68 protein-coding genes are annotated in these 90,896 nt (G+C 43.6%); 42 read left to right on the top strand and 26 right to left on the bottom strand.

The features are described from left to right. The first annotated feature begins 957 nt into the window (after positions 1–957). The 3 genes from MR764_RS15880 to MR764_RS15890 all read left to right on the top strand — a co-directional run bounded on the left by MR764_RS15880 (position 958) and on the right by MR764_RS15890 (position 4,614). A complete protein-coding gene (locus tag MR764_RS15880; protein ID WP_247980428.1) occupies positions 958–1,518 on the top strand; it encodes a hypothetical protein in 561 nt (186 codons plus the stop codon). Between the two features lie 722 nt (positions 1,519–2,240). Continuing rightward, positions 2,241–3,698 carry a sialate O-acetylesterase gene (locus MR764_RS15885; RefSeq protein ID WP_247980429.1) on the top strand — a complete coding sequence of 486 codons (1,458 nt, stop codon included), beginning with the start codon at positions 2,241–2,243 and terminating at the stop codon, positions 3,696–3,698. A 97-nt stretch (positions 3,699–3,795) separates the two neighbouring features. After that, positions 3,796–4,614 (top strand): metallophosphoesterase, encoded by an 819-nt coding sequence (locus tag MR764_RS15890; RefSeq protein WP_247980430.1) that lies wholly within the window; start codon positions 3,796–3,798, stop codon positions 4,612–4,614. Positions 4,615–4,657: 43 nt separating this feature from the next. Here the strand turns inward: MR764_RS15890 and MR764_RS15895 are convergent, their stop codons facing one another. Both MR764_RS15895 and MR764_RS15900 read right to left on the bottom strand, forming a co-directional pair. Further along, on the bottom strand, positions 4,658–7,762 hold the full coding sequence (locus tag MR764_RS15895; protein WP_247980431.1) for a DUF5107 domain-containing protein: 3,105 nt from the start codon (positions 7,760–7,762) through the stop codon (positions 4,658–4,660). A 232-nt stretch (positions 7,763–7,994) separates the two neighbouring features. Further along, entirely contained in the window at positions 7,995–10,970 is a 2,976-nt protein-coding gene (locus MR764_RS15900) for a PEP/pyruvate-binding domain-containing protein (RefSeq protein WP_247980432.1), read from the bottom strand. Positions 10,971–11,259: 289 nt separating this feature from the next. Between MR764_RS15900 and MR764_RS15905 the strand changes: the two genes are divergently transcribed. From MR764_RS15905 to MR764_RS15990, 18 genes are all read left to right on the top strand, one after another. Next, complete coding sequence (locus tag MR764_RS15905) at positions 11,260–12,468, top strand: ROK family protein (protein ID WP_247980433.1); 1,209 nt, start codon at positions 11,260–11,262, stop codon at positions 12,466–12,468. A gap of 365 nt (positions 12,469–12,833) precedes the next feature. After that, positions 12,834–15,959 carry a TonB-dependent receptor gene (locus MR764_RS15910; protein ID WP_247980434.1) on the top strand — a complete coding sequence of 1,042 codons (3,126 nt, stop codon included), beginning with the start codon at positions 12,834–12,836 and terminating at the stop codon, positions 15,957–15,959. 21 nt (positions 15,960–15,980) lie between these two features. Further along, complete coding sequence (locus MR764_RS15915; RefSeq protein WP_247980435.1) at positions 15,981–17,600, top strand: RagB/SusD family nutrient uptake outer membrane protein; 1,620 nt, start codon at positions 15,981–15,983, stop codon at positions 17,598–17,600. Positions 17,601–17,680: 80 nt separating this feature from the next. Beyond that, on the top strand, positions 17,681–19,345 hold the full coding sequence (locus MR764_RS15920; RefSeq protein ID WP_247980436.1) for a DUF5018 domain-containing protein: 1,665 nt from the start codon (positions 17,681–17,683) through the stop codon (positions 19,343–19,345). A gap of 63 nt (positions 19,346–19,408) precedes the next feature. After that, a complete protein-coding gene (locus tag MR764_RS15925) occupies positions 19,409–20,422 on the top strand; it encodes a phosphodiester glycosidase family protein (RefSeq protein WP_247980437.1) in 1,014 nt (337 codons plus the stop codon). 13 nt (positions 20,423–20,435) lie between these two features. After that, complete coding sequence (locus tag MR764_RS15930; protein ID WP_247980438.1) at positions 20,436–21,803, top strand: alpha amylase family protein; 1,368 nt, start codon at positions 20,436–20,438, stop codon at positions 21,801–21,803. 70 nt (positions 21,804–21,873) lie between these two features. Further along, positions 21,874–23,229: an alpha amylase family protein gene (locus MR764_RS15935; RefSeq protein WP_247980439.1), complete on the top strand. Its 1,356-nt coding sequence runs from the start codon at positions 21,874–21,876 to the stop codon at positions 23,227–23,229. Positions 23,230–23,273: 44 nt separating this feature from the next. Beyond that, a complete protein-coding gene (locus MR764_RS15940; RefSeq protein ID WP_247980440.1) occupies positions 23,274–24,716 on the top strand; it encodes a calcineurin-like phosphoesterase family protein in 1,443 nt (480 codons plus the stop codon). Between the two features lie 10 nt (positions 24,717–24,726). Beyond that, positions 24,727–26,145, top strand: coding sequence for a DUF5009 domain-containing protein (locus MR764_RS15945; RefSeq protein ID WP_247980441.1), 1,419 nt, complete (start codon positions 24,727–24,729; stop codon positions 26,143–26,145). 52 nt (positions 26,146–26,197) lie between these two features. Further along, complete coding sequence (locus tag MR764_RS15950) at positions 26,198–27,691, top strand: Gfo/Idh/MocA family oxidoreductase (protein ID WP_247980442.1); 1,494 nt, start codon at positions 26,198–26,200, stop codon at positions 27,689–27,691. 90 nt (positions 27,692–27,781) lie between these two features. Beyond that, entirely contained in the window at positions 27,782–28,639 is an 858-nt protein-coding gene (locus tag MR764_RS15955; RefSeq protein WP_247980443.1) for a sugar phosphate isomerase/epimerase family protein, read from the top strand. Positions 28,640–28,731: 92 nt separating this feature from the next. Beyond that, complete coding sequence (locus MR764_RS15960) at positions 28,732–30,564, top strand: sodium:solute symporter family protein (protein ID WP_247980444.1); 1,833 nt, start codon at positions 28,732–28,734, stop codon at positions 30,562–30,564. Then, positions 30,551–31,264, top strand: a complete 714-nt coding sequence (locus MR764_RS15965; protein WP_247980445.1) for a GDSL-type esterase/lipase family protein — start codon at positions 30,551–30,553, stop codon at positions 31,262–31,264. The genes MR764_RS15960 and MR764_RS15965 overlap by 14 nt, the downstream gene beginning before the upstream one ends. A 35-nt stretch (positions 31,265–31,299) precedes the next feature. Further along, positions 31,300–32,238 carry a DUF4434 domain-containing protein gene (locus MR764_RS15970; protein WP_247980446.1) on the top strand — a complete coding sequence of 313 codons (939 nt, stop codon included), beginning with the start codon at positions 31,300–31,302 and terminating at the stop codon, positions 32,236–32,238. 1 nt (position 32,239) lies between these two features. Further along, the gene (locus MR764_RS15975) at positions 32,240–33,418 is read left to right on the top strand and encodes an AGE family epimerase/isomerase (RefSeq protein WP_247980447.1); all 1,179 of its coding nucleotides are present in this window, start codon (positions 32,240–32,242) and stop codon (positions 33,416–33,418) included. Between the two features lie 18 nt (positions 33,419–33,436). Further along, positions 33,437–35,350, top strand: a complete 1,914-nt coding sequence (locus MR764_RS15980) for an FAD-dependent oxidoreductase (RefSeq protein ID WP_247980448.1) — start codon at positions 33,437–33,439, stop codon at positions 35,348–35,350. 111 nt (positions 35,351–35,461) lie between these two features. After that, the gene (locus MR764_RS15985) at positions 35,462–36,589 is read left to right on the top strand and encodes an SGNH/GDSL hydrolase family protein (RefSeq protein WP_247980449.1); all 1,128 of its coding nucleotides are present in this window, start codon (positions 35,462–35,464) and stop codon (positions 36,587–36,589) included. Positions 36,590–36,710: 121 nt separating this feature from the next. Beyond that, positions 36,711–37,514 carry a DUF4886 domain-containing protein gene (locus MR764_RS15990; protein WP_247980450.1) on the top strand — a complete coding sequence of 268 codons (804 nt, stop codon included), beginning with the start codon at positions 36,711–36,713 and terminating at the stop codon, positions 37,512–37,514. A 75-nt stretch (positions 37,515–37,589) separates the two neighbouring features. Here MR764_RS15990 and MR764_RS15995 read toward each other — a convergent pair whose 3' ends face one another. From MR764_RS15995 to gcvT, 5 genes are all read right to left on the bottom strand, one after another. Then, complete coding sequence (locus tag MR764_RS15995; RefSeq protein WP_247980451.1) at positions 37,590–38,840, bottom strand: DUF1015 family protein; 1,251 nt, start codon at positions 38,838–38,840, stop codon at positions 37,590–37,592. 125 nt (positions 38,841–38,965) lie between these two features. Further along, on the bottom strand, positions 38,966–39,886 hold the full coding sequence (locus MR764_RS16000; RefSeq protein WP_247980452.1) for an NAD(P)-dependent oxidoreductase: 921 nt from the start codon (positions 39,884–39,886) through the stop codon (positions 38,966–38,968). A gap of 89 nt (positions 39,887–39,975) precedes the next feature. Next, positions 39,976–41,040 carry a 3-phosphoserine/phosphohydroxythreonine transaminase gene (serC, locus tag MR764_RS16005; RefSeq protein ID WP_247980453.1) on the bottom strand — a complete coding sequence of 355 codons (1,065 nt, stop codon included), beginning with the start codon at positions 41,038–41,040 and terminating at the stop codon, positions 39,976–39,978. A 472-nt stretch (positions 41,041–41,512) separates the two neighbouring features. Then, positions 41,513–41,659 carry a hypothetical protein gene (locus tag MR764_RS16010; RefSeq protein ID WP_247980454.1) on the bottom strand — a complete coding sequence of 49 codons (147 nt, stop codon included), beginning with the start codon at positions 41,657–41,659 and terminating at the stop codon, positions 41,513–41,515. 289 nt (positions 41,660–41,948) lie between these two features. Continuing rightward, entirely contained in the window at positions 41,949–43,034 is a 1,086-nt protein-coding gene (gene gcvT / locus MR764_RS16015; RefSeq protein ID WP_247980455.1) for a glycine cleavage system aminomethyltransferase GcvT, read from the bottom strand. A gap of 126 nt (positions 43,035–43,160) precedes the next feature. On the opposite strand from gcvT, the gene MR764_RS16020 reads away from it, so the two are divergent. Both MR764_RS16020 and MR764_RS16025 read left to right on the top strand, forming a co-directional pair. Next, positions 43,161–43,514 (top strand): Hpt domain-containing protein, encoded by a 354-nt coding sequence (locus MR764_RS16020; protein ID WP_247980456.1) that lies wholly within the window; start codon positions 43,161–43,163, stop codon positions 43,512–43,514. Between the two features lie 10 nt (positions 43,515–43,524). Continuing rightward, a complete protein-coding gene (locus tag MR764_RS16025; RefSeq protein ID WP_247980457.1) occupies positions 43,525–43,812 on the top strand; it encodes a PQ-loop repeat-containing protein in 288 nt (95 codons plus the stop codon). Positions 43,813–43,817: 5 nt separating this feature from the next. Here the strand turns inward: MR764_RS16025 and clpB are convergent, their stop codons facing one another. Beyond that, entirely contained in the window at positions 43,818–46,406 is a 2,589-nt protein-coding gene (clpB, locus tag MR764_RS16030) for an ATP-dependent chaperone ClpB (RefSeq protein WP_247980458.1), read from the bottom strand. A 524-nt stretch (positions 46,407–46,930) separates the two neighbouring features. Between clpB and ppdK the strand changes: the two genes are divergently transcribed. Further along, the gene (ppdK, locus tag MR764_RS16035; protein ID WP_247980459.1) at positions 46,931–49,633 is read left to right on the top strand and encodes a pyruvate, phosphate dikinase; all 2,703 of its coding nucleotides are present in this window, start codon (positions 46,931–46,933) and stop codon (positions 49,631–49,633) included. Positions 49,634–50,037: 404 nt separating this feature from the next. Here ppdK and MR764_RS16040 read toward each other — a convergent pair whose 3' ends face one another. The 5 genes from MR764_RS16040 to MR764_RS16060 form a co-directional block, all read right to left on the bottom strand. Next, positions 50,038–50,700, bottom strand: coding sequence for a response regulator transcription factor (locus MR764_RS16040; protein ID WP_247980460.1), 663 nt, complete (start codon positions 50,698–50,700; stop codon positions 50,038–50,040). Beyond that, complete coding sequence (locus tag MR764_RS16045) at positions 50,693–51,478, bottom strand: sensor histidine kinase (protein WP_247980461.1); 786 nt, start codon at positions 51,476–51,478, stop codon at positions 50,693–50,695. Before MR764_RS16045 ends, MR764_RS16040 begins: the two co-directional genes overlap by 8 nt. A gap of 26 nt (positions 51,479–51,504) precedes the next feature. Continuing rightward, a complete protein-coding gene (locus tag MR764_RS16050) occupies positions 51,505–52,206 on the bottom strand; it encodes a hypothetical protein (protein ID WP_247980462.1) in 702 nt (233 codons plus the stop codon). A 9-nt stretch (positions 52,207–52,215) separates the two neighbouring features. Beyond that, the gene (locus tag MR764_RS16055; protein ID WP_247980463.1) at positions 52,216–52,860 is read right to left on the bottom strand and encodes a hypothetical protein; all 645 of its coding nucleotides are present in this window, start codon (positions 52,858–52,860) and stop codon (positions 52,216–52,218) included. A 182-nt stretch (positions 52,861–53,042) separates the two neighbouring features. Further along, positions 53,043–54,203: a hypothetical protein gene (locus MR764_RS16060; protein ID WP_247980464.1), complete on the bottom strand. Its 1,161-nt coding sequence runs from the start codon at positions 54,201–54,203 to the stop codon at positions 53,043–53,045. 206 nt (positions 54,204–54,409) lie between these two features. On the opposite strand from MR764_RS16060, the gene ruvX reads away from it, so the two are divergent. From ruvX to MR764_RS16085, 5 genes are all read left to right on the top strand, one after another. Next, positions 54,410–54,832: a Holliday junction resolvase RuvX gene (gene ruvX, locus MR764_RS16065; RefSeq protein WP_247980465.1), complete on the top strand. Its 423-nt coding sequence runs from the start codon at positions 54,410–54,412 to the stop codon at positions 54,830–54,832. A 116-nt stretch (positions 54,833–54,948) separates the two neighbouring features. Further along, complete coding sequence (gene def / locus MR764_RS16070; protein WP_247980466.1) at positions 54,949–55,506, top strand: peptide deformylase; 558 nt, start codon at positions 54,949–54,951, stop codon at positions 55,504–55,506. A gap of 54 nt (positions 55,507–55,560) precedes the next feature. Next, positions 55,561–57,573, top strand: coding sequence for a ComEC/Rec2 family competence protein (locus tag MR764_RS16075; protein WP_247980467.1), 2,013 nt, complete (start codon positions 55,561–55,563; stop codon positions 57,571–57,573). Between the two features lie 197 nt (positions 57,574–57,770). After that, positions 57,771–59,105, top strand: a complete 1,335-nt coding sequence (trkA, locus tag MR764_RS16080) for a Trk system potassium transporter TrkA (RefSeq protein ID WP_247980468.1) — start codon at positions 57,771–57,773, stop codon at positions 59,103–59,105. A 20-nt stretch (positions 59,106–59,125) separates the two neighbouring features. Further along, positions 59,126–60,571 (top strand): potassium transporter TrkG, encoded by a 1,446-nt coding sequence (locus MR764_RS16085; RefSeq protein ID WP_247980469.1) that lies wholly within the window; start codon positions 59,126–59,128, stop codon positions 60,569–60,571. Between the two features lie 27 nt (positions 60,572–60,598). Here MR764_RS16085 and MR764_RS16090 read toward each other — a convergent pair whose 3' ends face one another. Further along, positions 60,599–61,213: an L-threonylcarbamoyladenylate synthase gene (locus tag MR764_RS16090; protein WP_247980470.1), complete on the bottom strand. Its 615-nt coding sequence runs from the start codon at positions 61,211–61,213 to the stop codon at positions 60,599–60,601. A gap of 70 nt (positions 61,214–61,283) precedes the next feature. Between MR764_RS16090 and mnmD the strand changes: the two genes are divergently transcribed. The 11 genes from mnmD to MR764_RS16145 all read left to right on the top strand — a co-directional run bounded on the left by mnmD (position 61,284) and on the right by MR764_RS16145 (position 71,721). After that, on the top strand, positions 61,284–61,949 hold the full coding sequence (gene mnmD / locus MR764_RS16095; protein WP_247980471.1) for a tRNA (5-methylaminomethyl-2-thiouridine)(34)-methyltransferase MnmD: 666 nt from the start codon (positions 61,284–61,286) through the stop codon (positions 61,947–61,949). Positions 61,950–62,264: 315 nt separating this feature from the next. Then, positions 62,265–62,780 (top strand): plasmid pRiA4b ORF-3 family protein, encoded by a 516-nt coding sequence (locus MR764_RS16100; RefSeq protein ID WP_247980472.1) that lies wholly within the window; start codon positions 62,265–62,267, stop codon positions 62,778–62,780. A 106-nt stretch (positions 62,781–62,886) separates the two neighbouring features. Then, positions 62,887–63,801 (top strand): tRNA (adenosine(37)-N6)-dimethylallyltransferase MiaA, encoded by a 915-nt coding sequence (miaA, locus tag MR764_RS16105; protein WP_247980473.1) that lies wholly within the window; start codon positions 62,887–62,889, stop codon positions 63,799–63,801. Further along, positions 63,791–64,261 (top strand): NUDIX domain-containing protein, encoded by a 471-nt coding sequence (locus tag MR764_RS16110; RefSeq protein WP_247980474.1) that lies wholly within the window; start codon positions 63,791–63,793, stop codon positions 64,259–64,261. The genes miaA and MR764_RS16110 overlap by 11 nt, the downstream gene beginning before the upstream one ends. Positions 64,262–64,324: 63 nt before the next feature. After that, positions 64,325–64,552 (top strand): hypothetical protein, encoded by a 228-nt coding sequence (locus tag MR764_RS16115; RefSeq protein WP_247980475.1) that lies wholly within the window; start codon positions 64,325–64,327, stop codon positions 64,550–64,552. Continuing rightward, a complete protein-coding gene (locus MR764_RS16120; protein ID WP_247980476.1) occupies positions 64,553–64,810 on the top strand; it encodes an HAD hydrolase-like protein in 258 nt (85 codons plus the stop codon). It begins immediately after the preceding gene. Positions 64,811–64,836: 26 nt separating this feature from the next. Beyond that, positions 64,837–67,053 (top strand): RelA/SpoT family protein, encoded by a 2,217-nt coding sequence (locus MR764_RS16125; RefSeq protein ID WP_247980477.1) that lies wholly within the window; start codon positions 64,837–64,839, stop codon positions 67,051–67,053. Positions 67,054–67,120: 67 nt separating this feature from the next. Beyond that, complete coding sequence (locus tag MR764_RS16130) at positions 67,121–67,558, top strand: transcriptional repressor (RefSeq protein WP_247980478.1); 438 nt, start codon at positions 67,121–67,123, stop codon at positions 67,556–67,558. 169 nt (positions 67,559–67,727) lie between these two features. After that, positions 67,728–69,002 carry an adenylosuccinate synthase gene (locus MR764_RS16135; RefSeq protein WP_247980479.1) on the top strand — a complete coding sequence of 425 codons (1,275 nt, stop codon included), beginning with the start codon at positions 67,728–67,730 and terminating at the stop codon, positions 69,000–69,002. A 181-nt stretch (positions 69,003–69,183) separates the two neighbouring features. Next, positions 69,184–70,617: a nicotinate phosphoribosyltransferase gene (locus tag MR764_RS16140; protein ID WP_247980480.1), complete on the top strand. Its 1,434-nt coding sequence runs from the start codon at positions 69,184–69,186 to the stop codon at positions 70,615–70,617. Next, positions 70,618–71,721 carry an alanine racemase gene (locus MR764_RS16145; protein WP_247980481.1) on the top strand — a complete coding sequence of 368 codons (1,104 nt, stop codon included), beginning with the start codon at positions 70,618–70,620 and terminating at the stop codon, positions 71,719–71,721. A gap of 30 nt (positions 71,722–71,751) precedes the next feature. Here MR764_RS16145 and MR764_RS16150 read toward each other — a convergent pair whose 3' ends face one another. From MR764_RS16150 to MR764_RS16190, 9 genes are all read right to left on the bottom strand, one after another. Further along, entirely contained in the window at positions 71,752–73,266 is a 1,515-nt protein-coding gene (locus MR764_RS16150; protein ID WP_247980482.1) for an ATP-binding cassette domain-containing protein, read from the bottom strand. A gap of 15 nt (positions 73,267–73,281) precedes the next feature. Next, the gene (locus tag MR764_RS16155; RefSeq protein ID WP_247980483.1) at positions 73,282–75,099 is read right to left on the bottom strand and encodes a prenyltransferase/squalene oxidase repeat-containing protein; all 1,818 of its coding nucleotides are present in this window, start codon (positions 75,097–75,099) and stop codon (positions 73,282–73,284) included. Between the two features lies 1 nt (position 75,100). Beyond that, positions 75,101–75,934: a hypothetical protein gene (locus tag MR764_RS16160; protein WP_247980484.1), complete on the bottom strand. Its 834-nt coding sequence runs from the start codon at positions 75,932–75,934 to the stop codon at positions 75,101–75,103. A 1-nt stretch (position 75,935) separates the two neighbouring features. Then, on the bottom strand, positions 75,936–77,507 hold the full coding sequence (locus MR764_RS16165; RefSeq protein ID WP_247980485.1) for a polyprenyl synthetase family protein: 1,572 nt from the start codon (positions 77,505–77,507) through the stop codon (positions 75,936–75,938). Between the two features lie 3 nt (positions 77,508–77,510). Further along, on the bottom strand, positions 77,511–78,686 hold the full coding sequence (locus tag MR764_RS16170) for a radical SAM protein (RefSeq protein ID WP_247980486.1): 1,176 nt from the start codon (positions 78,684–78,686) through the stop codon (positions 77,511–77,513). Then, positions 78,667–79,449: a 4Fe-4S binding protein gene (locus tag MR764_RS16175; RefSeq protein WP_247980487.1), complete on the bottom strand. Its 783-nt coding sequence runs from the start codon at positions 79,447–79,449 to the stop codon at positions 78,667–78,669. Before MR764_RS16175 ends, MR764_RS16170 begins: the two co-directional genes overlap by 20 nt. A gap of 416 nt (positions 79,450–79,865) precedes the next feature. Beyond that, a complete protein-coding gene (locus MR764_RS16180; RefSeq protein WP_247980488.1) occupies positions 79,866–81,323 on the bottom strand; it encodes an aminoacyl-histidine dipeptidase in 1,458 nt (485 codons plus the stop codon). Between the two features lie 46 nt (positions 81,324–81,369). Then, positions 81,370–82,758, bottom strand: a complete 1,389-nt coding sequence (locus tag MR764_RS16185; RefSeq protein ID WP_247980489.1) for an MFS transporter — start codon at positions 82,756–82,758, stop codon at positions 81,370–81,372. A gap of 109 nt (positions 82,759–82,867) precedes the next feature. Next, the gene (locus MR764_RS16190; RefSeq protein ID WP_247980490.1) at positions 82,868–83,986 is read right to left on the bottom strand and encodes a DUF4831 family protein; all 1,119 of its coding nucleotides are present in this window, start codon (positions 83,984–83,986) and stop codon (positions 82,868–82,870) included. 220 nt (positions 83,987–84,206) lie between these two features. Between MR764_RS16190 and aat the strand changes: the two genes are divergently transcribed. Further along, positions 84,207–84,872, top strand: coding sequence for a leucyl/phenylalanyl-tRNA--protein transferase (gene aat / locus MR764_RS16195; RefSeq protein WP_247980491.1), 666 nt, complete (start codon positions 84,207–84,209; stop codon positions 84,870–84,872). Between the two features lie 146 nt (positions 84,873–85,018). On the opposite strand, the gene MR764_RS16200 is transcribed toward aat, so the two are convergent. The 3 genes from MR764_RS16200 to MR764_RS16210 form a co-directional block, all read right to left on the bottom strand. After that, complete coding sequence (locus MR764_RS16200; RefSeq protein WP_247980492.1) at positions 85,019–86,263, bottom strand: radical SAM protein; 1,245 nt, start codon at positions 86,261–86,263, stop codon at positions 85,019–85,021. A 270-nt stretch (positions 86,264–86,533) separates the two neighbouring features. After that, the gene (locus tag MR764_RS16205; RefSeq protein WP_247980493.1) at positions 86,534–87,190 is read right to left on the bottom strand and encodes an HAD family phosphatase; all 657 of its coding nucleotides are present in this window, start codon (positions 87,188–87,190) and stop codon (positions 86,534–86,536) included. Positions 87,191–87,266: 76 nt separating this feature from the next. Further along, a complete protein-coding gene (locus MR764_RS16210; protein WP_247980494.1) occupies positions 87,267–88,775 on the bottom strand; it encodes an NAD(P)H-hydrate dehydratase in 1,509 nt (502 codons plus the stop codon). Positions 88,776–88,924: 149 nt separating this feature from the next. Here MR764_RS16210 and MR764_RS16215 point away from each other — a divergent pair, with 149 nt between their 5' ends. Further along, on the top strand, positions 88,925–90,706 hold the full coding sequence (locus MR764_RS16215) for a peptide MFS transporter (RefSeq protein WP_247980495.1): 1,782 nt from the start codon (positions 88,925–88,927) through the stop codon (positions 90,704–90,706). Positions 90,707–90,896 lie beyond the last annotated feature (190 nt).

A 90,896-nucleotide genomic window follows, 5' to 3' on the forward strand; every position in this document is an offset into this window, starting at 1 on the left:
ATCTCAGTGACAACTTGCAATTTAAAGGACATCGAATAGTCCTTCTGTGTACGCTTAACGTACTGTGAATGATTGATTTCTTTCATAACGCTACTTTTTGTGTAACGCTATTTCAGGACGAGACATTTGTTAGTGAAAAAAAGAGGTGCGGCAATGTCTGCACCTTTTTTTGCCCTGTTACGCAATTCAAAAAAACGAAAATGCTGAATAAAGAAAGCTGCCATTATTTTTATTTTATGCTTTAACCTTGTGCGGGCGCGTCAAAATTCCGTCAATCGGGCCAAATAGCTTCATTGAAAAATTACCAAGGTTAATTTTGACTTGATGCTCAAAATGCCTTTTTCGTGCTTCGTTTTTCTCATCTAAGGAGAAAAATGAAGTGGGGTTTGGGGCAAAGCCCCAATCAGGCAGCAACGCAATATCGTTTCAACGCAACCAGAGAACTACTGGGAAAATTATCGGGGCAGTTAACATACGAAATGGGAATTTCCAGCATAAATTTGCAAAGTGTAGCTTGATTTGACCCTCCGAGCCCCAATGCCACCCCTCCGGGGTATGCGCTTGGGCCTCAGAGAAACTAATTTTGAGCTCAGAGAAACTAATTTGACCCTCCGAGCCTCAAACGAGAGCCTTTTTACCCCGAATTTTAACAATTGAGCCTCAAGATTGAACCTAATTGCTCAAAATTTTAACAATTGAGCCCCGAGCTTGAACCTCCGAGCCCCGGTTTTTAACAAAAAAGGCGAAAATTAGTTTCTCCGAGCCTCAACGTTGGGGCTCCGAGGCCCAAACGCAGCCCTCCGAAGTACCCCTCCCCACTTCGGAAGTACCCCTCCCCACCTCTGAAGTACCCCCTAACCCCTGAAAACTACTCCATAACATATTTTCGGCGGTAACTTTAATCCTATTTATGTTTACTTTTATTCCGCCAGTTACCAAAACTAAATATCTATAGCCTTGAATACGCCATTACACAAAAGAACTACACATGCGGCACCTGATAGTTGTTATAAATGCAATGGTGTATTTACACATACGTTGTGTGCAACTTTGAAAACCGATAAAATAACGTTAAAGCTTACAGAAAACAGGAAACTATATATGAGTGTATTTGAAATAATCGGAGAATTAATTAATCCGGGACAAGTAGGAGAAATTGACTTAAATGACAATGGAAAAAATTATCACAAAAAATTCATCAATATTAGATTTGCAATTTCATTGATAATTTTAGGTCTAATTGAATATCTATTTCTTAATCAACCCAAACATTACAGTGACTTTGGCTACATATTGAGAGTAAATGCCATCATATTTATCTATCTCCTCATTTCATTTAAAATTAGAGTAAGACCAAATTCGGAAAATTTAGGTTGGGTTCCATTTTTAATCGACAATCCTTTTAGAATTTCAGATGACATAAACCGTTTTCTTGTAATAATCAATGTCTTGTTTATGCCAGGGAAATGTGTTTCAACGAGCATAAGTAATTTCTATAAGAATGTAATTAAAAAATAAAATATACGATTGCAGAAAAATAAATAAAAACGTAAAATTGAAATTATGAGTATCATGCCTTTCTTACCTTTTCTGATAGTGATTGTCTATATCGCTATAATATTTGGAATACTTTTTTTGATTTATAAATGGGTTAACAAGTTCATCTCTTTGAGACAAGAACAAAATAATCTATTAAGAGAAATCATTAATAAAATGGATTCAAAATAAAAAGCAGCCCATAATCGAGTAGACGGCCGGTGAGCCAATAGCCCACCGGAGCGCCTCTCACATCATCCGTCGGCTGACGGATACGGGTCTCGTATACGGTTCCGAATACTCGGGATTAAGTCGTAGGAAACAGCGGTGATTTTGGGTTCAGCAATGGCACCGATTACAAATCTGCGCCAGCAAACAATTTTAAGCCCCCTGCAGAGAGCATTGAGAAATCAAAATCCCTTCTCAATACAACAGAAAGTGACTGAGCCAAGCGCAAACGCACAACATTGAAAGATAAAGTACCCGAACAACAGTGCACTATTTTTTCTTATCCTATGCTCAAAAGTCCATCATTTAAAGCTATTTTTAGGACTCGAAAAATCCAATATTCAAAAACACAATGAGAAACGGCGGCCTGGAAAAGCTTCACAAAACTCATTTATATTGCCCGAAAATGAATTTTTATCGGATATAATTGTGCAACAAAAATGATCAACTATTACAAATAAAATAATATCTAAAAAATGAAAAGAGTATCATTAGTTATCCTGGTAACACTCTGTAATCTGCTGTTTCTGCAGTCCATTCAAGCCGAGGTAAAACTTCCGGCAATTGTTTCGTCGAACATGGTTTTGCAACGTAACACCACCGTTGAACTGTGGGGTTGGGCCGATGCCAAAGAAGAAATCACGCTTAAGGCTTCGTGGCTAAAGGACGCCATAAAAATTAAAGCCGACGAAAATGGCGACTGGCGTTGTGAAGTAAAAACAACCAACAGCAAAGAACCGCAAACTATAAAAATCACCAGCAAAGCATCAGACATTTCATTGGAAAATATCCTGTTTGGGGAAGTCTGGTTGTGTTCGGGGCAATCGAACATGCAGCAACCCGTAAAGGGTTACGAAGGGCAACCTACCTTTGGTTCTGTAATGGCCACAGCAAAGTCACGGAATCCGAATTTACGTTTATTCACCGTAGATCGGGTTGGCTCGAAAACACCTTTCAAGGATGTTGAAAAGTACACGACCTGGCAGGAAGCCGGTCCCGAAAATGTATCGGATTTTAGCGCCGTTGCTTATTTCTTTGGACAAGATTTACAAGAAATTTTGGATGTTCCGGTAGGTATGATACACACTTCATGGGGAGGGAGTTCTGTTCAGGCATGGATCAGCAAAGATGTGATAAGCAACTACCAGGAAGTCAACCTGGATGGAGTAGATCTTTCAAAACAAACCAATCAAATTCCTACCGTACTATACAATGCGATGATTCATCCCCTAATTCCGTACACCATCAAAGGTGCATTATGGTACCAGGGAGAATCGAACCGAATGGAGCCAGAGAATTACAAAAAGCTTTTCCCTGCCATGGTAAAAGACTGGCGCACGCGATGGGGAATCGGCGATTTCCCGTTCTATTACGTACAAATTGCGCCCTATATTTACGGGGGAAACAACGCATTCCAGGGCGCAGAGAATTCGGCATTTATCCGCGAAACACAGTTGCAGTGCCTCGATCTGATTCCGAATTCGGGCATGGCTGTGACCATGGATATTGGCGACGACTACTGTATTCATCCGCCCAAAAAGAAAGAAGTGGCCGACAGGTTACTGTTCAACGCACTGAACCAAACCTACGGATTTACTAAAATTGATTATGCAGGGCCGGTTTATAATTCGCAGGAAGTAAAAGATGGTGGATTGGTTTTAAAATTTAAAAACGCTGAAACCGGACTTTTTGCCTATGATGAGCTGGAAGGATTTGAAATTGCTGGAGAAGATAAAGTATTTTACCCGGCAGATGCCAAAATCATCAACCGAAAAGAAGTTCTTGTAAAAAATGAAAAAGTACCCAATCCTGTGGCAGTAAGATATGCCTGGCGCAACTGGGTAGTTGGCACGCTTTACGATGCCAATCTTTTACCCGCTTCGTCGTTCAGAACCGACAACTGGGACGATGCCACACAGGCAGAAGCTGAATAAACCGGGTGTTTTACCAAAACAGATTGTATAAGGAATCCCGGAAATCCGGGATTCCTTATACAATCTACACGACATAAACCAACCATAAAAAAACAATATGATTTCGCAATTCCGCAACTATTTGTTCCTTGCATTATTTGTCTTTGGTATTTCCTGCGCAGAAAAAAAGCAACAAGCCTTTTCGTTTGCCCAGATATGCGATACCCAGCTGGGATTTGGCACCGACGGTTATGAACATGACATGGTAAAATTCCAACAAGCCGTTGAGCAGATCAATGAGCTCAATCCCGATTTTGTGGTCATCTGCGGCGACCTGGTCAATACGGCAAACGACAGTTCTTATTCCGACTTTAAAGCGGTTATGGCCGGATTTCATATGCCTTGTTACCTGGCTCCGGGGAATCACGACATTGGCAATACGCCGAATGACACCACCCTTGCCTACTACCGGAATACGATCGGTAAGGATTATTTTGAATTTGAAAACAAGGGATATTCATTTATCGTGACCAATACCCTGTTATGGAAGGCAGATGTCGAAAACGAATCTGAAAAACACGACAGCTGGTTTAAAGAGACGCTGAAAAACAAAAGCCTTAAAAAACATCCGGTGGTGGTAATCGGGCATTATCCGCTATTTATAAACGCACCGGACGAGAAGGATGAATATTTTAATCTTCCTTTAGTAAAAAGACAGGAATTACTTGACTTGTTTCAACAAAACAATGTGGTTGCTTACCTGTCGGGGCACACTCACCAGCTGACCATCAACCAGTATGAAAACATTCAACTGGTTAGCGGTGAAACCACCAGCAATAACTTCGACAAGCGTCCTTTCGGATTCCGACTTTGGCAGGTTGAGCAGGATACGCTCACTCAGCAGTTTGTGCCGTTACAAGCAGCAGTCGCGAATTAATGCGAAACAGCATCTTCGTGACTTAATAATCCGGATTCGGTTGTTATTCGTTTATTGCATTGAATACTGCCAGAACGAGGCCCACATCGGAGGTTAACAAGCTGCCTCCGCTTGTGGCTTTAATCTGGCTTTGCAAAGCAGCAGCTTTAGTTTCCGAACCAAAAAGCATTTCGTACGCCCACGCCGCAACCGGGTTGTTCGCCTGGGCCGATTTCCACTCTTGCAGTAAACTTCTGGCTTCATCAACATTACCGGCCTGTTTCATGAACAAAGCTGCGAGTAAAGAGCTTACTGAATACTTGTTTTTACTTTTTGAGTAATCGATCACCCGGTTTTTCAGTTCATTCGCTTTTTTAGTGTCCCCCTTTTTCGTCCAGTACAAACTCTCCAGCGCATCTTCAATTCGCTCGTCGGTTTCATACGGTTTTCCAACGCCAAGACTTTCGGGCCATTCACGCGCCATTTGAATTTGCTTGAACGCTTTTGACGATTTTCCGGATTTCAAATTCTGAACTGCAGTCATAAGCGCCGACTGCCGCCAGATCAACCGCCCGGCACGAGCACCTTCGTTCGGTAAGATGGTGGTTTTTCCCAGCAGGTCGAAAGCGCTGCTGTATTGTTCGTTTAGCAACAACTCCTTTGCTTTCTGGTAGGCCAGAACATAATTATTAGGGAATAAAGCAGCACCTTTTTCGGCCCAGCTTAAGGCTTCCTCAAACTGCTGTTTCCCATGAAAATAATTCGACAACTCCAGATAGTTCCGCCAGTTCTGATCATTCAACGTCAGGGCTTTTCGGAGGTCAGCCTCCCCGTCGTACGCCTCATCTCCGCTCATAAAATGATAACGCGTAAGATAAAAACCATCGAAATCGGGTTCGGAGTTGCATGCTTTTAAATACTGTCCGGCGTCCTCTTTATTTCCTTTCGACCAGGTCAGCAGGGCGAGGTAATATTTTGTTTTCCACGACGGCACTTTTTCTTCTGCTCCTTTCAATACTTCGTAGGTTTCGTTTCGCGAAGGATACACCAGGTAAGGCGAACCGGAAAGCGCTTTGTCGAGGTAGGTATTATCGTTGGTAAGAAACGCCAGCCAGTAATTTCCGATGGGGCCCGGTTCAACAGCCTGTAATATTTTTACAGCCTTGTCGTCGCAGCCCAATGCGTGGTAGACAATGGCTTGTTCCAGACAAATCTGCTGCGGCATTTCATAGTTTAACACGGTTGCGAAATCATCCTGTTTTTCAAAACGGGCAAAAGTATTCAACGGATCAAGCGCTAAAATTGCGTCAAGCGCCGATTCCCGCTTTTGAGCCTTTCCCAAATGTTCGTAAGCCAGCGCTTCAATCATCAGTGCATTGATGTTATTCCGATCGTAATCCAAGGCCTGATCTGCATACCTCAAACAGGAATCAAATTCTTTTTGAAGGAAATAGATACCTGCAATTTTTGTGTAAGCCAAGGTTTTAAAAGCCACCGAACGGGCAGCCACACTGTAAGCCTCGAGCGCCTTAAAAAATTTCTGCTGCCGCTGATAAATCAAGCCGAGCAAATAATTGGCTTCCGGATGATACGTATCGACAGAAAGTGCCTTCATCAGGTATTTCTCAGCTTCCTCATCGTTCATTGCACGAAGCCGAAGTCCGCCCATTTTTACCAGCGCATCGGCATAAAAAGGATTTTCTTCGAGTACCCGGGAATAAATTTCTGCAGCACCGGCATAATCTCTCTGGCGTTCTTTTTCCACACCCGAAATAAAAAGTGCATCGGGCTTGTTCCAATCGTATTCAGGGCTCAATTGCCGGGGTTTTTCACTAAGTCTCTCCTTTCTTTCTGAAGTGGAATACGACATCAGGTCTCCAATACGAACTTCCAGGTTCTCATCAGCAATATCAAACGAATCAACAAAAGCCTCGGTAGGTTGCAAATCAACATCTTTACTGACCAATATTTTCCCATCAGAAAGTATCGTAATCTTTTCTTTTACCTCCTGATTGGCACAAAATCCAAGCGTTAGTTTACCGTTCTTCTGCTCTACATTCAGCGAGCCAAAACGATTGGCCTTTACCATTCCGCCAATGTCTTTTACCGGAAACCACAACTCCGTAAATTTGTGTTCCGAGCCCGCATAAAAAAACTGATGTTTATAAGGCGTTAACGTGCTGTTGGGCGAGGCCTGGTTAAACAGGAAGCCGGTTTGTATTTCGGTATATTGCTTGTTCCCCGGGTCGGTTAAAAGATCTTTCCAGATTTCACCTTCACGCGAGAGTGCCCACATCCAGATTTTCTTTCCGGGTTTTTCGTCGTAAGGCGCCCAATGCCCTAGGCCAAATTTCTTATCCCGAAAATAACACAGGAAATAATCGGCATATTCACCCAAAACATGATACGATTTTGGGCCGCCAAAATTATTGTTTGGATATTTCGAAACATCAACCCCATTATTGTTTACCGGCCAGGACCCGGTTTCGCCAACATGCCCGATTTCGGTATCGCCCGGGAAATAATATTCCAAATCGTCGGACACATCAAGCGACGCGGTTGACCAGTTATACAGCGAAGTGTTCAAATCGGAAGGATTGTACCAGATCGCCCTGGTTTCGAAATATGATTTATCGGGTTGGAGGCGAATCTCCACCCTCCACTCAGTGCGCGAGGTAATGTCGGGAGCTCCAACAATACAGCTCACGCTTCCATCGGGATTATTCCGAAGAAGGTAGTTTACCGGAGAAGCCGTGGTTGGCGCATGACCGATTGAGCCAAAATTAAATTCGATGCCTCCCGAAGTCCAGGCGCCCCGCATGGCAATATCCCTGAATTTTACCACCTTGTTGAAGTAAATAAATTCTTCTCCCGAAGCTTTGTCAATGGCGCCCAATACTTTCCCTCCCATTTCAGGAGCGACTAACACTTTTATGTAAGGATTTTCAAGCGTAACAATTTTCCACTCTTGCTCAACCGGAGTATTGGTAAAACCATCGAAACGGTAATACGGGTAAAAATGCGTGATTTTGGCTACCGGATCGGGATCGGAGTACGGGTAAGTTTTAAAGCTTACCATGGCTTCGGAAATGCTTACCTGCTGCGAATACGAGTAAAAAGAAATTGCAAAAGTTAAAAGCAGCATTACAACGGGGTGCAGTTTTTTCATGGTCGAAAATATTATATTGACTTAAGTAAAGATTCTTTTCCTTTCCAAAGCTTCAAGTAGCACTCCTAATGTGCTGACTCGTTCACCATTTTACGTTTCAACTGACATCTCACCCATCCTGTCCTTAACAAGGATTTTAAAAACACCAGAATGTCGGTTTAGGTTAATGAAATCCGCAAAAACTCAAAAAATACCTGATGCCCGCGTCTTTGCACTTCAGCCCCAAATTTCTCTAACAATGAATCAATGCCTTTCTTTCGCGGCCATTCATTAAAATCGTAAGCGGTTTATCAAAATGCACATGTTTTATAAATTCGCTTTGGTGCATTACTTCCTGTTGCTGCAAGGCTTCCATTTTCAGTTTCGATGTTCGCGAGTTATGCGGAACCGAAAAATAACCCACGTTCATCGAGGTTACATTATGGAAGAAATGAGAACCCAGGGAAGCATCAAGCGGAAAATCGGGCAGCCCTATTTCTACAATGATCCTGGCTTTGGAGATGTTGGCCCAAAGCACGGGAATTCCGGTAAAAGGATCGCGTGAGCCCCAGCGCCCCGGCCCGATCAGGATGTATTCCCGTTTTTGTTCTTCAAAATAGGCATTCAGGCGACTGATTTCCTGTGCCATTTGTTTTGTACGCAGCCGGTCGAACTTGTCGGGATCGACATACACCACATCGCGAATATCTTCAATAATCCCGTTTCCCATCCCTCGCTCGGTATACATAAACACCTTGTCTTCGTCCACAGCCCGGATGTCCACCTCCACTTGTTCCTCAATCCGGATCAACGGCTTAATCTGCAAAAGATAAAGCGTAGGCAACCCGTTTTCTGCCGGTTCAATATCGATGGCGTATTCAATTTCCACCGGAGAGCCCATCGCCTCTTTGAACAGCTTCAGCAAAAGTTGCAAGGCATCGGCCAGCGGCAGGTGGTTATATTTCAGAATATTTGCAAAATCGATCACTTTGGGTCCGGGGCCCTGAACTCCCGGGATCAGGTCGTCGTTTTCGATCAGATAAGTAGACGCGGAATGCTCCAGCGTCCCGTCCTGCTCGGCTTCCTTGATCCGGTACTTTTTAATCGCGGCGCCTTCTCCGTCAGCAATCATATTAATTTGCTGCTGGGTTAAATCGATCGCATAAAATTCCTTTTGCGTATCACGCAGCTGGTCTTTTAAAGCCGAAGCATTTAACTGCGGGTATTTCGGGCAAAAGCGAAACGAATTTTCGCCACCTACCACATACATTCCCAACCCCACGGCAGCCACCGAAAATCCGTCATCAGGCTCCATATAGGAAATGGGGTAGTAATTGTACGACTGTGCAACTCCCGAAAGCGTGGGATAGAACTTGCCGTTATACTCGTGCCCCACTACTTCCTGAATCACAACGGCCATTTTTTCTTCCTCAATTTTATAGCTTACAGCATCGAAATACGCCTGCGCCGAGTCGGTAAAAATACTCGAATAAACCAGCTTGATAGCCGTTTCGAGCTGCTGGTAGCGGACATTCAAATCTTCGTGGTTGTTCGGAATCAGATAAGTGGCATAAACTCCGGAGAAAGGTTGCAACAACGAATCTTCAAACAAACCGGAAGATCGCACGGCCAGCGGGCGTTTTACCTCTTTCAGGTAATCCATCAGCCGGTTTCTGATCCGCTCGTCGAACTCCGAATCGATAAAATGCTGGCGAATCGCCTCGTAATCGTTCAGCGAATAAATATCGTCGTAGAGGTTATTCATTTCCACAAACTTATCGAACTGCAATGCGCCAATTACTGCAGTCGATGGAATCCGGATGTTCAGTCCCGGAATCAGTTTCTGAAAGTCGATATTCTCAATAAAATTACAAATGAAAGCAATACCTCTTCCCTTCCCGCCCAGCGAACCTTTGGCCATCCTTACAATAAAGTGGCTGGAGTTCACAAATTCGGGATCAAAATTAACGATGGTTCCGCGCAGGCGTTCGAAGCGTACCATTTTAAACACATCGAGGCAAAACTGCCGCAGTTCTTCCGGAGTGGGAAAATCGGTCATCTGCACCGGGCGTAACTGCTCGGCCATATTGATTTCGCCACGCGCCATCAGCCAGGTTGAAAATGAATTACGACTACCATGATATTGCAATGCTCCGGCCGGTACGTCTCTTAACCTCTCCTGAAACTCGGTGAGGTTACGCGCTTCGGTGATGGGAAGACCATTCAGATCTTTAAAAACAAAGTCGCCAAAACCCAGTCGGCGGTACAAAAAATTCAGAATGTCCATGGAAAGACTTTCCGAGTTCTTGTTGATGAAATCGGCACCTACCTCGCGGGCCCGTTGAGCATTCGAAATATCGTGCGACTGCAACAACAAGGGCATTGGATACCGGAAAGTGTTATTGGCATATTTTAGCAATTCAATTCCGGCATCTTCGTTTTCAACACCGTCCTTCTCGAATTTTACGTCCGAAATCACACACAAAATGTAACGACGGTAACTGTTGATGAATTTCACAGCCTCCTCGTAGTTATCTACCAAAATAACTTTTGGGCGCGCCCGCATCCGTAAAATCTTATGCAGCTCATCCTTGGCATCATCTTTCATCAGCGCCTGCGTTTGAGTCATCACCGTGGCATACAACATTGGCAGGTAACGCGAGTAATATTGAATACTGTCTTCCACGAGCAAAATCACCCTTACGTTCCCGTTTTGTGTATCGCGTGCCACATTTTTAATGTCTTCAATGTATTTGATCATGGCCATGAAAACATTGGAGTTTCCATTCCACACAAAAATGCGGTCGACAAAATCGATCCGGCGCCTTTCCTTTTGAAAATAGCGTAAATCGGCATTATTATTTACCAGCAACAGCAGAGGAACCAATGGGCGAATATTCCGAATGGCCCGTGCAGTGGCTACCGGCGAATCCTTGTCGACACCTGCCATAACAATAATTAGGTCAAAATCGAGGTGCTCCAGAGTCAGCAATGCATCATCCATGGTATGCACACTGGTGAAACGTGGTGCTGCGTACAAATTCAGCTGAAGATATTCGCCAAAGATCTTATCACTAAATTGCCCTTCACGTACAATCGAATACGAATCGTATAAAGTGGCGACCAACAACACTTCTTTCACCTTGGTTGGCATCAGTTCCTGAAATATATCACGGTCGGTTTTCCGTTTCTTGTAAATTTTGGCCAATGAAATGCTGTCGATATCCATAGTGTAAAATAAAATCTGAAATTAGGTAAAATTTAGATTCCGGCTTAACGGATAAAGTAAAATCCTCGGCGTAAAGCAGCAATAAAAAGTTCCCTCCATCATAACTCTAGCCAAATAAGCAGTCTGAACTGCCAGCACTGCGAATGTAATCGTCATTTTCCCCAACAGGCCTCGTTAAACACAGTCGATAATTCACCCATTAAATCAAAATATTGATTTTTAACTTTGTATTTAATAATTTTATTTATAAACTTGCCGAGGTCAAATAAAATTAAATAGCAATTATACCGTGGACTTGTTTTCAAGAAATATAGACGACATCAACAACGAAAACCGTCAACTGGCGCAAAAGCGTAAAATCGTAGCCTTGCTGAACAGGTCTGAAAAAGAGCTTACGATTCCGGGAATATGCAAAAAAGTGAGACTAAGTGTGCCGACCGGAACCAAGCTCATCAACGAACTCATCAACCATAAAATCATTATTGAGTCGGGGAAAAAGGAAACGGATAATGGTCGTCGGCCGGTACTTTACAAAGTGGACCCGGAATATGCTTATTCCATCGGATTAGTAATTCTCCTGAAAGGTGTATCTCTTGCGATATACAACCTGGAAATGGAGGAAATCTATTCTATCAGCGACGAAAATTTCGTTTTGGAAAACTCAATCGATTGTCTCGAATATGTGGTTGGGTTTATTCAAAATGCGGTTGATCAATCCAAAATTGAACAAAAGAGAATCTTAGGCATGGGGATAGGAATTACCGGACGGGTAAACGCTCGTACAGGTTATTCATACAACTATTTCAATTTTCTTGACGGCTCATTGGTCGATTTCTTCTCTCAGAAGTTTGCTTTCCCCGTATATGTGGATAATGACACACATGTTTTAGGTTTGGCTGAACAACATTTTGGAAAAGCACGCAATTTTCAAAACGTATTTATCCTCAACCTCAGCAGGGGAATGGGGTTGGCCATTATTGCGAATGGAGAAATCATTGGTGGCGAACAGGGGTTTGCCGGAGAATTCGGACACATTCAATTGGGCGACTCCAACCGGCTTTGTCTCTGCGGCAAAAGAGGTTGCCTCGGAACAGAAGTGGGCGGACATGCACTGGAACAGGATTTTCAGGAGCACATTGAAAAAGGGGAAACTTCACTATTGCTGACACAAAAAGAATTAACTGAGATAAAATATCAGGATATACTTAAGGCCGCATCGGAAGGCGATGCCTTATCCATTTCGTTAACCCACAACATAGGCTTTAAACTGGGGAAGGCACTGGGAAATATGATCAATCTACTGAATCCCGGTCTGATTATTATTGGCGGAGGATTCACACTGGCTCAGGATATCCTGGCTGATTCCATCAAATCGGGGATGACCCATACCACCCTCTCTCTTCCGCTTCGGAATTGTGAACTAGTGTTTTCATCAACCGAAGATGCAACCATTAAAGGAGCTGGGGCCATCGTTCTCAATCAATTACAATTAATATAATTTAAACATGAAACAATAACCTAATAAAAAAATGCATTATGAAATAACAATGAACTATTTAACAAAAAAAGCCTGCCACAAAGCTTAGCACGCGACAGGACAGGCTTCTAAAGTAAATTTAAGCAAGCCTAATTTACTTTTTTTCTAAGTTATATTTAGAAAATATTTTCGACTTAATCAGAAAATCGGAAATAAAACTCTCTACCTACATTCTATAGCAAAAATAAATGATTGCCTCATTTTTTGATTTGAGCATTTGCAGCCATTTACATAGAATGCAATTAATTGAGAAATATAAAAATATTTCTAAAAAATTACACTAAAAGATCAAAGATCATTTTAAGATTTAATCAATGCGAATTGATATGATGAAAAAAAGAATTTATCAATATGGATTTCTGCTCGTTCTCGCGTTGTGCTCGTTTGCACAGGAAGCATTTGCACAAATGCTTGTTAAAGGGAATGTATCAGCAGCAAACGGGGAACCACTGATTGGAGCCTCAGTAACCATAAAAGGAAAAATGACTGGAACTGTTACCGACACCAACGGTGACTATTCGGTTTCTGTTGAAAATAGTGATGCCATTCTTGTATTCTCCTTTATCGGTTACAAAACCCAGGAGACACAAGTAGGAAGCCGGCAAAAAATAAATGTACAACTCGAAGAATCAACAGAAGGTTTGGATGAAATTGTGGTTGTAGGATATGGCACCCAACGCAAAACCAGTGTAACTGGTGCCGTTTCAACAATTTCGGAAACAGAACTGGCCAAGGCCCCTATAGTTGGCGTGACAAACGTACTGGGTGCCAGAGTCGCAGGTATTACCTCGTTGCAGCAATCAGGACAACCGGGACAAGACGGTGCTTCACTGCTTGTAAGAGGTGAGGGTGCGACCTATATTGTAGATGGCGTAATCAGAAGCATCAATGAAATCGATCCAAACGAAATTGAATCGATCTCAATTCTCAAGGATGCCACCTCCGCTTCAGTTTATGGATTAAATGCCACATCAGTTGTTATCGTCACTACTAAAAGAGGTAAAGACGGGAAGTTAGGCATTTCATACAACGGCAATTACGGCATAAGCCAAAATACCAATCAAATTGAATGGCTTGATGGTCCGGGATATGCCTACTGGTACAACATGGCCCGGGAGCTGGATGGAGACAAGCCTTTATTTACTTCAGAACAGGTGGAAAAGATGAAAGCTGGAGTAGATGGCTGGGGTAACACCAACTGGTACGATGAAGTTTTTGGAATTGGATCAACGACGAATCACAACATTAGCGCAACAGGCGGAACCGACAAAGTGAAATTTTTCTCGTCTTTGGGTACCTTTCAACAAAAGGGGAACGTTGATAACTTCAACTATACCCGTTACAACATGAGGGCCAATATTGATGCGAAACTCACAGATCAACTCACCATGGTGATGAACGTCGCAGGACGTCTCGACGAACATGACCGCCCCAATTACTCAGCAAACCCTGGCGACTGGCACAATATCCCGCAACAGGCTGTTCGTGCATTACCCTATATTCCCAAAACGATTACAGCCGATGATGGAAAAGAGTATTATACTTCCACACGTACCGCCTCATCTCCTGTAAGTCCGTTGGCAGCAATTTATGAATCAGGTTACGCACGAACCAGAAACACCACCATCCAAACCAATTTCTCGCTCAATTACGATGCACCCTGGATGAAAGGATTAAGTCTGAAGTTTATGGGAGCCTATGATAAATTTTTCCAGTTCAACAAATCACTGACCGTACCATTCAAGACAATGATGGCAGTGCTGCCGGGAACTACCACAGAGGAGATCAGCTATGGGCCTTTCGAGAACAATTCGGGAAATACATCTCTGACTGAAAGTGCATACAACTCAACAAATGTAGTTACACAGTCAAGCGTTACATATGATCGTCAGTTCGGTATACACAAGATCAACTTTTTCGGACTTGCAGAAACCCGCAATGCCTTCTCAAACAGTTTGGGAGCTACAGGCTATGGGCTTAACTTCCTAAGTCTGGATGAACTGAGTATGATCACAAACACCACAGGAAACGGTGAGGAGAAAATACCGTCTATTTCGGGAGGAAGCAGTCAGTCGAGAGTGATTGGCTTTGTTGGAAGGTTGAATTATGATTATGACAACCGCTATCTGCTTGAAGTTTCTATGCGCCGCGACGGCAGTTACCTTTTTAACGGAATGTCCGGGTCTCAATGGGTCAATTTACCTGCTGTCTCTTTAGGCTGGAGACTAAACAACGAGGAATGGTTTCAATCTGCCTGGGTAGATAACCTCAAATTAAGAGGCGGAATCGGAAAGACCGCTACATCTGCCGTTAGTGCTTTCCAGTACCTTAATTTAATGAACATTGAGTCGAATGCACTGATTTTGGGCAACCAGCGCCAGAGTATGATTTATTCGGGGACATTGGGAAATCCGAACCTTTCCTGGGCGAAAGCCATTACCTATAACGTGGGTGTAGAACTTATGGCCTGGAAAGGACTACTTGGTGTGGAAATGGATGTATTCTATAAATACCAATACGACTTGCTGGCCAGTGTGGGAGGAGCTTATCCTCCGTCAATGGGCGGATACTATTTCAGCACAGACAATGTCAACAAGATTGACTACAAGGGCTTTGACTTTACCGTTACGCACAATAATAAAATTGGAGATTTCAACTATGGCGTAAAATGGATTGGAACCCTGGCCAAACGCAGATGGCTCTACTATGCCGGCGATTCGGAGAACACTCCTGATTACCTCAAATTGACGGGCAAGGAAGTAGGCGCACAGCTCGGGTTCATTGCTGAAGGTTTATTCCAGACACAGGAAGAAATCGATAATTCTGCTACAATTACGGGATCGCCAGTACTGCCTGGGTATATCAAATATAAAGACCGCAATGGTGACGGCAAAATCTCTTATGCACAGGATATGGGATATGTAGGAAAAAGCCCCTACGCAAAATTCCAAACGTCTCTCAACCTCAACGGAAGTTGGAAAGGGTTCGACTTTGATATCCTGCTGCAATCAGGATTGGGGCGTACAGTTGCATTGACTGGGGTTTATCCTTCAGGTGTAATGGATAACACTGTCTTTACCAGAATGTTCTATCATGGGGGTAACACTCCGGAATTTGTACCTGAAAATTCATGGACACCGGACAATCAGAATGCGGAATTCCCTCGTTTGTCTCTGGTAACGGTAAGCACCAACAATGCCTACTCTTCAACCTTCTGGTACAGAAACGGAAACTATCTCCGTGTAAAATCGTTCCAGATCGGGTACACAATCCCCGCCTCTGTTATCAACAAATCAGGCTTCGACAGGATTAGAATCTTTATGGAGGGATCAAACCTGCTTACATTCAGCGGACTTACAAAATACAATATCGACCCTGAACAGCCAGGGGTTAACAACGGATATTATCCGCAGCAGAAAACCCTTTCATTAGGACTTAGCTTCTCATTATAATCATTTTAAATTGACTGAAAAATGAAAAAAATATTTAGGACACTATTCTATGCTACCACTGCTGTGTTGTTGCTCAGCAGTTGTTCAGACTGGCTGGACCTGACTCCTACGGACAAACTGACCGACAAAGTGATTTGGGAGGATGAGTCGAGTGTTGATCTCTATGTCAATGGCTTTTATACTTACCTGAACCAGTATAGTCAGTTTGGATCGGCTCAGGCTAGCGGTAACCTGACGGAAAGTTTTGCCAATACCTTTAAATATGGGTCTTATGCGGCCGGTCACAAAGCTGGCCATCCCAATAATTATGTTTTTGACCCTACGCTGATTACTTCTTCAACCGGAGGCTTCTACAGCGTTTGGACCGATGCTTACAATAAGATCCGCAGGATGAATGAGTTTCTCCATTCTATGGAACAGTATGGCCAGTTTCCGGAAGAGGTGACGAAGAAATGGGAAGCACAGGTACATTTCTTCCGTGCTTTTATCTATTTTCAGCTGGCAAGAAGACATGACGGCGTCATTCTTTACACCTCACTGGCAGAAATGGAAAAAGACAAAGCCCGCAGTTCGAATGAGGACACCTGGGATCTGATTGAAAGTGATCTGGACTTTGCTATAGCCAACCTGCCTGAATCGTGGCCGGGGCAGGATCAGGGAAGATTGACCAAATATGCTGCTCTTGCGTTTAAATCGAGAGCTATGCTTTTTGCTGAGCGTTGGCAGTCGGCTTATAATGCCGCTGACTCTGTTGTGATCTCAAACAAATTTAATCTGGTAGACGACTACGCCCAGTCGTGGAAAGGCAGCAACAGTGAAGCCATTCTCGAGTTTAAGTACGATAAGATAGGACCATACCACACTTTCGACAAAGATTACGTGCCGTTAAGCGATGGCTATGAATTCGGCGGGCTGGGAACACCTACCCAGGAGATGGTAGAAAGCTACGAGAAGGCCGACGGGACAAAGATGGACTGGACACCTTACCATACCGCCAATGCAACCCGCCCTCCCTACGAAGAGTTGGAACCTCGCTTTAAGGCAACGGTTATTTATCCGGGAAGTGTTTGGAAAGGCAATGTGATGCAGAATTCAGTAAATGGTACCTATGGAACGTTCATGGCCTACCGGGAACAACCATACAGCTATGGGCTCACCACTACCGGCTATTTTCTGCGAAAACTCATGGATGAATCGCTTATCGACATCAAAGGGAAACCCAGCACCCAAACATGGGTAGAAATCAGGTATGCAGAGGTGCTTCTCAATAAAGCTGAAGCTGCATTCAGACTCAACAAGATGAGCGAAGCAAGGGCTGCAATGAACGAAGTACGTGAAAGAGTAGGCCTTCCGGATAAAAATTCTTCCGGCAACGAATGGTTTTCCGACTACAGAAACGAAAGAAACGTGGAACTGGCCTACGAAGGTCATCTATTCTGGGACATGAGACGATGGAAACTGGCTCACATTGAATACAACAACTATCGTTGCCACGGATTTAAGATCACCGGCGACAACTATGAATACATTGATGTGGACTACCAGGACAGAAAGTTCTCTGCTAAGAATTATATTTTACCGATACCTGACGCCGAACTGGCAAACAATTCATTGATTGAACAGTACGACAGCTGGAAATAACCGGTAAACGTATGAAACGAGCATGAGAGCATGATTTATGCGAGTCTTATACGATATCATTGAAATAAAAAATATTACGAATGAAACGAAATATAAATTCAATCCTTGTGATCCTTTGTTCAGCTATGCTGATTTTAGCCGGATGCCAACAGGTAGAGGACCTTACTCCATCGGTATCACGACAAGGAATCAATAGTATAACCGCATCGTTTTACGGCGATGAGAGCTCGGAAAACCGTTTTACGAGCGAAATTGACTACGAGAACAAAATCATCACCATTGTATTTCCTTACAACTATCCCCGCACCTCTGACCACGTGCTTACAATGGAAGCACTGAGCCAGGTAAGGGTAGAAGCAAATGTCGATGATAATGTGACGATATCTCCTTCACTGCTTTACCTCGATTTGACAAAAGAAAACTTCATTACAGTCATAGATCAGACAAAGACAAAAAATACCTATAAGATCGTGGCTGAGATTCGGAAAAGTGCCGAAGCGAAAATTACTGACTTCAGCATTAGTACACTAGGCATTTCCGGAATAATCGATGAAGAGGCCAAAACAATTTCGCTTATCTCGATTGATGCAATCGGAGAAGCAATAGCGGAAGCAAGCATTTCTCACGGCGCCACCATCAGTCCCGACCCAAGAGTGACAGCCCTAAATTACGAACAGGAAGTTACCTTGACTGTAACCGCTCAAAACGGAGTGGACAAAGCAATCTACACCGTCCAAAAAGATGTGCCCAATAAGGTTGAACTGGGTCTACGTAACGGAAGTGCGAAGATTCTTTGGTCAAAGAAGATCCAGTCTGATCTTGGAATCAGCACCTTACATCTGACTACCAGCCTTGCGGTTACGAAAGATTATGTGGTTGTGAACACAAGAAATGAGGCCGGACTTTATCTGGACCGCAAAACAGGCGCAACGGTAGGCACAATGCCAAACATGGGATCAATTGTAGGAGGTCTTACGAATTTCTTTGCAACAGCCGATGATGTAGACAACATCCTGATAAGCAACCTTTCGCCTAATGCCGGCAGTTACAAAGTTTGGAGAATCAGGGGAGTCAATGGTACACCTGAAGTCTATATTGATTGGACGAGTAGCCCTGCTATCGGGCGCAAACTCTCTGTTAAGGGAAGTCTTGAGGGAGACGCGATCATTACTGCAGCACTGATGGGTGATGCAAAAAGTTTTGCCCGCTGGCAGGTAAAAGACGGTGTACTGCTCTCACAAACACCGGAAATTGTCGCAATAACTGGAATTGACGGTGCATGGTGGAACAATGCCGATGTGGTTGCAACCGATCCTTCCGATCCTACAGGCGACTATTTCGTTTCCTATTATGCGCTTCCCCGAAAATTTGCTTGGGTTAACGGAAAAACCAACACCGTTAAGGCATTCGGACCGGAGATCAGCGGCAACTGGATTCAAAATGCAACTGACTATACTGTCTTTAACGGCAATCCATATGCCGTGAATATGTCAATCAACTCCTTCACCTGGGGCAGTGACGATAAAGTTTATCTGCACGATGCCAACGCTGTGACCACCTTCACTGAACCGGTATGGACGACGCCCATCGGCACTTATGGAGGCAAGGACAACGGCGGAACCAACGCAAATGGTACGGGTGATGCAATTCTGAAGGTTTCCAGTGACGGATACTACATGTACCTGTACTTCATGTTCACCAACGGATGTGTTGTCTGTGTACAATACGACTGTATTGATATTTAAACAGCATTTTAACCAATTGGCAACGCTGCTATCAGCGTTGCCAATTTTTCCTTCATCAAAAAGATGCAGCTAAAAACAAGCCGTATAGCTCTCCTGCTGATAATGGGTGTCATCTACATGTTCGCGATGGCATCATGCGGAAGCGAAACAAAAGAATACAACTGGGAATGGGAGAATCCCACTAAAAATGAAGGTTCTGCTGATTCCTTGATCATTAAAAATGGCTGGACATTACAAACAAGTTTTGGTAATCTACCAGAATACATTCGGGTGTACAAATCGGCAAATGTGCTTCAAAACAAAATGGCTGTTGCCTATATAGCCGTTGCCGATATCGATAAAACAAACTTTAAAGTACTGGGTAATGCTACAGGTTACCACACTCCCAATGACTTTTATGATGCAGGAAAAGAGACGGTCATCTTAAACGGAGGATATTTCTGGGACGGAGCTTCGGTCAGCTTGTTGTGTAAAGAGGGAGAAACCTTGTGTCCCAACAGTCCCTATGTTTGGCGCCAAAACGGAGAACTTGTTTACTATCCGACCAAGGGTGCGTTTGCTGAAATGAAAAACGGGAAATTTCAAGTTGATTGGGTGTATAACGTAAATGGCAGTTCCTATGCATACCCCGCTCCGGCCCATAATAGTTCAGGATCAGCACCTCTCCCCCAACCTTCTGCAACATTCCCGGAAGGAGGAATTCTGTGGAATGCCCAAAACGGAATTGGCGGAGGCCCTGTATTGATCAAAGACAGTACGGTGGTGAATACCTATGAGGAGGAACTGTTTGACGCCAACAGTGGCGTTGGCCCTACCATCAACAATCCAAGATCTGCCATAGCAGTCACCGGAACAGGACAATTGATATTTTTTGTTTGTGAAGGGCGCAACATGACCGAAGGCGTAAAAGGCCTGACTCTCGAAGACCTTGCAAATACTTTACTGAAGATTGGATGCACACAAGCCTTAAACCTTGATGGAGGAGGCTCCAGCTGCATGCTTATAAATGGAGAAGAAACGATTAAGCCAAGCGATGGAAAACAACGTTCAGTTGTAACAGCAGTGGCTCTTAACTAAAGCGATGTAAAGAATGAAACAAATGCAATCTTTTATTTTCTGGTCACTAATGGCATTTATGGTATTTAGCGTGACCTCATGTGGAGGAGATGATTCTGAAACTCCGGAATGGAAATGGGATGATGGTGTTCCAAATGCAGACAAACCCAGATTTATCTGGATTGATGCTGCTGCCAACTTCCCTGACTTTGCCAACAGCAAAGAAAACATCCTTAGGGATCTGACTTTGGCCAAGGATGCAGGATTCACAGGAGTTGTGGTAGACGTAAGACCAACAACCGGCGATGTTCTCTTCCAAACCAATGTAGAGAATCAGGTTTCATGGCTGGGAGCGTGGTTACCCGGAGGCTACACAAAAATTGAACGTACCGTTACCTGGGATTATTTGCAGGCATTTATCGATGCCGGGCATAGTCTTGGCCTTGAGGTATACGCCGGAGTAAATACTTTTTCCGGAGGAAATATAACTTCGATCGGATCGGAAGGAATGTTATTTCGCAATTCCGCCAGAAAAGAATGGGCAACTTCATTGTTAACTGGAAACGGAATTGTAAATACACTTGATCAAAATACTTCGGGAGCTAAATTTTTCAATCCGGTAAACGAGGACGTACAAAATTACCTGTGCGATATGCTGGCCGATCTTGCTTCATACGAAAATCTTGACGGGATTATTCTCGACAGAGGACGCTTTGACGGAATTGACAGTGATTTTTCAAATTACACCAGAACAAAGTTTGAAAACTATCTGGGACATCCTGTCACCAATTTTCCTGATGATGTGATGACTCCCGGAACAGCTGTTGGAAGTTTACCAAATCCCCAACCCATCTATCTGAAAAAATGGCTGGAATTCAGAGCTAAGGTCATTCACGACTTTATGGAGAAAGCCAGAAACAAAGTTAAGGCGGTTAACCCTGAAATCCAGTTTGGAGTTTACGTTGGGGGCTGGTACGGTAGCTATTACGGTGTTGGCGTTAACTGGGCAAGCCCCAGATACAACGTTTCTTCGAGCTATTCGCTATGGGCTACCTCAGAATACAAAAACTACGGTTATGCTGATCAAATGGATATCATAATAATTGGAGCGTATGCTGCTCCAACACGAATTCTTGGCTCAACGGAATGGACCGTACAGGGATTCTGTTCACTGGCAGCTGATAAGATCAAGGGCGATGCCCTTGTAATCGGAGGACCCGATGTAGGAAATGGAGACTGGGCGACTTCAAGTAACGACATCACCGGCCAGGCAATTATCCAATCTGTTGACGCTGCGATGAGTGCCTGCGATGGCTATTTTCTTTTTGACATGATCCATCTGAAACAAAAAAGCCAATGGGATTATGTAAAAGATGGAATTGATGCGGCCATTTCAGAATAAAAAAGAAAGAAACATATACCTGTGATTGAGAGAAATATTAAAAATCAACATTAAAAGAAAAATAAATCCAATGAAGAATTCAATAATATTTGTGCTGTTAACTACCATGGTCTTATTCTCTGCCTGTTCACAAAAAGCAGAAGAGAAGAAAACACTTCCGGCAATTGATAAACCATCCTTAATGTGGTTCGATGCTGAAGCCAATTTTGAACGTTTCAGTTATCCCGATTCAATTGATTTCTATCTTGAAAAAATAAAAAGCATTGGATTTACGGATGCTGTGGTTGACATCCGCCCAATCACCGGAGAGGTATTGTACAAAAGCGACTATGCTCCTCAAATGACAGAATGGGACGGTTTTGAACGTCCCGATTTTGACTACCTGGGGTATTTTATCAAAAAAGCGCACGAGCTGGGAATCCGGGTACAAGTATCGATGAATACCTTTGTTGGCGGACATAATTTCTTTGACCGCGGCCAGGTTTACACAGACCACCCGGAATGGGCAAGCATGGTTTATACTCCCACTGAAGGAATTGTTTCCATCATGACACAAAAGAAAAAATATTCGGCCATGATTAATCCGATCAATCCCGACTTTCAGAAACATATCCTGAATGTTTTCAGGGAAGTGGTTACCAAATACCCTGAACTGGATGGTATTATTCTCGACCGCGTACGATACGACGGAATTATGGCTGACTTTTCGGATTACACAAGACAAAAATTTGAAGAACATCTGGGAGAAAAAATCCAAAATTTCCCGGCAGATATTTACGAATGGAAAACCGATGAGAACGGCAAAAGTGATTATGTACCCGGTAAATATTTCAAAAAATGGCTGGAATGGCGCGCAATGAATATCTACAACTTCATGTCGCTGGCCGCACAAACCGTTAAAGAGGTAAACCCGAATATCTCCTTTGGTACTTATACCGGAGCCTGGTATCCCTCCTATTTTGAAGTGGGTGTTAACTGGGCCAGCAACCAATACGATGTAGCGAAAGATTTCGATTGGGCAACACCGGAATATAAAAACTACGGTTATGCCGAAGTACTCGACCTTTTTACTGTAGGAAACTACTACACCAATATCACGATGGATGAATACCTGGTAAATAATAACCTCGTAAAAAATGAAACCGATAGCAAAGCTGCCAGTGGAACCTGGTATTGTGTGGAAGGTTCCTGCGAAAAGATTAAAGGAATCCTGAACGGTCACCCGTTTTACGGAGGTATTCTGGTGGATCAGTTTTATGACAACCCCGCGCAACTATCGCGTTCTATCGCCATGAATTTCCAGGCTTCCGACGGTTTGATGGTGTTCGACATCGTTCACATCATTCGCAAAAACATGTGGAAAGAAGTAGAAGAGGGTTTCAAAATGGCCGCTGATCCAGACTATTTCAAAAAAGAAAAAGAATAAGCGTATACGATCCGGACAAATAAAAACTGGCGAAACAAATCGACATGAAGAAAAATATTTTCCTGATATTTCTGTTAGCCGTGGCACTGTATGCCTCCGCACTGGAAAAACCTGAATATTCCCGCACTATAAAAGGGAGCGTGCAATGCAACGGAAAAGCAGTGGCAGGCGTTCCGGTTACCGATGGTTACTCCATGGTGCTTACTGATAAAAACGGAAAATATTCACTTCCGCTTGCTTCGGCAAGCCGCTTTGTTTATTTATCGTCTCCTTCGGGATATACCGTTGAGACAGAAAACTCTACTCCTCAGTTTTTCCAGCCTGTGCCAGCAGGAAAACAACGGAAAAACACGGTCGATTTTCAACTGAAAAAGGCGCCTGCCGACGATACCAATCATGCCTTTGTGGTGTGGGCCGATCCGCAGGTGAAAACAATTAAAGAGTTGCAACAGGCAAAGGAAGTTGCCAACGACTTAAAAGAGTTGACAGCAAGACAAGGTAATTATAATTTTCATGGGTTGGGTTGCGGCGACATTGTTGGCGACAACCCGGCCCTTTACGACAGCATTAAAAACATGTTGGCCGGCACTGAAATTCCATTTTACCAATCCATCGGAAATCACGACCTGCATTACAATATGCGTTCCGACGATGCTTCAAGCAGCGTGTATCAGGATAATTTTGGTCCCGACTATTATTCATTCAACCGCGGCGACATTCACTATGTGGTGCTAAACGATGTATTTTACATCGGCAGGGATTATTTTTATATCGGGTACATTCCTGAAACCCAACTGGCCTGGCTCGAAAAAGATCTTTCGTTTGTCGATAGCACAAAAACAATTGTAGTGGCGCTGCACATTCCTACGGCATTGAATGACGATGACCTGAAACAATTCTCTTATTCATACATTTCCAAGTCGGTCGCCAACAAATCCGCTTTGTATAAAATTCTAGCTCCATACACCGCTCATATTATTTCGGGGCATATGCATGCATCCAACAATATTGTTATCTCACCCAAACTTTTTGAACACAACATTTCGTCGGTTTGCGGAGCATGGTGGCAGGGCCCCTATGCCGAAGACGGGACTCCAAAAGGTTATGCTGTTTTTGAGGCCAACGGAACAGAACTTACCTGGTACTATAAAAGTTCAGGGCATGACAAGGACTTTCAGTTTACCGCTTGTCCGGTGGGGAAAAATCCGGAGCAGCCCGAATATTTCACAGTAAACGTGTGGAACTGGGACCCGCTATGGAAAGTTTGCTGGTACGAAAACGGCGTAAAAGTGGGCGAAATGGAACAATACGAAGGAAGAGATCCGGCAACAACAGCGGCCTATGCCGACAAAGAAAAACTGGATTACAAATGGCTGACTTCGGCTGTTACCACTCACTTGTTTAAAGCAAAACCGCGCAATGCGTCGGCAAAAATAACCATCGAGGTAACCGACCGCTTCGGCAACTCATTCAAAAAAGACTTATAAAAAGGGAAGGATGAAAAGAGCCGTTTCACTCGACGTTTTACGTGGCCTTTCCATTTTTGGGATGATCCTATCGGGCACCATTCCCTTTGGAAGTACTTTGCCCGCCTGGATGTACCACGCACAATGTCCTCCGCCAACCCATGCTTTTAATCCGGGAATCCCTGGAATTTCCTGGGTCGATTTGGTTTTGCCCGTTTTCATATTTTGTATGGGGGCCGCCATTCCGTTGGCTTTGAGGAAAAAGCTGGAAAGAGGACAAACGATACCCGCGCTCACGAAACAAATTGCCGCGCGCTTTGCTACGCTGGTACTTTTTGCCATTTATATCGCGCATATTATGCCACATACCATTGGCAAAGGCTTCTGGAACGTCAATTTGTTTGGCACAACCGTTGCTGGCTACGACCTGCAGCTGTTTACCTTTTTAGGATTTTTACTGATGTTCCCCATGTTTGCGACCATTCGCGACAGCAAAAAGAAAATCATTATCCGCACCATCGGATGGGGAGGTGCTGTGATTTTACTCCTTGCCCTTCGATTTATCTATGGCCAGGAAATTTCGTTGTACCGCAGCAACATTATTATCCTGCTTTTAGCCAATGTTTACCTTTGGGGTGCGCTGGGCTGGCTGATTACACGAAAAAGCATGACGGCCAAACTGGCGTTATTCATGTTTTGGGCCGCCATCCAGCTCTTAAGTAAATACACCGGCTTTGGAAATACAAGTGATGTTCTTACTCATGTTTCCTGGCTTTTTAAACTTCGGATGACGTTTTACCTGATTCTGCTGATTCCTTCAACAATAGTGGGCGAATGGATTGCCGAACGTTTAAATGCATCGGAGAGTTTTACCCAACAGGTTGGTGCAACCCAATGGAAACACGGCTTGTTTATTTTGGCGTTTCTTGTACCGGTTTGGCTGACTATTTCATTGTTTTCGCGTTGGATGATTGCGGCGTACACCATAACACCAATTTTACTGGGCCTGATGTACTGGATCGCTTCGAATCACATCCCAAAATATAAAAAAGAAATTGCACTGTCGGCTTACCTGATTCTGATGGGATTAATTCTGGAACCGGTTGAAGGCGGCATTCGAAAAGACTATGTAACCGCTTCGTACCTGCTGATTACCGGAGGAATTGCCACTTGTTTGCTACTGTTTCTGGAATACCTTATATCGTATTTTGAACAATCCAAATTTGTGAAAATTTTTGAAGGAGCCGGAAGCAATCCGCTCATGGCCTACGTCATGTCAACCTGGTTTGCCTTTCCATTGCTCAACATCAGTTTCTTAATCGGGATTTACAACTTTTTCAATACCGAAGGATATCCGTGGATTGGCGTATTACGCGCAACTTGTCTGGTCATATCCATTATGATGCTGGTTAACTGGATCGTGAAAAAGAAAATCGTTTGGAGGGTGTGATTCCCGGCAAAAAAGAAGGCCGCGGTATAAATAAAAAATTAAAACTAAAGATATGAACAGAAGAGATTTTGTGAGAAATGCAGGGATGGGCGTAACGGCTTTTTCGATCGTCCCGAGCACCGTTTTCGGGAAAACGTTTGGATACACCTCGCCGAGCGACAAATTGAATATTGCCGGTGTTGGAATCGGAGGTATGGGTCGAAACAACTTACGAAACATGAGCGCCGAAAACATTGTTGCACTCTGTGATGTAGATTGGAGCTATGCCGGAAAAACATTCAACGATTATCCAAAGGCGGAAAAATTCAAAGACTGGCGTGAAATGCTCGACAAAATGGGTAACTCCATCGATGCGGTAATGGTGGCAACACCCGACCATTCGCACGCAGCAGTTACTGCTCACGCAATTACGCTTGGGAAACATGTGTATACCCAAAAGCCCCTCACCCACTCGGTTTACGAATCTCGACTATTAACGGCTCTGGCAAAAAAATACGGCGTAGTTACGCAAATGGGAAACCAGGGAAATTCATACGGGGATATTCGCCGGGTATGCGAATGGATTTGGTCGGGCGCCATTGGCGAAGTTACCGAAGTACACGCCTGGACCGACCGGCCAATTTGGGCGCAAGGCCTCCAGCGTCCGACAGATACAATGAAGGTTCCTAAAACGCTCGACTGGGACCTTTTTCTCGGACCGGCAAAATACCGTCCTTATCATTCAGCTTACACGCCCTGGAACTGGCGCGGATGGTGGGATTTTGGAACCGGAGCTCTTGGCGATATGGCCTGCCACGTTCTTGATCCAGTATTTTGGGCGCTGAATTTAAAATACCCAAGCAAGGTAGAAGCTTCATCAACATTGGTAAATATCGACAGCCCGCCACATGCCGAAATTGTAAAATACACCTTCCCGGCGCGTAAAAATATGCCCGATGTGGGAATGCCTGAGGTGGAAGTTACCTGGTACGACGGTGGTTTGTTACCCAACCGCCCGATCGAACTTTCCGATGGCGCTATTTTAGGAAAAGATAGCGGTGGTGGCTTGCTGTTTGTGGGAACCAAAGGTAAAATTATGACCAGTTACTACGGTATGCAGCCCACCTTGCTACCCGAAACAAAAATGAAAGACTTTGTGGAACCTCAACCTGTATTGCGACGTATTCCGGGATCAGAATCCGGGCCATGGTCGGGTGCACACGAAAGAGACTGGATACGTGCCTGCAAGGAACCTGCCGGTAGCCGGATTGAACCGGGTGCTAATTTCGAATATGCGGGTCCGTTTAACGAAATGGTGGTAATGGGAGTTCTTGCGGTACGACTTCAGAGCCTGAACCGTATTTTGGAATGGGATGGAGAAAAAATGCAATTCACCAACATTTCAGAAACCGATAAGATTCAGGTTGTTACAAAAGATAATTTTGAAGTTATCGACGGAGATCCTAAATTCAACAGGGAAATAACCGATATGAATGCAAAAGAAATGGCTAACGAATGGATCAACCACACCTACCGCGAGGGATGGGAACTTCCGAAAATGCCATAAGACAATACAATTGAGGAGGGTGCAAACTCTCCTCTTCCTCGACTAAATCATGATGGCGAACATCCTGAAAACTAAAAATCAACATAAAAAATGAAACAACAAATATTCTTTAAATCAGCTCTTTTACTGACAGCAGCAATATTGTCATTTACCGCTTTTGCGAAAAAAGATAAAGCTGAAAAAGCAGGTTGGCAACTGGGTGTGCAGAGCTACACTTTTCACAAATTCAACTTTTGCCAGGCCGTTGACAAAACACAGCAACTGGGCTTAAAAAACATGGAAGTGTATTATGGCCAGCCTTTGGGCGGCGATATGGAGGGAACCATGGACTACAAAATGGACAAAGCCACACAGGAGAAAGTGTTGAACTATGCCAAATCGAAAGGTGTAAAAATTAAAGCCAGCGGCGTAATTATTTGCAGCAATGAAGCCGAGTGGGAACAGCTGTTTCAGTTTGCCGATGCCATGGGCATTGAAATTATTACCTGCGAACCCGAATACAAACACCTGAAATATGTGGATGAACTGGCCAACAAGTACAAAATTGATGTGGCCATCCACAACCACCCCAAACCATCGAATTACTGGAATCCGGACTTATTTCTTAAAGCAGTTGACGGATTGAGCAATCGTATCGGAGCCTGTGCCGATGTGGGCCACTGGGCCAGAATGGGTCTCGACCCGGTTGAATGTTTAAAAAAGATAGACGGGCGAGTAAAATCCCTTCATTTTAAAGACATTAAAGCCAAAGAAGAAGGCGAAGCTGAACAGCACGATGTGATATGGGGAACCGGAATATTAGATATTAAAGGAATGTTGAACGAACTGAAGGCACAAAATTTCAAAGGCTTGTTCTCGATTGAATACGAGTACGCCTGGGAGAATTCGGTGCCCGACATCGAAAAAAACATCTCGTATTTTAAAACGGTCACCAACGAGGTTTTATAGCAGAGAAATTTCCGTCTTTATGCCGGTTTAGAAAAAGAACAACGCAGTGTATCAAAAAACAAATTATTGAATTACACAGAAAATAGAAACACATGAGTTTTGACATTATCGATACATCGATCATATTAGGGTATATCCTCTTAAGTATTTTTATTGGCTTCTGGATATCGAAAAAAGCCAGTAAAAGTCTTCAGAATTACTTTCTCGGGGGCAACAAATTAAAATGGTACTTTTTGGGGCTTTCCAACGGATCCGGCATGTTTGACATTTCCGGCACGACCTGGACCGTTACCATCTTTTTTGTATATGGACTGAAAAGCGTCTGGATTCCATGGCTGTGGCCGGTTTGGAACCAGATCTTTATTATGATCTTTATGGCCATCTGGCTCCGAAGATCCAATGTAATGACAGGCGCTGAATGGATCACCACCCGTTTTGGCGATAAGGAAGGCGGAAAACTTTCGCACATTATCGTCATCGTTTTTGCCATCATCAGCGCCATCGGTTTTATCGCCTATTTCTTTGTAGGAATCGGAAAATTTGCCGTTACCATTTTCCCCTGGGATTTATCGTTTAACCTTGGCTCCGTTCAATTTCTTTCGGAATATGTATACGCCACCATATTGCTGGCACTAACAACAATCTACGTAATCAAAGGCGGAATGTACAGCGTTGTGGCCACCGAAGTCATGCAGTTTTTTGTTATGACAATCGCTTGTATCGCAGTAGCCTGGTTTGCTATGAACAAAGTGTCAGCAGAACAAATTAATGCGGCAGTGCCGGCCGGCTGGACCGACATTATGCCAAGTTGGAAAACAGGACTCGACTGGTCAGGGATTTTTGACCAGGTAAATGAAAAAATCACCCAGGATGGTTTTGGGATGCTGGGTGCATTGGTGATGATGATGTTTTTCAAAGGCATTTTCTCGAGCCTCGCCGGGCCGGTACCCGGATATGATATGCAACGGGTACTTTCAACACAAACACCACGCGATGCCGCTAAAATGAGCGGTCTTACTTCGCTGGTGCTTTACCCGCCCCGCTATCTCATGGTTGCCGGGCTCGGAATACTTGGCCTTGTTTTGGTTGCCCCAATGTTAAAAGCAGGAGGAGGTGAAATCGATTTCGAAAAAATACTTCCCTACGTGATCAATAACCTGCTTCCGGTAGGTTTAAAAGGAATAATATTGGCGGGATTACTGGCTGCTTTTATGTCGACGTTCTCGGCTTTTGTTAATGCGGCTCCGGCATACATTGTCAACGACTTGTACAAAAAATACATTAATCCGAACGCCTCCAACAAAAAATACATCCAGATCAGCTACATGGCTTCCATCGGCATTGTGATTGTAGGAATTATTTTCGGATTCTTCTCGGCATCCATCAACTCACTCACACTATGGATAACCTCTTCACTATATGGAGGTTACGTTGCATCAAACGTATTAAAATGGGTTTGGTGGCGGTTTAACGGTTACGGATATTTCTGGGGCATGCTGGCAGGTTTGCTCGCGTCGACCCTGAAATTCCTGTTTTTCCCTCATACTCCCGATATATACCTGTTCCCGCTTATTTTCGTGATGGCTTCCGCAGGTAGTTTCCTTGGATGTTTCCTTTCGAAACCGGTAGATGACGATACGCTGATTGAATTCTATAAAAACGTACGCCCCTGGGGTTGGTGGGGTCCGATACACAAAAAAGCCCTGAAAAAATACCCGAACCTGACCAAAAACAAAGACCTCGCACGCGACAGCTTTAATGTTCTGGTAGGTATTGTATGGCAAATGACCCTGATTGTGGCACCTATTTACCTGGTGATCAGACATTATAACGGACTGATTATTTCTGTAATACTGTTCGCAGTAACTTCAGTGATATTAAAATACAACTGGCTGGATAAGATTAAAGATTATGAAGAAATTTAAGACCCATAGAATTACTTTCCTGTTGTTCACGGCAACAATCCTTACAACACTATCATTCTCTAAAACAACAGGAGCACAAAATACGCTTCCCTACGATACCACATACACTTTTGCTCATTACAAAGTGAAGCGGGCTTTTTATGAAGGACTGCCCAACGGTAAAAACGAAATTGTATTCCTCGGAAACAGCATTACCGAAAACGGCGATTGGAACGAACTTTTCAAAAACAAACATATCGTTAACCGGGGAATTGGCGGCGATGTTTGTTTCGGTCTGTTGAACCGGATCGATGAAGTACTTGACTCAAAACCGAAAAGCATTTTTCTGATGATCGGGATCAACGACATTGGACGAAGCGTGCCGGTAGATATTATTGCCGAAAAAATAAGGGAAATAATACAGGTGATCAAAAAGAAATCGCCTGATACAAAACTGTATCTGCAGAGTGTACTTCCAATCAACGAACAGGTTATCTGGTACGATTACATGAAAAACAAATCGAAAAGAATCGTGCAACTAAACGAAAAATTAAAACCAATCGCCAAAGAAGAGCGTATTCCCTTTCTCGACTTGTACTCGAAATTTGCAGACAAAAACGGACAACTCCTTCCCGAATATACAGCCGACGGTATTCATCTAAGTGCTGCAGGCTACCTGAAATGGAAAAAAGTATTTCAGGAAGAGGGAATTAAATTATAGAATAGCAAAACAGACATAAAGATACTTTGAAGAAAATGAAAATTAAAGGTACTTTCTTAGACGAAATTAGTCACGACATCCCGCATCAAAACTGGGGAAAGAAAGAATGGGACCAGGATTTTGCCTACATGAAACAAGTAGGTATAAACACGGTTGTTTTAATACGGAGTGGCTACAGGAAATGGCTGACCTATCCATCCGAAATTTTGCTGGAAAGAGAGCAAGCATACCGACCGCCGGTTGACCTTGTAAAGATGTTTCTGGAATTGAGCGAAAAACACCAAATGGATTTCTATTTTGGCTTGTACGATTCCGGAAAATATTGGGAGAAGGGAGATTTTCAGCAAGAACTCGAACTCAATAAACTGGTCATCGACGAAGTTTGGTCGAAATACGGAACAATGAGCGCATTTAAAGGCTGGTACATTTCGCAGGAATGTAGCCGAAAAACCGGCGACATCATCAGCATGTACCGCGGCCTGGGCGAACATTGCAAAGCCGTTTCAGGTAACCTGACCACGCTTATCTCGCCTTACATCGACGGAATAAAAAACATCAGTCAGTATACAAAGGAAACCAGCCGTGAATCGGGTGTCAGTCTGAAAAAACACGAAGAAGACTGGGACGAAATTTTTGAAGGCATAAAAGATGCGGTTGATATCGTTGCTTTTCAAGACGGGCACATTGACTTTAGTGAGCTCGATGATTTTCTGCGTATCAACAAGCAACTGGCCGACAAACACGGTATCCGCAGCTGGACGAATTCCGAAACGTTCGACCGCGACATGCCCATTAAATTCCTTCCGATAAAGTGGGAAAAACTATTGATGAAACTTCAGGCGGCAGAGCGCGCAGGCATGGAACAGGCCATCACTTTTGAGTTTTCACACTTTATGAGTCCGCAATCGGCCTATTTGCAAGCCGGACATTTATACAATCGTTACAAGGAATACATAGATGAATTAAAAGGATAAGATGAAAACTTTCGACTTTAAAAAATTAGCAGAACAATATAAAGCCGAACTACTCGAAAATGTAGTTCCGTTTTGGTTGAATAAATCACAAGACCTGGAGCACGGGGGATATTTCACCTGTTTGACACGCGACGGAGAAGTTTTTGACACCGATAAATTTATCTGGCTTCAGGGCCGCGAAGTATGGTTATTTTCGATGCTGTACAACCAGGTGGAACAAAAGCAGGAATGGCTCGATGCAGCTATTCAGGGCGCCGAATTCCTGAAAAAATACGGCCACGACGGAAACCTGAACTGGTACTTTTCGCTTACCCGCGAAGGCAAACCGCTGATTGAACCCTACAACATTTTCTCGTACACCTTTGCCACCATGGCTTTTGGCCAGCTGAGCAAAGCCACCGGCAACCAGGAATATGCCGACATTGCCCTGAAAACTTTCGATCTAATTTTATCGAAAACCGATAATCCGAAAGGCCACTGGAACAAAGCCTATCCCGGAACACGCAACCTGAAAAACTTTGCCTTGCCCATGATTCTGTGCAACCTGGCACTTGAGATTGAGCACCTTTTAGATGAAGAATTTCTGAAACAAACCATGGAAACCTGTATTCATGAGGTGATGGATGTGTTCTATCGCCCGGAACTGGGTTTGGTGGTTGAAAATTTACATGCCGACGGCAGTTTATCTGACACTTTCGATGGTCGTCTTTTAAATCCTGGACATGCCATCGAAGCCATGTGGTTTATTATGGATTTGGGAGTACGTCTGAACCGTCCGGAGCTGGTTACCCAAGCCAACGATATTGCTATTAAAATGGTAGAGTACGGCTGGGACAAAGAGCACGGCGGTATTTTCTATTTTATGGACCGTTTGGGACACCCGACACAACAGTTGGAATGGGATCAAAAACTATGGTGGGTACACATCGAAACACTCATTACCATGCTGAAAGGCTACCAGCTTACCGGTTCAGAAAAAAGTTTGGAATGGTTTCAGCGCATTCACGACTATTCGTGGTCGCATTTTAAAGACCAGGAACACCCCGAGTGGTTTGGTTACCTGAATCGCCAGGGCGAAGTTCTGCTTCCGTTAAAAGGTGGAAAATGGAAAGGGTGCTTCCACGTTCCGCGGGGTATGTACCAGTGCTGGAAAACACTCGAAGCAATAGCTGAAAAATAATAACCGAAAACTTTAGACATGTTCAGAATAAAAATATTCACGGCTTTACTCGTTCTGGCCGGGCTTTTTTCGTGCCAACCGGGCCACGACCGTTCAAAAGAAACACAAACCGATGTACTGATTATTGGCGGAGGCGCAAGCGGTACAATGGCAGGTATTCAGGCGGCCCGTCAGGGCGTATCGGTACTAATAGCTGAAGAAACAACCTGGCTGGGTGGCATGCTCACCTCGGCAGGGGTAAGTGCGATTGATGGAAATTACCGCCTTCCTTCGGGATTGTGGGAAGAATTCCGCCAGGCCTTGTATCGTCACTACGGTGGCCCCGAAGGTGTTAAAACCGGTTGGGTGAGCAATGTACTGTTCGAACCCCAGGTGGCTGAAAAAATCCTGACTGAATTTACAGAAAAAGAAAAGAACCTCACCGTTAAGCGGGAAACATATCTTGCGGATATCAGGAAAACCAGCAACGGGTGGACCGCCATTTTGGTACAGCATGGCGACTCCACACAGGTCAATGCAAAAGTGGTTATCGATGCCACCGAACTGGGCGATGTAGCCAAACTGGTGGGCATTCCCTACGACATTGGCATGGATTCGCGCTACGATACCGGTGAAGACATTGCTCCTGAAAAAGCCAACAACATCATCCAGGATTTAACCTACGTAGCGATTCTGAAAAAATACGATAACGAGGAAGAGGCGGCTATACCGCTTCCTGAAGGATATAATCCGGAACCATTTTACTGCACCTGCGCAGGAAAATGCGAAGGCGATGTATTGGGACGCAAGCTTTGGGATTGTGATTTTATGATGAAATACGGCAAACTTCCGAACGATTATTACATGATCAACTGGCCGATTTCGGGCAACGACTATTACGTAAACGGAATTGAGATGAGTCGTGAGGAACGCGAAAAAGCCTATGAAAAAGCGAAGAATTTCACCTTGCAATACGTGTATTACCTTCAGAATGAACTGGGCTTTAAAAATCTGGGAATCGCCAACGATGTATATCCTACAGCCGACAACCTGCCGTTTTTCCCCTATCATCGCGAGTCGCGTCGAATAAAAGGTGTGGTTCGTTTTACGGTAAACGACCTGGCTCGTCCTTTTGAACAAAAAACGGCTCTGTACCGCACCGGTATTGCCGTGGGCGATTATCCGGTCGATCATCACCACCAGGCTTACCACGATGCACAATCGTTGCCGGAATTGCACTTCTACCCGGTTCCCTCCTATTCGCTGCCTTTGGGCACACTTATTCCAAAAGGAACAGCCGATTTTATCGTTTCCGAAAAATCCTTGTCGGTAACCAACATTGTAAACGGAACCACCCGTCTTCAGCCGGTTTGTATCCTCAACGGTCAGGCTGCAGGAGCATTGGCTGCGCTTTCAGTAAAAAATAAAGTGACACCCGAAAAGGTTGCTGTTCGCGAAGTTCAACAGGCCTTGCTGCAGGCAAACGCAATGTTAATGCCGTATTCCGATGTGCCCAAAACCCACCCCGCCTACGAAGCTTTGCAACGTATTGGCGCTACCGGCTTACTGCACGGCGAAGGCAAAAACATCGGCTGGGAAAACCATACGCTTATGAGCCCCGACAGTTTGCTGATACCTCAGGCTGTTAAAGAAGGCTTGACGGACTGGCTGCCGGTTTCGGAGGTACAGCTCAGTGGCGAAACGGTAAGTCTACAGGAAGCTTTGGAACTGATTCGTCAGCTCGGAGCGAAATACAAACAGGATTGCGGCAAACAAAGTCTGAATAACCTGGAACAGAAAAGCAGGAAGCTGCTGGCACAAAAATCGATGGACGAACGGCAATTGGCGGAAACCATAACCCGTGCTGAATATGCTGTTCTGCTTGACGAATTGCTTAACCCGTTTGCGTTTCGTCAAGTAGCCCATGATGGAAGCTTTACTGCCCAAAAGTAAACGACTTTATAAAATATATTTTCTTATTTTGCTTCATTGATACGGATAGATTCCGCATCAATGAAGCAATTCATTTAGGCTCAGAATATCTACCAACAAAACCAGATAAACATGAAGCAATTATATTTTTTCATTGCCCTTCTTCTTTTTTGCGGAAGCACTTTTGCACAAAAAACATGGCAACACATTCCGGCCGGCAATCCCGCATTTACGTTTTCAGGGCGCTTCGATTTTTCAAATCCCGAAGCTGTGCGTTACGATTGGTCGGGCTCGGCCATCCGCTTTCAGTTTACCGGCAAAAATCTTCAGTTGCTGTTACATGGAGGCGACCGTAATTATTTCAATGTATTTATCGACGGGCAGCTGCACGAAGTTCTGCATGCCCCCAAAGACAGTACTTACACGATTAAAGAGCTGAAAAGCAAAGGCCCGCATAAACTGATTCTGCAAAAACGTACCGAGGGTGAAATGGGAACCACTTTTTTCAAGGGGATCAAAATTGAAGAACAAGCCTCGATAATGCCTTATCCGGTGGAAGAAACACGAAAAATAGAATTCATCGGAAATTCGATAACCTGTGGTTATGGCACTGAAGGAGCCTCGCCCACCGAGCGTTTTTCACCTGAAACCGAAAATGTGAACAAGTCGTACGCATTTATTTCGTCTCGGGCGCTGAATGCCGAATGCCGGGTGGTTGCGCATTCGGGCTTGGGCGTAGTACGCAATTATGGCGACAAAGAAAAAGTTTCGCGCCAACGGGCTGCTTTGCCACAGCGCTTCAATCAAACACTCGATATGGATTCAACTGTGCTGTGGAATTTTTCCACCTGGACACCCGATGCAGTGGTCATTAACCTGGGAACCAACGACTACTCAACACAGCCCCACCCCGACAAAGTGGTATTTCAGCGCCGCTACGAACAATTTATTCGCGAGATCCGTGGTGTTTACGGCAATGTGCCGATTTTCTGTGTGAGTGGACCGATGCTGAATGAACCCGCCTATTCGATAGTAAAGGAAATGGTGGAAACAAACCGCACACTTTATAACGACATGAATCTTTATTTTGTTGGCATTCCCGATTATTTGCTGAACAGAACCAGCGATTTGGGCTCCGACTGGCACCCTTCGTACAAAGGACAATGCAAAATGGCAGGGCACCTGGTTCCGGTAATTGGCACCGTACTCGACTGGAACTACTCGCTGCAGGAAATTGAAGAGGTGAGCAACCGGAAGTAGTTTATTTCATCATTGATACAAAACCGCCGCATGGATCAATAATTCCGCAATAAATCAATAATTTTAGAACCATTATTAACCTAAAACCGGCTACTTGTCAGCCTTAAAAATTATTCCCGTTATGATGAGACAGATAAAATCGCTAGTCCTGCTTATCTTTTTCAGCGCTTTTGCATTTTCCGTAAAACCTTCTCTGGCGCTGACAATAAACAACAAAAGTGTATCGGATACTTTAAAAGTTTTAACCATCGGCAATAGCTTTGCCGACAATGCCTGTCACTTTCTGAGTGAAATCACCCAATCGGTGGAAGGATGCAACATACTGATTCAAAAAGCAAACCTGGGAGGATGCTCGCTTGACAGACACGCCGGACTGATTGAAAAAAGCGAACAAGACCCATCAACCAAACCTTACAATGGAAAGTCGCTGAAAGAATTACTGCAAAGCAACAACTGGGACGTGGTTACGATCCAACAGGTTAGCGGAAATAGTTTCAGGAAAGAAACCTATCAACCATACGCTGACAAGATTGTGGACTATGTAAAAAAATATGCTCCGCATTCCCGGGTTTACATTCACCAAACATGGCCCTACGCACCGGATTGCAAACGGCTGGAGGAATACGATATTTCTTTTAAGGAAATGTATAAAAAGTTGAATAAAAACTACAAAACACTTGCAAAAAGGTACGATGCAACGAGACTGGAGTCTGGAGATGCTTTTTATCTGGCGCATAAAAAGAACGGAGATGTTGATCTTTGGAGCCCAAGCGACCGATACCATGCCAGCCCAAACGGCTGTTACCTGGCCGGTTGTGTTTGGTTTAGCCAATTGTTTGGCGTCAGTCCCGAGAAAATAACTTTTGTACCCAAAGATATGCCGGCTGAAACCGCTCAGTTCCTGAGAAAGATAGCCTCGAAGTAATTCAATAATCCAACATAAAAAAGTCCCGGTTTGTCAGTTGACGGACCGGGACTTTTTCTTTATATCAGAACTTAATTAATCCAATTTATGAATCACCAAACCTGATCTTAGTTTTGGCTCGAACCAGGTAGTTTTGGGCGGCATAATGTTTCCGCTGTCGGCAATATTGATCAACTGCTGCATTGAAACCGGATACAAAGCAAAAGCGGCTTTCATTTCACCTGAATCAACCCGGCGTTTCAATTCGCCCAGTCCACGAATTCCGCCTACAAAATCGATACGTTTTGAAGTACGCAGGTCCTTTATATCCAGGATCGGACTGAGCACCTGATTCGAAAGAATGGTAACGTCGAGAATACCGATCGGATCCGTATCATCATACGTACCTTCTTTGGCGGTGAGTTTGTACCAGTTTCCTGAAAGATACAGGCTGAACTCGTGCAAACCTGCGGGTTTATAAATCTCAGGCCCCATGTTCTCCACATTAAAACCTTCGGAAAGTGCTGCCAGAAAATCGATATCGGATAAACCATTCAGGTCGGTAACCAAGCGGTTGTAATCAATAATCTGCAACTGATTGTCGGGGAAATGAACCGCCATAAAAAAGTTGTATTCCTCGTCGCCGCTGTGATTTGGATTCTGATCCGTTTTTTCCATTCCGATACGAGCTGCTGCCGCTGTGCGGTGGTGTCCGTCGGCAACATAAGTAAACGGCACTTTTTCTGCAAAAAGCTGCTCCAGTTTTTGATTTATTTCAGCGTCGTCAATGGTCCAAAAATGATGTCCGAAACCGTCTTCAGCAGTAAAATCGTATACCGGTTTTTGTTCAGCTACAATCTTTTCCACGATCGCGTCGATCTCGGGAACGGCTTTATAGGCAAAGAAAACCGGTTCGATGTTGGCATTCAGGTAACGGGTCAGCACCATGCGGTCTTCTTCCTTTTCAGGACGGGTCAGCTCATGCTTTTTAATGATTCCGTTTTCGTAATCGGCACAGGCAGCGCCTCCCACAATACCGTATTGCGTTACGCCGTTCATGGTTTGTGCATAAATGTAGTATTTAGCCTCTTCATCCTGAACCAGCCAGCTTTTCTCCTGAAACGCATTGTAGTTGTCGACCGCTTTGTTGTAAACGGTGTCGGAGTGAATATCGTCCACGCCCGGACATTCGATTTCGGCCTTGGTGATGCGCAACAGCGACTTTTCTTTACCTTCTGCCATTTGTGCAGCTTCTTCCGAATTCATTACATCGTAAGGAAGACAAGCCAATTCTTCAACAATACTTTGAGGGGGACGAAGCCCTTTAAATGGTTTAATAATTGCCATGATAATTTATGTTTCTTCAGTAAGACGGGCAAAAATAATCTATTTACAAACAGAAATCATTGTTATACTGATTATTTGAAAGTATTTAACGCAAGAATGAATTTCCTGCACACCCGGCTCCGGTTTTATTTATTCACCTGATATGTTTTATCTCCTTTTTCAAAAAACGCGACAATCTGCTCGGCAGCGGCAACTCCGGCATTCAGATTAGCTTCGGCAGTTTGGGCTCCCGCTTTCTTAGGAGTAAAGAAATAACGCCCCTTGAATTTTTCTTCAAATGTTACAGCACAATCAGGAGTTATATCCGACATGTATTTAATACCCGGCTTCTCTTCCATAATTTTTACCAGGTCGTCCTCATTCACCACCTCTTTTCGGGCTGTATTCACAATAACACTTCCGTCTTTTAAGTGCTGCATTACCTCGTAACTCACCGATTTAAGATGTTCGCCTCGCGCAGGGACATGAATGGATACCACATCGCTCTTCTCGTAGAGTTCTTCCAGCGAATGGGTAACTTTTAAACCAATGGCGGCAGCAGCAGTTTTACTGTACCGCGTATAAACAATCACTTCCATACCCAAAGCCCGGGCGATGCGAAATACGTTACGCGCCACAAAACCAAAACCGTGCAAGCCCAATGTGCGGCCTCTCATTTCTCCGCCGGGTTTCCCGGAGAACATCTCGCGGAGTCCCAGGATCGCCAAACCAATCGCAAGTTCGGCTACTGCATTAGCATTTTGCCCGGGCGTATTCATCACCACCTGGTTGTTTTCGGTAGCGGCCTGCAAATCCACATTGTCGTATCCGGCGCCTGCACGGACTACAATTTTCAGGTTTTTACCTGCTTCAAGCACTTCCCTGTCGAAAACATCGCTGCGAATAATGGCAGCATCGACGTCAGAAACGGCTTCCAGCAAATCCTGCTTGTCCGTATATTTCTCCAGTAATTTTACTCCGTAACCGGCTGTTTTCAGAATATCAGTGATCTGCTGCACTGCAACCGGCGCAAATGGTTTGGTAGTAGCAATTAATACTTTAGTCATAACTCATAAAATTTAGGTTCGCGACAGCAACTTGAAAGCTGTCTGTAAAAGAAATGCAGGATGTTGATCCTGCATTCCCTTTTATTTTATCAATGCATTTTTTCAAATTCCTGCATCGTGTCAACCAGTGCCTGAACACTGTCGACCGGCATCGCATTGTAAATCGACGCCCTGAAACCGCCCACCGAACGGTGCCCTTTCAGTCCGATCATTCCACGGGAAACTGCAAAATCGTTGAATTCTTTTTCCAGTTCAACAAACTCAGGAGTCATTACAAAAGTTACATTCATCAGCGAACGGTCTTCCTTGACAGCGGTTGCCTGGAACAATTTATTACGGTCGATTTCATCGTAAAGTAAAGCAGCTTTTTCGATGTTTACTTTCTCGATGGCTTCAACACCGCCCTGCTCTTTTAACCAGCGCAACGTCTGCAAACAGGCGAACACAGGCAAAGTAGAAGGAGTATTAAACATCGATTCGTTTTGAATATGGATACGGTAATCCAACATGGTTGGAATCGGGCGGTCTACTTTACCCAGCGCTTCATCTTTTACAATCACCAGCGTAGCGCCTGATGGTCCAAGGTTTTTCTGGGCTCCGGCATAAATAAGATCGTGTTTGGCCACATCAACCGGGCGAGAGAAAATATCTGACGACATATCAGCGATCAACGGTATATTTACTTCCGGAGCATCTACTTTTGTTCCGAAAATAGTGTTGTTGCTGGTGTAGTGCAGGTAACTTGCATCGGCCGGTGTATCAAACTGTTTTGGAACATAATTGAAATTGGCATCACCTGAAGAAGCAACTTCTACTACTTCACCAAAAAATTTGGCTTCTTTCATCGCCTTTTTCGACCACACACCGGTGTTCAGATAAGCAGCTTTTGCCCCCATCAGATTGTAAGGAGCCATCAAAAACTGGAGACTGGCGCCGCCTTGTAAGAAAAGCACCGAGTAACCTTCCGGAACTTTTAACAGTTCTTTTACCAGCGCTACCGCTTCGTCCATTACGGCTACAAATTCCTTGCTGCGATGTGAAACCTCCATTACCGAAAGTCCTGTTCCGGCAAAGTTAACTACCGCTTCGGCAGTTTTTTCTTTTGTAAATTCCGGCAGAATAGAAGGTCCTGCATAAAAATTGTGCTTCTTCATAAATACAATCAATTAAGGTGAATAATTCATTTCCTCACTGTTAAAACACCCATTCTCCAAAGTTCATGAATCACAGAAATTTTTCAGATGAGAAAAATCAAGTTTCTTTTTATTTTTATGAGTTTTAAAACATTGATATACAACACAGATAAGGCTGACGAATGTCATTTTCGCTGTCGTTATCCATTTAACTTTTTCGCTTTCAGCCATTTATTTATACAAAAATATCGGATTCTGATCAAGAAAGCAGAAATGCCCGCCGATAAATATTTTTTTTCATTTAATTTAAAAAGAATTTAAAGTGCGGAGATCTCCCACTCCAATAGATTAAACATAATTTACCAATTTCTGTAAAATCTGCTGCTGACCTTTCTTGCCTCCTCAAGCAATCATCCGGATTGCAAAAACAATATACTTTAAACGATAATTGGGTTATCGGATTCTGGGGATTCTGCAATTCAATTGCAAGCATTTACTTTTCTTTCTCTTCAAAAACTTTCTTAAGATTAACAGCTTCATTTTTCATCGCTCTCTTTTCTTTCTTCTCAGCCCTCTTCTCTTTCGCACTCTTCTTGGGAGATTTTTTCACATTCTTCAATATTTCATGAAATTTAGACATGGCTTTTAATTTTAAAATGAACGACTTACACTCCTTATCTCTCCTGTAAAATTACGCCAAAAACCCCTACCCTTCAGTATCCCTGTTCAAGATTTTTTCAATTTGCGCTACGTAACAAAATACCCAATTCGTCTAAACTCAGGGTGCTACAAATCCATTCTTAACATGAAAACTGAATTCCACACCGCAAAAAAAATTCTCAACCGAAAAGAAAAGTAACTTCAAGTGGAAGGACACAAAAAAAGCCGCTATAAAAAGCGGCTTACTGTATTCGATTTGTTCTTATTGATTAGATAAAAGGCAACTTGACAATTTCTGCCGGGATATTTTTATTCCGGATCTTTACAAAAACTTCGGTTCCAAATGCCGAATATTCTTTTGCAACGTAGCCCATTCCGATACCTTTATTGAGCACCGGCGACATTGTTCCTGAAGTTACTTCACCAATCACCTCTCCCTCGGCGTTTACCAGCTCGTAACCGTGACGCGGGATTCCGCGGTCGGTCAGTACGAAACCTCTTAAACGGCGTGAAACTCCTTCGGTCTTTTGCATGGTCAGCAAATCGCGGTCGATAAACTGGCGTCCGTTATTAAATTTAGTGATCCAACCCAAACCGGCTTCGATAGGCGAAGTTGTATCGTCAATATCATTCCCGTAGAGGCAGTACCCCATTTCTAGACGCAATGTATCGCGCGCTCCCAGTCCGATGGGTTTAATTCCGAATTCCTCACCGGCTTCAAAAATGGCGTTCCATACCTGCTCGGCCACTTCGTTTCTGAAGTAAAGCTCAAAACCACCTGCTCCGGTATATCCGGTTGCTGAAATAATTACATCTTCAACACCGGCAATTTTACCGGTAACAAAAGTGTAAAAACGAATATCCGACAAATTAATATCGGTGAGTTTCTGCAGCGTTGCCGTTGCTTTGGGTCCCTGAATGGCCAGTTGACTGATATTATCCGAAGCGTTTTCAATTTCAGCACCAATGTTTTTATTTTGCTGAACCACCCAATTCCAGTCTTTCTCAATATTTGCAGCATTTACAACCAGCATGTATTTTTCAGGCTCGTAAAAATACACCAGCAAATCGTCGACAATACCACCTTTCCCATTGGGGAAGCAACTGTACTGTGCCTGTCCGGGTGTTAAAACGCGTGGATCGTTAGATGTTATGTAAGCAATCAGGTCGAGCGCCTTTGGGCCTTTTACCCAAAATTCACCCATATGCGAAACATCAAATACACCGACTGCTTCACGCACGGTCATGTGTTCGTCTTTAATACCACTGTACTCGATGGGCATTTCGTAACCGGCAAACTCTACCAATTTTGCACCAACGCTCTTGTGTATCTTATTAAATGCTGTTGTTTTCATTCTGTTTTTATTCGTATCGATATAAAGCGCAAAACTATGAATTCAAAGCATATACTACCATGAAATTTATCATTCAATCTCTTCGAATTCTGTCAATATTTTGCAAATTTGCAGTAAATAAACACAATGAACCAACATTTTCAACACATTAACACCAGCAGAATTGAAGAATTAGCTGCAGGAGATACCGAATTTTATATTGAAATCATCGATATTTTCCTGAATCAAATTCCTGATTTTATTGATAAAATGACAACTGCCCTTGAAGAAAAAAACTGGCAATTACTGGCACGTGAGGCACATACTGCAAAATCGTCGGCTTTGACCTTTGGCATGGAAGATACCGGCGTTCGTTTGAAACAGGTTCAGTTACTGGCCGAAGCAAATGAACTTGACACCCTTCCGGAGTTGGTTAAAAAAGCCATTTCCGACCTGGAGGCTGCTATTCCGGAACTTCACGAATTAAAAAACTCGCTATAACTTTTCTTGCATGATCAATGAAACCATTGGCTGGATCGGTAATATTTTGTTTGCCATCTGTGGATTTCCGCAGGTGGTAAAAACCTTCCGAAGTAAAAGTGTAAAAGACCTCAGCGCTATGTTTCTTTGGATGTGGTTTTTGGGTGAAATTCTGACCTTTATCTACATTGTTTTGGGAGATTGGGAAACAGGCATTGCCCATTTCCCACTCTATTTCAACTACATGGTAAACACTATCATGGCTGCGTACCTGATTTTTGCCAAATATTATTATCCCAAAAAATATCCGGCAAACTGACGCTTTTAGTTTTTGAACGCCAACTGACCGTTTTCGGCATCCACCACAATCGGTTTTTCCTTTTCTACCTGGCCGCCAAGAATCCGTTTCGACAGTTCGTTCAATACAAATTTCTGCAAAACACGTTTAACGGGCCGTGCACCAAAGTGCGGATCGTAACCTACGTTCGACAAGAGATCGATCGCGGCATCGGTAATCTCAATTTTCAAATCAACGCCCGACAAACGTTTCACCACCTGTTTAAACTGAAGTTTTACAATTTCATGAATATCAGCTTTTGACAAGGGTGTAAACACAATCGTTTCATCGATACGGTTCAAAAACTCGGGCCGAATGGTTTTGCGTAACAATTCCATCAACTGGTTCTGAGTTCGTTCCAGAACTTCTTCCTGATTGGCAGCACTCATTTTTTCATAATTTTCCTGAATAATATGAGACCCCAGGTTGGAAGTCATTATAATGATCGTATTCTTGAAATTCACTGTGCGTCCTTTGTTGTCCGTCAAACGCCCGTCGTCGAGCACCTGCAGCAACACATTAAAAACATCGGGATGCGCTTTTTCTATCTCATCGAAAAGAACCACCGAATAAGGTTTATGCCGCACCGCTTCGGTAAGTTGTCCGCCTTCGTCGTAACCAACATACCCGGGAGGCGAACCAATTAAACGCGTTACCGAGAATTTTTCCTGGTATTCCGACATGTCGATACGCGTCATCATATTCTCGTCGTTAAACAGGTACTCTGCCAGGGCCCGCGCCAACTCAGTTTTCCCAACACCTGTGGTTCCCAGGAAAATAAACGAACCAATCGGGCGTTTTTCGTCCTGCAGACCTGCACGGCTGCGTCGAACAGCATCCGAAATGGCAGTAATTGCTTCGTGCTGCCCCACTACCCGTTTGTGCAATTCTTCTTCCATGTGAAGCAGTTTCTCGCGTTCGCTTTGCAACATTTTTGACACCGGGATTCCGGTCCAACGAGCTACAACTTCAGCGATATCTTCGCTATCTACTTCCTCTTTAATCAGACTTTCGCCTTTTTTCATTTCGTTGAATTCTGCCTGCAATTTCTCGATCGCAGTCTCAGCTTCCTTCACCTTACCGTAACGCAATTCGGCCACTCGCCCGTAATCGCCCTGACGTTCGGCCTGCTCGGCTTCAAACTTATAGGTTTCAATCTCTTCTTTCTTTTGCTGAATGGCTTCAACTACCGATTTTTCTGATTGCCATTTGGCTCTCAATCTCGATTGTTCTTCCTTCAGATTCGAAATTTCCTCGTTTAAACCCTCCAGTTTTTTCTTATCGTTTTCACGCTTGATGGCTTCCCTCTCAATTTCGAGCTGTTTTACCCGGCGTTCAATTTCATCCAGTTCTTCGGGAACCGAATCCATTTCCAACCGCAGTTTCGCAGCGGCTTCGTCCATCAGGTCGATGGCTTTATCCGGCAAAAAACGGTCAGAAATATAGCGCTGCGACAACTCCACCGAAGCTATAATCGCATCGTCTTTGATCCTCACCTTGTGGTGATTTTCATACTTCTCCTTGATTCCCCGGAGTATGGAAATGGCGCTAAGGGTGTCTGGCTCGTCCACATGAACAATCTGGAAACGACGCTCCAAGGCTTTGTCTTTCTCAAAGTATTTCTGATACTCGCTTAGGGTCGTCGCGCCGATTGCCCGCAATTCACCTCTGGCCAATGCAGGCTTCAAAATATTGGCAGCATCCATGGCTCCCTCACTCTTCCCGGCACCTACCAGGGTGTGAATTTCATCGATAAACAGAATCACCTCATCGTTCGACTGAACCACCTCGTTTACAACAGCTTTTAATCGTTCTTCGAATTCACCTTTGTATTTTGCCCCGGCAATCAAAGCCCCCATATCCAGCGAATACACCTGTTTCGATTTGAGGTTTTCAGGAACATCGCCCCGCACAATCCGGTGCGCCAATCCTTCGGCGATGGCGGTTTTTCCGGTTCCGGGTTCACCCAAAAGAATAGGATTGTTTTTTGTGCGCCGCGAAAGAATCTGCAGAATTCTTCGAATCTCATCATCCCGCCCAATTACGGGATCTAGTTTCCCGGAACGGGCTCTTTCGTTCAAATTAATGGCAAACCGGTTCAGCGAGTTAAACTTGTCTTCCGCGGTCTGGCTATCCACTTTCGATCCTTTCCGTAATTCTTCGATCGCTAGTTTTAAGTCTTTCGCGGTAATTCCAGTGTCCTTCATCAGGCTGCTCACCGCATCTTTAACTTCAAGCAATCCCAGCAAAATATGCTCTACCGAAACATATTGGTCGCCCATTTCCTGCGCCAGTCCCAATGCTTTTTGCAAGGCCTGGTTAGCGCCCGGAGAAAGATATTGTTCGCCTCCTGAAACTTTTGGGTACGATTCAACGATTTTATTTAATGCCTGCTGAAAAATCCCGGTGTTTACTCCCAGTTTTTTCAACAGAAACTCAGTCACATTTTCAGCCGAATGCAACAGTCCCCGCATCAGGTGGCCGGTTTCAATGGCTTGTTGATTATTCCCCTGTGCAATTTGGAATGCCTGCTGGATGGCTTCCTGTGATTTTATGGTAAAATTATTCAAATTCATGGCAGTATTGCTTATAAAATTAACTTCACCCAACCTGCAAAACACAAGCCATAAACATCTGAGAGACAGAATGTCGGGCTAAGAATTAAAAACTGGAAAAAATTTCAGAAAAAATGAGAATCGGGAAGAAAATATGGCAGTTTGGGCATAAAAAAACAGAGATAATCGCAATTACCTCTGTTTCCTAACCTAACCAAATCTATTCTCTATGAAAAAACACTAAAACTATTCAAATTTCTTATTACAAATGTACGGTGGAAAATAGTTAACTCGTATCAACGTAAGTTAAAGAATGTTAAGACTAAAAGACACTTACACCACAAGCGTGAAAACTATTGCTCAAAATGCATGCAACAAAGCTTTCATATTCAACTATTACACTATTTTCATACAAGTTTATTCCGAGCTTAAAAACAGCAACTTAAGTATCCAAAAACTTTCAATTTCTAAAAAATAAAATTACTTTAGCAACCCGTTTTCCAGAACGATTCTAATACTAAATATTATAACTAAAAAGTACTTTTATGGCAAAACATGTATATACCTTTGGAGCTGGAAAAGCAGAAGGTAAGGCTGACATGAAAAACCTCCTGGGAGGGAAAGGCGCAAACCTTGCTGAAATGAACCTGATTGGCGTTCCTGTTCCTCCGGGTTTCACCATTACAACCGAAGTTTGTACCATGTACAACGAACAAGGACAGGAAGCTACATTCAACCTGATTAAACCAGAGGTTGAAGCAGCGGTTGCCCTGGTAGAGGAACTTACCGATACCAAATTTGGCGATAAAACAAATCCTTGTCTTGTTTCTGTTCGCTCTGGAGCCAGAGCATCAATGCCCGGTATGATGGACACTGTTCTTAACCTGGGGATGAATGATGTGGCTGTTGAAGCCATTGCTGCAAAATCAGGAAACTCGCGTTTTGCATGGGATTCATACCGTCGTTTTGTACAAATGTATGGCGACGTTGTAATGGAAATGAAACCGGCAAGTAAAGAAGAAATTGATCCTTTTGAAGAAATCATCGAAGGGTTGAAAGAAGAAAAAGGAATCACACTTGATACTGAATTCTCTACCGACGATTTAAAAGAATTGGTAAGCCGTTTTAAAACTGCGGTAAAAAAAGTTACCGGCAAAGATTTCCCAACCGATCCGTGGGAACAACTCTGGGGCGCTGTTGCTGCTGTTTTCAATAGCTGGAACAACGATCGTGCTATCCTTTACCGTCGTCTGGAACAAATTCCTGATGAGTGGGGAACAGCAGTAAACGTTCAGGCCATGGTATTCGGAAACATGGGTGAATCTTCGGCAACAGGTGTTGCTTTTACGCGTGATGCCGCCACCGGTGAAGATGTATTCAACGGTGAATACCTGATCAACGCTCAGGGAGAAGATGTGGTTGCCGGGATCCGTACTCCACAGGAAATCACCATTGAAGGATCAAGAAGATGGGCAAAACTTCAAGGCGTTAGCGAAGAAGACAGAGCTTCAAAATACCCTTCACTGGAAGAAGCAATGCCTGATCTTTACAGACAGTTAAACGAAACCCAGCAAAAACTGGAAGACCACTATAGCGATATGCAGGACCTTGAATTCACGATTCAGGAAGGTAAACTGTGGCTGCTGCAAACCCGTAACGGGAAACGTACCGGCGCCGCCATGGTAAAAATTGCTGTTGATATGCTGAACGAAGGTCGTATCGATGAAAAAACTGCATTAAAACGCATTGATGCAGGAAAACTGGACGAACTTCTTCACCCGGTATTTGATACTGCCGCAATGAAAACCGCTACTGTATTGGCGAAAGGTTTGCCTGCTTCTCCGGGAGCTGCAACCGGTCAGGTTGTTTTCTTTGCCGACGAAGCCAACAAATATCCTGAAACGGTTTTGGTACGTGTTGAAACTTCACCCGAAGACCTAGAAGGAATGCACATTTCAAAAGGTATTCTTACCGCCCGTGGTGGTATGACTTCACACGCTGCTGTTGTTGCCCGTGGTATGGGTAAGTGCTGTGTTTCAGGTGCCGGCAGTGTAAAGATCAACTACAAAACCCGTGTAATGACCATCGACGGAAAAGAATTCCACGAAGGTGACTGGATTTCACTAAATGGCTCTACCGGAGAAGTTTACGAAGGAAAAGTAGCAACTATGGATCCTGACATGAGCGGCGACTTCGGCAAAATCATGGATTTGGCTGACAAATTCACCAGGATGAAAGTTCGCACAAATGCCGATACTCCGAACGATGCTAAAGTTGCACGCGATTTTGGTGCTCAGGGTATTGGTTTGTGCCGTACAGAACACATGTTCTTTGAAGGTGAAAGAATTAAAGCGATGCGCGAAATGATTCTGGCCAAAACAGAAGAAGCTCGTCGTAAAGCCTTAGATAAATTACTGCCTTACCAACGCGAAGACTTCGAGGGTATTTTGGAAGCCATGGAAGGATACGGAGTAACCATCCGTTTACTTGACCCACCGTTGCACGAATTTGTTCCTCACGAAGAAGCCAACCAAAAAGAAATGGCTGACGAAATGGGAATCACTGTGGAAGAAGTGAAAGCATTGGTTGAAGACCTGCACGAATTTAACCCGATGTTGGGTCACCGTGGATGTCGTTTAGGAAACACTTATCCTGAAATTACTGAGATGCAGGCCCGCGCCATTATCGAAGCTGGTGTAAACCTGAAGCAAAAAGGTGTGGATGCACGTCCTGAAATTATGGTTCCGCTGATCGGTACAGTAAAAGAGCTGAAACTGCAGGCTGACATTATTCACGCAACAGCGAAAAAAGTTTTCGAAGAAAAAGGTGCAACCGTAGATTATATGGTGGGTACAATGATCGAAATTCCACGCGCTGCGGTAACTGCTGATAAAGTTGCCGAAGTAGCTGAATTCTTCTCATTTGGCACAAACGACCTTACTCAGATGACATTCGGATATTCACGTGACGATGCCGGTAAATTCCTGCCTGTTTACCTTGCAAAAGGCATCCTGAAAAACGATCCTTTCCAGGTTCTTGACCAGGAAGGTGTTGGACAGGTAGTTAAAATGGGTGTTGAAAAAGGCCGCAGCACCAAACCAAACCTGAAAGTTGGTATTTGCGGCGAACACGGTGGTGAACCTTCATCTGTAATGTTCTGCGACAGCGTTGGAATGGACTACGTAAGTTGTTCTCCATACCGCGTGCCAATTGCCCGCGTTGCTGCTGCTCAGGCAAACTTGAAATAATAATTCAAGCGAACAATAATATGAGAGCTGCTCTTTGGGGCAGCTCTTTTTTTTCCCAAATCTCCAAGCGCCTCTGCTCCAAAACTGATTTTGCGTAGAACTACGTATGCAATTCACGTAGAATTACTCTTTCAGCCACTGACTAAATTCGTGAAATTTGTGTTGTCAGACAAAGAGAGATGATAAACACAAAAAAATACGGTATAATTTCCTTCACAACACGAGTTGGTTCCCCCACGATGCACCATCACTCTCTTTATTTACCATCACACTTTATACACATTCATTCCCTCTCAAGTAACTGTCCCATTTTCCCTAAGCCGTGATGGTAAAAAATAAGGTTATGATTCGAACAGGGGCACTAACATGGTGCCCCTTTTGTCTTTTTATGAAGGTGTGAAATCTTAAACCTGAATAAGGTTATTTTTCATAGCGAAGATTACTAATCCTGCCATATTCCTGGCTCCGGTTTTCTCCAGTAAAGTTCTTTTATATCCTTCAACTGTCCGGGGACTTAACGACAAGCGATCCGCAATTTCTGCCGCAGTAAGCTCTTCACAAATCAGTTGAAGTACCTGATTTTCGCGTTCTGACAATTCATCCTGTCTTAACTGATACTTGGTTTTCGCCGCCGTTTTTGAAGTATTTAATACGGCAGCTGTCAGACTTGCGGAAAAATAAAAATCATTTTTCATTACCTTCTTCAAAGCCAGCTCCAGCTCGTCGGGATCCGCGTTTTTTAACAGATAGCCGTTAACTCCCTCTCCCACCAAATGAGACACCAGTTGAACATCATCTTCCATACTTAGTATGATAATTCGAACCGACGGATATTTGATTTTTAGTTGACGGGTAGCTTCCACTCCATCCATAACCGGCATGTTTACATCGAGCAAAACCACATCGGGAGGCGAAGGCATTTTTTCAATCAGGCTCAACAATTCGGCACCGTTTTCGGCCTCATAGATCTCTCCCACCGCATCGAAATCGGAAAGCAAAGCGGCCATCCCTTTTCGAAACAGTTTATGATCGTCAGTTACTACAATACTTAGTTTGGTTTCATTCATGGTTTCTCAAATACAATAAAGCAGATGTTCCGTCACCGATCCTGGACTTTAACTTCAGCTTACCGCCAGCCATCTCAGCACGACTTTCCAGGTTTTTCAAGCCCAGTCCAGAATTACCTCTTTCCTTCAGATCAAATCCTTTTCCGTTATCCCGAACCAGAACAGCGAGCGTATTATGGGTAAATCGTAAGTGTATCGATAAATGAGTGGCATCGGCATGTTTAATCGCGTTGTTCATCAACTCCTGAACCACCCTAAAGACCGCCAATTCTTTTTTCACATCAAAGCGAAAAGACTCACCCGTTTTTCCAACTTCAATATAAAGCTGGTCTGATTTGTTTACCCAACTGGCCAGTTCCCCTATGGCCGGATAAAGTCCCAGTTTCTCCAGCGAGGGAGGTAAAAGTGCCCGCGAAATCCTTCGAACCTGGGTGATTACATCATCGAGATACGTTTTAGTTTCACCCGCCAAAACATGGGTCTTATCGACTGATTGGCGTTCAATACGACCTACATTGAGTTTTACTACCGAAAGCATTGCGCCCACCTCATCGTGCAAATCCTGGGCAATCCGGCGGCGTTCATTCTCCTGCGCCTGTATCGTATTCCTAAGTATTTCTTCCTGTTGATTTTGTTTTACCCGATTCAGTTCCAGCTGTTTTTGCAACAAACGCTTCTGGTAAAAAATGAAAAAGAAAAACAATCCTCCGGCCAGCATCATCATGCCAACCGTTCCTAAAAAATAAACCAAGGTAATATCTGCGTTTCCTGATCCCACTCAAAAAAATTCGGTTAGCCGCTAATTTAGCTAACAAAATTCACTTTTTGTTCAGATTGACCGATTTTGTCGTTTTTAGAAGACTGTCCTGATTTTCCATGATTCACCTGCCAAAAACCCATGGCAATCAACACATAAAAAAGCGCATTCAGAATCGAAAAATACAAAACGGTTAATCGTGAAAACGCCCGGGAATATTCAAGAATGAGATTGAACATTAACGAAAAAAACAAATTTCCGGCATAATAAATCAAAATCGCAACATTGATGTATATGGTAGGTTCTTTCCAAAGGTTCTGAATTTTCGCATCGTCCATCACCTTGTAAAAATAAAGAAGACAAAATCCGATAAAGAAAATCTTACTTATGGTTTGCAATAAAGCGGGGTATTCATGCCACGAATTAAAAACGACCAGATTAGAGAGGCTTACCGTAACAAATGCAAAAACAATTGCCACGAATATCAGGGGTTTAAACCGGTCTTTTAGCAACTGCCTGTAATAATAGCCCAGAAATATAAATTCAAGCAAATAATAAATATTCCCTGGCAGCATCGTGTTTTTAGCCTCTAACACATACCGTAGGTAAAGACCAAAAATTTCGTTGGCCGTACCATACACCACAAAAAAAAACAAAATTTTTAACGCTAAATCCATTCGGGAATACCTCAACAAGCCAATTACAAAAGGAATAAGAATTGGAGTCCAGTTGAAATACAAAAGATTCAAAGTGTCAGTTTATGAGTTATAAATGCTTCTTTCGTCGCAATAAGGCGGACAAATACCAGCGTGGTTAAAAACATCGTCATTTTCAGTAGCGATATCGCTTTCCAATGATTTTACAGGACCAATAATTACATCCATGGTTTTGGCAATACCAAACTCAAGTTGTATTTCTGCCCTGTTTTGTGCGTTGAACAATTCATGTAACTCAAATTTGGTCAACAAGTAAGCATTGGGATAAATATATTGGCGGAACGGCGCTCCCTCGTGATCCGGATCCAATTCTCCGGAACGCCACCGGCGATACAACCTGATGCTTTCAATCACCAGCTTGTTATTATCCGAAAGGTTCACATTCTTCTTCGACAATTTGAATACCGGAGTTTCATAATCGGCGTATACATCGCCACTGCCCAACAAAAAAGCAGATACAGCATAAGCACAAAGCTCATACTTTCCGTCGTTGTTTTCCTGCTCCAGGCCAAGATACACGCGCACCCGGTTTTCGTTCTCGCCAATCAGCGTTTTATACGTTTCCTTTTGCAGGATAATCTTTGGAACTTTAAGATTAAAGGTGAGTTTCGATTCCTCATTAAAATTCTTTCTCCAGTTCTCCGCCTTCTTTGGGGGTAGTTGATCTCTTTTTAATTTTGTTGACATACCTGATATCGCATTTGGTTGTTTAAAAATAGACAAAAAAACGGTTTGAATTATGCTTCCTCCGGATTAAAAACATTTCCTCTTTCATTAGAATTCATTTTTAGTCATAAAAAACTGCCCGCTTCAGAACTGCGGGCAGTTAAACAAAAAACAATATATCTCAAAGGTTTAGCAATCACTTGTTACCAATAAATATCTTCGTAATAATAGCCGGGACGCTCAAATCCATCGTCGTAGGCGTAATATCTTTCGGGATAATGCACTAAGCTATATCCATAATTTGATGCTTCAAAGAACAGGTTTCCAATCCTGAAATACACGTAGCCGTTGATATTCACCCTTTCGTATTGTCCGCGTGGCAAATACTGAAAGTTAAATCCGTAAGGCAAATCAACCAGAATGTATCCAACTCCCGGACGGTAGCGGAAAAAATGTCCGTTGTAGCAATAATACTGATGATGATTGTGCACAAACACTACAGGTCTGTAATCAAATCTTGAAAGAACGTGTCCATAATAAGGGTGGTGGAAATAATATTTTGAATAGCTATAAGAACGAGGATTGTAGCCCCGGTAATAATCACGCCAGCTATCATAATTCCAGCGGTAACTTTCCCATTTTCTGTCCCAATGATTACGCTTAAAGTAATTATAGTTTGAATAATACTTTTTGTCGTTATGGTTGTAATTCATTCTTTCAGAGCGTTCACTCCCCCTCCAGTAATTACTGCTTCCCCGGTAAGTGCTGCTTGGAGTATAGCTCCGGTCTGACCTGTCAACCCTGTAAAAGTCTCGGTTTGCGCTAACAGTTCTTCCGGTATTTCGGCGTCCTTCGTTGGTAGATGTTCCTACCCGAACAGTGCGGTCGTTATTGTCTTGACTCCGAACTGCGCTTTTAGTTTTCGTTCCTGATGGCCGATAAGTAGAATTTGCATTCCGATTGGATGACTTTTGTACGCTATTTTGAACACTTCTGCTGTTTCCCGAACTTTTAACATTACGATTCGGTTCCTGCTTTTTAACATTGCTTGTCGCGTTGCGGGTAGTATTCGATTGCGTACGACTTTGTGTTGTTGCCGATTTCGTTGCAGAAGAGCTATTGCCCTGACTCCTGGTACTTTTTAATTTCGGATCAACTGATCTTTGCTGAACTTTATCGTAATCTTTGTACGTGCTCTTCTTTTCTACCCGGTTACGGGTATCCTGAGTGCTCCGTCGCGAATCTTTCGATTCATTTTTGTTTTGAGAAGATCTGCTTTGTGCGTTCGCCTCAAATGTTGTTGCTGTAATAACTGCCGCCAGAGTAAGTATCGTGGCAAACAGTCTGAATTTTATCGCTTTCATGACGTTTATTTTAAAAATTCAACTAATTGTTTGCATTGCTCTTTTGGCGCCTAATTTAAACCGGTAATTACAAACATAAAAACAAAGCATGTGCCAAAAATTATTTCAAAAAAATCATTCTCATCTGAATTCTCTGAAAACAAACCTTTTAAGCAGCTCTTTTTTTTCTAATCAATTCTCTCTACTTTTGCACCGATTTTAAAAGTATGGCAAGAATTTTATCCATCGACTATGGCAAAAAGCGTGTAGGAATGGCTGTTACAGATCCGGGGCAAATTATTGCCACCCGGCTTACCACCGTCCCCACACACACCATCTGGGATTTTTTAAAAGATTACTTCCAGAAAGAAAAAGTTGAAACCGTAGTAGTTGGCTACCCACGGCAAATGAACAACGAGGCCTCTGAAGCTGTTCGTTACATAAATCCTTTTCTCCGTAAGTTTCAGCAAATCTATCCGGAGATAAGGTTAGAGCTTTACGACGAGCGTTTTACATCAAAAATGGCTTTTCAAACCATGATTGACGGAGGACTTAAGAAAAAGCAGAGGCAAAACAAAGAAATGATTGACGGCATAAGCGCCACCATCATTTTACAGAATTATTTAGAGCAACGTAGAAATTTATTATAAAAGAGAAAACAAGTTTAAATTGAGGACCAGATTAGCATTTGACCGGGTGAAAAGATCATCTATAATTTGCTTGAAAACTGAATTTCGACTTGTTTCAAAGAATAAAATATTAACTGATGAAATATCCGGTAACAGTATACGGCGACCCAATTTTAAGAAAACGTGCAGAAGAAATTGATCAGGATTACCCGAATCTGAAAGAAGTAATCGAAAACATGTGGGAAACGATGTATTATTCTGATGGAGTTGGTCTGGCTGCTCCTCAGGTAGGCCTGTCGATTCGAATGTTTGTGATCGATGCAAGTTCTGCTGCCGACGAAGAACCGGAATTAGAAAACTTCCAGAAAGTTTTTATTAATCCTGAAATACTCGATCTCGAAGGAGAAAGCTGGGTGATGAATGAAGGATGTTTAAGCCTGCCTGAGATCAGGGAAGATGTTTCGCGGCCGGATGAAGTAACTCTTCGTTATTTTGATGAAAACTTTGAAGAACACTCCGAAACTTTTAATGGATTTGCAGGACGGGTAATTCAACACGAATACGACCACCTGGAAGGAAAATTATTCATCGATTACCTTTCTCCACTTCGGAAACGACTGTTAAAAAGCAAATTAATCAGCATCAGTCAGGGCAAAGTAATTCCGGCTTACCGAATAAAAGTTCCGGTAAAATAGTAACCCTTACATCAGTTTTTCGTTTGAGGGGTTATATATCCTTCAGGCAAAAAATTGGAAAAGCTGCTTCAAAAAATACCCACGCTCAGAATTACCATTGCGTACGCAACGGGAATAATTGCTGCGAGTATCCTGGAGTTTAACCTTTGGATAATTACGCTTCTTGCTATTGCTGTGTATTTAATGGTGGTTCTGTTGCTTCGGAAGTATCGGTATTCATTGGAAGCAATTGTTGGCGCATTAATCGGAGCATTGTTCTTTTTGATTGGCATTCTTTTCTATCAGCATAACAATCGAACACCAACTTTCTCTGAAAACGGAACATTTAGTGCCGTAGTGCTCGAAAAACCGGAAGAAAAAGCCAATTCCTACAAAACAGTACTTCGAATTAATACATTTATTGCCGGAGACACTGCTGCCCAAGCCAACGAAAAGATAATCGCCTATTTTGAGAAGAAAGAGCCGGTCCGGCAACTCAACCCCGGTTCGGTTATCTTGTTTACCAAGACCCCACAGCCTGTTAGCAACAACGGGAATCCGCATGAGTTCGACTACAAAACCTATCTTGCCCGACAAAAAATATACAGGCAAGTCTACCTGTCGGAAGACTTTTGGACAACAACCGACATCTCGGTTAAAAGTCCGGCAATCGTTGCCGAAACGCTTCGCGAGAGATTACTAAACCTTTACCGCAAACAAAATTTAGGCGAAAACGAAACCGCTATCCTCTCTGCACTAACTCTCGGGTACAAACGCGGACTCGATCCGGAAACCAAACGGGTATTTTCGGCTGCCGGAGCCATGCATGTATTAGCCGTTTCAGGATTACACGTAGGAATCATTTTCGGAATGTTTGTCGTGCTTTTGGGCTTTCTGAAACGAAGCAAAAAAGGACGAATCATCTTTGTCTCGCTTTCCCTTTTACTGCTTTGGAGTTACGCCATAATAACCGGGTTATCACCATCGGTTATGCGGGCCGCTACCATGTTTTCGCTGGTAAGCATTGCCACCAATCTAAACCGGCGTGCCAATATTTACAATACCCTCGCTACATCGGCCTTCATCCTTCTGTTGATTAATCCCAACAACCTGTTCGAAGTAGGATTTCAACTCTCCTATTCCGCGGTTTTTGGAATCGTTTTCCTTCAGCCCAAACTGGAAAAACTATGGCCGGTAAAAAATAAAATGGTGCGTTACATATGGATTTTAATCACGGTTTCAATTTCGGCCCAAATCGCTACTTTTCCACTCACATCGTATTATTTCCATCAATTTCCCACCTATTTTCTGTTGACGAATATTGTAGTCATCCCGGCCGTTTTTGTACTAATCATATTGGGCGTTCTGTTACTTTTATTCTCCGGGTTGCCTTATCTGCCAACCGCAATCGCTTTCGTTACCAAAGAACTGATCAGCGGATTATATCAACTTCTTCAATCGATTGACAGTTTGCCACATTCCGTCATAAGCACCACTCTCGATGGTTATCAATCGGGAGCACTGATCCTTGCTCTGCTTTATTGCTTTGCTTTTATTGAATTTCTTCACATCAAATCCTTGAAATACTCGCTGTTGTCCCTCTCGACACTTGTATTGATTTCGGCCCAACAAAAATTCAGGCAACATCAACAAAAGGAATTAATCGTGTACAACAACCGCGACAACCTCACGCTTCAATTTATTAACGGACGCGAAACGTATATTGTAACGGAGCAGCCTCCCGATTCCTCGACTTATGCCCGGCAGATGGTTCAAAATGTCGTTTTAAAAAAGAAACTCCACCAACCTAAGTATCTACAGGCAACCGAATCGTACGAAGACAAGTGGTTTTGGATGAAAGATGACATCATCTGTTTTGACGGAAAAACCGTTTTAATTAAGTCCCCGAATAAAAAAACAGCCGGAAATGTTTCACCCGACTTTCTTGTTGTGAATGACTTTTTCGTTCCAACTGAATACGAAAACGACAGCAATACCATGATTATAACTACACGTTTTTTAAAAGCAAATTACTTTAATATTCATTCGCTTCCGACTTCGGGAGCCTACCGCATCCAATGGGAGTAAATATAAAATAAAATGAATACAAATTACGATTACACACCTTCAAAAAATTCTCTTTGGCTTTCAAATACTTAAATTGTATTTTCTGTAGAAGTATGTTAAATTTAATAGTGGTAAAAAATTAAAAAACAGTTTTTTACATGGTATTGTAGAAGTTAATACATTAATTTGTTGCGAATTTTTTACAAAGACAGCAAACCATGAAAGTTGTAATTGCCGGTGCCGGCGAAGTAGGGACACATCTTGCACGGATGTTGTCGAAAGAAGATCATGATATTGTACTTTTGGATGATTCACCGGAAAATCTATCCAAAATCAGCAATGAAGTTGACCTGATGACTGTAATCGGCTCGGCACATTCTTTTTCCGACCTAAAAAAAACAGACCTGGGCAAAGCCGATCTGTTTATTGCAGTAACACCGTTTGAAGAACGAAACGTTTTGGCTTGTGCCATGGCCAAGTATTTGGGAGTGAGTCGCACCATCGCACGTATCAACAACCAGGAATACCTGCAGGAAAAATACCGCGCCAAGTTAGCCGACATGGGAATTAACGAGCTGATTTACCCCGAAAGCCTGGCGGCCAAAGAAATTGTAGCAGCTGTAAAACAGACGGTTACAAGACAAATGATCGAATTCTCAGGGGGTAAATTATTACTATTGGGTATCAAGGTTCGTGATAATGCCCCGGTGCTCAACAAAACGTTTGAAGAACTGTCCATCGAACACCAGCACCTGCTTGTTGTTGCCATCAAACGCGACAACGAAACGATCATTCCCAACGGACACGACTCGATTCAAAACGATGATGTTGTTTTCTTTATAACAACTCCTTCGGAGCAGGCCAACGTCCTGGAAATTACCGGGAAAAAGCAATTTGATGTAAAGAACATCATGTTTATGGGCGGAAGCCGAATTGCACAAAAAGCAGTTGAGAAACTGGGAGAAAATTACCGGATAAAAATCATTGAAAGCGACAGGGAAAGATGCGAAGAAATTGCAGATCGTTTCAGCAATGTCCTGGTCATCAATGGAGACGGACGAAACCTGGATCTGCTAAAAGAAGAAGGCATCGACAAAATGGACGCATTTGTTGCGACCACCGGCAATTCTGAAACAAACATACTGGGGTGTAACCTGGCTAAAACACTGGGGGTTCGCCGCACTGTTGCCGAGGTTGAAAACCTTGCCTATATGAAACTGGCAGATAATACCGGCATTGGTAGCATCATCAACAAAAAACTGATTGCTGCCAGTTATATTTACCGCTTTACGCTGAACGCTGAGATATCAAAAGTAAAATGCCTGACCGCTTCGGATGCCGAAGTTTTTGAATTTATAGCCAAGCCCGGAGCAAAAATCACCCTGAAACCAGTAAAAGATCTGGGATTCCCTGCCGAAGCTAAAATCGGAGGAGTTATTCGGGGAAACATGGGATACATCGCTCACGGCTACACTCAGGTTCAGGAAGGTGACAAAGTGGTGGTATTTACCCTGCCCTCGGGAATTAAAAAGCTGGAGAAGTTCTTCAAATAAGAGATCAAAACCAATCCGAAATGAATTTCAAGATCATTTTAAAAGTACTTGGATTACTCTTGATAGTGGAAGGGTTGGCGATGCTTTTGACCCTTGTAGTCGCATTGATCTATGGCGGAAACGACAGCGTAGCTTTTCTGATCTCCGCCGGAATTAATCTCGGACTTGGAGCACTAATCACTGCCGGCAACTGGAAATCGAAAAAAGACATCGGTAAACGCGAAGGTTTTATTATCGTAACGATGGTTTGGGTGGTATTCTCTTTTTTTGGGTGCCTCCCTTATATTTTAAGTGGTTCGATTCCTCGTTTCACCGACGCATTTTTTGAAACCATTTCAGGATTTACAACCACCGGTTCTTCCATTTTAAATGATATAGAAGCACTGCCTCACGGAATTCTGTTCTGGAGAAGCATCACACAGTGGCTGGGAGGAATGGGAATTATCGTCCTCTCGCTGGCCATTTTACCAGTTTTCGGAATCGGTGGGATGCAGCTATTTATGGCGGAAGTCCCCGGGCCAACTCCCGATAAAATCAGCCCGAGGATCGCACAAACAGCGAAAACACTTTGGGGCATTTACATACTGTTCACCGTTCTCGAAACCATTCTGTTGTGGATCGGCGGCATGAATTTCTACGATTCAATTTGCCATTCGTTTACCACCATGGCAACGGGAGGCTTTTCAACCAAACAAGCCAGTATCGCTCACTGGCCGTCGCCTTTTATTCAATATGTAATCACCTTCTTTATGTTTGTGGCCGGAACCAATTTCACCTTGTCGTACATGGCAATCACCGGTCGTTTTTCGGCGGTTATCAAAGATGAAGAATTTAAATACTACAGCTTAATCACCCTGTGTTTTTCGGCGGTTATCACCGGAGGCTTGTTACTGACGAATCATCTGGGATTCGAACACGCTTTTCGCGAAGCGCTTTTCCAGGTCGTTTCGATTGTTACAACTACCGGATTTGCCACTGCCGATTACCTGGTTTGGCCGCCCTTCCTGACCATGCTGATTTTTGCGCTGTTTTTCTTTGGAGGTTCTGCCGGATCGACCGGCGGAGGTATAAAAATCATGCGTATCGTAGTTCTCGCAAAAAACGGATATTACGAGTTAAAACGCCTGGTTCATCCACATGCCGTGATTCCGGTAAAATTTAACCGCCATTCGGTTGATGCCAAAATAGTAACCAATGTGCTTGCATTCTTTATGTTGTACATGGTAATTTTCTTTGTCAGCACCATACTCTTCACATTGATTGAACCTGACATGGAATCGTCGATGGGAGCCGTTGCTACCAGCCTCGGAAATATCGGGCCAGGACTGGGAAGCGTTGGTCCGGCTGAAAATTTCTACCACATATCTCCGCTGGGAAAATGGTTTTTGTCTTTTTTGATGCTACTGGGGAGGTTGGAATTATTTACAGTGTTGGTACTTTTCTCTCCTTCGTTCTGGAAAGGATAGCTTGTATTTCAGCTAACAAACATGATTTTAGTACTCGAGAACTCCTTTGCCTTCTCTTGTAATTTCGACATTGTCCCCCGAACAATCGACAATGGTTGACGGCACCAGTTCTCCGTATCCTCCGTCGATCACCACATCAACCACATCCTGGTATTTTTCGTAAATCAATTCGGGATCGGTTGTATATTCGATGATCTCATCTTCATCGTAAATCGAAGTAGACATAATCGGGTTGCCCAGTTCTTCTACTATCAGCCGAATAATATTATTATCGGGGATTCGAATTCCTACGGTCTTTTTCTTTCCTTTAAAATATTTCGGAACGTTGTTATTGGCTTCCAGAATAAATGTAAAGGCCCCCGGAAGATTTTTCTTGATGAGTTTGAAAATATGACTTGGAATCGGACGTGTAAAATCAGAAAGATGGCTAAAATCGCTGCAAATAAATGAGAAGTTGCTTTTCTCCACTTTAATTCCCTTAAAACGGGCTACTTTCTCTACCGCCTTCTGATTCGTAATATCGCAGCCCATTCCGTAAACCGTATCAGTTGGATAAATGATGACTCCACCTTGCCGCAATATGTCAACAATATTTCGAATATCTCGGGGATTTGGATTTTCATTATACAAGCGTACCAACATATTTTCTAATTTTGGACATCAAATTTAGCTTTTTAAGCCATAAATCAAACCCGAAGTACCTAGAATATAGATGGAAAGACGATTAATAGAAACGGCCGACGGATCAAAAACTTTGTTTATCCCCGAAATGAACGAACAATACCATTCGGTAAACGGAGCGCTCACCGAATCCAATTATGTCTTTCTCCAGCAGGGTTATCTCGCCCATCCGGCTCGATCATTAACGGTTTTTGAAGTTGGATTTGGCACCGGCCTAAATGCACTGGTTACTGCGCTGGAGGCAAACAAATTAAAAAAAAGAACAAGGTTTGTAAGCATTGAAAAATACCCGGTCACTCCTGGCGAAATTTCCGAACTCAACTACGGAAGCCTCTTTTCGGAAGAAGCCTCTCAGTTGTTTCTTCAGATGCACAATGCTGAATGGAACCAAGAAGTAGAGATCTCTGAATATTTTTCATTACAAAAGATAAATGGAGACCTCACAAAGTATGACTTCGACGAAGCGCTAAAAATAGATGTGGTTTATTTTGATGCCTTTGGTCCCGAGAAACAGCCCGACATGTGGCAAAACGACATTTTTCTAAAAATCTATAACGCATGCCGTCACGATGCCCTATTCGTAACCTACAGTGCAAAAGGCGAAATCAGGCGTAATCTTGCGGCTTGTGGCTTCGAAATGGCGCGGCTGCCGGGGCCTCCAGGGAAAAGACAAATGCTCAGAGGAGTGAAGAAATGATATCTTTTTGCTACAAAAAGCAAGCACCAAGGCAAAATTTTCCGAACACAATAGCCGATTTTTCGACAAAATAAAGGACTTAATTTTTTTTAACATTTTTTAAAGAGTCATTTTTTCTGATATAAATCAGGATTTATTTTTCTCTAAAAAATCGTGAAAAAGAGTTTAAAACCAACCTTTTGAAAAGAAGAAACAAAGGAAAATAAATCGAACAACTACTTTTGATTAATAGATTTTATCTATTAACAAAGCAATTCTCTTCTTGGATTTTGATAATATATCTGTAAAATTTGGATCTAATTCAACGTGAAGGTTATGATATTTCAATTTCAAATCAATTCACAAGAATCCCAAAACTTCCGTCTGGAGGTTACTCTCGATGCAAAACACTCGTTTTTCGATTTTCACACCATTATTCAGAAAAGCCTGGGTTTTGAATCGCACCAACTGGCATCATTTTTCGTCTCCGACAAAAGATGGAAAAAGCTGGTTGAGATATCGATGCTCGATCTCGGTATAAATGGCGCTGCCTTCTTCATTATGCAAAAAACAAAACTAAACGACTTGTTGCATACCGAAGGACAACAGTTGATTTATACTTTCGATTTTTTGAACGACAGATCATTTTTAATAGAACTAACTGGTATTATTATGGAAAAAAATCTTAATGAACCATTTATCACTTTAAAACAAGGAGATGCCCCTGTGCAGGTTCTTGAACAAGAACTCACCCGTCAGGAGCAGGCTGATTTCCAACAAGAAGAGGTTTATATGGATTTTGGTGAACTCGATGATTACACCGAAATTTTTGGGGAGATGGATGATTTCTGATTCTAAGTGTTAAATGGAAATCGTTTTTAAGACATTCCAAGACTGTTCAACTTATTTTGAACAGTCTTTTTTTTACCCTTAATTTGCTGGAAAGACACCATCTTTTATGCAAAAAACACTTGTAGTTATCACTGGCCCAACCGGTATTGGAAAAACTTCAGTCGGAATTGAAATTGCCCGCCATTTTTCAACCGAAATCGTTTCCTGTGATTCGAGGCAGATCTACAAAGAACTAAATATTGGCACTGCGGTTCCCTCGCCGAATGAACTTGCCAGTGTCCCTCACCACTTTATCCAGTCACATTCAATCGAAGAAAATTATAATGCCAGCAGGTACGAGCAAGAGTCCCTCCAGCTACTCGAAAAGCTTTTCGGCCGGCTCGATTTGATTGTTATGGTGGGCGGCTCGATGTTATACATTGATGCGGTTTGCAAAGGAATTGATGAAATGCCCGATGCCGATCCCGAAATAAGAGCGGCACTAAAACAGCAGCTCAAAAAAGAGGGTCTGGAAAGTTTAAGGCTTCAACTCAAAAAGCTGGATCCGGACTACTACGAAACAGTGGACCTGAAAAATCCGAACCGTATTGTTCATGCTTTGGAAATAAGCCTGATGACCGGGAAACCCTATTCTTCGTTCCGAACCAATCCGGAGAAAGAACGTCCCTTCAAAATCATAAAAATCGGATTGAACTGCGATCGGGAATTACTCCATCAACGCATTAACCGGCGGGTAGATAAAATGATTGAAGAAGGCTTAATAGACGAAGCCCGAAGTGTTTACCCCATGAAACACTTAAATGCACTGAATACCGTTGGATACCGGGAATTATTCGATTGGTTCGACGGAACAATATCCCATGAAAAAGCAATCGAACTGATTAAACGAAACTCGCGCAGGTATGCACGGAAGCAATTAACCTGGTTTCGGCGCGACGAAAATGTGCATTGGTTCGAGCCCTTACGAACAGCAGATATAATCGCTTATATTGAATACACAATACAACAATATGACTCCTGATCAATTCATCATACGCGTTTACGGAATTGTAATCAACAAACGAAACGAAGTACTGCTTTCCGACGAATTTGTGTTAAACATGAAAATGACCAAATTCCCGGGCGGAGGACTCCAATTGGGAGAAGGAATTGCAGACGGACTAAAACGGGAATTTGCCGAGGAATGCAACGGACAGGAAATAGAAAATCTCCGCCATTTTTATACAACTGATTTTTACCAGAAGGCTTTATTTTACGAAAACGCCCAGCTAATCAGTATTTATTACCTCGTTGATTTAAAGTCCCCGCTTCGATTTTCCGTTTCAGATAAAGCTTTCGATTTTGAAATTGGAAGCGCTGTCACTCAAAGTTTCAGATGGGTGAAAATAAATGAGTTGCAGGAAGATGGCATTACTTTCCCGATCGATAAATTTGTTGTGAACAAATTAAAAGAGATGCATGCCGACAAAGAAGACCAGTAACTTTCATGAGCAGGAAACAGCAACAAACCTGCCTTTTATCTGCCTGATTTTCGAAAACAAGAAATGAACGACACAGCAAAACGAAAGGCTCTTTTTCTCGACCAAGATGTAACCGCCAATCCCGATAAAGATTATCTATTCCGAGTAGAAGATTTTAAGTTTCAACCCGAAATATTTGATCTTTTACGAAATTGCCACGATCAGGATTATCTAATTTTTATTATTACCAATCAATCGGGTATTGCCCGCGGTTATTACACAGAAAACGATTATCTTCATTTAACGCAATGAATGACAGAACAGCTAATAAAAGCGGAAATACGCGTTGAAAAAGTTTATCTCTGTCCGCATCATCCGGAGATAACAGGTTTTTGCGATTGCAGAAAACCAAAGCACGGATTGATTGTTCAGGCACTAAAGGAATATAAAATCGATCCAATGTGCTCAATTTTGACAGGGGATAAAGAAAGAGATATTTTAGCCGGACAAAATGCCGGAACAGGAAAGAATTTATATATTCAACCGCTCTTGAAAAAGGGCGTTTTTTAGCATGTATTTTTTCAAAAATTTGAAACATGCAACATTTTACACAGGCAGAAATAAGTTACATTGAAGATCGCTACCAGGATTTTCTAAAAGTATTAAAGGGAAAATTCGACGAAGAAAGATTGGCACGAATTGAAAAAGCATTTCGTTTTTCAAACGCTGCACACGACGGGATTAAGCGGAAGTCGGGGGAACCCTTTATTATTCATCCTATTGCCGTTGCAAAAATCGTTGCCGTAGATCTCGGATTGGGCGCCACGTCAATAGTATCGGCGTTATTGCACGATGTGGTGGAAGACACTGAATACAGGCTCTCTGACATTGAAAACATGTTTGGCGAACGGGTAGCCCGCATTGTTGACGGACTTACAAAACTTTCGGGTGATTATGATTCGAGACATGCGCTCACGCTGAAAAAAATGCTGATGACCTTGTCGGATGATGTGCGCGTAATTCTCATAAAAATTGCCGACCGCCTTCATAACATGCGAACACTGGATTCGATGCAGCCGCATAAAAAAATTAAAATCGCTGCCGAAACACTGTTCCTCTATGTCCCGCTAGCTCATCGCCTTGGATTGTATGCCATTAAAAACGAACTCGAAGATCTCAGTTTCAAACACAAGCATCCCGACGAATACAACCAGATTTTGTTGATGCTTCATAACCAGGAAGAAAAAAGGAATTACCTGGTCAACGAGTTCATCCGGCCGATTGTCGAAAAGTTGAAAAACGAAGATTTTAATTGCGCAGTTACCCACCGGTTAAAAACCTGTTATTCAATCTGGAGAAAAATGCAGAAAAAGTCGGTGACATTCAACGAGGTTTACGACATTCTGGCGATTCGGATTGTAATCAAATCGGTACCTGAATTTTCAGAAAAAAGACAATGTTTTGATGTACTTTCTATCGTTACCGACATCTACAAACCCAAACCCGATAGGATTCGCGACTGGATTACAACACCAAAAGCAAATGGTTACGAATCGTTGCATGTTACGGTAATGGGGCCACAGGGGAATTGGGTGGAAGTTCAGATCAGGACCGATCGTATGGATGACGTTGCAGAACACGGATTTGCAGCTCATTACCGCTATAAAGACATCCGGACATTTGAAAATGAACTGGACCCATGGATTGAACAAATCAGAGAATTATTGCAAAGCAACGATTCAGATGCTTTTGAATTTCTCGACGATTTCAAACTGAACCTGTACTCTTCCGAAATAAATGTATTTACGCCCAAAGGAGACATGATTTCGCTGCCTCAGGGATCAACCGTAATTGACCTGGCTTACGAAATACATACCGACCTGGGAAACAAATGTATTGGAGCGAAAATCAATCTTAAGCTGGTGCCATTGAGTCACGTACTGCAAAATGGCGATCAGATTGAGATTTTAACTTCCGAAAACCAGGTTCCCAAGCTCGAATGGCTTAAATTCTCGAACACCGCAAAAGCACGCGGAAAAATAAAGGATGCTTTCAAAACCGAAAAAGCCAAACATACCGAAAAAGGCAAACAATTGGTGGAAGATGCCTTTAATCGGATAAAGGAACCACTTTCGGCGAATAACCTGAAAAAACTGGTGGCCCACTACAACATGAATAACCGCGACCAGCTTTATTCTGAAGTTGGAGTAGGATTTATTGATCTCGGAGACATCAAGGAAATTATTGGAAAAAAATCGGAGAACAAGCTCGTAAAATACTGGAACATCACCTTCGGAGGAGGCAATAAAGCCGCAGAGAAAGAAGCAGACCACAGCAAAAAAATCGACCAAAAGAAAACCTTTCTTCTAAAAGAGACACAAGACAACACCTCGTTTTCTCTGGCCAAGTGCTGCAATCCAATTCCCGGCGATCCGGTGGTGGGTTATTTAAGCAACGAAGAACACGTGATTATCCACAAAGTGGATTGTCCCGAAGTCGCCAAACTTCTCACGAACCAGGGCGAAAACATCATCCGCGCCGAATGGACCAAGTTTAAACGGCAGTCGTACCTTACCCGCCTGAACCTCGAAGGCTTCGACCGCCTCGGCATTGTTCACGAGGTAACTACTGTTATTTCAAAGGGGCTGAACATAAACATGCGGTCAGTAAAATTTGATACACACGACGGAATTTTCAAAGGTGATCTGTTTTTGTATATTCATAACGCCGAAGACCTGAAAAGCCTAATCTCGCGACTTAAAAACATCAAAGGCATTGAAAATGTGAGCAGAGTGGAAAACCTGAACGAATAATTTATATCCATTCTAAAAGAATCAAAAAAATTTATATTTTTGAAACCTATTTAAAATTGGTTTAATTATGAATAACCAGAAAACCCGGGAAACAGTAAGAACAATGTTTACCGAATACCTGGAAAAGAACGGACACCGAAAAACACCGGAAAGATTCGCTATTCTTGATGAAATTTATTGTCGAGACGGACATTTCGACATTGAGTCGCTGTACATATCGATGAAAAACAACAACTACCGGGTTAGCAGGGCTACACTTTACAACACCATCGATCTTTTACTGGATTGCAAATTAGTGGTAAAGCATCAGTTTGGGAAAAATATTGCTCAGTTTGAAAGAGCTTTTGCCACGCTTCAGCACGACCACCTGATTGATATGACGAATGGTACTGTTATGGAGTTTTACGATCCCCGTATCCGAGAGATTATTGAAGATGCCTGTAATAAGAACAATTTCAGGCTCTCGCATCACACGCTGTATATTTATGGCGAACATGTGAAATAAGTGAAGTTACCGCTTCATTAAAAAATATTAAGATCCTTCCCTGCGAAGGATTTTTTTATGTGTGCAAATAAAATTATTACTACTTTTAAATGCTTAAATCGAAAGCCGTGAAAATTCGTCGTCAAAGATTAATTTTCACGGTTTTGTATGTAATATAAAAATCAAAATCATGAAGGTAGATGTTTTGTTGGGCCTCCAGTGGGGAGACGAAGGAAAAGGCAAGATTGTGGATGTGCTTACTCCAAAGTATGATGTTATATCCAGGTTCCAGGGTGGTCCCAACGCTGGTCATACACTCGAATTCAACAACATCAAACACGTACTTCATACCATTCCTTCGGGAATCTTCCGTGAAAACAAAATCAACATCATTGGAAATGGAGTAGTCATCGATCCGGTGGTTTTCAAAAAAGAAATTGAAGCGCTGAATAAAATTGGCGTTGATATCTCGAAAAACCTTTACATCTCGAAAAAAGCCCACATGATTTTGCCGACCCACCGAATTTTGGATGCCGCCTCGGAACAGCAGAAAGGTGCAACCAAAATTGGATCGACATTAAAAGGTATCGGACCAACTTACAAAGATAAAATCGGCCGCGACGGATTGCGTGTTGGTGACCTGCTCCACAACTTTGACGAAAAATACACTACGCGTATCGACAACCACAAAGTAATGCTTACCGAGTTTTACAAATTCAACTACGAAGAAATGTTGAACGAGTGCGAAAAAGACTGGTTTGCCGGGGTTGAAGTATTAAAGTCGTTCCAGATTGTAGATACCGAACATATGATCAACGATGCGATAAAAGAAGGGAAATCGGTATTGGCAGAAGGAGCACAGGGAACTTTGCTCGATATCGACTTTGGTTCGTATCCGTTTGTTACCAGTTCGAATACCATTTGTGCCGGAGCATGTACCGGACTTGGCATTGCCCCACAAACCATCGGCAAAGTGTTCGGGATTTTCAAAGCGTATTGTACACGTGTTGGAATGGGCCCGTTTCCGACCGAATTATTGAACGAAACAGGAGATAAAATGCGCGTGGCAGGTCACGAATTTGGATCGACAACCGGTCGTCCACGCCGTTGCGGATGGCTCGATTTGGTAGCTTTGAAATATTCGGTAATGCTAAACGGAGTAACCGAACTCATCATGATGAAAGCCGACGTACTCGATGATTTCGAAACCATAAAAGTTTGTGTGGGCTACGAAATTGACGGCGAAGTGGTGGAACAGTTCCCGTTTGAACTGGACGACAGCGTAAAACCGGTTTATGTGGAACTGCCCGGCTGGCAAACCGATCTTACCAAAATTAAAGATCAAAATGAATTCCCGGAAGAACTGAACAACTACATCAACTTTATTGAAGACGAGATGGGTGTTCCGGTTTCAATCGCATCGGTAGGTCCGAACCGCGAACAGACCATTTTCCTGGAACAATAAGAAAAAAAGCAATTCAACATACAGAAAACGTTTCTTCGCATTGCGCTGGAACGTTTTTTTATTTTCATATTTTCATTTTAGTTAAGTTTTTTGTCTGAATAAAGGGCAATCCCCGCCGTTCTGTTTTATAAACAGATTTTCTTGATTATATTTAATGCACTGCTTTAATTCGGGGGGAACAATGCAATTAAGCGATCAAAAACTGGGACTTTATACTGATTTCTATGAGCTGACCATGGCTCAGGGATATCTCGCCTGCAACAAACAAAACCAACAGGTTTGCTTTGATTATTATTACCGAACCAATCCTTACAAAGGTGGATTTACCGTTTTTGCAGGCCTGCAGGATTTGCTCGACATGCTGAGCGATTTCACGTTCACCGAATCCGATATTGAATATTTAAGCAAACAGGGATTCTCTACCGATTTCCTTGATTATTTAAGTGATTTCAGGTTTAAAGGACGTTTATTCAGCGTAAAGGAAGGAGAAATTGTATTTCCAAATGAGCCGCTTGTACGCGTTGAAGGTAACATTATCGAATGTCAGCTAATTGAAAGCCTGTTGCTGAATATTCTGAATTTTGAGTCACTGATTGCCACGAAAGCTTTTCGCATTAAATTAATCGCAGGAGAAAGACTGTTTGCTGATTTTGGGTTGCGCCGGGCTCAGGGACTTGGATCCATTCATGCAAGCCGGGCAGCAGTAATCGGGGGCGCAAGTTCAACGTCCAATGTGCTGGCGGCAAAACTTTTTGACATTCCTGCCAGCGGAACAATGGCGCACAGCTGGATACAAAGTTTCGACAGCGAACTGGAAGCTTTTCGTTCGTTTGCCCAAACCCATCCCGACAATACGATTTTGCTGGTGGATACCTACGATACCTTACAATCAGGTGTTCCGAATGCCATCATCGTTGGGCACGAAATGCGAGAGAGAGGCGATCAGCTAAAAGGCATCCGGCTCGACAGTGGCGACCTCGCCTACCTGAGTAAAAAAGCCCGCAAAATGCTGGATATGGCAGGGCTTGAGGATGTTCAGATCATCGCCTCCAACCAGTTGAATGAGTACGTTATCAAAACGCTGCTTCGCGATCAGAATGCAGCGATCGATGGATTCGGAATCGGAACCGAACTGATCACCGGGAAAGATAACGCTGCACTGGATGGCGTGTATAAACTGTCGCTTATCGACAGCGAACTTAAAATGAAGTTTTCTGAAAATACAGAAAAAATAACGCTTCCGGGAAGAAAGCAAGTAATCCGGTATTTTGATGAAGATGGAAAATTCTTCCGCGATGGAATTATCCTCGAAGAAGAAAACCACGAGGAATTGGACAAAATCTATCACCGGGTTTATCCCGAAAAAAACTCGGAAGTTTCCGGGCTGCAAAAAGAGCACCTCATGGAACTTGTTTTTTCTGACGGCAAAACATTAATTCCAAGAAGAAAACCACAGGAAATTCACCGGTGGCTGGAAGAACGATCGCAACAATTACCTGAAGAACACAAACGATTTATAAGTCCGCATATTTACAAGGTTGGAATATCGGAAAAACTGATGAACGCCCGCAACACCCTAACCATTAAATTAAAAACCTTACACCAGGGAAAGTAAATGATTGAAATTATCAGACCCACTTTTGTTATCGACAAAGAAGTTTGCTTGCAGAACATCGAACGAATGGCTGAAAAAGCCAAAGCGCACAACATGCGTTTCAGACCTCACTTTAAAACCCATCAATCGGCTAAAGTCGGTGAGTGGTTTCGCCACTTTGGAGTAGATGCCATCACCGTGTCGTCGGTCGGGATGGCTGAATATTTTGCCATGAACGGATGGGACGACATCACCATTGCTTTTTCCCTGAACATACTTGAAATGGCTCACATCAACCGACTGGCCGCTTCGGTAAAGCTAAACGTTTTACTCGAAAACAAAGAAGCTGCTGAAGTACTCGCCGCGAAGGCCCAAAACCCAATTGGGGTGTACCTAAAAATCGATACGGGCTACAACCGAACAGGTATTCCTTTGTCGCGAACAGGAATTATCGATGCCATTCTCGACACCATTGCTGCCAACAAAAAAATAACTTTCAAAGGATTTCTGACCCATACCGGGCACACCTACGCAGCCCGCTCTACCAACGAAATATTTAGCCGTCAATTTGATGCGCTCCTCAAAATGAAAAGTTTGAAAGCAGCCTACCTAAAACGATTCCCTAAGGTGGAAATCAGTATGGGAGACACACCTTCAGCGAGCATCTGCAGTAACTTTAGCGGAGTTGACGAGTTCAGGCCGGGCAATTTTGTGTTTTACGATCTGATGCAACAAAACCTGGGCGCCTGTTCCATGAAAGACATTGCCGTTCGGATGGTCTGCCCCGTAGTGGCCAAACACGTTTCCAGAAACGAAGTGGTCATCTACGGAGGTGCAGTACATTTTGCAAAAGATAGCATTCTTAATACCGACGGAAAGCCTTTATTTGGCCGGATTATTATTGAAAAAGACGGAGAAAAGCAACTGCTCGATACCAACAACTATTTATCCAGACTGTCGCAGGAACACGGAATCATTAAAACAACTCCCGCCAATTTCAGAGAAATTAATGTGGGCGATTTAATAGAAGTAATTCCCGTGCATTCGTGCTTAACTGCGAACCTGGCCAAAACCTACCTGACTACTGACGGAGAAGAAATTCCTACGGCAAATACTTACCTTTGACGGAACATCGGAACAAAATACATCAGCACATCAGGAGATTTTTCCCTGGCTTTTGATTCGCCCGTTTTCCAGCTCCAATGCATGCGTGATACATCCCGGAATTTCCTCTTTGCGGTGCGTTACGTAAATCATGGTGGTTGAATCGTTCCCGCAAATTTGATCGAGCAAGCCGATAAAACGCCGGGTATGTTCAGAGTCAAGGCCCTGACACGGTTCATCAAGGATCAGCAGGTCGGGAGACTTTACCAGCGCCCGCGCTAAAAGTATAGTTCGCTGCTCGCCCAACGAAGCATGTAAAAAAGACGCTTCCCCGATATTTTCCATTCCCAGCATTTCGAGCCACTGCTTAGCTTTTGTATGTTGTATTTTCGAATTCGTGGTATTGAATCCAACCTCATCTTTAAAACCCGACAAAACCACATCGGCACAAGTGAGCGAATTGTAGCTTAACTCGCTACCGGCGGTCGGCTTATACATTCCGCGGTGCCGAAGAAAATACAAATGCAACTCGGGCGAAACAAAACCGATCTTTTCCTTTATTTCCCAAACGGTTTCACCACTCCCCCTTCTGCGGTCGAAAAGAATCAGATGATTGGAATACCCCTGCGGGTTATCGGCTGTTATCAGGCTTAGCAATGTGGTTTTTCCTGCGCCGTTGTGCCCGCTCAACACCCATCTTTCACCCGTATTTACTTCCCAGTCAATATTGTCAAGCACCTTCTTCCCTCCGTAAGCAACCTGAACATTCGTCATTTGTACAACCTGGCGATAATTCGTTTTAGCTGTGGATAACTGAGTTAAAAGTTCAGAATTAAAAGGCTTAATGTGCAAAGGATTTCTTCTCATCAAATGCAGATACTCCTGCGCATGAACCGGAGGTTTTGTATGACCTTCATCCATCTCCACCACCCAATCGGCAAATGCGGGAATCGAAGCGGGATCGCTTACAACAAGCAGCGCCAATCCTTTTCTTTTCTGATGTTCCAGGATCGAAGAAAGAGTTTCCCGCGCATGAACATCCAATCCAATAAACGGCTGATCAAGCACCAGTAAATCAGGTTCGTTCAACAAAGCCACTGCCAATTGTACTCTTTTACGCTCACCGTTACTTAACGACAAAATGCGTCTGTCGGATAAATACCCGATTTCAAGTTCGTCAGTAACCTTTGTAAATTCCTCTTCCTGAAGATCGGGCACTCTTCGCTTAAAAAATTCCAGCACGGTCGGTATTCCCTCGTCATTGGCACTTTCGTAGCGCTGGCCATAATACGTGGTGCGCAAACCGGCCGAAGCAATAAAGCGGTCTTGCTGCGGAACAAAAACCACGCTCTTTTTTTCAGCTATCTCAACCGCTCCATGGGTCGGATGCAAATCACCAGCAATGAGCCGGGCTAAAGTCGTTTTTCCACTTCCGGAAGGACCGGTAACCACGACCGTCTCCCCCTTTCGGATTTCCAAACTAACCGGCTGAAGAATGGTTTTATGGTTTGCCCGAAATTCGATGTCCTTCGCCGCTGCTATAATGGCCTGCTCCTGTAGTTTCATCCTTACTGTAAAACTTCAATTTTTAACGGATTCACCAGCAAACAGTTCATCGGTACGGCAAAGCGCTTCCAGGTAGGAAGTAACGGGATATAACTTTTCGTCGTACCAAAGCGAGGCAAAATAAAGCCCGATAGGCGCCGGTTTAAACCCGTTTTTCTGAATATACGTTTCAAGCCAGCGGTGGCCCTTCTTGCAAACAGCTGTATTTTCGTTCGAAACCAGCGCAGAAACCGCCAAAGAAGTTTCTTCAATGGTTCCCGGAATATTTTTTCTGCCTCCCCAGCTTCCGTCAGCATTCTGTGCTGAGATTAAAAAAGCCTGTCCTTTTGCGATTAAACGCGTTAGTTTATTTTTATTGGATTCTGAAAGCCAACTGTGCGTTAAAGCATCCTTTAAATAAGTGACTACTTTTGCGGTTCCGTAAACCGGATTGGAATGATCCCCGGTCAACTGATTTCCAAACCAAAGCGGCAGCCAGCTTCCATTTTCCGATTGCTTGTTCTCCAGGTATTTTAAGGCACGTTCAAAAATGGCTTTCAACGCGCGCACATCCTTGTTTCTTATTTCCTCCCGATAGGTTTCCAACACCGCCGATACCGCCAGTAGACAGTGTCCGGTTAAGTCAGCACAACTCTGATCGAAAGGCAGTTTTCCCCATCCGCGCGAAAAAGTCGGGAATCCACCATCGCTGTTTTGCAGACTCTTCAACCATCTGGCTCCGTCCAGAATTTCCTTTTTCACCTGACGTTCCGGTTCAAGATTCAGCAGCGCCAAAATTACTCCGGGAGTATCATCTCCATCCGGAACTGAACCTGAGAAACTGGTCCAGCCCCAACCACCGGGACCGGTGCCATTAAACGGATGAACCCGGTCGTTCTGGATCAGTTTAAAATGGTCGGCAATATCGTCTTCCTGGTCGGTGGTCATAAAACCACTTAAATTCGCACGAAAAGCTTTTACCGAAAGCGATGTAACCCAGGTTGACAAATCCACATCAATCGGCCAGCCTCCGTCTTCGCGTTGTGTACGTTTTAAAAACTGAATTCCTTTTTTCACCACCTCGGTATCGGCAAAACCGGAATTGATCAAACTCAACGCAACAAAAGCCGTTAAAGGAATGGCCTCCAGAAACCCACCACTCTCGGGTAACATGCGATGCAAAATATTCATCGCTTTTTTGATGGAAAATCTCCGCACCAACCGCCAGAACAAGTTTGATTTTTTCTTTTTGAAAACAACAATTCCTACTGCTACCAGCGCCGGAATGGCATAACTCACCACACTCAAATTCAGCAACCGGTAAAATTGCCTTGGCAGAAGAGAAAGCTCAAAAGGCAGTTGAGGAATATGATTGAACGCATCTTCTCCCGGCACACCACACAGTCCGCACATCGCCAGAATCGGCACCGAAAAAGTGTAGTCTTTCTGATAGTGCGCCAAAATAAATTCAGCCACTTGCGGAGAATTCACATCAATTTTCAACGTATTCAAATAACCCGCAATTTTCTGCTGCGTTACTTTGACTGCAATTTCCTTTGCCGAATAGAGATTTAATGCCGCGTAAACCAGTAAACTGGTACTAACATTTCCCGGGCTTTCGGGAGTGTCGCCATAACTGCCATCGTTGTTGATGTTTTGCTGCAGCCAGTAAATTCCCTTTCTGATTTCATCCGAATTATTCTGCGGATCGTCAAAATGCAGAGCAGCAACAGCCACTGCCACTCCCAGTGCACTCGACGAAAGCCGGCCTTCCCAGTACCCTTCGGGGTTGAGTTCGGAGGCCAGCATCCGGCCTACTTCGTTTAGCTGTTGATGTATCTTTTGTTTGTCCATTTTATGAAAGCAAACCCAAAGTTAGCAATCCATAAAAAGAATATTCCAAATCTTTGGAAGAATCGCCATCGCCCGACAAAAAAGCGCCGTTATCGTAATTGTCCTGAACCAGCGTCAAACAATCAGGCATCACCATCCGAAGATCGGCACCTACTTTTTTAAGCACAAAAAGCGCTACGGCCGTTGAAAGCAGATCGGCATTTCCCTGATCGCGGAACGTTTTAAATCCCTTACCTCTTTCAAAATAATTCATTAAAACGGCGGCTTCCTTGTTCACCTCTTTACCTGTCAGAAAACATGCAAAAAGCAACGAAGCGTAGAAACTACAGGGTAAATTTTCGTCAGGTTTGTAGAAATTAAGAAAGAGCCTTACAAAAAGATAAGCCAGCCGGTTTTTCCCGTAAAGCGCGTCAAAACTCAGCATAAAAAGGAAAAAACGATATGCAGTATTCAGGTTTTTGCCCCCTTTGCGAATCCATCTGATTAACTCAAAAAGGGATGGTTTTTTGAAGTCGTTTTCCAACATCTGGTTGATCAGCAGCAAGGAAAATTTATCGACTACTTTTTCAGATTCCGGTTGAAAAGACGAAGTGAACTTCTTCAGATTTTCCTGCTGCTTTTCCAGCTTTAGTGCTACCGAAAGCCAGCTTCCAAACAGCGAATAATACAGGTCGGGATTTCCGGCGCGGTTCGAAAAAGCACCGGTTGTATGCTGTTGTGATTTTACAAATGCCAGCACCTCCGCCTGACTCGCTTCATCGAGCAATAAAAATCCTTTTTCAATTTCGGAAATGAACTGAAGAAATACGGGTTGGTATGCTTGTTTCCGTGCCACGTTATGCTTTGAATACTTTACCCATTACACCGTACAAACTCAGGCGCAATTTCCGGTTCTCCAATTGGTTGAGCCCGGCGTAACACTTTTGGACATATTCATCCAGGTATTGATCTGCCGATTTCTCTGTCTCATACACTTTGAAACTCTCCAACAGTAAATCAAAACTATCCGTTTGAATGATTTCTGAAAACGTGGGAGAATGTCCGTTGATACTTTGTTTTAGCAGCGACAACAGGAAAGGAAAATCAAAAGCATGCTTCTTATCGTTGGTCTCACGGAGTTCGTTCAGATCGTCGCGGATCTGGTAGGCAATTCCAAAATATTCAGCAAACTGAGAAAGAACAGACAACTCACTTTCCGATGCATTTCCGGCAATGGCGCCGGTTAATAGCGCGACTTTCACAGCCTCTCCGGTTTTTTGCTCAAAGATTTTCAAAACCTCTTCCACCGATTTTTGTGCGATATTCTGTTGTAACAGGATGTCAGCCCCCTGCCCTTCCGACAAATTCAGGTGCGAGGTAGCTACCACTTTCAAACATTCTGCTTTTACTTTTGAATCGCACGGAACGCCAGCCAGCAACTGATAACCCTTTCCGATCAAATAATCGCCGATGTTAATCGCCACCGGGATTCCGGCTGTTTTATGCAACGCCGGCTGATCGTAACGAAAATCCTCATCGTCCTGAATATCATCGTGCACAAGCGATGCTTTGTGAAAACACTCGATGATCACTGCCAGCGCCTGCTGCACTTCCTCCGAAATTTCGCCGGAATACGATTGATAAGCCAGCAATGCCAGTAAAGGACGCATCCGTTGTCCGCCCAAAGCCATAGTCGCCCGGGCCAGTTTTTCTGTCTCAGTGGTTCCTTTGAAGTATTTTTTCAGGTTCTCTTCCGTAAAATATTCTTCCACCTGGTTTCGGATCATCGAAACCGAAAGTGGCCTTGATTCTGTTTTTTCAGTGATCTGATCAATCTCTGAAAACAACCAGTCGTAATCGAGTGAAGTATTGCTGCAACCATCAAACAACAACGGCAAGCCAATGACCGGAACAGCGGCCCGCGAAACCGGCTCAAACGAATTTTGCAAAACCGGCATACAACTTACACCGATCACCGCATCAATCGAACCTTCTTCCACCAGGCCGATGGCAACCGTTGTTCCCTCGGCCACCAGTGTTGAATAGCCCAGTTCTTCGGCTTTTCCCAGAATATCGTCGATCTGACAACCTTTGCATCCGGCGCAGATCAGTCCCAGTTCATCAAAAACTCCTTTACACTGAAGGTTATTCCGGAGACACTGCGGCAACAGCAGCAAACGACGGTGAAACGGTGTTGCACTCACCACCTCGCGCCAGGTTTCGTTCCCCAGCAAAACAATGGTAAAATCAAGAAACTCCTCATCCATATTCAGCTGAGACAGCAGTTCCCTCGACTTTGCCTCCAGCAACTCAAAAGAAGCCGGTGGCAGAATTTTATTCTGTTCAGCAAACAAAACGACTTCCTTCCGCAACAATTCGCGGATTCGCTTGTCCTTCGGGACTTTCAATATGCGTTTTTTTGCCTTCATTTTCTATCCGTAAGCGCCCAAGCCAAAAAATGCGCGTTTTTTGGCAAAGCGGTAAATCCATCCTTTCTCCGGCACCGGAACTCCCGAACCGTGACTCGGAACCGGCGGCATAGCCCTTAAACGAGCCGCTTCGTTTTCCCTGCCGGAAGAATCAGTGGCTTTGTGTTGCTCTGCCACATCCACCAGCCAGTTGGGATCTTCCATCACAATACAACCCGTGGTTTTGTGCGGAATATCATTGCGCAAGGTCTTCAAAAAAGCAGATTCGCTGTATATCTTTTCCAGCGGTTTGTCGTTCACATTTTCGGCAGCAAACTGAATAACCGGGCAAGGTTCCACATAACCAGAGGCATTGATGTGGTGACTTAATCCGGTAGCAGCCGGGCAAAGTCCGTTGCCATCCTGGTCCCAGTAGGCATCGATAATGGCAATATCGAATTGCGAACGGGCATCTACCATAAACTGCCGCAATTTTTGGATTTCAGCTTTATCCAAGGCCAGTTCAACGCTTGAATCGGCTCCCACCGGGCGGTAAATGTAGTACCAGAGGTAAGCCACATTTTTTTGAATCAGCGAGTTGATAAAATCTGCCGACAAAGCCAGATCGATGTTCGATTTACAAACACTCATCGCCACGCCGGTAATCAAGCCTGCGTTGGTTGCATTTTCAACGGCTTCCACCGTCCGGCGAAAAACATCTTTTCCGCCCCTGCGAACATCCGCCACCACTTCATCGCCTTCAAAACTGATCAGCGGCGTTACATTTCCAAGTTTTCGAAGCTCGTCGGCCACTTCCGGAGTTAGTAAGGTTCCGTTGGTAAACAGCTGAAAATAACAATCAGGATGTTGACGCAACACCTCAAACAGCGGTTTATAGGTAAGAGGTTCGCCACCCAGGATTCCAAAAAAATACGAACCTTTTGCTTTGGTCTCTTCAATGATCCGGTTCAGCGTTTCGGGCGACATGCGGGCGTTTTTCTTTTTATGCGTCACCCAGCAGCCCTGGCAATTCAGGTTGCAGTCGTCGGTAACCGAAATAAAATGAAAAGCCGGGAAAAAATCACCCTTTTTCAATCTTCGCTGGTAACGCGCAAAACTAAGCGAGCCCTTCACCCCCATGTTGTACACAAACTTGTACAGGCATTTTCTATCGGTATTTTTAAGAATCCTTTTTATCATTCTTTGTAAAATCCAGTCCCATTTTAAATTCTTCCAGCGCTTTTCTGCGCTCCTCTTCGGCTTGTTCAACAACTCCCTGCCTGAAAATGTTGCGCCGGTTTTGATTTCGTGCATTCAGGGTGGTGAGCAGACTGCCTTTATCGATGCCGATCTTTTGCCCGTTGGGTTCGTCGCCGGCCAAAACGGTGTTTTCAGCCAGTCGCGGAAACATAATGGCCGAAGTGGGACATGTACGTCCGCAGGCCGGGCACTGATCCTTGCAAGCCAGCGGATCGACCACTTTCAAACTTTTGCGGTCGTAACTGTAAACACCAAACAAGCAAAAACGGGCACATTTTCCGCAAAGCGTACACAACGACTCATCGATTACCGGAAACCACGCGGGCACATTCAAATCAGTGATCTGTACCTGGTAACGCGCTTCTCCCTTCGGAATCTGATAATCATATTCAAGCTTCGAGAAGATCTTTTCAGCCGACAGTTCCTTAAAATTCAGCACCTCAAAATCGCCCATTTCAATATGGTTCTGACGGAACATATTTTTAATAGCACGCGGATAGCAGGCCACAATGATTTTCTGCTGAAACTCCTGCCCGATCGTATTCAGCACATCCTTTTCATGGAGGGTCATCGCACAAAGATCCTGCAATTCAAAAATATCGGCATCGAAATTTTTCAACCCTTCAGCAATCTTATCCAGCGATTCAGCTGAGATTACATTTGCTTTGCAACGGCAAAAAAGCACACCTGTTTTTTTATCCATATACACTTTGGTAAGGCAGACTAAATAACCAAAAATTTAGGCAAAACAAAAATGTATGCTACAGAAAAGAGGAGTAGCACAACGAATTCGAATAGAAATCGAAAATTATTGGAAAAACGGCTGGGAAAAATAGATAATCAACCAGAAGGAGTCGATAGTTGACCAGAAAAAATGGATAATCGATCCACAAAAATGCAAAAACGCCCCGTAGGAATGCATGGGAGAACTGAAGGAATGCACGGGAGGCGGAAGGAACGCACGGGAGGACTGAAGGAACGCATGGGAGGCTGTAGGAATGCATGAGCGGCCGGAAGGAACGCATGAGCGGCCTGTCGCTACAAAAACAAAAGAGATGTCATCCATCAACTGACGAATGACATCTCTTACCGGAATCGACGATTAAAAATCGCCGCTCCTTATTTTACAGGAATATTTTCGAGTGTATCTACCAGGAAGTCCCAGTATTTTTGCACGGTTTCGATATTCACTTTTTCATCAGGCGAGTGTGGATACTTGATGGTAGGCCCAACCGAAATCATGTCCCAGTTGGTGTAAGTTGCCCCCAGGATACCACATTCCAGTCCGGCATGCATAGCCAGCAACTGCGGTTGTTTTCCAAAGCGTTTTTCATACAAACCTTTCATTTCTTCCAGAATTTCGGAATTGACATTGGGTTGCCATCCCGGGTAACTTCCGGTTAAGTTTACTTTAGCGCCTGCCAGTGAAAACACAGCTTCCAAACGGGTAGCCAGCGCCAATTTTGCAGATTCGGAAAAGCTGCGTACCAGGCAAGCCACGGTTACTTTGCTTTCGTCTGACTTAACAATGGCCAGGTTCGAAGAGGTTTCAACGGTTCCCGGCATGGTGTCGCTCATACGAACCACATCGTTTGGAGCCGCCCAAACCGCATTGGTGAGTTTCTTTTGCAACGAGCCGGCCATTCTTGTTTTGGGCAATTCGGTTGCTTCGAGCGCTACCGACAAGCCCGGCTCTACATTGATCAGTTCAGCTTTGATTGTTTCGCCCAATTCGGCTACCAACGCTTCAAGTGCATCTGCTTTTTTCGGTTTTACCAGCACCACGCCAAAAGTTTCGCGCGGAATAGCATTCCGAAGACTTCCTCCCTGGATATCGGCCAGTTTTACACCCAGCTGTTCGCTTGCAGCTTTCAGAATGCGGAAAAATACCTTGTTCGAGTTTCCTCTTCCCAAATGGATATCCACACCCGAGTGCCCGCCTTTTAATCCGGTAACACTTAGTTTAAACGCAGCATATTTCTTATCCGTCTTTTTTACTTTGTTTTTGAAGGTAGCCGTTACGTCGATACCTCCGGCGCACCCCACACTAAAAACGCCCTCGTCTTCGGTATCGGTATTGATCAGGATGTCAGCATCAAGCAAACCCGCTTTCAGACCGATGGCTCCGTCCATTCCGGTTTCTTCGGTTGCGGTAAGCAACACTTCGATGGGACCGTGTTTAATGGTTGACGATGCCAGTACAGCCAAAGCCGAAGAAACACCAATTCCGTTATCGGCGCCGAGTGTAGTTCCGTTGGCCGTTACCCACTCTCCATCAATATAAGCCTCAATCGGATCGGTCACAAAATCATGTTCCTTGTCGCTGTTTTTTTGCGGAACCATATCCAGGTGTCCCTGCAACACAACGGTTTTACGGTTTTCCATCCCGGGTGTTGCCGGTTTTTTGATGATCACATTGCCCACTTCATCCATAAGGGTTTCGAGGCCCAGGTTCTCACCAAATTTCACCGCCCATTCGCGAATGGCTTCTTCATGTTTCGACGGACGAGGAATCTGCAACATTTGATCAAAGATGCTCCAAACCTCGGTTGGTTGTATTTCTTTAATTTGTGTCATAACGTGTGTTTAATTTTATTCGTCTATCTTAAACCTCAAACTTCAATTATTGTTTGATGTTGGGCAATTCAAGACCGTAACCTTTGCGTTTATCTTCCAATTTCAGCAGAAGAGCGGTAACCAATGCCAACACAGTCAATACCACGAAAATGGTCCAGGTGGTCTGGTAATCGTAGTTTACCATTTCGCCGGCAGCTTTTGCTTCAGCCACCCCGGGATTGGTTTTGTCGAGTACAATACCTACTGCGAGCGGGATTCCCCACAAACCAAAATTCTGTACCCAGAAAATAAAAGCATAAGCACTACCCAATTGTCTTTCAGGAATAATCTTTGGAACCGAAGGCCACATGGCTGAAGGCACCAGCGAGAATGCGATACCCAACAGGATTACGTTAAAGAAAGCAGCCACAACGCTGGTAACAAACGGCAGGTAGAAAATACCGTGAACGATGATCAGCAGAACAGCGCCCAAAATCATAATGGAAGCTCCTTTTCCTTTTTTATCGTAGATACTTCCGAAAATCGGGGTTAGTAACATGGTTCCAAAAGGTACCAAACTTGGTAAAAATCCGGCCCAGTCTTCGCTAACGCCAAACTTGTTTACCATCAAATCGGGTCCGTATTTGTAGAACGGGAACACGGTAGAATAAAAGAATACACAAAGCAGTGCAATCAGCCAGAATCCCCAGTTTCCAACGATTACCAGCAAATCAGAGAATTTAAATTCGTCGCCGTGGCCGCCGTCTTCTTCATGAATCTGAACATCCAGCTTTTTATCCATTACATTGTAATAGAAGAAGCCAGCCAGACCAAGAACCAGGAAAACCACCACAATAAGAATAGTGGTTGGCACATCGTAAGTATTGGCGATTTTTGCACCAAATGCAAGCGGAGCAAACGATCCCAAACGGGCAATGGCAACCTGCATTCCCATGGCAAGGGCAATTTCTTTTCCCTTGAACCATTTGGCCACCGCTTTCGAAACGGTAATCCCGGCATATTCAACCCCCACACCAAAAATGGCAAAACCAAATCCGGCCCAGAAAACCTGCGTGGTTAAATCCAGGTCAACAAGGGGAATATGTATGATGGCATCCGGACTTCCGATTAATCCCTTAAATGCAGCATATTTGATGACACCACCAATAATCATGATTACTGCCGAGCTGATGGTACTAAAACGGATTCCGAATTTGTCGAGAAAAATACCAACAATCACCAACATCATCAGGAAAACGTTGAATAAACCATAGGCGCTGGTAATAAATCCGAAATCGGAGCTATTCATGGCCAGTGTGCGCTCCATGATTGGTTTTAAAGGTGAAATCACCTCGGTAAACATGTACCCGGCAAACATTGTAAACGACAATATCACCAGTGCAATCCATCTTGCCTTCTTAGAGTCGCGAAGAGTTTGCTTAATCGCATTTGTCATACTTATAAATTTAAATGAGTTTTTTCTGAGCAGATAAAAATAAGAAAAATAAAATACCGTGGAAATGACACAAAAGAAAAGGGTAGCCGTCGTGACTACCCTGTATGGTTTATTTTTTTACCACCGATTTAATTGCCCCTGTTCCGGGATGGAAACTGACGGAATAAGCTCCGTTTAGCAGTTCTTCGGGAAGGGGTGCCACTACACCAAACTGCGCGATGGTTTCACGGGCAGTTGCCAGCGTATTCATTTCATACGACACTTTTATGTTTGCTACACCCGGCATGCGGTAATAAACACCACTGCTTCCGGCATTCGGATTATCTGATTTAGCATTGCCTGCATACTGATCGGCCAAACCGGGCACGGTTTCAAACTCGATCATCACCGGTTTTCCTGACAGATCAGAGGCAGGAACTACGCCGTTTTCATCTGAAATGCGAAAAGCCACCGACGGATTTTTATCTTTTGCTCCGGGAATATAGTCAATACTGTAGCTTTCTTTTTTGTAGGTAGTTCTTCCCACAAACAACGTAATGTAATTTTTTTCGGTCCTTTTCAGTTCTTCGAGGCTTACTTCATACGCCTTTCCATCGGGGTATTCGCCGTCGATCCGCAAGGCTGCCAGATCGTACTGATTCATTCGGGCATTTAGAATACGACGGGCTGCTTCGGCCGCTTTTTGCTCCACGCTAACCCTTGCCGGGCGGAAATTATTGGAAGAATCTCCCTGAGTCACAAAAGGCGTATCGGAAAAATAATCGAACGAAAATCCATCTTCCTTATCGGGTTTTTGCCCGACTTTGTTCGACATACATACCTCAGGCAAGGCTTCGGTATTGGACGAATTGATGCCCGCTATGCAACCGTCGGCAGCCAGACTGACCAATATGGCTCCGTCTCCGAATGCCTTGTGCACCTGCTCGGGATCAGGCTCTGAAAAGGTCGTGATTTTTACTTCCGAAATCAGCCACTGAGTTGACGGTTTGGTTTTGGCATCTTTAATACCCAGCAACTGCTCGGCATAAACCGCATAAGGCCCCGGCTCAAACTTCTCGCGAATTGCTTCAATGTGCAACTTTATTCCGGTACGCGGCAAGGCATAGGCAATTCCTTCGGTAACATAAGTAGTAACGCCTTCTTCATCTTCTTTCTTCTTTTTCTGTCCAAAAGATGGAATTACAATCAGCAGTGCCAGTACAAGCACCAAATATTTCCTTGAATTCATTCTGTACATCTTGGTATTTATTTTTGTTATCTGAACTTCGGTTTAATAAAATCTTTACTCACTCATCTTCTGCAAGTATATGCAATAAGATATTTTAGTAGAACATCAAAAATATTAAAATTATTTTGATGCGGCCATGAAAATTCAAAGCGACAAGGATTAAACGCAAAAAGCAAGCCTTGGCGCAACCGATAAGCAGGCCTATTTAATATATTTGCGCATGATGATAGAATTTCCCGATCCGAATTTAGCCGATGATGAAGGGTTGATAGCCATGGGAGGAGAACTCACTCCCGAATTCCTGTTATCGGCCTACCTCCAGGGAATTTTTCCGTGGTTTTGTGATGACGAACCTATCTTATGGTGGTCGCCCAATCCCCGAATGGTGTTGTTGCCCGGGGATTTTAAGGTCAGAAAGAGTTTGCGACAGGTGTTCAACAAAGGGACTTTTGAACTGCGTGTGGATACCGCATTCCGTGAAGTGATTACCAGCTGCAGCAAGATCAAAAGAAGTCACGAGGACGAAACATGGATTACCAGCGACATTATTGAAGCCTATGTAAAACTGCACGAGCTCGGATATGCCCATTCGTTTGAAAGCTATTTTGAAGGAAAGCTGGCAGGTGGTTTATACGGCCTTTCGCTTGGCAACTGCTTTTTTGGAGAGTCGATGTTTTTCTCAAAAGCCGACGCCAGCAAAGTAGCCTTTTATCACCTGGTTCAATTTGCATTGAAACACCGGTTTGCGTTTATCGATGCACAGCAACCCACCGATCATTTGGCCAGTATGGGCGCAAAGCCCATTCCCCGAAAAGACTTTCTGGAAATGCTGGAAACTGCCATTCAAGAGACCACACGCCAGGGGAAATGGACCAATCTCATCTGAATTTTCAATAATTAGTGAATAAAATCGGTTCTCGCCAAGCAAACAAATAAGCGCTAAGCCCGCAAAACACTGATTCTCTGAATTTCATTTTCGATCTCAAAAACACTTTGCATTCTTTGCGTGAGAACTAGTCCCCGACAACTAAATCAATACTCACGTAAACCTCTTTCCACATATTCCAGTTGCCAGATTCGGAACAACAAAGGATCGGTTGGAATCTGATCCGGTTCGTGAGCCAGTATATCCTCCACTGCATTTCGGTCTTCATCATCGAGCAAAGTAGGCTTCAACATTTGCTCTTTTAAGTAGAAATATTTCTTTCCTGCCAGTTCAAATTCAGTCACGGTATTGGTTTCGGGCTTTACATCAAATATCCTGAAAGCTTTATACGAAAGTATTTTCCCGTCGTATTCGCGGATGTAGCCGTTTTGGGTGAGCACCTCATCGGGACTGGCAAGAGCATGTGCCAGCCGCGTTCTGAATCCTGCTTTCTGAAAGCGGTTTTTAAAGTAGAAAGAGCAATAGTTGATACCGATATCCAGACTGTTTTCCCGTGCAGCATTTAATATTTCAAGGGCAGCCATTTCCGATTCAAGCACTATCGGATGTTCCGCATGAATGTAACTGTAGTTCCTTTTGCTCAAATGTTTCACATTGTGTGTCGTCAAACGCAGCTGGTGAAGATTCAGGTTGGTGACACCTGCTTCCATCATTTGCGGAAGCAACTTTATGAGCTGGTCTTTTCGCTCCGGAACCGCGGGGATTTCAATCGTTATATTGGGGATGATTCCTTTTGCCAGTTTCAGCTTATCAAGGCTGAAAGCGGTAGCTCCAATATCAAAACGAACTTCGTTGATCCCTGCCGATGCCAGTTTTCGAAACTTCTGCACATCTCCCAGAATTCCATTGGTGTACATCCAGGCATAAAGCTCAGGTTTGCATCTTCGTCTTACCTGTTTCAAATAATCGAGCGTCCGATCGAAGAATAATAGTGGCTCTCCCCCGCTAAAACTAACTCCTTTAAAATTGAAATGGTTGATGTATTCGGCGTATGCCTGTGAACTTGCGAATGTAAGATTCTGCGTAGTGGGCAAATCATCTGTAAGCTGCGACGTGGGACAATAAAAACAAGAAGCATTGCACTTGCCGGTAATAAACAGACAACTCCACTGCCCCAAACCACACAATTTACAACCGTTTGAAATTCGGTTATAATAAGGTTTTGTTTCCTTAAAAAGGAGACTTCCATCTAGTTCTGCGGTAAGTTCGTCTCTTTTTTCCTGTGCCTCGCGGGCAGCGTAAGTATTTAACCACTTTAAGTCACTCCACGCTGAAAATTCGGCTTTATTCCTGTTCACCAGCGAATTCAACCAGTTGTAATAGGGTTCCATAAAAACAGTTCAAAAATGGATAATGAACGAATGAAAAACGGGGGGTAAGAATATGGAACCGGGGAATCAGAGTTCAGAAAAGATAAACATGAACATGAGCATTTCCGCTCTGTGATAACAGGCAGGACGAGTGCTTCCGATTTTATTTCTACGATTCATGTTCTGTTTATTTGACAGGCAAATGTACGTAAAAGCCAAATACAAAAATCACCGTTGGGGAACGGATGAAAAAAATTCAGAAGCCTGTAAAATTCGAAGTGAAGACACTTCTTAATTCAGAAAAGCACTGCGATCAACCTGCTCAAAATGAGTAATGATGGGATAATTATATTTTCCGAATCGTTGGGGAGTGCCATTTACCACCATAATGTTACCGGCTCCGGCATTTCGGGCCGCTTCCACACCGGCCATTGAATCTTCGAAAATCGTTACATTTTCGGGAGAAAGTCCCAGCGCCAAAATTGCTTTACTAAAAAGATCGGGATGTGGTTTTCCCCGGCTGGTGCCATCGTTGAAAATAATATGATCGCGGCGGAAATGTTCGAGTAAGCCCATGTGTTGAATAAAAAAATCGACGTTGTTTTTTGCCGACGCCGTAGCAATGGCAATTGGCACCTTGTTTTCCGTTAGAAAATAAATGAGATCCAGTGCTCCCGGAGCCCACTCCAGGCCCTGTTCCAGACACATTCTTCGGTAAATCACTTCTTTTTCCTCGGTCAACCGATGTACTTCGTCTTCATTGCACGGGCGTTTAAACAGGTATTCAAAAGTGTCTTTTGCATTGATTCCGTGTATCCAGGTATCCTTTTCTTCCGAACAAAGTTTTAATCCATAGTTTTCCATAAACTCGTCCCACGAACGGTTTTGAAGTTCGGTATCCCAAAAAAGTGTTCCGTTAAAGTCGAAAACGACGCCTTGTGTTTGCATTTGAAAATATTTTGGATGCTGATAGAAATTCACTTTGATTATCTCAATAAACGAAAGGATGAGCCAAATAATATGATCAATTCATCATTTTTCTGAAAGCCTCACCCATTTCTTCTACAATATCGCCGGCAATCAGCGAAAACTCCGATCTTTTTTGGGCAGCAACATCACCTGCCAGGCCGTGAATAAAAACCCCGGTCAGTGCAGCTTCTTCCGGTGACATTCCCTGTGCCAGTAACCCAAGAATCACCCCCGTGAGTACATCGCCACTGCCCGCTGTTGCCATCCCGGGATTTCCGGTCGAATTAAAAAACAGTCTTCCGTCGGGCAATGAAACCGAAGTGCATGCACCTTTCAGCACCACCACACAGCGGTACTTTTTTGAAAACTCCAGCTGTTTCTGAATACTTTGATATGAATTTTCGGTATCGCCCACCAAGCGTCTGAATTCACCCGGATGCGGTGTTAATATTGACCCTGCCGGAAGTTTATCGAGCCATTCTTTTTGAGCCGACAGGATGTTCAAGGCATCTGCATCGATCACCAAAGGCACTTTGGCACTTTCGAGCAAAGCGCAGAGGGCTTTCCGCGTATTATGTTTCTGATCCAAACCCGGGCCAACTCCAATGGCAGAATAAGGTTCCAACTTTGGAAATTCAGTAAAAACCGAATCGTGCTGATCGACACTGGCCATGGCTTCGGGCACTGCCGTTTGTAAAATGGAATAACCAAGTCTAGGAATGTGAGTAGTCAGCAAACCAACTCCCGCCCGCAAACAGGCTTTTGAAGAAAGAACAGCGGCACCCATTTTTCCAAAACTTCCGGCAATCAGCAAAGCATGCCCCAACGTTCCTTTGTGCTCAAATTTTGATCGTACTGGGATCATTTCCTGAACCTCTTCTCTTTCCAGCCAGTGATAAAGTGATTCTTCCTTCTCAATTCCATCGGGATGCAAACCAATCGGTAAAACTGTCCACTCGCCAACATACTGCTCGTTCTCGGCAAACAGAAAACTGATTTTTGGAAATTGAAAGGTCAAGGTAAAATCGGCCCTGATGATGTGATCGGTGTTACCTGAGTTATCTTCTCCCATCAACCCGCTGGGAATATCGATGGCAATAATGGTATTGGTGGTCTGATTCATAAAATTGACAAGCGCAGCCGGCAAACCTTCGAGCGGCCGGCTTAGTCCTGAGCCAAACAAACCATCCAAAACAACGTCATCGTCCTGCAAGTTGGGAATGTCTTTAACCTCACGAATGCGTGAGAGTTTTACACGGCCCTGCTCTTCAAGCCGCTGCCAGTTTGTTGCCGGCGATCCTTTCAGTTCTTTTCCAAAATCCACTAAATAAACTTCGCAGGAAAAATCAAACTCAGCCAGCTGACGGGCAATCGCCAGAGCATCTCCCCCGTTGTTTCCCGGCCCGGCAAAAATCACCATTCTTTGTTCCGTGGAGAATCGCTGAATGATCCAGCTGGTAATTTGCAGCGAGGCACGTTCCATCAGATCGATATCGTCAACGGGCTCGTGTGAAATGGTATATTGATCCAGTTGGGCAATTTGTTTTGTAGTGAAAAGCTTCATCGACAACTTTTTTATCAAAATTACAAAAATATGGGCATCAGGTTCAGGAAAATCAACGAAGCTGACCTTTGTCTGTATCTCAACTTAAAAAGAATTCTATATTTGTTCGGTTTCTAAAGTGAAATTAAAAATCAACAAAACTTATCCATATGTTCAAAAATCATCCTAAAGGGCTTATTGTTGCCTTTTTCGCTAACATGGGCGAACGTTTTGGCTTTTACACCATGATGGCCATCCTGGTACTTTTCCTACAGGCCAAATTTGATGTAAATGCAGAAACAGCCGGAAGTATTTACAGCTGGTTCTATTTTGCCATTTACGCGCTGGCCTTGCTTGGTGGTATTATTGCCGATGCAACCAAACGATATAAATCGGTCATTATGGTCGGTATCGTAATTATGTTTCTCGGTTATGTTATGATGGCTATTCCAGGAATGAGTCTGACCACAACCGTTATCTTTCTTTTCACCATCGCTTTGGGGAATGGTCTTTTCAAAGGAAACCTGCAGGCTGTGGTGGGACAGATGTACGACAATCCGCAATATGAAAAACTGCGCGACAAAGCTTACCTGTTATTCTATATGGGAATTAATGTGGGCGCCTTTTTTGCACCGTTTGCCGCCAATGCTGCCCGTAACTGGTGGCTAAAAACAAACGGATTGCTTCACGACGGAAGTTTGCCGGCCATGTGTCACCAGGTATTGAATGGTACTTTAAAAGACATGGACACTTTTCAACAGCTGGCCAATTCGGCTAACATCAATGGCCCGGTTACCGATCTTACCGCGTTTGCACAAAACTATATCGAAGTATTCTCGAAAGGGTATAATTACGCATTTGGAATTGCCGCCGGTGCTATGTTGATTTCACTGGCTGTATATATTTTCTTTAACCGCCTCCTTCCAAATAAGGAAGTGGTTAAATCAGAAAACAAAAACGAACCCAACATTGGTGTTTTCAAGGTATTCCTTTCGCTGGCAGTAATGGCAGCTGTTACTTCACTTTTCTTTATTCTGAAAATTGATACAGGTATCGGTTTTGCTGTTGGTTTGTTTGCCGCTTTCATTACCTGGATCGTAAGTATATCAACCAAAGAAGAAAGGCCACGGATTATTGCTCTGTTGCTGGTTTTCGGAGTGGTAATCTTTTTCTGGATGTCGTTCCATCAAAACGGACTTACCATGACATTCTTTGCCCGCGACTATACCGCAAAAGCTGTGGGTCCGTTCACCTATTTGTTCTTTGAACTGGAAAATATACTGTCGGTTATCGGAGTAATCGCCGGTATTGTCTTGCTGGTAAGAAAAGGCACGTCCAAACAACGCATCATCGGATTGGTGATGACTATTGCTTTCGGAATACTGACTTACTTCTTCCTCCACAAAGCCGGAACAAGTAACGACATTCAGCCGGAAGTATTCCAATCTTTCAACCCGTTGTTTATTGTTTCTCTTACCTTTTTGGTGTCTGGAATTTTCACCTGGCTTTCTGACCGGGGCAAAGAACCATCAACACCACGCAAAATTGGTATCGGGATGATCATTGCAGCTGTTGGATTTCTTGTAATGCTTGTGGGTTCGCTCGATATCGTTTCGCCTTTTGAACTAAACGGAAGCCCGGTTCCTGATTCATCAAGAATCTCGCCTTACTGGCTGATGAACAGCTACCTGATTCTTACCGTTGCTGAATTATTCCTGAGCCCTATGGGACTTTCGTTTGTATCAAAAGTTTCGCCGCCGCGCTTCCAGGGCTTAATGCAGGGAGGTTGGCTACTCGCAACAGCCGTTGGTAACAAACTGCTCGGAATCGGAAGTTTCTTCTGGGACAAAATCGAGATCTGGCAGTTGTGGGCCATTTTTGTGGTTTGCTGTCTGCTCTCGGCCGCTTTCATTTTTACGATCATGAAACGTCTGGAAAGACTTACACAATAAAGAATCTTGCATTTAACGCAGAAAAGAGGTTGCAGTTGCTGTAACCTCTTTTTTATTCTATCCAATGTCTCGTCCTGAAATAGCGTTACACAAAAAGTAGCGTTATGAAAGAAATCAATCATTCACAGTACGTTAAGCGTACACAGAAGGACTATTCGATGTCCTTTAAATTGCAAGTTGTCACTGAGAT

The organism is Maribellus sp. YY47, from assembly GCF_023111095.1.
Taxonomy (GTDB): domain Bacteria; phylum Bacteroidota; class Bacteroidia; order Bacteroidales; family Prolixibacteraceae; genus Draconibacterium.

What these genes read in the sequence shown, in the direction of transcription:
- MR764_RS15885 (WP_247980429.1), top strand. Translation starts at nt 2,241, where the DNA reads ATGAAAAGAGTATCATTAGTTATCCTGGTAACACTCTGTAATCTGCTG.
- MR764_RS15890 (WP_247980430.1), top strand. Translation starts at nt 3,796, where the DNA reads ATGATTTCGCAATTCCGCAACTATTTGTTCCTTGCATTATTTGTCTTT.
- MR764_RS15895 (WP_247980431.1), bottom strand. Translation starts at nt 7,762, where the DNA reads ATGAAAAAACTGCACCCCGTTGTAATGCTGCTTTTAACTTTTGCAATT.
- MR764_RS15900 (WP_247980432.1), bottom strand. Translation starts at nt 10,970, where the DNA reads ATGGATATCGACAGCATTTCATTGGCCAAAATTTACAAGAAACGGAAA.
- MR764_RS15910 (WP_247980434.1), top strand. Translation starts at nt 12,834, where the DNA reads ATGATGAAAAAAAGAATTTATCAATATGGATTTCTGCTCGTTCTCGCG.
- MR764_RS15915 (WP_247980435.1), top strand. Translation starts at nt 15,981, where the DNA reads ATGAAAAAAATATTTAGGACACTATTCTATGCTACCACTGCTGTGTTG.
- MR764_RS15920 (WP_247980436.1), top strand. Translation starts at nt 17,681, where the DNA reads ATGAAACGAAATATAAATTCAATCCTTGTGATCCTTTGTTCAGCTATG.
- MR764_RS15925 (WP_247980437.1), top strand. Translation starts at nt 19,409, where the DNA reads ATGCAGCTAAAAACAAGCCGTATAGCTCTCCTGCTGATAATGGGTGTC.
- MR764_RS15930 (WP_247980438.1), top strand. Translation starts at nt 20,436, where the DNA reads ATGAAACAAATGCAATCTTTTATTTTCTGGTCACTAATGGCATTTATG.
- MR764_RS15935 (WP_247980439.1), top strand. Translation starts at nt 21,874, where the DNA reads ATGAAGAATTCAATAATATTTGTGCTGTTAACTACCATGGTCTTATTC.
- MR764_RS15940 (WP_247980440.1), top strand. Translation starts at nt 23,274, where the DNA reads ATGAAGAAAAATATTTTCCTGATATTTCTGTTAGCCGTGGCACTGTAT.
- MR764_RS15945 (WP_247980441.1), top strand. Translation starts at nt 24,727, where the DNA reads ATGAAAAGAGCCGTTTCACTCGACGTTTTACGTGGCCTTTCCATTTTT.
- MR764_RS15950 (WP_247980442.1), top strand. Translation starts at nt 26,198, where the DNA reads ATGAACAGAAGAGATTTTGTGAGAAATGCAGGGATGGGCGTAACGGCT.
- MR764_RS15955 (WP_247980443.1), top strand. Translation starts at nt 27,782, where the DNA reads ATGAAACAACAAATATTCTTTAAATCAGCTCTTTTACTGACAGCAGCA.
- MR764_RS15960 (WP_247980444.1), top strand. Translation starts at nt 28,732, where the DNA reads ATGAGTTTTGACATTATCGATACATCGATCATATTAGGGTATATCCTC.
- MR764_RS15965 (WP_247980445.1), top strand. Translation starts at nt 30,551, where the DNA reads ATGAAGAAATTTAAGACCCATAGAATTACTTTCCTGTTGTTCACGGCA.
- MR764_RS15970 (WP_247980446.1), top strand. Translation starts at nt 31,300, where the DNA reads ATGAAAATTAAAGGTACTTTCTTAGACGAAATTAGTCACGACATCCCG.
- MR764_RS15975 (WP_247980447.1), top strand. Translation starts at nt 32,240, where the DNA reads ATGAAAACTTTCGACTTTAAAAAATTAGCAGAACAATATAAAGCCGAA.
- MR764_RS15980 (WP_247980448.1), top strand. Translation starts at nt 33,437, where the DNA reads ATGTTCAGAATAAAAATATTCACGGCTTTACTCGTTCTGGCCGGGCTT.
- MR764_RS15985 (WP_247980449.1), top strand. Translation starts at nt 35,462, where the DNA reads ATGAAGCAATTATATTTTTTCATTGCCCTTCTTCTTTTTTGCGGAAGC.
- MR764_RS15990 (WP_247980450.1), top strand. Translation starts at nt 36,711, where the DNA reads ATGATGAGACAGATAAAATCGCTAGTCCTGCTTATCTTTTTCAGCGCT.
- MR764_RS15995 (WP_247980451.1), bottom strand. Translation starts at nt 38,840, where the DNA reads ATGGCAATTATTAAACCATTTAAAGGGCTTCGTCCCCCTCAAAGTATT.
- MR764_RS16000 (WP_247980452.1), bottom strand. Translation starts at nt 39,886, where the DNA reads ATGACTAAAGTATTAATTGCTACTACCAAACCATTTGCGCCGGTTGCA.
- serC (WP_247980453.1), bottom strand. Translation starts at nt 41,040, where the DNA reads ATGAAGAAGCACAATTTTTATGCAGGACCTTCTATTCTGCCGGAATTT.
- MR764_RS16010 (WP_247980454.1), bottom strand. Translation starts at nt 41,659, where the DNA reads ATGTCTAAATTTCATGAAATATTGAAGAATGTGAAAAAATCTCCCAAG.
- gcvT (WP_247980455.1), bottom strand. Translation starts at nt 43,034, where the DNA reads ATGAAAACAACAGCATTTAATAAGATACACAAGAGCGTTGGTGCAAAA.
- MR764_RS16020 (WP_247980456.1), top strand. Translation starts at nt 43,161, where the DNA reads ATGAACCAACATTTTCAACACATTAACACCAGCAGAATTGAAGAATTA.
- MR764_RS16025 (WP_247980457.1), top strand. Translation starts at nt 43,525, where the DNA reads ATGATCAATGAAACCATTGGCTGGATCGGTAATATTTTGTTTGCCATC.
- clpB (WP_247980458.1), bottom strand. Translation starts at nt 46,406, where the DNA reads ATGAATTTGAATAATTTTACCATAAAATCACAGGAAGCCATCCAGCAG.
- ppdK (WP_247980459.1), top strand. Translation starts at nt 46,931, where the DNA reads ATGGCAAAACATGTATATACCTTTGGAGCTGGAAAAGCAGAAGGTAAG.
- MR764_RS16040 (WP_247980460.1), bottom strand. Translation starts at nt 50,700, where the DNA reads ATGAATGAAACCAAACTAAGTATTGTAGTAACTGACGATCATAAACTG.
- MR764_RS16055 (WP_247980463.1), bottom strand. Translation starts at nt 52,860, where the DNA reads ATGTCAACAAAATTAAAAAGAGATCAACTACCCCCAAAGAAGGCGGAG.
- MR764_RS16060 (WP_247980464.1), bottom strand. Translation starts at nt 54,203, where the DNA reads ATGAAAGCGATAAAATTCAGACTGTTTGCCACGATACTTACTCTGGCG.
- ruvX (WP_247980465.1), top strand. Translation starts at nt 54,410, where the DNA reads ATGGCAAGAATTTTATCCATCGACTATGGCAAAAAGCGTGTAGGAATG.
- def (WP_247980466.1), top strand. Translation starts at nt 54,949, where the DNA reads ATGAAATATCCGGTAACAGTATACGGCGACCCAATTTTAAGAAAACGT.
- trkA (WP_247980468.1), top strand. Translation starts at nt 57,771, where the DNA reads ATGAAAGTTGTAATTGCCGGTGCCGGCGAAGTAGGGACACATCTTGCA.
- MR764_RS16085 (WP_247980469.1), top strand. Translation starts at nt 59,126, where the DNA reads ATGAATTTCAAGATCATTTTAAAAGTACTTGGATTACTCTTGATAGTG.
- MR764_RS16090 (WP_247980470.1), bottom strand. Translation starts at nt 61,213, where the DNA reads ATGTTGGTACGCTTGTATAATGAAAATCCAAATCCCCGAGATATTCGA.
- mnmD (WP_247980471.1), top strand. Translation starts at nt 61,284, where the DNA reads ATGGAAAGACGATTAATAGAAACGGCCGACGGATCAAAAACTTTGTTT.
- MR764_RS16100 (WP_247980472.1), top strand. Translation starts at nt 62,265, where the DNA reads ATGATATTTCAATTTCAAATCAATTCACAAGAATCCCAAAACTTCCGT.
- miaA (WP_247980473.1), top strand. Translation starts at nt 62,887, where the DNA reads ATGCAAAAAACACTTGTAGTTATCACTGGCCCAACCGGTATTGGAAAA.
- MR764_RS16110 (WP_247980474.1), top strand. Translation starts at nt 63,791, where the DNA reads ATGACTCCTGATCAATTCATCATACGCGTTTACGGAATTGTAATCAAC.
- MR764_RS16115 (WP_247980475.1), top strand. Translation starts at nt 64,325, where the DNA reads ATGAACGACACAGCAAAACGAAAGGCTCTTTTTCTCGACCAAGATGTA.
- MR764_RS16120 (WP_247980476.1), top strand. Translation starts at nt 64,553, where the DNA reads ATGACAGAACAGCTAATAAAAGCGGAAATACGCGTTGAAAAAGTTTAT.
- MR764_RS16125 (WP_247980477.1), top strand. Translation starts at nt 64,837, where the DNA reads ATGCAACATTTTACACAGGCAGAAATAAGTTACATTGAAGATCGCTAC.
- MR764_RS16130 (WP_247980478.1), top strand. Translation starts at nt 67,121, where the DNA reads ATGAATAACCAGAAAACCCGGGAAACAGTAAGAACAATGTTTACCGAA.
- MR764_RS16135 (WP_247980479.1), top strand. Translation starts at nt 67,728, where the DNA reads ATGAAGGTAGATGTTTTGTTGGGCCTCCAGTGGGGAGACGAAGGAAAA.
- MR764_RS16140 (WP_247980480.1), top strand. Translation starts at nt 69,184, where the DNA reads ATGCAATTAAGCGATCAAAAACTGGGACTTTATACTGATTTCTATGAG.
- MR764_RS16145 (WP_247980481.1), top strand. Translation starts at nt 70,618, where the DNA reads ATGATTGAAATTATCAGACCCACTTTTGTTATCGACAAAGAAGTTTGC.
- MR764_RS16150 (WP_247980482.1), bottom strand. Translation starts at nt 73,266, where the DNA reads ATGAAACTACAGGAGCAGGCCATTATAGCAGCGGCGAAGGACATCGAA.
- MR764_RS16155 (WP_247980483.1), bottom strand. Translation starts at nt 75,099, where the DNA reads ATGGACAAACAAAAGATACATCAACAGCTAAACGAAGTAGGCCGGATG.
- MR764_RS16165 (WP_247980485.1), bottom strand. Translation starts at nt 77,507, where the DNA reads ATGAAGGCAAAAAAACGCATATTGAAAGTCCCGAAGGACAAGCGAATC.
- MR764_RS16170 (WP_247980486.1), bottom strand. Translation starts at nt 78,686, where the DNA reads ATGATAAAAAGGATTCTTAAAAATACCGATAGAAAATGCCTGTACAAG.
- MR764_RS16175 (WP_247980487.1), bottom strand. Translation starts at nt 79,449, where the DNA reads ATGGATAAAAAAACAGGTGTGCTTTTTTGCCGTTGCAAAGCAAATGTA.
- MR764_RS16180 (WP_247980488.1), bottom strand. Translation starts at nt 81,323, where the DNA reads ATGACACAAATTAAAGAAATACAACCAACCGAGGTTTGGAGCATCTTT.
- MR764_RS16185 (WP_247980489.1), bottom strand. Translation starts at nt 82,758, where the DNA reads ATGACAAATGCGATTAAGCAAACTCTTCGCGACTCTAAGAAGGCAAGA.
- MR764_RS16190 (WP_247980490.1), bottom strand. Translation starts at nt 83,986, where the DNA reads ATGAATTCAAGGAAATATTTGGTGCTTGTACTGGCACTGCTGATTGTA.
- aat (WP_247980491.1), top strand. Translation starts at nt 84,207, where the DNA reads ATGATGATAGAATTTCCCGATCCGAATTTAGCCGATGATGAAGGGTTG.
- MR764_RS16200 (WP_247980492.1), bottom strand. Translation starts at nt 86,263, where the DNA reads ATGGAACCCTATTACAACTGGTTGAATTCGCTGGTGAACAGGAATAAA.
- MR764_RS16205 (WP_247980493.1), bottom strand. Translation starts at nt 87,190, where the DNA reads ATGCAAACACAAGGCGTCGTTTTCGACTTTAACGGAACACTTTTTTGG.
- MR764_RS16210 (WP_247980494.1), bottom strand. Translation starts at nt 88,775, where the DNA reads ATGAAGCTTTTCACTACAAAACAAATTGCCCAACTGGATCAATATACC.
- MR764_RS16215 (WP_247980495.1), top strand. Translation starts at nt 88,925, where the DNA reads ATGTTCAAAAATCATCCTAAAGGGCTTATTGTTGCCTTTTTCGCTAAC.